This is a genomic window from Methylolobus aquaticus (assembly GCF_054172105.1).
The window spans coordinates 173,015-285,430 of the sequence record NZ_JBSYXP010000003.1; the positions used below are offsets into that span (position 1 = coordinate 173,015).

General features: G+C 62.9%; 109 protein-coding genes and 1 pseudogene (2 of these 110 only partly in view). 55 read left to right on the forward strand and 55 right to left on the reverse strand.

Going from position 1 to position 112,416, the window contains the following annotated elements:
* Positions 1–803: the 5' portion of a glycerol kinase GlpK gene (glpK, locus tag ACW73L_RS05165; RefSeq protein ID WP_498920438.1), read on the reverse strand. 697 nt of this gene lie to the left of the window's left edge; only the first 803 of its 1,500 coding nucleotides appear in the window; it begins with the start codon at positions 801–803; the stop codon falls past the left edge of the window.
* Between the two features lie 769 nt (positions 804–1,572).
* Between glpK and ACW73L_RS05170 the strand changes: the two genes are divergently transcribed.
* From ACW73L_RS05170 to ACW73L_RS05185, 4 genes are all read left to right on the forward strand, one after another.
* Positions 1,573–2,046, forward strand: a complete 474-nt coding sequence (locus tag ACW73L_RS05170; RefSeq protein WP_498920440.1) for a type 2 periplasmic-binding domain-containing protein — start codon at positions 1,573–1,575, stop codon at positions 2,044–2,046.
* A 4-nt stretch (positions 2,047–2,050) separates the two neighbouring features.
* Entirely contained in the window at positions 2,051–3,331 is a 1,281-nt protein-coding gene (locus tag ACW73L_RS05175; RefSeq protein ID WP_498920442.1) for a hypothetical protein, read from the forward strand.
* A 120-nt stretch (positions 3,332–3,451) separates the two neighbouring features.
* A complete protein-coding gene (locus ACW73L_RS05180) occupies positions 3,452–5,812 on the forward strand; it encodes an acyl-CoA reductase (protein WP_498920443.1) in 2,361 nt (786 codons plus the stop codon).
* On the forward strand, positions 5,809–7,071 hold the full coding sequence (locus ACW73L_RS05185; RefSeq protein WP_498920445.1) for an MFS transporter: 1,263 nt from the start codon (positions 5,809–5,811) through the stop codon (positions 7,069–7,071). Before ACW73L_RS05180 ends, ACW73L_RS05185 begins: the two co-directional genes overlap by 4 nt.
* A 245-nt stretch (positions 7,072–7,316) precedes the next feature.
* Here the strand turns inward: ACW73L_RS05185 and ACW73L_RS05190 are convergent, their stop codons facing one another.
* From ACW73L_RS05190 to ACW73L_RS05210, 5 genes are all read right to left on the reverse strand, one after another.
* The gene (locus ACW73L_RS05190) at positions 7,317–8,129 is read right to left on the reverse strand and encodes a class I SAM-dependent methyltransferase (RefSeq protein ID WP_498920446.1); all 813 of its coding nucleotides are present in this window, start codon (positions 8,127–8,129) and stop codon (positions 7,317–7,319) included.
* 105 nt (positions 8,130–8,234) lie between these two features.
* The gene (locus tag ACW73L_RS05195; RefSeq protein ID WP_129884241.1) at positions 8,235–9,005 is read right to left on the reverse strand and encodes a PEP-CTERM/exosortase system-associated acyltransferase; all 771 of its coding nucleotides are present in this window, start codon (positions 9,003–9,005) and stop codon (positions 8,235–8,237) included.
* Positions 9,006–9,533: 528 nt separating this feature from the next.
* Positions 9,534–10,061, reverse strand: a complete 528-nt coding sequence (locus ACW73L_RS05200) for a DUF8471 domain-containing protein (protein ID WP_139556045.1) — start codon at positions 10,059–10,061, stop codon at positions 9,534–9,536.
* A 248-nt stretch (positions 10,062–10,309) separates the two neighbouring features.
* A complete protein-coding gene (locus ACW73L_RS05205) occupies positions 10,310–12,049 on the reverse strand; it encodes a phosphohexomutase domain-containing protein (protein ID WP_498920448.1) in 1,740 nt (579 codons plus the stop codon).
* 44 nt (positions 12,050–12,093) lie between these two features.
* On the reverse strand, positions 12,094–12,612 hold the full coding sequence (locus ACW73L_RS05210; protein ID WP_498920450.1) for a surface-adhesin E family protein: 519 nt from the start codon (positions 12,610–12,612) through the stop codon (positions 12,094–12,096).
* 357 nt (positions 12,613–12,969) lie between these two features.
* On the opposite strand from ACW73L_RS05210, the gene ACW73L_RS05215 reads away from it, so the two are divergent.
* Positions 12,970–13,224: a hypothetical protein gene (locus ACW73L_RS05215; protein ID WP_498920452.1), complete on the forward strand. Its 255-nt coding sequence runs from the start codon at positions 12,970–12,972 to the stop codon at positions 13,222–13,224.
* Positions 13,225–13,628: 404 nt separating this feature from the next.
* A complete protein-coding gene (locus tag ACW73L_RS05220) occupies positions 13,629–14,600 on the forward strand; it encodes a D-alanyl-D-alanine carboxypeptidase family protein (protein ID WP_498920454.1) in 972 nt (323 codons plus the stop codon).
* Positions 14,601–14,660: 60 nt separating this feature from the next.
* Here the strand turns inward: ACW73L_RS05220 and zwf are convergent, their stop codons facing one another.
* From zwf to ACW73L_RS05235, 3 genes are all read right to left on the reverse strand, one after another.
* On the reverse strand, positions 14,661–16,166 hold the full coding sequence (zwf, locus tag ACW73L_RS05225; protein ID WP_129884235.1) for a glucose-6-phosphate dehydrogenase: 1,506 nt from the start codon (positions 16,164–16,166) through the stop codon (positions 14,661–14,663).
* Between the two features lie 57 nt (positions 16,167–16,223).
* On the reverse strand, positions 16,224–17,708 hold the full coding sequence (gene pyk / locus ACW73L_RS05230) for a pyruvate kinase (protein WP_498920456.1): 1,485 nt from the start codon (positions 17,706–17,708) through the stop codon (positions 16,224–16,226).
* A gap of 255 nt (positions 17,709–17,963) precedes the next feature.
* Positions 17,964–18,236 carry a hypothetical protein gene (locus ACW73L_RS05235; RefSeq protein ID WP_498920458.1) on the reverse strand — a complete coding sequence of 91 codons (273 nt, stop codon included), beginning with the start codon at positions 18,234–18,236 and terminating at the stop codon, positions 17,964–17,966.
* A 371-nt stretch (positions 18,237–18,607) separates the two neighbouring features.
* Here ACW73L_RS05235 and ACW73L_RS05240 point away from each other — a divergent pair, with 371 nt between their 5' ends.
* Together ACW73L_RS05240 and ACW73L_RS05245 are read left to right on the forward strand one after the other, a co-directional pair.
* Positions 18,608–19,120: a hypothetical protein gene (locus ACW73L_RS05240; protein ID WP_498920460.1), complete on the forward strand. Its 513-nt coding sequence runs from the start codon at positions 18,608–18,610 to the stop codon at positions 19,118–19,120.
* A 181-nt stretch (positions 19,121–19,301) separates the two neighbouring features.
* Complete coding sequence (locus ACW73L_RS05245) at positions 19,302–20,834, forward strand: hydroxymethylglutaryl-CoA lyase-like TIM-barrel protein (RefSeq protein WP_498920462.1); 1,533 nt, start codon at positions 19,302–19,304, stop codon at positions 20,832–20,834.
* A 51-nt stretch (positions 20,835–20,885) separates the two neighbouring features.
* Here ACW73L_RS05245 and leuB read toward each other — a convergent pair whose 3' ends face one another.
* Entirely contained in the window at positions 20,886–21,998 is a 1,113-nt protein-coding gene (gene leuB / locus ACW73L_RS05250) for a 3-isopropylmalate dehydrogenase (RefSeq protein ID WP_498920464.1), read from the reverse strand.
* A gap of 207 nt (positions 21,999–22,205) precedes the next feature.
* Here leuB and ACW73L_RS05255 point away from each other — a divergent pair, with 207 nt between their 5' ends.
* From ACW73L_RS05255 to ACW73L_RS05265, 3 genes are all read left to right on the forward strand, one after another.
* Complete coding sequence (locus tag ACW73L_RS05255; RefSeq protein ID WP_498920466.1) at positions 22,206–23,837, forward strand: NADP-dependent glyceraldehyde-3-phosphate dehydrogenase; 1,632 nt, start codon at positions 22,206–22,208, stop codon at positions 23,835–23,837.
* A 104-nt stretch (positions 23,838–23,941) separates the two neighbouring features.
* Complete coding sequence (gene gstA / locus ACW73L_RS05260; RefSeq protein ID WP_498920468.1) at positions 23,942–24,550, forward strand: glutathione transferase GstA; 609 nt, start codon at positions 23,942–23,944, stop codon at positions 24,548–24,550.
* A gap of 19 nt (positions 24,551–24,569) precedes the next feature.
* Positions 24,570–24,905 carry a DUF1840 domain-containing protein gene (locus ACW73L_RS05265; protein ID WP_129884228.1) on the forward strand — a complete coding sequence of 112 codons (336 nt, stop codon included), beginning with the start codon at positions 24,570–24,572 and terminating at the stop codon, positions 24,903–24,905.
* A gap of 124 nt (positions 24,906–25,029) precedes the next feature.
* Here ACW73L_RS05265 and ACW73L_RS05270 read toward each other — a convergent pair whose 3' ends face one another.
* The 3 genes from ACW73L_RS05270 to ACW73L_RS05280 all read right to left on the reverse strand — a co-directional run bounded on the left by ACW73L_RS05270 (position 25,030) and on the right by ACW73L_RS05280 (position 27,043).
* The gene (locus ACW73L_RS05270; protein ID WP_498920472.1) at positions 25,030–25,713 is read right to left on the reverse strand and encodes a YidB family protein; all 684 of its coding nucleotides are present in this window, start codon (positions 25,711–25,713) and stop codon (positions 25,030–25,032) included.
* Positions 25,714–25,859: 146 nt separating this feature from the next.
* Positions 25,860–26,360, reverse strand: a complete 501-nt coding sequence (locus ACW73L_RS05275) for a hypothetical protein (RefSeq protein ID WP_498920474.1) — start codon at positions 26,358–26,360, stop codon at positions 25,860–25,862.
* Between the two features lie 167 nt (positions 26,361–26,527).
* A complete protein-coding gene (locus tag ACW73L_RS05280) occupies positions 26,528–27,043 on the reverse strand; it encodes a YidB family protein (protein ID WP_498920476.1) in 516 nt (171 codons plus the stop codon).
* A 535-nt stretch (positions 27,044–27,578) separates the two neighbouring features.
* Here ACW73L_RS05280 and ACW73L_RS05285 point away from each other — a divergent pair.
* The 5 genes from ACW73L_RS05285 (at position 27,579) to ACW73L_RS05305 (ending at position 35,425) form a co-directional block, all read left to right on the forward strand.
* Entirely contained in the window at positions 27,579–28,694 is a 1,116-nt protein-coding gene (locus ACW73L_RS05285; protein WP_498920479.1) for an HD domain-containing phosphohydrolase, read from the forward strand.
* 229 nt (positions 28,695–28,923) lie between these two features.
* On the forward strand, positions 28,924–30,396 hold the full coding sequence (locus tag ACW73L_RS05290) for a sensor histidine kinase (RefSeq protein WP_498920480.1): 1,473 nt from the start codon (positions 28,924–28,926) through the stop codon (positions 30,394–30,396).
* Positions 30,393–30,833 carry a response regulator gene (locus ACW73L_RS05295; RefSeq protein ID WP_498920481.1) on the forward strand — a complete coding sequence of 147 codons (441 nt, stop codon included), beginning with the start codon at positions 30,393–30,395 and terminating at the stop codon, positions 30,831–30,833. Before ACW73L_RS05290 ends, ACW73L_RS05295 begins: the two co-directional genes overlap by 4 nt.
* 7 nt (positions 30,834–30,840) lie before the next feature.
* The gene (locus ACW73L_RS05300) at positions 30,841–34,752 is read left to right on the forward strand and encodes a PAS domain-containing hybrid sensor histidine kinase/response regulator (RefSeq protein WP_498920482.1); all 3,912 of its coding nucleotides are present in this window, start codon (positions 30,841–30,843) and stop codon (positions 34,750–34,752) included.
* Between the two features lie 148 nt (positions 34,753–34,900).
* The gene (locus ACW73L_RS05305) at positions 34,901–35,425 is read left to right on the forward strand and encodes a septal ring lytic transglycosylase RlpA family protein (protein WP_498920484.1); all 525 of its coding nucleotides are present in this window, start codon (positions 34,901–34,903) and stop codon (positions 35,423–35,425) included.
* Positions 35,426–35,451: 26 nt separating this feature from the next.
* On the opposite strand, the gene ACW73L_RS05310 is transcribed toward ACW73L_RS05305, so the two are convergent.
* Positions 35,452–36,687: a cation:proton antiporter gene (locus ACW73L_RS05310; protein WP_498920485.1), complete on the reverse strand. Its 1,236-nt coding sequence runs from the start codon at positions 36,685–36,687 to the stop codon at positions 35,452–35,454.
* Positions 36,688–37,101: 414 nt separating this feature from the next.
* Complete coding sequence (locus ACW73L_RS05315; RefSeq protein ID WP_498920487.1) at positions 37,102–37,659, reverse strand: hypothetical protein; 558 nt, start codon at positions 37,657–37,659, stop codon at positions 37,102–37,104.
* A gap of 288 nt (positions 37,660–37,947) precedes the next feature.
* Here ACW73L_RS05315 and ACW73L_RS05320 point away from each other — a divergent pair, with 288 nt between their 5' ends.
* Positions 37,948–38,841 (forward strand): DMT family transporter, encoded by an 894-nt coding sequence (locus tag ACW73L_RS05320; protein ID WP_498920488.1) that lies wholly within the window; start codon positions 37,948–37,950, stop codon positions 38,839–38,841.
* A 25-nt stretch (positions 38,842–38,866) separates the two neighbouring features.
* Here the strand turns inward: ACW73L_RS05320 and ACW73L_RS05325 are convergent, their stop codons facing one another.
* From ACW73L_RS05325 to zigA, 7 genes are all read right to left on the reverse strand, one after another.
* Positions 38,867–39,868 (reverse strand): CobW family GTP-binding protein, encoded by a 1,002-nt coding sequence (locus ACW73L_RS05325; protein ID WP_498920490.1) that lies wholly within the window; start codon positions 39,866–39,868, stop codon positions 38,867–38,869.
* Positions 39,869–39,946: 78 nt separating this feature from the next.
* Positions 39,947–40,939 (reverse strand): CobW family GTP-binding protein, encoded by a 993-nt coding sequence (locus tag ACW73L_RS05330; RefSeq protein ID WP_498920492.1) that lies wholly within the window; start codon positions 40,937–40,939, stop codon positions 39,947–39,949.
* Between the two features lie 32 nt (positions 40,940–40,971).
* The gene (gene dksA / locus ACW73L_RS05335; RefSeq protein WP_498920493.1) at positions 40,972–41,436 is read right to left on the reverse strand and encodes an RNA polymerase-binding protein DksA; all 465 of its coding nucleotides are present in this window, start codon (positions 41,434–41,436) and stop codon (positions 40,972–40,974) included.
* A 12-nt stretch (positions 41,437–41,448) separates the two neighbouring features.
* Positions 41,449–42,054 carry a bifunctional diaminohydroxyphosphoribosylaminopyrimidine deaminase/5-amino-6-(5-phosphoribosylamino)uracil reductase RibD gene (gene ribD, locus ACW73L_RS05340; RefSeq protein WP_498920494.1) on the reverse strand — a complete coding sequence of 202 codons (606 nt, stop codon included), beginning with the start codon at positions 42,052–42,054 and terminating at the stop codon, positions 41,449–41,451.
* On the reverse strand, positions 42,051–42,269 hold the full coding sequence (locus tag ACW73L_RS05345; RefSeq protein ID WP_498920496.1) for a hypothetical protein: 219 nt from the start codon (positions 42,267–42,269) through the stop codon (positions 42,051–42,053). Before ACW73L_RS05345 ends, ribD begins: the two co-directional genes overlap by 4 nt.
* 84 nt (positions 42,270–42,353) lie before the next feature.
* Complete coding sequence (locus ACW73L_RS05350) at positions 42,354–43,037, reverse strand: DUF1826 domain-containing protein (RefSeq protein ID WP_498920498.1); 684 nt, start codon at positions 43,035–43,037, stop codon at positions 42,354–42,356.
* 87 nt (positions 43,038–43,124) lie between these two features.
* Positions 43,125–44,384: a zinc metallochaperone GTPase ZigA gene (gene zigA / locus ACW73L_RS05355; protein WP_498920500.1), complete on the reverse strand. Its 1,260-nt coding sequence runs from the start codon at positions 44,382–44,384 to the stop codon at positions 43,125–43,127.
* A 197-nt stretch (positions 44,385–44,581) separates the two neighbouring features.
* On the opposite strand from zigA, the gene ACW73L_RS05360 reads away from it, so the two are divergent.
* Positions 44,582–45,409, forward strand: coding sequence for a GGDEF domain-containing protein (locus ACW73L_RS05360; protein WP_498920502.1), 828 nt, complete (start codon positions 44,582–44,584; stop codon positions 45,407–45,409).
* A 654-nt stretch (positions 45,410–46,063) separates the two neighbouring features.
* Positions 46,064–47,122, forward strand: a complete 1,059-nt coding sequence (locus ACW73L_RS05365) for a BLUF domain-containing protein (protein WP_498920503.1) — start codon at positions 46,064–46,066, stop codon at positions 47,120–47,122.
* A gap of 152 nt (positions 47,123–47,274) precedes the next feature.
* Here ACW73L_RS05365 and ACW73L_RS05370 read toward each other — a convergent pair whose 3' ends face one another.
* The 6 genes from ACW73L_RS05370 to ACW73L_RS05395 all read right to left on the reverse strand — a co-directional run bounded on the left by ACW73L_RS05370 (position 47,275) and on the right by ACW73L_RS05395 (position 52,550).
* Positions 47,275–47,589 carry a c-type cytochrome gene (locus ACW73L_RS05370; RefSeq protein ID WP_498920505.1) on the reverse strand — a complete coding sequence of 105 codons (315 nt, stop codon included), beginning with the start codon at positions 47,587–47,589 and terminating at the stop codon, positions 47,275–47,277.
* A 5-nt stretch (positions 47,590–47,594) separates the two neighbouring features.
* The gene (locus ACW73L_RS05375) at positions 47,595–47,720 is read right to left on the reverse strand and encodes a hypothetical protein (RefSeq protein WP_498920507.1); all 126 of its coding nucleotides are present in this window, start codon (positions 47,718–47,720) and stop codon (positions 47,595–47,597) included.
* 8 nt (positions 47,721–47,728) lie between these two features.
* On the reverse strand, positions 47,729–48,529 hold the full coding sequence (locus ACW73L_RS05380; protein ID WP_498920508.1) for an MBL fold metallo-hydrolase: 801 nt from the start codon (positions 48,527–48,529) through the stop codon (positions 47,729–47,731).
* A gap of 225 nt (positions 48,530–48,754) precedes the next feature.
* On the reverse strand, positions 48,755–51,418 hold the full coding sequence (locus tag ACW73L_RS05385; RefSeq protein ID WP_498920509.1) for a cyclic nucleotide-binding domain-containing protein: 2,664 nt from the start codon (positions 51,416–51,418) through the stop codon (positions 48,755–48,757).
* A gap of 246 nt (positions 51,419–51,664) precedes the next feature.
* A complete protein-coding gene (locus tag ACW73L_RS05390) occupies positions 51,665–52,027 on the reverse strand; it encodes a hypothetical protein (protein ID WP_498920511.1) in 363 nt (120 codons plus the stop codon).
* A 127-nt stretch (positions 52,028–52,154) separates the two neighbouring features.
* Positions 52,155–52,550, reverse strand: a complete 396-nt coding sequence (locus tag ACW73L_RS05395) for a DUF3253 domain-containing protein (protein WP_498920512.1) — start codon at positions 52,548–52,550, stop codon at positions 52,155–52,157.
* A 252-nt stretch (positions 52,551–52,802) separates the two neighbouring features.
* Between ACW73L_RS05395 and ACW73L_RS05400 the strand changes: the two genes are divergently transcribed.
* Positions 52,803–53,666: a hypothetical protein gene (locus ACW73L_RS05400; protein ID WP_498920514.1), complete on the forward strand. Its 864-nt coding sequence runs from the start codon at positions 52,803–52,805 to the stop codon at positions 53,664–53,666.
* A gap of 445 nt (positions 53,667–54,111) precedes the next feature.
* On the opposite strand, the pseudogene ACW73L_RS05405 reads toward ACW73L_RS05400, so the two are convergent.
* Positions 54,112–54,300: pseudogene (locus tag ACW73L_RS05405) on the reverse strand (transposase family protein); the annotation flags it as partial.
* A 120-nt stretch (positions 54,301–54,420) separates the two neighbouring features.
* On the opposite strand from ACW73L_RS05405, the gene ACW73L_RS05410 reads away from it, so the two are divergent.
* From ACW73L_RS05410 to ACW73L_RS05455, 10 genes are all read left to right on the forward strand, one after another.
* Positions 54,421–54,945, forward strand: coding sequence for a hypothetical protein (locus tag ACW73L_RS05410; protein ID WP_498920516.1), 525 nt, complete (start codon positions 54,421–54,423; stop codon positions 54,943–54,945).
* 179 nt (positions 54,946–55,124) lie between these two features.
* Positions 55,125–55,667: an REP-associated tyrosine transposase gene (locus ACW73L_RS05415; protein ID WP_498920518.1), complete on the forward strand. Its 543-nt coding sequence runs from the start codon at positions 55,125–55,127 to the stop codon at positions 55,665–55,667.
* 80 nt (positions 55,668–55,747) lie between these two features.
* Positions 55,748–56,062, forward strand: coding sequence for a sigma factor-like helix-turn-helix DNA-binding protein (locus ACW73L_RS05420; protein ID WP_498920520.1), 315 nt, complete (start codon positions 55,748–55,750; stop codon positions 56,060–56,062).
* Between the two features lie 75 nt (positions 56,063–56,137).
* Positions 56,138–56,659 (forward strand): metal-independent carbonic anhydrase family protein, encoded by a 522-nt coding sequence (locus ACW73L_RS05425; protein ID WP_498920522.1) that lies wholly within the window; start codon positions 56,138–56,140, stop codon positions 56,657–56,659.
* 275 nt (positions 56,660–56,934) lie between these two features.
* Positions 56,935–57,384 (forward strand): hypothetical protein, encoded by a 450-nt coding sequence (locus ACW73L_RS05430; RefSeq protein ID WP_498920524.1) that lies wholly within the window; start codon positions 56,935–56,937, stop codon positions 57,382–57,384.
* 232 nt (positions 57,385–57,616) lie between these two features.
* On the forward strand, positions 57,617–58,333 hold the full coding sequence (locus tag ACW73L_RS05435; protein WP_498920707.1) for a trypsin-like peptidase domain-containing protein: 717 nt from the start codon (positions 57,617–57,619) through the stop codon (positions 58,331–58,333).
* 111 nt (positions 58,334–58,444) lie between these two features.
* A complete protein-coding gene (locus ACW73L_RS05440; protein WP_498920526.1) occupies positions 58,445–58,804 on the forward strand; it encodes a hypothetical protein in 360 nt (119 codons plus the stop codon).
* A gap of 266 nt (positions 58,805–59,070) precedes the next feature.
* Positions 59,071–59,781, forward strand: coding sequence for a transposase (locus tag ACW73L_RS05445; protein WP_498920528.1), 711 nt, complete (start codon positions 59,071–59,073; stop codon positions 59,779–59,781).
* A 170-nt stretch (positions 59,782–59,951) separates the two neighbouring features.
* Positions 59,952–61,001: a linear amide C-N hydrolase gene (locus ACW73L_RS05450; protein ID WP_498920530.1), complete on the forward strand. Its 1,050-nt coding sequence runs from the start codon at positions 59,952–59,954 to the stop codon at positions 60,999–61,001.
* A 112-nt stretch (positions 61,002–61,113) separates the two neighbouring features.
* Positions 61,114–61,566, forward strand: coding sequence for a GFA family protein (locus ACW73L_RS05455; RefSeq protein ID WP_498920532.1), 453 nt, complete (start codon positions 61,114–61,116; stop codon positions 61,564–61,566).
* Positions 61,567–61,614: 48 nt separating this feature from the next.
* On the opposite strand, the gene ACW73L_RS05460 is transcribed toward ACW73L_RS05455, so the two are convergent.
* Positions 61,615–61,743, reverse strand: a complete 129-nt coding sequence (locus ACW73L_RS05460) for a hypothetical protein (RefSeq protein WP_498920534.1) — start codon at positions 61,741–61,743, stop codon at positions 61,615–61,617.
* 91 nt (positions 61,744–61,834) lie between these two features.
* On the opposite strand from ACW73L_RS05460, the gene ACW73L_RS05465 reads away from it, so the two are divergent.
* Positions 61,835–62,011: a hypothetical protein gene (locus ACW73L_RS05465; protein ID WP_498920535.1), complete on the forward strand. Its 177-nt coding sequence runs from the start codon at positions 61,835–61,837 to the stop codon at positions 62,009–62,011.
* On the forward strand, positions 62,011–62,157 hold the full coding sequence (locus tag ACW73L_RS05470; RefSeq protein ID WP_498920537.1) for a hypothetical protein: 147 nt from the start codon (positions 62,011–62,013) through the stop codon (positions 62,155–62,157). Before ACW73L_RS05465 ends, ACW73L_RS05470 begins: the two co-directional genes overlap by 1 nt.
* 184 nt (positions 62,158–62,341) lie before the next feature.
* On the opposite strand, the gene ACW73L_RS05475 is transcribed toward ACW73L_RS05470, so the two are convergent.
* Entirely contained in the window at positions 62,342–64,015 is a 1,674-nt protein-coding gene (locus ACW73L_RS05475; RefSeq protein WP_498920539.1) for an alpha/beta hydrolase, read from the reverse strand.
* 347 nt (positions 64,016–64,362) lie between these two features.
* Between ACW73L_RS05475 and ACW73L_RS05480 the strand changes: the two genes are divergently transcribed.
* Positions 64,363–65,136, forward strand: a complete 774-nt coding sequence (locus tag ACW73L_RS05480; protein ID WP_498920541.1) for a TSUP family transporter — start codon at positions 64,363–64,365, stop codon at positions 65,134–65,136.
* A gap of 151 nt (positions 65,137–65,287) precedes the next feature.
* A complete protein-coding gene (locus tag ACW73L_RS05485) occupies positions 65,288–65,806 on the forward strand; it encodes a DoxX family protein (protein WP_498920542.1) in 519 nt (172 codons plus the stop codon).
* Positions 65,807–66,046: 240 nt separating this feature from the next.
* Here the strand turns inward: ACW73L_RS05485 and ACW73L_RS05490 are convergent, their stop codons facing one another.
* Positions 66,047–67,585 carry a right-handed parallel beta-helix repeat-containing protein gene (locus ACW73L_RS05490; protein ID WP_498920544.1) on the reverse strand — a complete coding sequence of 513 codons (1,539 nt, stop codon included), beginning with the start codon at positions 67,583–67,585 and terminating at the stop codon, positions 66,047–66,049.
* 594 nt (positions 67,586–68,179) lie between these two features.
* Here ACW73L_RS05490 and ACW73L_RS05495 point away from each other — a divergent pair.
* Complete coding sequence (locus ACW73L_RS05495) at positions 68,180–68,539, forward strand: hypothetical protein (protein ID WP_498920546.1); 360 nt, start codon at positions 68,180–68,182, stop codon at positions 68,537–68,539.
* Between the two features lie 232 nt (positions 68,540–68,771).
* On the forward strand, positions 68,772–69,410 hold the full coding sequence (locus ACW73L_RS05500; protein WP_498920547.1) for a MarC family protein: 639 nt from the start codon (positions 68,772–68,774) through the stop codon (positions 69,408–69,410).
* A gap of 350 nt (positions 69,411–69,760) precedes the next feature.
* Here the strand turns inward: ACW73L_RS05500 and ACW73L_RS05505 are convergent, their stop codons facing one another.
* A complete protein-coding gene (locus tag ACW73L_RS05505) occupies positions 69,761–69,955 on the reverse strand; it encodes a hypothetical protein (protein WP_498920549.1) in 195 nt (64 codons plus the stop codon).
* A 202-nt stretch (positions 69,956–70,157) separates the two neighbouring features.
* Between ACW73L_RS05505 and ACW73L_RS05510 the strand changes: the two genes are divergently transcribed.
* Positions 70,158–70,475, forward strand: coding sequence for a hypothetical protein (locus tag ACW73L_RS05510; protein WP_498920550.1), 318 nt, complete (start codon positions 70,158–70,160; stop codon positions 70,473–70,475).
* 131 nt (positions 70,476–70,606) lie between these two features.
* Here ACW73L_RS05510 and ACW73L_RS05515 read toward each other — a convergent pair whose 3' ends face one another.
* Positions 70,607–72,928 carry a hypothetical protein gene (locus tag ACW73L_RS05515; RefSeq protein ID WP_498920552.1) on the reverse strand — a complete coding sequence of 774 codons (2,322 nt, stop codon included), beginning with the start codon at positions 72,926–72,928 and terminating at the stop codon, positions 70,607–70,609.
* 19 nt (positions 72,929–72,947) lie between these two features.
* Entirely contained in the window at positions 72,948–73,631 is a 684-nt protein-coding gene (locus ACW73L_RS05520; RefSeq protein WP_498920554.1) for a class I SAM-dependent methyltransferase, read from the reverse strand.
* Positions 73,632–74,117: 486 nt separating this feature from the next.
* On the opposite strand from ACW73L_RS05520, the gene ACW73L_RS05525 reads away from it, so the two are divergent.
* Entirely contained in the window at positions 74,118–74,597 is a 480-nt protein-coding gene (locus ACW73L_RS05525; RefSeq protein ID WP_498920556.1) for a transposase, read from the forward strand.
* 113 nt (positions 74,598–74,710) lie between these two features.
* Positions 74,711–76,396: an ATP-dependent nuclease gene (locus ACW73L_RS05530; protein WP_498920557.1), complete on the forward strand. Its 1,686-nt coding sequence runs from the start codon at positions 74,711–74,713 to the stop codon at positions 76,394–76,396.
* Between the two features lie 163 nt (positions 76,397–76,559).
* On the opposite strand, the gene ACW73L_RS05535 is transcribed toward ACW73L_RS05530, so the two are convergent.
* Genes ACW73L_RS05535 through hemW form a run of 8 tightly spaced genes read right to left on the reverse strand, consistent with a single transcriptional unit; the run spans position 76,560 to position 84,329 of the window.
* Positions 76,560–76,832: a BrnA antitoxin family protein gene (locus tag ACW73L_RS05535; protein WP_498920559.1), complete on the reverse strand. Its 273-nt coding sequence runs from the start codon at positions 76,830–76,832 to the stop codon at positions 76,560–76,562.
* The gene (locus ACW73L_RS05540) at positions 76,804–77,031 is read right to left on the reverse strand and encodes a BrnT family toxin (RefSeq protein ID WP_498920560.1); all 228 of its coding nucleotides are present in this window, start codon (positions 77,029–77,031) and stop codon (positions 76,804–76,806) included. The genes ACW73L_RS05535 and ACW73L_RS05540 overlap by 29 nt, the downstream gene beginning before the upstream one ends.
* A 32-nt stretch (positions 77,032–77,063) precedes the next feature.
* Positions 77,064–78,836: a BatD family protein gene (locus ACW73L_RS05545; RefSeq protein WP_498920562.1), complete on the reverse strand. Its 1,773-nt coding sequence runs from the start codon at positions 78,834–78,836 to the stop codon at positions 77,064–77,066.
* Entirely contained in the window at positions 78,833–80,725 is a 1,893-nt protein-coding gene (locus tag ACW73L_RS05550; protein ID WP_498920563.1) for a vWA domain-containing protein, read from the reverse strand. The genes ACW73L_RS05545 and ACW73L_RS05550 overlap by 4 nt, the downstream gene beginning before the upstream one ends.
* Complete coding sequence (locus tag ACW73L_RS05555) at positions 80,722–81,702, reverse strand: vWA domain-containing protein (protein ID WP_498920564.1); 981 nt, start codon at positions 81,700–81,702, stop codon at positions 80,722–80,724. The genes ACW73L_RS05550 and ACW73L_RS05555 overlap by 4 nt, the downstream gene beginning before the upstream one ends.
* Before the next feature lie 6 nt (positions 81,703–81,708).
* Positions 81,709–82,188: a DUF4381 domain-containing protein gene (locus ACW73L_RS05560; protein WP_498920565.1), complete on the reverse strand. Its 480-nt coding sequence runs from the start codon at positions 82,186–82,188 to the stop codon at positions 81,709–81,711.
* A complete protein-coding gene (locus ACW73L_RS05565; RefSeq protein ID WP_498920708.1) occupies positions 82,185–83,159 on the reverse strand; it encodes a DUF58 domain-containing protein in 975 nt (324 codons plus the stop codon). Before ACW73L_RS05565 ends, ACW73L_RS05560 begins: the two co-directional genes overlap by 4 nt.
* 21 nt (positions 83,160–83,180) lie before the next feature.
* Positions 83,181–84,329, reverse strand: coding sequence for a radical SAM family heme chaperone HemW (gene hemW, locus ACW73L_RS05570; RefSeq protein ID WP_498920567.1), 1,149 nt, complete (start codon positions 84,327–84,329; stop codon positions 83,181–83,183).
* Between the two features lie 152 nt (positions 84,330–84,481).
* Between hemW and ACW73L_RS05575 the strand changes: the two genes are divergently transcribed.
* Genes ACW73L_RS05575 through ACW73L_RS05590 form a run of 4 tightly spaced genes read left to right on the forward strand, consistent with a single transcriptional unit; the run spans position 84,482 to position 88,619 of the window.
* Positions 84,482–85,429: an ABC transporter ATP-binding protein gene (locus ACW73L_RS05575; RefSeq protein WP_498920568.1), complete on the forward strand. Its 948-nt coding sequence runs from the start codon at positions 84,482–84,484 to the stop codon at positions 85,427–85,429.
* Positions 85,429–86,181 (forward strand): ABC transporter permease subunit, encoded by a 753-nt coding sequence (locus ACW73L_RS05580; RefSeq protein ID WP_201276293.1) that lies wholly within the window; start codon positions 85,429–85,431, stop codon positions 86,179–86,181. The genes ACW73L_RS05575 and ACW73L_RS05580 overlap by 1 nt, the downstream gene beginning before the upstream one ends.
* The gene (locus ACW73L_RS05585) at positions 86,178–87,587 is read left to right on the forward strand and encodes a GldG family protein (RefSeq protein WP_498920571.1); all 1,410 of its coding nucleotides are present in this window, start codon (positions 86,178–86,180) and stop codon (positions 87,585–87,587) included. Before ACW73L_RS05580 ends, ACW73L_RS05585 begins: the two co-directional genes overlap by 4 nt.
* 3 nt (positions 87,588–87,590) lie before the next feature.
* Positions 87,591–88,619 carry a DUF4340 domain-containing protein gene (locus ACW73L_RS05590; RefSeq protein WP_498920573.1) on the forward strand — a complete coding sequence of 343 codons (1,029 nt, stop codon included), beginning with the start codon at positions 87,591–87,593 and terminating at the stop codon, positions 88,617–88,619.
* Between the two features lie 490 nt (positions 88,620–89,109).
* Here the strand turns inward: ACW73L_RS05590 and ACW73L_RS05595 are convergent, their stop codons facing one another.
* The 6 genes from ACW73L_RS05595 to ACW73L_RS05620 all read right to left on the reverse strand — a co-directional run bounded on the left by ACW73L_RS05595 (position 89,110) and on the right by ACW73L_RS05620 (position 95,762).
* The gene (locus ACW73L_RS05595) at positions 89,110–90,927 is read right to left on the reverse strand and encodes a hypothetical protein (RefSeq protein ID WP_498920574.1); all 1,818 of its coding nucleotides are present in this window, start codon (positions 90,925–90,927) and stop codon (positions 89,110–89,112) included.
* A gap of 668 nt (positions 90,928–91,595) precedes the next feature.
* A complete protein-coding gene (locus ACW73L_RS05600; RefSeq protein ID WP_498920576.1) occupies positions 91,596–92,195 on the reverse strand; it encodes a PqiC family protein in 600 nt (199 codons plus the stop codon).
* 10 nt (positions 92,196–92,205) lie between these two features.
* Complete coding sequence (locus ACW73L_RS05605) at positions 92,206–93,228, reverse strand: MlaD family protein (RefSeq protein WP_498920578.1); 1,023 nt, start codon at positions 93,226–93,228, stop codon at positions 92,206–92,208.
* Positions 93,225–94,028, reverse strand: coding sequence for an ABC transporter ATP-binding protein (locus ACW73L_RS05610; protein WP_498920580.1), 804 nt, complete (start codon positions 94,026–94,028; stop codon positions 93,225–93,227). The genes ACW73L_RS05605 and ACW73L_RS05610 overlap by 4 nt, the downstream gene beginning before the upstream one ends.
* A 2-nt stretch (positions 94,029–94,030) precedes the next feature.
* The gene (locus tag ACW73L_RS05615) at positions 94,031–95,176 is read right to left on the reverse strand and encodes an ABC transporter permease (RefSeq protein WP_498920582.1); all 1,146 of its coding nucleotides are present in this window, start codon (positions 95,174–95,176) and stop codon (positions 94,031–94,033) included.
* A gap of 34 nt (positions 95,177–95,210) precedes the next feature.
* The gene (locus ACW73L_RS05620; RefSeq protein ID WP_498920584.1) at positions 95,211–95,762 is read right to left on the reverse strand and encodes a DUF4136 domain-containing protein; all 552 of its coding nucleotides are present in this window, start codon (positions 95,760–95,762) and stop codon (positions 95,211–95,213) included.
* Between the two features lie 214 nt (positions 95,763–95,976).
* Between ACW73L_RS05620 and ACW73L_RS05625 the strand changes: the two genes are divergently transcribed.
* Complete coding sequence (locus ACW73L_RS05625) at positions 95,977–96,693, forward strand: DUF2490 domain-containing protein (RefSeq protein ID WP_498920585.1); 717 nt, start codon at positions 95,977–95,979, stop codon at positions 96,691–96,693.
* Positions 96,694–96,766: 73 nt separating this feature from the next.
* Here ACW73L_RS05625 and ACW73L_RS05630 read toward each other — a convergent pair whose 3' ends face one another.
* Positions 96,767–97,378: a metal-independent carbonic anhydrase family protein gene (locus ACW73L_RS05630; RefSeq protein WP_498920587.1), complete on the reverse strand. Its 612-nt coding sequence runs from the start codon at positions 97,376–97,378 to the stop codon at positions 96,767–96,769.
* A gap of 257 nt (positions 97,379–97,635) precedes the next feature.
* Between ACW73L_RS05630 and ACW73L_RS05635 the strand changes: the two genes are divergently transcribed.
* From ACW73L_RS05635 to ACW73L_RS05675, 9 genes are all read left to right on the forward strand, one after another.
* The gene (locus tag ACW73L_RS05635) at positions 97,636–98,205 is read left to right on the forward strand and encodes a lipid-binding SYLF domain-containing protein (protein WP_498920588.1); all 570 of its coding nucleotides are present in this window, start codon (positions 97,636–97,638) and stop codon (positions 98,203–98,205) included.
* Positions 98,206–98,563: 358 nt separating this feature from the next.
* Positions 98,564–99,427, forward strand: a complete 864-nt coding sequence (locus ACW73L_RS05640; protein WP_498920589.1) for an urease accessory protein UreD — start codon at positions 98,564–98,566, stop codon at positions 99,425–99,427.
* Between the two features lie 14 nt (positions 99,428–99,441).
* Positions 99,442–99,744, forward strand: coding sequence for an urease subunit gamma (locus ACW73L_RS05645; protein ID WP_129883893.1), 303 nt, complete (start codon positions 99,442–99,444; stop codon positions 99,742–99,744).
* 9 nt (positions 99,745–99,753) lie between these two features.
* Positions 99,754–100,071 carry an urease subunit beta gene (locus ACW73L_RS05650; protein WP_129883892.1) on the forward strand — a complete coding sequence of 106 codons (318 nt, stop codon included), beginning with the start codon at positions 99,754–99,756 and terminating at the stop codon, positions 100,069–100,071.
* On the forward strand, positions 100,068–101,771 hold the full coding sequence (ureC, locus tag ACW73L_RS05655; protein ID WP_498920592.1) for an urease subunit alpha: 1,704 nt from the start codon (positions 100,068–100,070) through the stop codon (positions 101,769–101,771). The genes ACW73L_RS05650 and ureC overlap by 4 nt, the downstream gene beginning before the upstream one ends.
* A 2-nt stretch (positions 101,772–101,773) precedes the next feature.
* Complete coding sequence (ureE, locus tag ACW73L_RS05660; protein WP_129883890.1) at positions 101,774–102,208, forward strand: urease accessory protein UreE; 435 nt, start codon at positions 101,774–101,776, stop codon at positions 102,206–102,208.
* The gene (locus tag ACW73L_RS05665; protein ID WP_498920594.1) at positions 102,198–102,872 is read left to right on the forward strand and encodes an urease accessory protein UreF; all 675 of its coding nucleotides are present in this window, start codon (positions 102,198–102,200) and stop codon (positions 102,870–102,872) included. Before ureE ends, ACW73L_RS05665 begins: the two co-directional genes overlap by 11 nt.
* A gap of 10 nt (positions 102,873–102,882) precedes the next feature.
* Positions 102,883–103,509: an urease accessory protein UreG gene (gene ureG, locus ACW73L_RS05670; protein WP_129883888.1), complete on the forward strand. Its 627-nt coding sequence runs from the start codon at positions 102,883–102,885 to the stop codon at positions 103,507–103,509.
* A gap of 56 nt (positions 103,510–103,565) precedes the next feature.
* Entirely contained in the window at positions 103,566–104,867 is a 1,302-nt protein-coding gene (locus ACW73L_RS05675; RefSeq protein ID WP_498920596.1) for an outer membrane beta-barrel protein, read from the forward strand.
* Positions 104,868–104,977: 110 nt separating this feature from the next.
* Here the strand turns inward: ACW73L_RS05675 and ACW73L_RS05680 are convergent, their stop codons facing one another.
* On the reverse strand, positions 104,978–105,886 hold the full coding sequence (locus ACW73L_RS05680; RefSeq protein ID WP_498920597.1) for an urea transporter: 909 nt from the start codon (positions 105,884–105,886) through the stop codon (positions 104,978–104,980).
* A 319-nt stretch (positions 105,887–106,205) separates the two neighbouring features.
* On the opposite strand from ACW73L_RS05680, the gene ACW73L_RS05685 reads away from it, so the two are divergent.
* Positions 106,206–106,559 carry a hypothetical protein gene (locus ACW73L_RS05685; protein ID WP_498920599.1) on the forward strand — a complete coding sequence of 118 codons (354 nt, stop codon included), beginning with the start codon at positions 106,206–106,208 and terminating at the stop codon, positions 106,557–106,559.
* A gap of 95 nt (positions 106,560–106,654) precedes the next feature.
* On the opposite strand, the gene ACW73L_RS05690 is transcribed toward ACW73L_RS05685, so the two are convergent.
* The 4 genes from ACW73L_RS05690 to ACW73L_RS05705 all read right to left on the reverse strand — a co-directional run bounded on the left by ACW73L_RS05690 (position 106,655) and on the right by ACW73L_RS05705 (position 111,042).
* On the reverse strand, positions 106,655–107,131 hold the full coding sequence (locus tag ACW73L_RS05690) for a DUF5658 family protein (RefSeq protein ID WP_498920600.1): 477 nt from the start codon (positions 107,129–107,131) through the stop codon (positions 106,655–106,657).
* A 167-nt stretch (positions 107,132–107,298) separates the two neighbouring features.
* Complete coding sequence (locus ACW73L_RS05695; protein ID WP_498920602.1) at positions 107,299–109,983, reverse strand: UPF0182 family protein; 2,685 nt, start codon at positions 109,981–109,983, stop codon at positions 107,299–107,301.
* Positions 109,984–110,480: 497 nt separating this feature from the next.
* Complete coding sequence (locus ACW73L_RS05700; protein ID WP_129883882.1) at positions 110,481–110,750, reverse strand: RNA recognition motif domain-containing protein; 270 nt, start codon at positions 110,748–110,750, stop codon at positions 110,481–110,483.
* A 94-nt stretch (positions 110,751–110,844) separates the two neighbouring features.
* Positions 110,845–111,042 (reverse strand): ribbon-helix-helix protein, encoded by a 198-nt coding sequence (locus tag ACW73L_RS05705; protein ID WP_236102304.1) that lies wholly within the window; start codon positions 111,040–111,042, stop codon positions 110,845–110,847.
* A 245-nt stretch (positions 111,043–111,287) separates the two neighbouring features.
* Here ACW73L_RS05705 and ACW73L_RS05710 point away from each other — a divergent pair, with 245 nt between their 5' ends.
* Positions 111,288–112,416, forward strand: the 5' portion of a protein-coding gene (locus ACW73L_RS05710) for a SulP family inorganic anion transporter (protein WP_498920709.1). It continues 107 nt past the right edge of the window; only the first 1,129 of its 1,236 coding nucleotides appear in the window; the start codon lies at positions 111,288–111,290; the stop codon falls past the right edge of the window.

A 112,416-nucleotide genomic window follows, 5' to 3' on the forward strand; every position in this document is an offset into this window, starting at 1 on the left:
CAGCCGGTGCCGTAGGTATTCTTGGCCATACCGCGCTGAAAGCAGGTCTGTCCGAACAGCGCGGCTTGCTGGTCGCCCAGATCGCTGGCGATCGGGATGCCCGCAAAGGCTTCGACACCGGGACCGTAAACTTCGTTGGAAGGCCGGATCTCCGCCAGGACGCCTCGCGGCACGTCCATCGCCGACAGCAATTCCTCGTCCCAGTCGAGGGTTGCGAGGTTCATCAGCAGGGTGCGCGACGCGTTGCTGATGTCCGTGACGTGCCGGCCTCCCGCGGGGCCTCCCGTCAGGTTCCAGATCAGCCAGCTGTCGATGGTGCCGGCAAGCAACTCGCCGCGCTCGGCGCGGGCCCGCGCTCCCGGAATCGAGTCGAGCAGCCACTGCAACTTGGGGCCCGAGAAATAGGTTGCGACAGGCAGCCCGGTCTTGTGACGAAAACGGTCCGTGCCCGCTTCACCGGCCAGTGACCGGCATGCCGCCGCCGTGCGCGTGTCCTGCCAGACGATTGCGGGGTGCAGTGGCTTCCCGGTGCGGCGGTCCCACAACAGCACCGTTTCGCGCTGGTTGGTGACGCCTAGCGCGACGATATCGCCCGGCTGGGCGCGTGCGCGGCCCAGGGCCTCTGCGAATACCTGCTGGGTGCAAGCCCAGATTTCCTCGGGATCGTGCTCTACCCATCCCGCTCGCGGGTAGCTTTGCCGGTGTTCCCGCTGTGCGACGCTGGTGGGGCAACCCGAATGATCGAAAAGAATGCACCGGGTACTGGTCGTACCCTGATCTATCGCTGCGACATAGCGGCTCATGAGGCGCAATCAATGCGGTGAGAACGGAAGTAACGCCCCGAGTGCTGAGCGCCGCGCACCGACAATTCCAATCGGATTACCAATCGTGCCGCATTAGTCGGTCGTGCCGGGGCGCACCGCGTTCGCATATTCTGGCGTCGTCGGGTTTTTTGCCGATACGCCAATACAGTATCATGCGACCCGGGGAGCGTTAATCTGGCAGGAACCAAGCCGATTGAAGGAGGCGAGACGTTGGGATTGTGCTCAGCTGCCAGGCCTGTTCGGGGGGATCGGCATTAGCGCTGCATCGAAAATCCACGGTGAGCCGCCCGCCTGTGCTGGCCCAGCCGCTTGCAACGTAACCATTCACCACCCCTTTGCTGGGAAGTGGGAGCGGGCCGGGAGGGCGAGACCGTCAGCGGGAGGGAACCCGCAGGCTAGCCTCCAGGGACGGATTCACGGCGTGTCTCGGCTTCCCCGCCCGCTTCCGCGAGGGGGAGGCATGACCCGTAGCGCTTGCAACTTAGGCCAAGTCTTTGAATGATAGCCGGTACGGACACCGCACCAAAGCTCGCCGGCGCAACGGTGGGCGTCCGACGGCCCGGCTGTTGCCCCATAGCCGGCCGCTTGGCCCAAGGGCGGTTCAGGTTTCCCTCCCCCTTCGGGTTGTGCGCGCGTTCGCCTAGCCGTACACCCGACGGTGCAGTTTCGAAGGCGTGGGTGCACGACCCTGAGCCCCTCCGTCCATCGCGCATTGCGGCTGTCTACGGAACCACTTGCAGCACACCGGATGACTGAGCCCGAGTTCGTGCCAGGCCAAGCTCGCAAGCGGGTGGACTTCATCCGTGCCCGGCGCGCGCTCGCGTTCGTGCTGGTTTGTCTTGCCCTAGGCACCGGGACTGCGGTGGCGGTGGACGTCGTCGCGAATCCCTCGGTTCCCGATGTCGCGCTCAAGCGCGCCACAGCCTGGGCCGTCTTCAGCATGCGCCTTCGGACCTGGTCGGACGGGTCGCCCACGACGGTCTTCGTCCTGGCCGATAGCAGCCCGGTGCACGCCGAGTTCTCGAAGACCGTCCTGGACACCTTTCCCTACCAGTTGCGTCGAGCCTGGGACCGACTGGTGTTCTCGGGGACCGGCCAGGCTCCTATCGAAGTCAAGTCGCTCGCGGAGATGCGTGACCGTATTCATACCACGCCCGGTGCCGTTGGCTACCTGCCTGCCGGATTGCTGGACAAGGGCATCAGGATCGTCAGGGTTGAGTGATGCCATGAATGCACATATCCGACGATATGGTCTTGTCGCATTGCCGCTTCTGGCCTTGATGGCGGCAAACAGCCGTGCCGAGATCGACTGGTCGCGTCCACTCGACCAACTGGGGTTGAAGCTTCCGGACACGGTTCAGATTCATGGTTTTGCGTCGCAGAGTTATCTGCGCAGCACGGCGAACAATTTCTTCGGTTATACCCAGAACATGGGGTCCCTCGATTTCACCGAGATGGGAATCAACGGATCGTGGCGACCCATCCCGCAACTGCAAACCTCGTTGCAAGTGGTCTATCGCCGAGCCGGGCAGACCGACAATCAGGATCTGCGTATTGATTTCGGCTTTCTCGATTACAGTTTTCTTTCGGATGCCAGGCAGACCGTCGGTGTTCGGTTGGGACGGGTTGTAAATCCTTACGGGCTTTACAATGACACCCGGGACATGCCGTTCACCAGGCCCAGTATTTTGTTGCCGCAGTCGATTTATTTTGACATCACAAGGAACACGACCTTGTCGAGCGATGGCATTCAGGTGTATGGAGAACAGCGCACCGACTTCGGCGATTTTCAGTTGCAGGTGAACGGTGGTTACGCGCGGACCGAGGATCCGTCCTGGAAGTCCGTGTTGAGCGCGCGGTCGGTCAGCGGTGAGCCGTCCTGGGTAGGGAGACTGATGTACGAGTGGCAAGGCGGTCGCGTGCGATTGGGGGCTACCAGCGCGACGATGAACATCCGTTATCAGCCCGAGCCGATCGTTCTGTCCGGGCTCATCGGGCAAAACGTTTTTTCGGTCTTTCCGTTCGGGTTGCCGCAGAATGTGACGGCGACGTCGTTGCATTTTTCGCCAGTGCTTTTTTCGGCACAGATCAACGAGGAGAACTGGAGCCTCACCAGCGAATATGCGATTCGCTACTCGGAGTTTGAAGGCCCTGGGAGCCCGGTTCCAAACGTCACCGGTGAAAGCTACTATGTGCAGGGAACCTACCGCGTGACTTCGGATGTCGAGGGCTTTCTGCGCTACGATGTCCTTTACGCCGATCGCAGTGATCGCAATGGCAAGAAGACCTCCGCCATCTACGCCGCTCAGGGCGTTGATGTGCCCGCGTACGATAATTTTGCAAAGGATCTTGGAGTCGGGTTGCGATGGGACGTGACACCCTATTTCATGTTGCGCGGCGAATATCACTACATCAATGGGACAGGATGGATATCGCCGAATGAAAACCGCGGAGAAACCTCGCAGCACTGGAGTCTTTTCGGCGTATCGGCGTCGCTCCGGTTCTGATTCGCCGGTTGCCGATTTCCGTTCGGAGAGCTCGCTTGGTGATGATCTGCGGTCCCGCTTGCGACTAGCCAAAATGATTCACTGCGCACGGCTGCGGATCCACGACAACCAGTTCGCGCGATGAGCTCAAGAGACGCGGGTGCGATGAATCATTTCGGCGAATGCCTTGCTCAGCCCGCAACCGACGATCAACTGATCACCGCTCTCGCCGCCGCCCGGGAGGCACTGGCGCCGCTGGCCTCGGCGAGTGTCGACGACACCTTGAGGATGTTCGAGGTCTTGCAGTCGCTGTGGCTGCCGGGTGGGGAATTCTTTGCGCGAGCCGCGGAGCTGCCGTCTGGCCCGCCTGCCGGGTCGTTGCAATCCCCGGTCGCACGGCTGATGTCGCGCATGCGCTGGGAGCAGCGCCTTAGCGAATTGACGACCCCCGCGTGCCTCGACCGTGCCGTCCGGTGGCGCGGTCGCATGGCTCGGGCTTTCCCCCTGGGCCTCGTTGTCCATTCGCTCCCCGCGGGTGGTGCGCTGGATCTCGTCGACAGCGCACTGGCCTGCCTGCTCACCCACAATGCCCCGGTCCTGTGGTTGCCGGACGAATGCCGGCATTTCGCTGCCCTGTTCCTGGCTTCGCTGCAGCGAGCGGATCCCCATGGGGTTCTTTCCGCAGCCGTTGCTGCCTTCGTCGTTGACGAAAAGCGGCGCGCCGGCTTGTTCACGCGCGCGCAAGGACTCGTCGATGCCTTTGTCGACTGGAACGACGGCGGCGGCCCCGTCGGCGTGCAGGCAACGGGCGCGCGCAGGATCGCGCGGATGCCTCCGGTTTTGGTCGGTGTCGTTTCCAAAGCCTACTGGAATGACTGTGACCGACCGCGGCTCTTCGACATCCTGCGCACCGAGTCTCGGTGGCGTGAGGACGGTTCCGCGGCGGCGCTGGATACAGTCTACGTCGAGGCCGGGGTCGATCTGGCTGCGGTTCTCGATACCGAGGCTGGGTCGCATTCGGCCCTGACACGAATGCCATCCTTCAAGGCCTACGTCGGAGTGGACGATCTGGCCGGCAGGCTCGCGGCCTTGCCGCGGCCCGCGACCTGCTGTGTCGGCGGGCTCGGCAGCGCCGAGCGCGGCGCTTACCTCGAACGCATTGGACGACACGTCCGGCGCTTCGTCTCGTTCAACGCCTTTCCCGACGAGATCGAAGGCAGGCTCTCGGACGGTGGTTCCTTGCTCGAACTGGTGCATGTCATGGAGGACGACGAAGATGGCGGTGTGGCGGATTTGTTGCGGGATGTCAGCGAGCGCGTTCCGTACTACCGTGATGCCAGGCCCGAGGGTGAGGTTTCCCGGCTGGATCGCTGGCCGTTTCTGACCGCAGCCGATCTCGCCCGCGAGCCGGTTTATTGCAGCCGTCGCTTTCTGCACGAGCAGGTTGCTGCGGGGGCGATCTTTTCCTCCGGTGGGACATCGACGGCGCCCAAATACGCCCTTTACACGCCGGACGAGATCGCTCGGTCTACCGAGATGCTGGCGCAGGCGTTTCGCGCGAACGGCCTCAGGCCCGGGGACACCGCGATCAACCTGTTCGTCGCCGGACATCTCTGGTCGGCTTTCCTGGCTGTCGATGAGGCACTCAGACGCTGTGGCGTCTACGTCCTGCCCATGGGCGGGAGCTGCCCGGTCGACGAGATCGTATCCTGCATCGCGCGGTTCCGACCGCAGGTTGCCTTCGGTCTACCGTCGCTGCTGGTTGGTTATGCGCGCCACTGCGAAAGCGCCGGCATCGATCTGGTCGTCGAGCGAATCTTCTACGCCGGAGAGCACTTCAATGCCGCGGCACGCGAGTATCTGAGCCGGATCTGGAAAACCCGGTCATTTCACTCGGCCGGTTACGCGGCGGTGGATGTCGGGCCCATCGGGTGGCAATGCGCCCACTGCCACGGTGGCGAACACCATCTGTTCAGCCGCGATGTCCATCTGGAAGTCATCGACGAGGAGGCGGTCGTGACCTCGCTGCTGCGCCGGGCCATGCCGGTCGTGCGTTACCGGACCGGGGATCGGGTCGAGTGGATGACGGTTGCCTGTCCCTGCGGCAGCCCGGACCCGCGCTTCCGATTGCTCGGCCGTGTCGACAATGTAATCAATATCTGGGGCTGTCGGGTCGCCTACGAGGATGTCGAGCGCGCCCTGCTCGAGGCCGGCCTGGAGGCCCCGGCGCTGCAACTCGTGGTGCGTGAACGCGTCGGGTCTGCCGCGCACCCGGAGCAACTCCTCGTGCGTCTGGAACGGGTGAGTCCGGCCCCCGGCGTGGTCGAGGCGTTTATCCGGAAGCTCCATCGGTACTCCGGTGATCTCGCGGTCGCGCTCGACGTGAAGAGCCTGCGGCAGCGCGTGGCGATCGAGTGTTTGCCGCCGGGTACACTGCCGCGTATCGAGCGCACCGGAAAGATCCGACTCATCGTCGACGAACGGGCTTGCGGGCAGGCATGAGCGGTCCGCCCGCGAGCCGGCCGATCCAGTACCTGTTTCTCGCCCGTTTCGTGTCGGCGACCGGGGACAAGATGTTTGCGATTGCCTTGTCCTGGTGGGTCGTTGCCGACGCATCCATACCCAATCGCGAACTGACACTCGGCTTGCTGCTCGCCGTGGCAACCCTGCCGATCGCGCTGGCCGGGCCGCTCCTGGGACCATTGATCGATCGGGTCAACAAGCGATCCTGTCTGGTCGTGGCCGATCTGGGGCGTTGCGTGCTGGCCTGCGCGCTGGCCTTCGTCATTCATCAGGGGCTGCTGACGGTGCCGCTCCTGTTCGGGCTGTGCATTCCGCTCTTCGCGCTCACCCCCCTGTTCGACTCGGCTGCCAGCGCCTCGTTGTCGCCGCTGTCGAACGGGCCGCAGATGTTGTCGCAGTTGGTCGCCCTGGAGAGCGCCATACCGAATCTGGCCTCTACCCTCGGGGCGCTGTTCGGCAGTGGTGCGATTGCCCTGTGGGGGGTGGAGGGTGCTTTCTGGTTCAATGCGGGCAGTTTCCTCGTGTCTTTGGTGTTCGTGGCGCGGCTGCCGCCGCTCGCCGCCCGGCGGGGTGATGCGCAGTCGCCGTTGCAGGAAACCGGTTACGGATTCCTGCGCCGCTACCCGGACACGGTGCTGTTGATGGCCCTGTTCGGGCTGATCAACTTCTTCGTCGCCCCGATCTTTCTTTACCTGCCGCTGCTGACTCGCGACGTATTGAACGGCGGAGGATTCGAGTTGTCGCTGCTGGAATTGGCGTTCGCATTGGGCAATCTCCTGCTGTTTGCGTTGTTCGCGGCGTGGCCGAGCACCTTCGTCCGGACGCGCTGGCTGCGTTTCGGTCTGGTCCTGGCCTCCGCGGGGATCATGTGGTTCCTGGCCGAGGCCCGCACCCTCGGCATGTTGTTCATGCTGCTACTCATCTGGGGCGTCTTGGTGGCCTTTGTCAGTTATCTGGCGCTGTCGGCTTTTCAGCGCTGCATTCCGGACGCGTTCAAGGGGCGTTTTTTTGCGCTGCTCGGAAGCGTTTGCACGCTTGCCGTCCCGTTGAGCTTCGCGCTGTTCGGGATTCTGAGCGGGCGCGTAGGGCTCCAGGAATTGATTTACGGGAATGCTGCGGGAGCGGCGCTGGTTTCCGTCGCCTTTCTGTTGGTCGGCAACGATCCCCCTGAGGGAAGTTCTGATTCATCCAGGGCTTCCCGCGATGCAGGGACGGATCGCCAGGATCAGACCTTGTAAACGTTTGATCCTGTGATCTGAGGCGAGACGGCGTTTCGTGTCACCGGCTCGGAACAAAGCCAGGGTGGCTTTCGTTCAGAGTCCTGAGGTGCTGCGGGGTTCCTGATACGCCGTGGCCCTCCGCCTCGCGGCCGCTTCCTTGCTGGCTGGGCGGGCGGGCTTGCGCCGTCCCGGCATCCAAGCCCCCGTCGAGGCGCGGATGCTGCGCTTGGAGTTGGGGAGGGGCGTTCGGCGAACCGGCGAATTCAGCCGGGCTTCTCCCCGCAAGCCATCAGCAACAACATCATCAGCAGCGGGGCAGTGGCCTCGGTGAAACGCATCTGCGAAGCCTTGAATGCGGCGAAGGTCGAACCCGACATCGCGCCATGGGCTACCAGCGGCAACAGCCGGTCCGGATCCAGGTGGGGGAGCAAGGCGTCGAGTCCGAGCAGGTCACTGTGGTTGAGGAGTGCTTCGAGGTCCAGGTTGACGAAGCCGGCTTTCTCGAGGATGCGCAGCAGAGCCCGTCCGATCCGGCGATTGCCGCCCTGGGCAGCCTGAGCGTGGCCATAGATCTGCAGCGCGGCATCCATCTCGGGAATTTCCGGGTCACTAAGACCCCAGAGGGCGTCGTCGCTGTCGACGATGACCAACTTGCCCCCCGGCTTGAGCATGCGCAGGATGCCGACGGCCGCCGCCACCGGATCCGGCAGATGCTGGAAGACCAGCCGGGCAATGGCGAAGTCGAAACCGGCGTCGGGCAATTCCGCATCCAGCAGCGCGGCGTGCACGATTTGCAAGCGATCGCAGCTTCCCAGCCGATCCGCAGTCTGCTGAGCGAGCGCAGCGTCGATCTCGATTGCCGTGATGCGCGACGTCGGCAGGGCCTTGAGCAGATGTTCGGTGATGTAGCCGGGACCACACCCGACTTCCAGGACGGCCATGCCGTCACGAAGTCCGAAGCCGGTCAGGTTGCGCATTTCTTTCGTCCAGCCTGCCGTCGCCTGCACCTGAAGCCGGGCGGCTTCGCTTGCGGCATCGCGATGGCTGGAGTCGATGTCGTACGAGACTGTGCTCATGGCGTAAGGCTGCTCCGGTTCGCAGTGGGAATCGTCACAGCAGGCAAAGGCGGCATCAAGCTCGGGTCTCGGAGGGGCATCGGAGGGTGCATTCGCCGCGTCAGCTCAATGCCAGACCGATGCCTGATGTTGCGGTACCCGCGGTGGCCAGAATCGCCCATGGTCCGATAGCAGTTCCAGTGTCTCCGGACTCTTTTCCGCGACCGGGGCGAGAAAATCCGGAAACGGCATGATGCAGGGCAAACGGCGGCCGTGATGTTCGACCGGCGGACCGATGGCGGTCCAATAGATTCCAAGCAGCGCGACCATACGGATCAAGGGTGCTTCCATCAGGCCGAACCAGTGGCTGAGTCCGTATTGCGCGCTCATGCGCGTGATGCACGCCATCAGGGCCAGCGTGATATGCGGAAAGGCCCGGCGCTCGTCCGGGGTGGCGAACCATTCATTGAAGTTTTGATCGTTGAGTCCCGTGGCCGAGCCCTGTTCGCCGCGCCGCCGCTTGAACTCCTTGGAAACGCAGAATCGGGAGATCTCCGACAGATGCATCCGGTCGATCTTGCCGACGCTGCCCGGCAGCGCCACTTTCGCGTACCGTTCGATGGGGAACGGTCGGTCAGGATTGCTGGGGTCGGGAAGAATCAGCCGTGTGGTGGCCGCGTACAGGCCGGTTGACCGGTGTCGGATCAGGCTGTGGATGGAGGACTCGTCGTATTCATCCCGTTCGAGCCCGTCAGGATAGTCGTCAGGATTTTCGAAGCCCGTTTCCAGGCAATACACCTGGTAGCGCAACCGATAGACTTCGTTTTTGAGCTCAGGGCTCGTCGCCGGAACGATTTCGAAGTAATCGTTAAACGCCTCATCGATGCTTTTGACCATGCGTCGCCAACCATCTGTCTGGTAAAGCCGCGGGGGCTCGATTCGTTGCCCCGTGACCCGCAATCCGGCGGCAGGAGCGGAACGGCCGGGCGTGTGTGCGGCCGCAAATCTTTGGGCGAAAGTAGTATAAGCGTGAAGTGTTCGTTACGTCACGGCGGGCAATGGGCAGCTTTTCGGATTACGTCGCCGGTTCGCAGCCATGGTGAGTGATGGACCGCGGATGGCTTTTTCTCGAATGTCTCGGAGCCCGGCAGCGGCGCCGTGACCGAGACAAGTTGAAGGACGTGCTTGCGATGCCAGGGACCCTCGCCTTCTGGCCCGGCATTGGCGAGCGGGTTGGAAGCACTGCAGCGGCTGGCGCGTGGCCCCGACACCGACCTTCCCCAGCGTCCGGCTGGTGAAGGTCGGGCGGTGTTGCTATCGACGACGGCCCTGTAGCGCGAACTCTCGCGCGCGGAAGGGTTTTTTCATTCCTTGCCGGGCTTCGGCGTTCCTTGGATGTCGCGCGGCAATCGATAGCCCGCCGATCTATGCCTTGCCGACCCGCTTGTATTGAAAAACGCGGTAACCCACGGCGATGCCGATGACCAGAATCACCGTCGCCAGCGAACGCCAACTTGCAGAACCGGTATAGATGAGTTCTTCGTCGACGTTGCCCCAAAGGTTGCTGCCGGAGGGTTTGCAATCGGCACCGGCCGCGCAATCCGGGGCGCCGCCTTCGCCGCCACCCATCGTCAGCAGATAGTTCCAGACGAAGTTGAGCGGGATGATGCACGCGACGCTGATCCCGATCGACATGATCAACTTGTCCAGCGCCTTGTTGATGTCGGGATTCTTGGTCATGTTGTCGCTGATCTGGATGTGGTCGAAAAAGAGCTTCACGATGGTGTAGCCCGGCAGGATCATGACGACGACCAGACCGATCAGGCTCTTGACCACGAGCCCCGGATTCGATGCCATGAGGCTGAACGCGACGATCAGGATCAAGCTGAATATGGCGATCCCGGCCCACATCAGCGTGTCTGCCTTGGAAAATTTTACTAAGTCCTTAAACATTATCGGATAACCTCACTGCTTCTGAAAAATGATCTGGTCGTGTCGAGACCCTCACGTCCCTCGTCTCCGCCGGGACGGAACGATGCACCGGGGTCGACCACTTGTCAATGCGAACGGTCCCCGTGTTGACGGCCCCACAGGCATTACCCAGTTAAGGACAGGCTCGGTCGAGCGCGGTTCCCCTTTCGAGCGGTTGGCTCGCCCGTGGACGGGGCACGTCGCTTGGCGCGAGCACGGAACCTGACGGTTCACCGTGCCCAGCGTTCGAGCTGACGGAGTATCCCGCCGGGTTCGGCAATCGCGGCGGCGACGATGGCATCCGCGCGCCGCTGTGTGTCGGCGACCGCATAGATTCGCAACTCATCGGCATTGCCCGAAGGCCGTAAATGCGCGACGTCGCCGTTGAGGAACAGGATCCTGACGCCATCGACGAAGTTCAGCCCGGCGATGGGCACAAAGCCGAGTTCCGGACTGAAAAAGCCGGATAGATCGTGCCGTATGGCCGTCGCGCGATCTGCCGCCGTTTCGTCCAGCGGGTACCGGACTCCGTTCGCTGACCGTGCCGCGGGGCTGCCGTCGGCAAAGCGTAATTCGGCGACCGCCGGATCGACTGGAGACAGACGACGAATGATCTCCAGACCGACGGGTCGGGGGAAGTCCTTCAGTAGCGCGGCACGGCTGAACCGCGCTGGCAATTGTCCGAACAACTCGGTCAGGGCCATACCGGCCGCCCGGCTCGCGCTGAGCACCGCCAACATTGGCAGTACTGCGTCGCGGGTCGGCAGTGCGGCCAGCACGCGCCCGTCGCGAACAAAATCGGTGCCCGTCAGGAAACCCCCGTTGGCCTCCCATCCGCACACCGCGCTCTTGCCCTGGGCGCGGGCTCGTTCCATGCCGGCGATCACGAAAGGAGAGCCGATACGTGTCTTCGGCTCGGTGATGGACTTCAGCCGGCCGCGATCGATGGCATCGTTGCAGCTGATGGGAACGACGGCGGCATCCGCACCGAGGTACTCGGCGGTGACCATGCCGACCAGATCGCCACCGAAAAAGCGCAGGGTTTGCGTGCCGGGCTCGACTCCGAGGATGAGCGGGCGGTCGCTGTCGCCGTCGGTGGAGACGACCGCGTCGAAGGAGCCGTACTCTGCGACGGCCTCATCGAAGAGCGTTTGTACCGCGGCCAATTCCGCCGCGCCGATGTTTTCGGTATCGATGGGGACGAAGGTCTCGCTGCGGCCGGCACAGACGACTTCCGCGCCGACGCTGCGCAGGATCTCCGGCAGCAGGTCGCGTCCCACCGCGGAATGCTGGTAGACCAGCAAACGCTGGCCGCGCAGGGCCGAGTCGCCGAAGAACTCGGTGTAGCGTGCGAGATAAGCCAGCGCAGCGTCATCGCGAGCTTGGGACAGTGCCGACGATCCTGATTTGAGCATCCCCTGTTCGTCGAAGGGAGACGCGTCGAACGGCTGTTCATAGAGCCGCCGGCGGACTTCCAGCACATGTTCGTTGATCGGGCCTTCATGTTGCTTCAACAGTTCTCCGACGGCCGTATTGAGCTTGTAGCCGTTGCGGTCGAACGGAATATGGCTACCGGTCACCATGATGCTGCCCTTGCCCCGGGTAATCGCATGGAGCATCAGGGCCGGCGTCGGGATGCAGCCGAGGTTGACGGGCCGCATCCCGGCCGCTCCGATCGCGTGCTCGATGGCCTGCGCGAGTTCCCCGCGTCGCGGCGGCAGGTCGACGAAGCGGCTCGAACTCGGGCGCAGGTCGTGGGCGAAGTAGAACACGTCGCCGCGGACGATCCCGCCGTCCTGAGGTGGCAGGGACTGCAGATACTCGAGTTCCGCCAGTGCGTTGAGGAAGACTTCGAGTTGCGTCAGGTCGAGCAGCAGTCCGCGCCGGCCGCTCGTACCGAATTGCAATGCCACCGGCTTCCTGATCAGGCAGGTGCCAAGGGGGGTGTGATTCGGGGGCAAAGGAGCCATGATTTCGCCAAATGAAAGCGGGAAGCGGTGGTCGATCGCGTGGCTTAGCGGGCTGGCACCGCACTGGCGCCGCGCTCCCGGTCGAGTTGAAGAAACCGTTGGTCGACATCCCGGGCGGGGTCGAAGACGGGCAGCGATCGCGGCGGCTGTTTGCCGTCGCTGCACATGAAGGTGGCCATGACCGCGTCGGTCGACCCCCCGGCAATGGGCTTCATCGGTGCGGTGTCCGACTTGTAGCGGTGAACCACGCCACCGAAAGCGTTCAACAGCGAGCCGGTATCTGCCCCGGCCTCCCGGGTTTCGCAATTCAGGGTCATGCGAGCTCTTTCGCTCCTGTAACTGCCGAACTCGGAGGCTTGTTCCAGCCGATGGAAGATCCAGGCGGTCGCGTTGACGATGCCGGTTCCCCGGGTTCTCCGCATGCTCGATTTGTCGACATAGACCATCGCGTCACCGGGGCCGTCCGGGCCGGCAGGGACGAGCCACCAGTCGGTCGCGATTGCCTCGCGTGCCGTGGTGATGCCTAGACCGAGAACAAATAATACAGCGCGGCAGGATTTCATAACGGGAAGACGGAGCGGGACCGTGACACTTTCGGTACGGCCAGTGAATGAACGACCACAAGAGTCCCCTTTTGCCCGGGCTTGGTCAATAGCTGGATCGAAGCGAAGGCTCGGTGTCCGATCGAACGGATGCGGATCGCCACGACGGCGTTCGGCCCGACCCTCATCGAACGGACCGTAGCGTGTCGGGACGCGGGCAGTAAAGCCGTTGAACCACATGTCGTGTTCGGAGATCCAGCCGTGCACGCTAAGCTCACGATCGTACGCGTTTTCCAAGCCCGAACTCTCAGGACGGGTTGAAGCGAACGGCGGATAACGCCATTTCCCATCCATACGACCTGACAGCGGAGGCTCCCGATGACCCAATCCCGTTTCCCCGTCGCGATCGACGGGTCCGAGCTCGAAGTCGCCCGGCGTTACATCCGCCAGCAGTTCGATGAGCGGTCGTGGTGGCCGACCGAAGGTCCGCTGCAGGCGCAGGCGGATTTCGCAGCGGCGCAGGACAATGCGCTCGATCTCGCGGCATGGTGTGATAAATGGCTGAATGCCGCTCAGCGCCACGCCCTGGCAGAGGCCATTCGCAGCGCCCGGCTGCCTTCGGCCCGATCGTGATCTGCTGCGCGACGGGGAAGGCGACTCAGCCATCGCGTGCACCCGTCCACTCGATGGTTTACGCTAGCGCCCGTGTCACGGGGAGGCAGTCGGTAGGGCGTTCCTTCCGTCCCGCGTGATGAGTCTCGCTAAACCCGCGGAGCGTAACGAGGTTATCGGACATGGATAAGCAGCAAGTGAACGTCAACTACCGCCTGCTCTGGGCCGTGGTGTTGATTCTGATCATCGTGGGGATGTTGGTGACGACGGTCTTTGCCTGAGCGCGCACTGCGTGACGCCCAATTAACCGGCAAGCCGGCATTCGTAACGATAAAGACGAGACTTGACAAGGGCCTGTCAGGGGCGCATGTTCGACCTTTCTACAACATTGTTGTTGTGATTGAGTCAAAGTTGCGGATTAGACCGTGAACGCGTTGCTTCCCCGCCACGCCCTGTTACTCAGCGCAATCGCCATCCATGCCGGGCTCCGCTCGTGGCTGGGCAATCGCCCTGCCGGCCTCGTTGCGGCGATCGCACTGGCCCTCGCGACGTTGGGGGCGCCGGCGTCAGCCGGCGCGCAGACCTCCTTGCTGGTCCTCGACGCCACCACAGGCAAGGTTCTGCACGCCGTCAATGCGGATCAGCCGCGCTACCCGGCGTCGCTGACCAAAATGATGACGCTGTACTTGGCCTTCGACGCCCTGGACCGCAAGCGATTCAGATTGAACAGCCAGCTCAGCACCTCCCGCAATGCTGCGGCGATGCCACCTACCGAACTCGGCCTGACGCCTGGGCGACGCATCACGCTGCGCGATGCCATTCTCGCGATTACGACCGAGTCGGCCAACGATGCGGCCGTTCTGGTCGGCGAGACTCTCGCCGGGAGCGAATCGCGGTTCGCCCACCTGATGACGGCCAAGGCGCATGCCCTGGGGATGCACCGGACCCGGTTTGCGAACGCGTCGGGACTGCCGGATCCCGGTCATCGGACGACGGCGCGCGATATGGCCACACTCGCGCGGGCGCTGCTGCGCCATCACCCGCACCATTACCACTATTTCGGCCAGCGTGAATTCCGGTTCGGCGGTCGGACTTACCACAACCACAACCGGCTGCTCGGGGTGTATCCGGGCATGGATGGGATCAAGACCGGCTTCACGCGCGCTTCCGGCTACAACCTCGTGGCGTCGGCGAAGCGGGGCGGGCGCCGCTTGATCGGCGTCGTGATGGGCTCCTCGTCGGCCGCCACCCGCAATCAGACCATGGCGCGGATTCTCGACGAAGGCTTTCGCTCGGTGCCGTCGACGCCGGTCAAACAGCCGGCAACCAAAGCGGCGCGCCGAACGTCCGTTCCGCGCCAGACTGACGCGAGCCCGCCCGATCGCAAACGGGGCTGAGTCGGGTTTCGACCGGAAAGCGTGCCGGTTGGCGTCGTCCGGCGCCGGTCCGTTCCCGGTTCAGTACGGGTGGAGTTCGGCGCCGTCGACATCCAGCGAATGACGCCAGAACTGGTCGTCCCGGTCGAACAGACGGTAGGTGCCGCGCGGGCCCCAGGTTCCCGACTTGTAGGTGTTGATGAAGTTGCGCTCCATCGACCACACCTTCAGCACCGGATCGACGACGCGCCACGCCCATTCGACTTCGTCGAAGCGCAGGAACTGCGACTGGTCGCCTTCCATCACGTCGAGCAGCAGGCCCTCGTAGGCATCGTGTTCGCTGTCCTCGCCCCCGCGGTAGGTCGCATCCAGGCTAAGCGTGCGCGTGTTCAGCTCGAAGCCGGGCACCTTGACCTGCATCTCCATCTTGATGCATTCGTTCGGTTGTATGCCGAGTAGCAGCCAGTTCGGATGGGAATACTCGTGCAGTTTGTTCCGCAACAAGTCCTTAGGCGGACTCTTGAAGCGGATGCAGATCGCCGAACTGTTCTCGGCCAGTCGCTTCCCGGTCCGCAGGTAGAACGGGACGCCTGCCCAGCGCCAGTTGTCGACGAACAGCTTCATCGCCGCGTAGGTCTCGGTCACGCTCTCCGGCGCCACGCCGGGTTCGTCCAGATAGGCCGGCACCACTTCGCCATCGATCACGCCGCTCGTGTATTGGCCGCGGAAGGCGTGGGCATTGACGGCATTCTGCGTGATCGGCCGGATCGAATTCAGCACCTTCACCTTTTCGTTGCGCAGGTGTTCCGGGTTCATCGACACCGGCGGCTCCATCGCCACCAGCGCGAGCAGCTGCAGCAGATGGCTCTGAATCATGTCGCGCAGCGCGCCCGCCGTGTCGTAGTAGCCGGCACGGCCCTCGACGCCCAGTGTCTCCGAGTGCGTGATCTGCACATAGGAGATGTACTGGTGGTTCCACAGCGGCTCGAGCAGTATGTTCGCGAAGCGGAACACCATGATGTTCTGGACCGTGTTCTTGCCCAGGTAATGGTCGATCCGGTAGATCTGCTCTTCCTTCAGGTAGCGCGAAATGCCGCTCTGCAGAATCTGCGCCGTCAGCAGGTCCTGGCCGAAGGGCTTCTCGATGACGACCCGGCGCCAGCCGCGCTTCTGCTTCAGCAAGTCGACTTTGCCGAGACTCGCGATGATCTCGGGGAATTCCGAAGGCCTTACCGACATGTAGAAGACCACATTCGGCGGAAAATCGGGATGCTCGTCGATCGTCTGCTTCAGGCGCCGGAAGGACTCGGCATCATCGGGCGGGCTGGCATGGTAATGCAGCCGATCACGGAAGCGCGCGAAGGCCGCTTCGTCCACCCCCTGCGGAAACTTTGTCTGCAGAATCGACGCAACCTCCTCCAGCCACTGCTCCCGCGTGACCGCCTCCAGCCCACAGGCCAGGATGACCATGCGGTCGGGCAGCCGTTTCATCGACTCCAGGCGGAACAGGGACGGGATCAGCTTGATGCGGGACAGGTTGCCGCGTGCGCCGAAAATGACCAGGGTACAGGGCTCGATGGTATTCATGAGGTGAAAAGCGTTCGGAAGCGCGGGAGTCCAAGGTTCGGGTAAACCGCACGTTGCCTATTGCACGGTGCGGATCTGCAGGGTGTCGATCACCTGGCCGCTGGCCAGCGCATTGCTTATCACGACCAAGTGTTGCCCTTCCGTGACCCAGTTGCGGCGCTTCAGATAATCGAGGGCGTTCCCGATGGTGTCTTCCGGATTTTCGGAGAACGTCATCTGGAAGGGCTCGACACCCCACAGGATCAGTAAGTGGCGGAACAGCGCCGGGATATCGGTAAATGCGTAGATCGGCACTTTAGGCCGCAAGGATGACAGCATTCTGACGAGATAGCCGCTGCGCGAAAAAACGACGATGCCCGAGTTCTGTATGTCGTTCGCGAGATACACCGCAGACCGCAGCATTTTACCCTTCGGTGTCGGCAACGCCAGTTCTCGCGTCGGCTCGTCATCGTGGACGCTCTCGATGCGTCGCGCGATCCGCTTGAACACCCGCACGCATTCGACCGGATACTTGCCGGTGGTCGTCTCTCCGGACAGCATGATCGCGTCGGCCTTTTCGAGTACCGCGTGGGCGACGTCGGAGACCTCGGCTCGAGTCGGCACGGGAGCCTCGATCATCGATTCCAGCATGTGGGTCGCGACGATGACCGCGCGGCTCTTGCGGATGCAGGCCTTGATGATCTGGTGCTGAATGATCGGCAGTTCCTCGTAGGGGCATTCGATACCGAGGTCGCCGCGCGCCACCATGACTCCGTCGCTGGCCTCGATGATCGCGTCGAGATTGGCGATGCCCTGCTGGTCCTCGATCTTCGCGATGATGCGCGCCTTGGACTGACGCGCTCCGAGGAGGCTACGCAGATCTTCGATGGCCGCAGCGTCCCTGACGAACGACAGGGCATAGAAATCGACGCCTTCTTCGAGCCCGACCTCGATGTCGGCCCGATCCTTGTCGGTCAGCGAAGGCAGTCCGACGCGGACGCCGGGCAGATTGATATGCCGACGGTTGCCGAGGACGCCCGGGATCAGGACGCGACAGCGGATCCGGTCCGGCTGTTTCGTCACGACTTCCATGTGGATCAGGCCACTGTCGACCAGGACCCGGTCACCGACCGCCACATCGTTCGCGAGCCCCGGGTAGTTGACGTCGACGCCGCGGACGCCGTCCGGACTGATCCGCTCGGCGGTACGCTCCATCAGGAATTCGAACAGTTCGCCCTGTTCCAGGTACAGCGCTTCGCCGACGTCCCCGGTGCGAATCTCCGGCCCTTTGATATCCATCAAGATAGCAATGTGCCGCCCGGCTTCCTGACAGACGCGTTTGACCTGCCGCACCGTGGACCGCGTCCAGGCATGGTCGCCGTGAGCCATGTTCAGCCGGCAGATGTCGACCTGTTCTTCGATGAGTTGCTTCAGTACCTCATCGCTCGACGTGGCCGGCCCGATCGTGAACACGATCTTCGTCTGTCGGTAGCGCGTTTCCAGCGAAGGGTCGTTCAGCGACACCGTCGAGTTCAGCAGTGCGGAATGTTGCGAGGTCAGCATTTCGTTCAACCGTTATGGCGATATCCATGCGCCAGCAAGTGATATGCCACTTCGGTGGCAGGCGGGCGGCGGGAACGCCTGGTTGCGCCAGCGTCAGGCTGGCGGCATTGCGAGCGTTCCCGCCCCCGACGGGCACACGCTATGTGTCGGCAGGGGGGCGGGCCTGTGCCGCTTTGGCGCACGCGGCGAACCTTTATGGAGCAAGCACCCGTTGTGTACCCGCGGGATGGTTGGGTCGCACTCCGAGCGCTTGGGCTAGACCGCGAATTCGATCAGCACGGCGTTCGCCGGCATCGCGTCACCGGTTTCGGTTTCGTACGCCCCGGGCTGGCGCGTTGGCGCGGGGTCCGGCCGGACCTCGCCGCGGCCGCGCAGCGGGGCGAGTTCGCGATATCCCGGCGCTGCTTCTGCAAGTCGCGAATACATCAGGACGTGGGCAGGCCACAGAATCGCGATGGCGAGCAGGGCAATGCCTCTGAGATAGAGGCGGAACAGAAAGATCAGGCAGTGCAAAAGGCGATGTTTCATGACGTCGGTCCTCAATCGGCGCTGCCTCTGGCGGATGGCAGCGGTTGCATGGAAAGCCGAGCGCAAGCCGGGCCTGGGATCATGCCGCCAAGCGTGTTTTGGCGCATCGTTCAGGCTCGATTGTCGTCTCGTCGTCGAGTGGACCGGGTTGCACTTCGCGATCGATGTTAATCCCTATCTTCTGGTGCGAGAAGGAATAAATGATCAGAAGTAAATTCCTTTAGGTTATTAAGGGGCGCTCGCCCAGAGTGCGGTGTGCCGCTGAGCGCCTCCGTCGGAATGCAGGGGCAATGCGCCCATGCCGCCGGGCCGAGACCTATAATGCACGCACCGGCGACATCGTAGGTCGGTCGCACACCGAGGGAAGAACAATGACAGCAAGACCCGCCCCGTCCGGCGCAGCGCGCCCCGGCCTGTCGTCCCTGCTCGCCGCGCTACTCACAGCAATCGCGTTGTTTCCCGAACCCGGTGGTGCCGCGGGCGCAGGTACCTACACCTACTACAGCAAGGCCGGAGCCTTTCCCTACACGGTCAAGGAAACCGGTCAGAACTTCAGTTTTGAGTTCGAGCAGAACCCCGGCAGCCAGAGCGAGAAGCTCAAGGCTGCGGTAAACGTCATGTCGTCGGTCTATCAGGAGGAATCCTTGAATCCGCGTCAGGACGGGTTCTTCATGAAGGAAACGGCGAAGTGCTTCACCTTCGACAGCAGCTGGCACACCTACACGGCGTGTTTTCTGCCGAATGAGTATTCTCCCGGCAACCGCGACCGCTTTTGGGGCTTCGTTTACCGGGTGCCGAATGCGATGTGGCTGGTCACGCGAAACCTGCTGCCGGCGCTCGCTTTCCTGGGCCTGTCCTGGTACTTCCTGCGGCGCCGGGCGTGACGCGCCAACCGCCTCCGTCCGGCGTGTCGGTCGATGCTGAGCTACCCGGTCCTTGACAAGGCTCGCAGCGCAGGGCATCGTGCGTGGCCCGCGAGCGCGCCCGCGCCACCCCAAGCTGTGAGCCTATTCGCCGTCCGCCAACGCACTCCAGTGACCCGCCCCGCAGGGCTCCGTGATCCGCATGAATCGACCCCGACACATCCAATTGATGGACACCACCCTGCGGGATGGTGAGCAGACCCAGGGCGTTTCGTTTTCGCCCGACGAGAAGGTCAACATTGCGCAAGCCTTGCTGAAGTCGCTCCGCGTCGACCGGATCGAAGTGGCCTCGGCCGGTGTTTCGACCGGCGAAAAGGAAGCCGTGGCGCGGATCAACCGCTGGGCGGTGGAGGCCGGCTTCGACGGGCGGGTCGAGGTGCTGGGTTTCGTCGACCACACCCGCAGCGTCGACTGGATCGTCGAGACCGGCGGCAGAGTCATCAACCTGTTGACCAAGGGCAGCGAGAAACACTGCCACGCCCAGTTGCGCTGTACGCTCGAGGAGCATGTCGCGAAGATCGAGCAGACCGTGGACTATGCATTTGCCAAGGGTCTGAGCGTCAATACCTACCTCGAGGACTGGTCGAACGGCTATCGTGACAGCCCGGACTACGTTTTCCGGCTCATGGACCGTCTCAAGGGTTTGGGCATCTCGCATTTCATGTTGCCTGACACGCTGGGGGTGATGGCTCCGAGCGAGGTTTACGAGGCGCTGTCGGACATGATCCGGCGCTACCCGGGCCTGCAGTTCGACTTCCACCCGCACAATGACTACGGTCTGGCGATCGCGAACGTCATGGCAGCGGTGCGTGCGGGAGTGTCCTCAATCCACTGTACGGTCAACTGTCTCGGCGAACGGGCCGGCAACGTGTCGCTGGCGGAAGTCGCCGTCGTGCTGCGCGACAAGCTGAATCTGGACCTCTCGATCGACGAACAGCACATCGTCCGGGTCAGCAAGATGGTCGAAAACTTTTCCGGCAAATGGATTCCCGGTAATGCGCCCATCGTCGGTGCCGACGTTTTCACTCAGACGGCGGGCATCCATGCGGACGGCGACCGCAAGGGTGGACTGTACGAAAGCAAGTTGAAGCCCGAGCGCTTTTCGCGCACCCGCAGCTATGCGCTCGGCAAGATGAGCGGGAAGGCCTCGCTGGCCAAGAATCTCGAAGCGCTGGGGCTCGAACTGTCACAGGACGAACAGGCGAAGGTGCTGGCGCGCATCGTGGAACTCGGCGATTCGAAGCACCTGATGACGCTGGACGATCTGCCGTTCATCATCGCTGATGCGATGGAAAGCCGGGACTATCAGCACGTCAGGCTGCTCGACTGCTCGGTGACCAGCAACCTGCACGAGGAATCGACCGCGACCATTGAGGTGGACCTGGACGGCGAGCGACGTGCCGCAACCGGTCACGGCAATGGCGGCTTCGACGCCTTTATCAAGGCAATCCAGCAAATCCTGGAGCCGACCGGCTACCACCTACCTAAGCTGATCGACTACGAAATTCGCATCGCGAAAGGCGGCAATACCAGTGCACTGACCGAATGTATCGTGAACTGGGAAGGGCCGAACAACAAGACGATCATGACCCGCGGCGTGCATGCCAACCAGGTGTTCGCTGGCGTACTGGCGACGATCCGGCTGATCAACCGGCAGTTGCAGGAAGCGCGGTGAGAATCAGCCGCGGCTCCGAATGGCGCCGCGGCTGACGGGGTAGCGTCGGGCTCAGGCCGCGACCCGCGGCATGGCCTTCAGCTTTTCGACGACCCGGTCGCCGAAGGCATCCGTCGAGATCATCTTGACGCCGGCGCCCGGCTTCGACAGATCCGGTGTGGAATAGCCGTCGGCGAATACCCCCTGCATCGCATCCCAGACATTTTTCGCTTCCTCGAACATCCCGAAGCTGTTCTCGAGCATCATCGCGATCGAGCCGATCATCGAATAGGGGTTGGCGATGTTCTGGCCGGCGATGTCCGGGGCCGAGCCGTGGGACGGTTCGTAGTAGGCCTTGTCGGGCCCCAGGCACGCGGAGGGCATCAAACCCAGCGAACCCAGAACGCCGCCGGCCTGATCGCTGAGGATGTCACCGAACATGTTCTCCATGACCATCACGTCGAACTGCCGCGGGTTCAGGCACAGGTGGGTCGCGGCCGCATCGACCAGCATCTGGATCACCTTGACGTCCGGGTAGTCCTGCGCGACTTCGGCCAGAACCTCGTTCCAAAGCACGCTGGACTTCAGCACATTGCTCTTATGGATATTGTGCAGCACCTTTTTGCGGCGCTGCGCGAGCTTGAATGCGACGTGCAGGATCCGGCTAATTTGATCCTCGTCGTACTCGAGCGTTTCCCGGACGTAGCGCCGGCCTTGCTCGTTGACGCCGACTTCCTTGTGACCGAAATACAGCCCTCCGACCAGCTCGCGCACGATCACAATATCGATGCCGTCGCCGACGATCTCGGGCTTCAGCGGCGAAAAGTGCGCCAGTGACTTCGGCAGCGATACCGGCCGGAAATTGGCGTAGGTCTGGTAACGGGCCCGGAGCGGCAGCAGGGCGCCGCGCTCCGGCTGCTCGTCCACCGGAATCTTCTGCGATTCCTCGTAGCTGAGGCCGATGGGGCCCTTGATGATGGCGTCGGCCGCGTCGCAGATCGCTTTGGTTTGCTCCGGGAAGGAATGGCCGTATTCGAAATAGGCGTGCCCTCCGAACGGCGCGTCCAGCAGTTCGAACCGGATGTCGTTGCGCTGTTCGATCAGTTTCAGGACCTTCACCGCTTCGCGGGTGATCTCCGGTCCGATCCCATCGCCCGCCAGAATGGCCAGTTTGTATGACTTCATGTTTTGGTTTCTTCGACTCGCATTGAACCAGGCCGCATCGCCGCGGCGTTGCCGGCGCATAGTTTATCCGAAGCACGGGCCTGCCACTGACCTGCCGGCGGGTGGACCCAGCCCGAATAGTCTGTTTTGCGACTGGCGAATTGTGACGCCTACCCGCGCGCGCGCAGAATTGATCTAGCAATATCCGACGCAGCAGAGGTGGATCAGGTGACAGGCGAGCAAACCGACCCGCGATTCGCGGGCTTCTTTCCACGGGAGGATGACATACCGGTGCCGCACCGGCTCGGCGTCCCGTTGGTCCAGCGTGACTATCTTTGCGACGGGCGCCTCGTCGCCTGGCACGGCCCCCTGCAGGACGTCCATTCGCCGGTGTGCATCGAGGAGGGGGTCGGCCTCGAACCCTGTCTGGTCGGCAGCTATCCGCTGCTGACCGAGACCGAGGCGCTGGAAGTGCTCGATGCTGCCTGCCGCGCCTACGACAACGGGCGCGGCCTATGGCCCACGCTGCCTATCGAGGAGCGTATCCGTCACGTGGAACATTTCGCTCTGCGGATGGGTGAGGTCCGCACCGAGGTCGTCAAGCTGCTGATGTGGGAGATCGGCAAGACCCTGCCCGATGCCGAGAAGGAGTTCGATCGCACGGTGGACTACATCCGTGACACCATCGATGCCTTGAAGGAACTCGACCGGGTGTCGTCGCGGTTCGTCATCGAGCAGGGCGTCATCGCGCAGGTGCGCCGGGCGCCGCTGGGCGTCGCGCTGTGCATGGGGCCGTATAACTATCCGCTCAATGAAACCTTTACGACGCTGATCCCGGCGTTGATCATGGGCAACACGGTTATCTTCAAGCCGCCCAAGCTCGGTGTCCTGCTGCACCGGCCGCTGCTGGAGGCGTTCCGCGACGCGTTCCCGCCCGGCGTCGTGAACACCGTTTACGGCGAGGGGCAGCGGGTGATCGCGCCGCTCCTCGCTTCCGGCCGGATCCACGTGCTGGCCTTCATCGGTTCCAGCCGGGTCGCCGATCTGTTGAAGCACCAGCACCCGAAACCCCACCGGCTGCGGTCCATCCTGGGACTCGAAGCCAAGAACGCGGGCATTATCCTGCCCGACGTGGATATCGAACTCGCCGTCCGGGAGTGCGTGCTCGGCAGCCTGTCCTACAACGGTCAACGCTGCACGGCGCTGAAGATCCTGTTCGTCCATGTGTCGATCATCGATGACTTCCTCGATCGGTTCTGCGCCGCCGTCGCCGCGCTGACGGCCGGCATGCCATGGGAGCTGGGTGTGCAACTGACGCCGCTGCCGGAGCCGGGGAAGATCGACTATCTGCGCGGACTCGTCGAAGACGCGCTTGCGCACGGTGCGCGGGTCGTCAACGGCGGCGGGCAAAGCCATGCGAGCTTCATGCGGCCGGCGGTCGTTCACCCGGTGACACCGGCCATGCGGCTTTATCGGGAGGAGCAGTTCGGGCCCGTGGTCCCGGTTTGTCCGTTCGACGACATCGGCGAACCGATGCGCTATGTCGCCGAGTCCGAGTATGGGCAGCAAGTCAGCATTTTCGGCACCGATCCTGCCGCGCTCGCGGACCTGATCGATCCGCTGGTCAACCAGGTCTGCCGCGTGAACCTGAACAGCCAGTGCCAGCGCGGTCCGGACTCACTGCCGTTCACCGGCCGGAAGGACTCCGCCGAGGGGACGCTGTCGGTATCCGACGCGCTGCGGGCGTTCAGCATACGCACGCTGGTCGCGGCCAAGCAGAACGAATTGAACAAGGGCATCATCAGGGCGATCGTCACCGAACGCGCCTCGGCCTTCCTGTCGACCGATTTCATCCTGTAGCGGCGCGGCCCGAGCCAACGGAGAATCTGGCTGCGGGTTAGAATAGCGCCCCGGGCTGGCGGCCGCCGTTGTCCCGGACTCGAACCACTGCCAGGAACCACGCCATGAAGCTCTATTTCTATCCCGGGGCCTGCTCCCTCGCGGCCCATATCGTGCTGCGCGAAGGCGGTTTCGCCTTCGATCTCGAGAAGGTGGATCTCGCAACCGGCAAGACCGAGACCGGCGCCGATTTTCGCGCGATCAGCCCGAAGGGCTACGTGCCGGCCCTGATCCTCGACGACGGTCAACTCCTTACCGAGGATCAGGTCATTCTGCAGTACTTGGCGGACCAGAAGCCCGATGCCGGTCTGGCGCCGCCCGCCGGTTCCATGGAGCGCTACCGCTTGATGGAATGGCTGGCGTTCATCGCGACCGAAGTGCACAAGGGTTTCGGACCGCTGTGGAATCCGGCCACGCCCGAGGCGACGCGTCAGGCGGCGCTGGCGCTGCTATCCAAGCGCTTCGATTTCCTCGCGACCGCCCTGGCCGGCAAGGACTGGCTAATGGGCGACCGCTTTACCGTGGCCGATGCCTACCTGTGCACGGTGCTCGGCTGGACGGCATTCCACAAGGTGGATCTGACGCCCTGGCCGGTGCTGGCCGCTTACCTCGGGCGCGCCAGCGCCCGGCCGGCGGTGCAGGCCGCGATGCAGGCCGAAGGTCTCGTCGGCTGAACGTCAGGGGTATAGAACGATGTTGGTTACCTTCGAGAGCGAAGTAGGCCGCGTGACCTTGTTCGGCGACATTGCCGTGCAGTTGATCCGGATGATGGGCCGTACCGGCGCCGTCCCGGGCGCGGTGCTCGCCGCCGAAATTCCGGAGGCCTTGTCGAAGCTGCGGGAGGGTCTGCAGACGGCCGGCGACCGGGCTACCGAGCCGCCGCCGGAGAACGACGAAGAGGCGGAGGCGAAGCCGGCGGTTTCGCTCCGGCAGCGCGCGCTGCCCCTGATCAAGCTGCTGGAAGATGCGTCCCGCGAGGGCTCGGACGTGATGTGGGAGCAACTGGGCTCGGGCCCGCTGCACTTCTGACGGCTCGATTGCCGAGGGATGAGCCGCGGTCCCGGAATAGAGGGTGCCGCGGCTTGGATCTGAACGGTTTTTCAGTCCCCCGGGCGCCGGCGCTTGAAAAGCGCCGCGCCGGCTGGGTGAGCGCTCAGGGAATGCGCAATACCTGACCCGGAAAGATGCGGTCGGGGTTGTCGAGCACGTCCCGGTTGGCTTCGAAGATGCGCGGCCAGGCATTCGCGTCGCCGAGATGCTGTTTGGCGATTTTCGACAGCGTGTCGCCCGAGACCACCGTGTGGGTCACGGCCATCGCCGCTGCGGCGACGCCGGGAGCAGCCGCGGCTCCCGCGGTCGCCGCCTCGGCGACGACGGCTTCCTCGCCCTTCTTCCCGAACATCGAGGCTGCGGCCTTGGCAGCGGCTGCCACGCCGACACCGCCCAGGATCACCTTGCCGATCGTCATCAACTGGTCCTTGTCCGGCATGATGCCTTCGGGGGTCAGTTTGTCGAGCAGGGCCGGGAAGACCTGGCTCAGCGCCTGCGCGCCATTTTCTGCAGGAATTCCGGCCTGCTGCGCGAGCGAGGCCACCTTCTCCGGGCCCAGCACTTCCGTCAGCTGCGCCGCACTGATCGGCTTGTTCTCGCCGGTGCCGATCCACGACGCGACCAGATCACCCAGCCCGGACTGCTTGAATTTCTCGGTGATGCCCTGTACGCCTCCGGCGCTGTTGAGCATCTCGAGGGCCCCCTGCACGAGGGTCTGAGTTTGGGACGGTGCCGGCGTGGAACCGCCGCCCAAGGCTGACTTCAACAAGTCGTCGAAAATACTCATCGTTATCTCCGAAAGGTGGATGTGTTGCTGTCGGGGGATGCCTCGACGGCCAGCCGCACCGGTTGCGGCGAAACGGGGCCGAGGGTCTCCGGTCGTCGCTCCCGGGTGGGGCCGCGTACGGGCCGGTGCGGGTTGCCGCTGCCGCTCTAGGCGGAGGCGACGAGTAGGGCTTCGGCCAACTCCGTGAGCAGGATCCGTTCCGGTTCGCTGACGCGTTCACCACCGAAGCCCAGGAACGACCCTTCCTTGGCGGCGTTGGCGACCCGATCACCGAGATTCTTGATGAAGTCAGCATAGGCTGCCGCATCTTCACTCAACCCCTTGTTTTTCAATATATCGACCGCGTCCCGCGAGGATTCGATCGCCCGCTGCCGGAAAACGGCCTGAATCGACTGAAGGTCTTCGGCCTTCGACTGATCCTTCAGGTTGTCGATTGCCGCCTTGATTTCTTCCTTCGCGCAGACTTCGCGGAGCAGGGCATTGTTCCCCTTCAGCGCTTCGACGATACCGCCCGCAGGTGCAATCGCTTCCTTGAGGCTGCCGAACAGGCCGCTGCCGCCGGCTGCCGCCACGGCGATGACGACGAGATGCGGGGCATCGCGCAGTGTTTGCCATTCCGCCGTCGAGAAATCAGATTTCGTGGCCATGCGTCTACTCCGTGCGTGGTGTGGTTTGAGTCCCGTCGGCGTGCGAGCGGTTGGGGCGCTTTTCCGACTGCGGCAGTCTAGTAACGAGTGACTGACAATTACAAGCGTTTGAGCTTAATCCGCGGCACGGTGATGCCTTTTGCAACGGTCCGGCGATGGTGTCCCCGCTAGGAGGCGTCCGTGCGCCCCGTCCCATTTCCATCAGGCGGATGCCGCGCGGACTGAACGGCATGGCAGCCATGCGTCGCAGGTGGACCCATCGGACTCCCGCTTGCGGTGTCGGGCGGGCTGCCCCAGGCGGTACTAACGAACCGTTGAATCTCCGGCCTAATCACGTCGGGCACCAAGCCATCTGGAGTCAGCCGGTGGACAAGCCGTGGTATCAGAGAGCGAAGGGCACCTCTCACCTCGTTTCTCGATAGCCAGAATAATCCGCAGAGCTGATGCACTACCCATACGGGCATTACCAGGTCCAGTTCGGCCTCGGTCAGCGCGAGCCGCTCCGGATCCCTGGCGATGCAGGATGCGACGGTTGCCCCGTCCCCGGTGCGCCGGAAGCGATCGACGAATTCGCGCAATCCGCCATGGTCGGGGCTGAGTATGTGCTGCAGGATGGTAGCGATGAACCTGGAGGAGCGTTCCCCGAGGCCAACACACTCGCCAAATTGAATCAGGTCATCCATCGTCACGTGGTCTACGAAGGCTTCGGGGGTCAGCCTAGTCGCAACGCCAGGGACCGTACATGGGAACAATCACCTATCCAGGAAGGCTGACATGCCGCGACGGTGATAGTCGGCATCAAGGGCGAAAACCGTGGAGCCGGGCGCTTCGGCGGGGCAGATCCGGGTTCCGCGAATGGCTGCCCTTTCCGCGGGTTGCCCTCAGCACCCATCGCGCTGGCGGATTAAGACCTGTATCGACGGGCGGTTACTCGGTTGGAACGCCAATTCCCGTCGCCTTGCGAAGCGTCTGACCGTGGGCATGGAAGGTTTCCAAACACCCCGTCCGCAACCCCTGTCGTTCGGTATAATCCCTGCGGCGTAGGGGGGGAATGGGTGCTCATCGACGGATGCTGCGACCGGGTCAGCCAACGAGCTGCGGCGCGTGCCGGATTTGCTGCGCGCCCGCGGAACTCTTCCTCGGCAGGGGACTCGACAGGGCGTGACATTCGGCCTGTGGGGACAGTCAATGATCAGGCCAGCCGTACCGAGTCCAAGAATGAACAGCTGCGACCTTGATGGCGGAAACCTGTCCCGCACACTGCTGCTGGTGGATGACGCGCCCGAGAATCTTCAGGTCCTCGGCGCGCTGCTCAGCGATGCCGGATATCGTGTGAAGGTCGCGAATTGCGGTCAGGCGGCGCTCCACTACGCCCGGCGCGAGCCGATTCCGGACCTCGTGCTGCTCGATGTGATGATGCCGGACGTGGACGGCTACGAAGTCTTCGAACGGCTGCGTGCGGATCCCGTCACACGGAACATTCCGGTGATCTTCCTGACCGGGCTGGATGAGGCGGCTCAAGTCGCGCATGGTCTCGGCCTTGGGGCCGCCGACTACATTACGAAGCCCATTCAGCCTGCTGTCGTACTGGCTCGAGTTCGCGCGCAGATCGACGCCAAGAGAGCCCGGGATTGGCTGTGCGATCAGAATTCCTTCCTGGAAGCGGAAGTCTCCCGGCGCATGGCCGAGAACGACCTGATCCAGCACCTCACGATCCGGGCCCTCGCGCACCTGGCCGAGATGCGCGACCCGGAAACGGGTAACCACATCCTGCGGACCGAAGCCTACGTGCGGCTGTTGGCAAACGGTCTGCAGGATCACCCCCGCTTCCGCGATTCACTGGATGCGCATGCGATCCGGCTCGTGATCCATTCGGCGCCGCTGCATGACATCGGGAAGGTGGGTATTCCGGATCATATTCTCCGCAAGCCCGGGAAGCTGACGGCCGCGGAATGGAATGTCATGCGGACGCATGCCGAACTGGGCGCTGCCGCGATCGAACGCGCGGAGCGGGACATCGACGAGCCACCGGAGTTTCTCTCGGTCGCCAAGGATATCGCGCGATCGCATCATGAGCGGTGGGATGGCGCCGGTTACCCCGATGGACTGGCGGGGGAGCGAATCCCGGTGTGCGCGCGGCTGATGGCGCTGGCCGACGTGTTCGATGCCCTCGTGTCTCCACGCGTCTATAAGAAGGCCTTCCCGCTCGATCAAGCCCGCGTCATGATCGCCGCGCAACGGGGCCGTCACTTCGATCCGGATGTCACCGACGCCTTTATCGAGGGCTTCGATGCGTTTGCCGAGATCGTTCAGCGCCACACCGGAACCGACTGAAGTGCTGACCCGATGCGAAGCGCCGCAAGCGACCGCAGTCACGGCGCGGTTCGAGGCCGTGTTGCGTGTGTTGTCCGCCCGTGCCGCCGGAACTGCGCGCGTCCCGGACGGGGGTCGCGCCATGGCGACCGCCCTTCCGTCATCACGTGATCGGATCTCCAATCCACCTAATGTGGCGAGCGGCGGTGATGGCGGCGCGACGCCTTGAGACTCGGCGGTAGGCGGAGCGATGGGCGATTTGCTGACCTCCACCCTTGATGCGGCGCAGTGGATGCCGCATGGCTACTGTCTGCAATGGCAGGTCGGGTTGCTGGCCACGCTGGTGATCGCCGACGGAGTCACGGCCGTCTCCTATTTTTCGATCCCGTTCACGCTTTGGTACTTCGCGCGGAGACGCCCCGACGTCGCCCACCGCTGGCTGTTGGTGCTGTTCGGTCTGTTCGTTATGGCCTGCGGCGCGACGCATGTCTTCGACGTGATCAACGTCTGGCGCGCGAGCTACGTCGCCGACGCCGGTGCCCGGGTACTGACGGCTTTGCTGTCGCTGACGACGGCGATCGTCCTGTGGCGCATCATGCCGATGGCATTGAAGGCGCCTTCCACCCGGCAGTTGGAGGCATCCAATCAAAAACTGCGCGACTCATACCAGTACGCCCGCAGTTTGATCGAGGCAAGCCTGGATCCGTTGGTCACCATCGGTGCCGATGGCCGGATCCTGGACGTCAACGAGGCCACCGAACAGGCGACCGGGCGCACGCGGGCATGGCTGATCGGCAGCGATTTCAGCGATTACTTCACGGAACCGCAGCGAGCCCGAGCTGGCTACCAGGAGGCCTATGCCAATGGCCGGGTCATCGACTTTCCACTGGCGATCCGCCATGCATCGGGAGCCGTCACCCCCGTCCTCTATAACGCCAGTGTCTATCGCGATGAGGCCGGCCGGGTAGCTGGGGTGTTCGCGGCCGCGCGCGATATCAGCGGGCTGCGGCGCGCCGAAGAGCGACTGGAACTGGCCAACCGGGAGCTGGAAGCATTTTCCTACTCCGTGGCGCACGATCTGCGGGCGCCGCTGCGCGGGATCGACGGCTGGAGCCTGGCGTTGATGGAAGATTACCGTGAGCAACTCGATGCCACGGCACAAGGCTACATCGATCTGGTGCGCGCCGAGACGCAGCGAATGGGCGGTCTGATCGATGACCTGCTGTTGCTGTCCCGCGTGACTCGGCAGGAGCTCCGGTACGAATCGCTCGATCTCAGCGAACTCGCCCGGGCGGTCGCCAACCGGCTGCTGCAGGCGCAACCGGCACGTCAGATCGAATGCACGATACAAGCTGGCGTGCTGGCCGAGGGCGATGCGCGGCTGCTCGAAATCGCGCTGACCAACTTGCTGGAAAATGCGTTCAAGTTCACGCAACCGCGTCCGGTGGCGCGCATCGCGTTCGGGTGCGAAGAAACGCGGCAGGCCGGTGCCGTTCGACGCGTGTACTTCGTGCGCGACAATGGTGTCGGCTTCGACATGGCGCACGCTGACAAACTGGGCGATCCGTTTCATCGGCTCCATAAAGCCAGTGAGTTCCCCGGCACGGGCATCGGTCTGGCAACAGTGCAGCGCATCGTCCGACGGCACCGGGGGAGTCTCTGGGCGGAGGCCGTGCCTGATCAAGGTGCAACCCTCTATTTCACGCTGGGGGCTGAAGCATGAAGGAGAAGGTGATCCTGCTGGTTGAAGATAATCCCAGCGACGTGGGGCTCACGCGGCGAGCCCTGGCAAAAAACGGCATCAGCAATCGCCTGGTTGTGGCCGAGGACGGGCAGGAGGCGCTGGATTATCTGTTCGGTACGGGGCCGCACGGCGACCGCGATGCGACGGATCTGCCGGTGTTGGTGCTGCTCGACCTGAAACTGCCGCGAGTCGACGGGCTGGACGTGCTGCGCCGCATTCGGGCCGACGTCCGGACTCGACGAATTCCGGTCGTCATCCTGACCTCGTCCAACGAGGAGCACGATATCGACTGCGGCTATGACCTCGGCTCCAACAGCTACATCCGGAAGCCGGTTGACTTCAGCGATTTCGTGGAGACCGTCAAGCAATTGGGGGTGTACTGGCTCGTCATCAATGAACCCCCACCGTCGCGCTGAGCCGACCATGGACGCGTTCGCGACAGTCCCGCTCTCCGTACTGATCATCGAAGACTCTCCCAGCGACGCCGCGCTGGTGCTGCGGCAGTTGCAGCGCGGCGGCTTCGCGGTGTCCCACCGACGGGTCGAGAATGCCGACGAGCTTCGGTCGGCGCTGGCCGAGGGTGTCTGGGACATCGTATTGTCTGATTATCAGCTGCCCGGTTTTACGGCCGGCGATGCACTGCCGATCGTTCAGGCCAGTCCGCTGGACCTGCCGTTCATCGTGGTGTCGGGCAACATCGGCGAGGAGCGCGCGGTGGAGTTGATGCGCGCCGGCGCCAGCGACTACCTGATGAAAGACCATCTCGCACGTCTGGCGCCCGCGGTGCAGCGCGAGTTGAAGGATGCCCGGGAGCGACAGGCCCGACGGGAAGCGGCCGCGGCCCAGCAGCGCAGCGAAGCGCGCTTCAAGCAATTGTTCGATCACGCGCCGGTCCCCCTGTGTCACGTCGACAGCAGCGGCGTCATCGTCGGGTGCAATGCCCGCTTCGAGCAGGCGTTCGGCTACAGCCGTGCCGATCTGCCGACGCTCGATGACTGGTGGCAGCAGGCCTACCCGGAACCCGCCTACCGGCAATGGGTGGTCGATACCTGGACGGCCGCCGTGTCGGCGGCGACGGAGCGCGGCGGCGACATTCTGGCCGAAGAGTACCGGGTCACCGCCAGGAATGGCGAGGAGCGCAGCTACCTCATTTCCGGCACGGCCATCGGTGACGGTTATCTGGCGACTTTCTTCGATGTCACCGAGCGCAATAGGGCCGAGGCGACCTTGCGCCGGAATGCGGAAGAAGCCGAAAGCGCTCGTCTGGAACTGCTGCGCGTGCTGGAAGATCAACGCGCGGCCCAGGCCGCGTTGCAGGATGTGTCGGAAAAACTCACCAATCTGGTCGAGGCCTCTCCCGGGGTGATCTACTCATTTCGACGGAGCCCGGATGGCGCCTTCGCCATGCCGTACGCGAGCCCCAGCGCCGCAGAGGTGTTCGGACTGGCTCCGGACGAACTGGCGCGTGATTTCTCGCCATTCCTGTCACGCATCCACGCCCAGGACCGGGAACGGGTCATCTCAGGTATCACGGAATCGGCCCGGTCCCAGAAGCGTTGGCACTGCGAGTTCCGCTATCTGCATCCCCACAAAGGCACGATCTGGCTCGAGGGCCGCTCCATGCCGGTCCCGGAAACCGACGGCGGAACGGTGTGGCACGGTCTGGTGGATGACGTCACGGAGCGGAAGACGAGCGAACTGGAACTGCGGCAGTTCAGATCTCTGGCCGAAGAAGCGACCTATGGCGTCGCCATCGCCGACATGGAAACGCGCCTGACTTATGTCAACGAGGCCTTTGCCCGAATGCACGGCTGGGATCGATCCGCGCTGGTGGGATGTCCGTTGCTGGTGCTGCACAGCGACGAGCAGCGCCCTCGGGTCCAGGTCCTGCTGGAGCAATTGCATCGGGAAGGCAGCTTCGTTGGCGAGGAGGTTTGGCACCGGCGTCTGGATGGTTCGGTGTTTCCGACCATGATGAACGCCTGGGTCAGCGCGGACACGACGGGACAGCCCCAGTTTTACGCCGCGATCACCGTCGACATCACGGAGCGTAAGGCCACGGAAGAGCAGCTCAGTAAACTGTCCCAGGCCGTCGAGCAGAGTCCCGAGAGTATCGTGATTACCAATCTGCAGGCGGAGATCGAGTACGTCAACGAGGCGTTCCTGCGTGTGACCGGATACACGCGCGAGGAGGTCATCGGCCAGAATCCCCGGGTCCTGCGGTCCGGACAGACGGCGCCGGAGACGCATGCGGCGCTGTGGCGGGCCTTGACCGAAGGACGCGTCTGGTCCGGCGAGTTCTCGAATCGGCGTAAGGACGGGACCGAGTATATCGAAGCAGCGATCGTTGCCCCGATCCGGCAACCGGATGGGCGCATCACGCACTATCTCGCGGTCAAGCAGGACATCACGGAGAGCAAGCTGGCGCAGGAGGAGTTGGCCGGTTATCGCCAGCGCCTGGAAAGTCTCGTCGAGGAACGGACGGTGCAGCTGGCCGAGGCGCGCGCGCGCGCAGAGGCCGCGAATCGGGCGAAAAGTGCATTTCTGGCGAACATGAGCCACGAAATCCGCACGCCGATGAACGCGATCGTCGGGCTGACGCATCTGCTGCAGCGCAGCTCGCTCGATGGCCGGCAGCGCGACCATGTGACCAAGATCGACGCGGCTGCCAAGCACCTGATGTCCATCATCAGCGACATCCTGGATCTGTCGAAGATCGAAGCGGGCCGCCTGGTGCTGGAGCGGGTCGATCTGCAGCTCGGTGCCCTGCTGCATCAGGTGGGCGCCCTGATCGCGGCCGACGCGCAGGCCAAGGGGCTGACAGTCAAGATCGACCTGGACCGGACACTGTCGTGGATTCGGGGCGATGAAACGCGACTCCGGCAGGCACTGCTGAACTATGCGGGCAACGCTGTGAAATTCACCGAGGGAGGCAGCATCCAACTGCGGGCGAGAGTTCTGGGGGAAAAGGATGCCGATGTGCTGGTGCGTTTCGAAGTTGAAGACACCGGCATCGGCATCGCTGCCGACCAGTTGCCGACCCTGTTTGATGCCTTCGAGCAGGCAGACGCCTCGACCACGCGCCGCTATGGCGGTACCGGCCTCGGGCTGACGATCACGAGTCGGCTGGCACAGCTAATGGGCGGGCAGACCGGCGTGGAGAGCGAGCCGGGGCGGGGCAGTCTCTTCTGGTTTACCGCCTGGCTCCAGCGAGCGCAGCCGGTCGTGGCGCCTGCGGCGGCAGTCGACCCCGATGCCGAGTCGAAGTTGCGACGGCGCTGTGCCGGTGCCCGGCTGTTGCTGGCGGAGGACAATGCAATCAACCAGGAAGTTGCGCTGGAACTGCTCCGCACGGTGGGATTTTCGGTCGATACGGCAGCGAACGGGCGGGAGGCAGTCGATCGGGCTGCCCAAAACGATTACGCGCTGATTTTGATGGACGTGCAGATGCCGGAACTCGACGGGTTGGGCGCTGCTCGTTCCATCCGTGCGCTGCCCGGCCGGGCAGCGACGCCGATCCTGGCGATGACGGCTAACGTGTTCGAGGAGGACCGTAAGGCCTGCCTGGAAGCCGGGATGAACGGTTTCGTGGCCAAGCCGGTGGAGCCCGACAAGCTCTACGCGGCACTGCTGGCCTGGTTGCCGTCGGCGGCGGGAGGCACCTCGGACGCAGCCAGACCGGAGGCGGCGTCGGAGTCGGCCGCGTTGATCGAGCGATCCTTCGCGCTGCCCGGCCTCGATGTGGCCCACGGGCTGGCCATGGTGCGCGGTAACGACGGGCTGTATCGGCGCCTGCTGAAAATGTTCGCGGAACAGTATGCTTCGGATGTCCTGCGCTGGCAGGAACTCGCCGAAAGCAACTGGACCGAATTGCAGCATCGGGCGCATACGCTGAAAGGGTCTGCAGGCAGCATCGGCGCGAAGCAGGTTCAGCAATTGGCCGCGGAACTCGATACCCTGCTTCGAAGTGGTGCCGCGGCGAGCGTGATCCAGCACGCGGCGGCGGCAGTGAAATCAGCGCTGGAGGATCTGATCGCACGCCTCAGGGGCCTGATGCCGACACTTGAGTCGGTACCGGCCGCCGAGCCGAATCCGGAGCTCAGCGGCGCCGTCGTAGCGCGTTTGCAGGCCTTGCTCGAAGCGGGCGATCTTGCCGCCAGCCAGTTGGCTGAGCGTAATGCAGGCGTGCTCAGCGGTGCGCTCGGTGCATCGGCCCACGACGTGTTGTGCCGTATCGAAGCCTTCGATTACCCGGGTGCGTTGCGCTTGCTGCAGCAGGCGCAACGCCCTTTGCCCGAGACAGCGGAGGACACGGGCGGGGGTGAACGCAGCTGATCTCCTTTCCGGACCCCGCCGCAGCGCCTGGTAGTGAGCTTCCGGGGTGTCGGTGCGGGCCTGCCGCGGCCGCCAGTCAGTGCGTCGGGCACGGGGGCGGGCAGGTCTTGTCCGGAGCCGCGGCGATCGAGCGTCCTTTAACCAGCTTATGTTTCGTAGATCTCGGACGTCCGCTGCCAGCCACCTCTGCCCGTCCCGGCTGACGATATTGCTGTGTCTGGCGGTGATGCTGATCCTGGCGGGCTGTTCGTCGGCCCCTAAGCGTCGCGCGGCCCCGCCCGTGACCGTCAGCGCGCGGCTCCCGCCGCCGAAACTGTCAGCCGCGTACAACCGGCCCTACACGGTCAAGGGTTACCGCTTCATTCCGTTGCAGAACAGCCGGGGCTATCGGGCCGCGGGCATCGCGTCCTGGTACGGGTTCGAATCGGGTAATCAGACCGCCATGGGCATGCCGTTCAATCCGGAAGGGCTGAGCGCCGCCCACCGGACCCTCCCGCTGCCCACACGGGTGCGCGTGACGAATCTCGATACGCGCACCTGGATCACGCTGGTCGTCAACGACCGGGGGCCGTTCGTGCCCGGGCGGTTGATCGATCTGTCCTACGGTGCGGCGAAGCGCCTCGGGGTCGTCGGCCGCGGTACGGCGCGGGTCCTGGTGGAGGCTGTTCCGTAGCCATCGCCGTGCGTGGCAACGGCGCCTCAGGCACGCTCGGTCCGGACGAAACGGCCGACCGTCATCCCCTGGACGATGATCGAGAACACCACGACGCCGTAGGTCAGATGCAGGATGACCTCGCGTTCGGCACCGGCCGGGAGCGACAGCGCAAGGGCGACCGAAACCCCGCCGCGCAATCCGCCCCAGGTCAGGGTCTGGACGACCTTTTCCGGGAAGCGGCGAAAGCGGCGCATCAGCCCGATCGGCAAGCCCACGCTGATCAGTCGCGACAGCAGTACCATCGGGATCACGCCGAGCACCGCCAGCGCGTGTTCGCCGCGGCTGACGAGCACCAGCAGTTCCAGACCGATCAGGACGAACAGAATTCCATTGAGCGCCTCGTCGACGAACTCCCAGAAATGGTCCAGATAAAGGCGGTTGCGGGGTGCCATCGTCTGCAGATGGTGGCCGTGATTGCCCAGCACCAGTCCGGCGACGACGATCGCGATCGGTCCGGAGGTGCCGAGCGCCGAGGCCAGCGTATACCCGCCCATCGCCATCGCCACGGTAATCATGAGCTCCACGTTGAAATCGTCGGCGGTGCGCACCAGACGCACGCCCAGCCAGCCAAGCAGAAGGCCGAACGCAACGCCGCCGGCGACTTCCTCCAGAAACAACAGCGAAACACCTTCGAGGTCGATCGCGCGCCGGTGCGTCGCGAGTCCAAGCAGCAGGGAGAACATCGTCACGCCCATGCCGTCGTTGAACAGGGATTCGCCGGCGATGATCGTTTCCAGCGACTTCGGTGCCTTGGCGGTCTTGAGGATCCCCAGCACGGCGATCGGGTCGGTCGGCGATATCAGCGCGCCGAACAGCAGACACCAGATCAATGGCGTCCCGAAACCGAGATGATTGAGGACCCACCACGACAGTACGCCGACCAGAAAGGTTGAGAGGATCACGCTGATGGTCGCGAGGACGGCGACCTCCCATTTCTGGCGCAACAGATCTTCGATGCTGACGTGCAGCGCTCCGGCGAACAGCAGGAAGCTCAGGATCCACTCCATCATGAATTTGTCGAACTGCAGCCGATGGAGCATCGTCCGTACCGAGTCCTCGACGTCCGGCAGCCAGGTGCCCACGGCCAACAGACCCAGCGACAGAGCCATCGACAGGACCATCAGACCGATCGTGCTCGGCCAGCGCAGCCAGCGGTGGTTGACGTAACTGAACGCGGCCGCCAACACGACCAGAAGCGACAGGATATGGATCAGATTCATTGGACTACTGGGCTCTGAGGGACTGGCTCGTGGCGCGCGGCAGTGGGCGCCAGCCGTGGCTGCCGGCGGTTTCCGCGGTCAGCAACGAATGCACGGAACGCTGCTGTTGGGCGAGACGAATGCGGGTTGGACCGGAGGCCCGCGACAGTGTGCCATGGTTGCACGAAAGGCGACAGTCGCGGCCTGGCCATGCTGGCGGCGCGTCGAGCGCGTTCTCGCTCAGGGGCGCAGCGATGGGCCCTGGGCCGGAGCGGAGCCGGGTGGGGATGTTACTCGGCGGTGTGGGAGGCCGAGCTGAGACAGCACGCGGGTGGCTTGGGTGCTCGCGTTCCTTGATGTCGTTCCGAGCCGGGATGTCCGGGACAGTCGCCGATGCACAGCCGCGGTGGGGCGATGCACCGGCGTGTCCCCGCCCTAGATCTGCTCGATGACGGACACGCAGAGGTTGGTCGGCTTGCCGTCGTCTCCGACGACGGGCTTCAACTTGAACGAGGCCACGCTTTCGATGCCGGCATCGCCGAGGTCAGCCGCGGGGACGTGCTCGACTTCGATCTCGCTGCCTTTGACCTTCCACTGGTAGTCGGCATCGAATCGCGCGTTGGCCTTCGATGCTGGCAGATCCACTTCGAAGTTCGCACCGGGGCAGGCCGGACCCGGTGCCTTCAGATCCAGCACATGGGTATGAAAGCCGCTGGGCACCGTCTCATACGAGCTGTCGTCGATCGGCAGGTGGGTTACGATGACGAGGACGTTGTTGCCGCTGTCCGACAGCAAGGCATAGCCGAAGGCACCGGACTTGCCGTCCATCGGCACCGAGGCGGCTGCCTTGATCTCGACCGATACGGTCTTGGCAGCGGCCGTGCCCGTCCATTCCACTTCGGCCTCCTTCAAGCGGAGGTAGTCCTCGCCGGCCAGAGCTGGGGCGCTCGCCAACAGGGCGCCGAGCGTGAGGTAGTTTCCAACTTTAATCATTGGCTTGTCTCCGATGACGTGTTCTTCGACTTATAGGCATGCAGGGATGGCGCGGAGCGACGGTCGGCTGAAGCCGCGAGGGGAGTATGTCTCCGCGTGTCCTGTGCGACACGCGCAGCGCCCGCGCCATGTGGTTTCGATACTAAACCTTATGCCCGCGTCCCGCAAGCGGGCTGCGTGGCACGGCGCTTGCCCAAAGCGCCACCGAGCAGTGTCCGGCTCGATCCGGCGGAGGGCGCTTCGCGGCCCGGTTCTCTCAGGTTCGAACGGGGGCGGTCGTTCGCATCGATGAGTGCGGTCAACCTGCTGCGGCTACTGGTCCTCTCCGCGATCTGGGGCGGATCGTTCCTGTTCATGCGCATCGGCGCGCCGGTGTTGGGTCCGACCGTGCTGATCGCGCTGCGCGTTGGCCTGGCCGCGCTATTTCTGTTGATCGTCGGTGTCGGCTTGAGGAAGCCGCTGCACCTGGCCGTTCACTGGCGGCACTATGTCGTACTCGGTTTACTGAACGCGGCGCTGCCATTCCTGCTGCTGGCCTACGCGGCGCAGACGCTCTCCGCGTCGCTGCTGTCGATACTGAACGCCACGGCCCCCATCTGGAGTGCCCTGATCGGTGCGCTGTGGATGCGGGCGCGGCTCAAGTTCGCGTCAGCCGTCGGGCTGATGCTGGGGTTCGCCGGGGTGGCGCTGCTGGCAGGTGTGGAATCGGTGTCGCTGCCGGCGCAGGGTGCCTGGGCGATGGCCGCAGCGCTGGGGGCGGCATTCTCCTATGGTATTGCGACGACTTATGCGCGCTCCGCGAAGTCCGTCGAACCCTTTGCGAACGCGCACGGCACGATGGCTGCAGCGACCGTCCTGATGATCCCCTCGTTGCCCTTCGTGGCGGAAATCCCCACGCCCGGTGTTGCGGTAATCGCCTCGGTCGCGGCCTTGGGCATCCTCTGCAGCGGCGTAGCCTATCTGCTGTATTTCCGCCTGATCGCCGAGATCGGCGCGACCGGCGCACTGACCGTGACCTATGTGATCCCCGTCTTCGGGATGCTATGGGGCGCAATTTTTCTCGGCGAGCGCATCGGTTGGCATGCCGTGCTGGCGACGGGTGTCATTCTCACCGGCACGGCATTGGCGAATGGCCTGACCCCGCGCGGGCTGCGTCGTCGGGATAAGCCTGGGCGGGCCTGAGTCTCAAGCTCTGCGGCTTTTGCGGTCAGGCGGTCGTGCGTAGGCTTTGATCGAGTGCCTCGACGATACGTGCTGCAGGCAGGTTCCGCCCGATGAATACCATGACCGACTGGCGCGGTTCGTCCGCCGGCCAGGTCGGTCCCAGGCTGTCGCCGAGCAGCATGTGAACGCCCTGATAAATGACCCGGCGGTCGCAGCCCGCGATATGCACGATGCCCTTGTAGCGCAGCAGATCGGCTCCGTGGTCCCGGATCAGTTCATCCATGGCGTTGATCAGCCGCGCGGCATCGAAGGGTTGTTCGCTGCGATAGACGACGGATCCCACCGTATCGTCGTGCGAGTGCGCGACGTCCTCCAGAAACGCCGGATCGATGGCCAGCGCGGCATCAAGGTTGAAACCGCGGATGTCGAGCAGTTCCGAGAGGTCGGTGGCGCCGAAGTGGACTCGCTGCAGCGGTGCCCTAGGGTTCATCGCGCGCAGTCGCGCTTCGAGCGAGGCGAGTTCGGGCTCGGTCACCAGATCCGTCTTGGAGAGCAGGAGGCGGTCGGCAAACCCGACCTGCTCTTGGGCCTCGTGATGGTCGTCGAGTTGCTCCGGCGCATGCCGGGCGTCCACGATGGTCACGACGCCGTCCAGCAGGTAGTAATCGCTGATGTCAGCATCGACGAAGAAGGTCTGGGCCACGGGTGCGGGATCCGCCAGGCCAGTGGTCTCGATAATGATGCGATCGAAGCGGATCCGGCCCTCGTCGCGCTGACTCGCCAGATCCCCGAGTATGCGGAACAGATCGCCGCGTACGGTGCAGCAGACGCAGCCGTTGTTCATCTCGACGATCTGCTCGCCATCCTGAACGAGCAGTTCGTTGTCGATGCCTGCCTCGCCGAACTCGTTCTCGATCACGGCGATACGTCCGCCGTGCCGCTCGGTCAGGATGCGGTTCAACAGCGTCGTTTTTCCGGCGCCGAGAAAGCCGGTCAGAATCGTGACCGGTACCGGTACTTCAGGGAGATTCGCGTTGCTGGACATGAAGAAGCCTCGCAGCGGGATAGGCCGATGCAGCGCCGGCGAGCCTGCGGTCTGCGGACCGGACCGTATCTGATCCGTTCAATGCAGCCCGCGCAGAGCGGGCGGCCTGTTGCCGCCGGCCAGGGCCGTGACGACCGCCTGTGCGAGGTCGTCGATCGGCCCCGCGCCGATGAACACCAGCTGGCCGCGGGTTGGGTTGGCCAGCGGTCCGGGCACTGGGACCGGCGGATAGATGCGGTTGCCCGCAGCCTGCACGACGAGCTGCGATCCCCCGTCCGTGGCCGGCAGCAAGCCCTTCACGCGCACCAGGCGTTCGCCGTGCCGATGCAGCAAGTCGGCCAGAACACTCTGCAGCCGGTTCGGGTCGACGGGCCCCTCAAGGCTGAGTGTCAGGCTACGGAAACTGTGTTCCAGCTCATCGCCTCGAACCGGGCGAAAGCCGGACGCGCTCGAATGCAGGGCGAGCAGTGCATCGAAGCCCAGGCTATCCGGATGACCGGCGATGCGGGGCGTGGCCGGCGCCAGCCGGTCGAGCTCGGTCGCCAGAGTTTCCGCCGATGCCGACGAGTCGAGGTCGCCGTGGGTGATCAGCAGCGCGTCCGCGAGCGCGACCTGGGCTGCGGCCTCCGGGAAACGGGCGAGCTGTACGCTGCCATCGACGGCCGACACCGTCGTGACGACGGCTTCAAGCCGGAAGCGCTGCGCCAGCCATCGGTCGCACAGCAAGGTGTCGAGCACCGGCCCGGGGCTGGCCACGCCGCTGGTTTCGATCAGAACCCGTTCGAAGGGATCCTGATCCCTTTCCCGCCAGGCCATCCAGAGGTTTTTCAGCAACGGCGCCATCGAGGTGCGCACCTGGCAGCACAGGCATCCGCCGGACAGCACGGCGAGCGGTGCCCCGGCATGCTCGAGCAGTTTCTGATCGACCGGCACCGCCCCGAACTCATTGATGACGACCGCAGAACGCGGCCGGTCCCTTAGCAGCCGATTGACCAGCGTCGTCTTGCCGCTGCCCAGGAATCCGGTAATGACCCAGACCGGCAGCACCGGGTAGGGTGCGGCGCGGGTCATCGGCGGCAGTCCGTCATGACGCCGGAGACGGGTCACGAGCCACGCGCCCGCTCCCGGCGCTCGTGTATTTCCTGGACTTCCAGGCAAAATTCGGCCGTCGGCCGCACCAGCAAGCGCCTTAGGCCGATGGGCTCCCCCGTTTCCAGGCAGTAGCCATAGGTGCCGGCGTCGATGCGGTCCAGTGCCGCTTCGATCTTGCGCAGATGTTTGCGCTCGCGGTCTCGCACCCGTTGCTCCAACAGGTTCTCTTCCTCGATCGTGGCCCGATCGCTTGGGTCGGCCTGGGGTTCATTCTCGCGCAGATGAGCGCGCGTCTCGTCGGCATGCAGCAGCAAACTGGCCCGCATCCAGAGCAGGCGAGCGCGAAAGTGATCCAGTTGCTCGCGGCCCATGTACTCGGATTCCGGCATGGCCAGCAGCGCTGATTCATCCAAGGTAAGCGAGTCCGGCAGTTGTCTGTCCGCTGACAGCATCGAGAATTCACGGTGGGTGCGCATTGAAGGTCCTTCTTACCTAAGTTGAGCGAGCGCGTCATACTGCCCTAAAGTGCTTCGCGCTGACAGCTTCTCGTCATCGAATACGGTTACAGGGGAAGCAGCCGCCGGAGAAGTCGCCCCGAAGCGCGCGTGAAACACCGGGTTCAGCGCCACGCAGGCCTCGGCGAGTACGCCCACGATCACCTCGATACCGGCCCCCCGCAACAGCCCATAGGCCCGGCCGCGGTGCCGCGGATTCGGATCGGTCGCGCCGACGACGACACGCCCGAGCCTTTCGTGAATGATCAGGTCGGTGCAGGGCGGCGTTCGCCCCCAGCTGCTGCAGGGTTCGAGAGTGACGTACAGCGTGGCGCCGACGAGGACATGGCCGCGGCTGCGGGCCTGGGCGATGGCGTTCGGCTCGGCATGGGGTGCCCCGGCGCGTTCATGAAAGCCCTCGCCGAGAAGCCGTCCACTCCGGACGACGACCGCACCCACGGCCGGGTTCGGATCCGTTCGACCCTGCGCCCGTCGTGCCAGCTCGATTGCCCTGAACATCCAGGTTTCATGCTGGCTGACGGCGATCGACGGTGTGTCGCCCGCGCTATGTGCTATGCCAGAGGGAGCGCGGTAACTCATGCGCCGGCCTCCGCCTCCGCCGTCTCGAACCAGCGCACGACAAGCTGCCAGTGTTCGTCACCGTAGTGCCGGATAAAACGTGCAGTCTCTTCATGCGTGGCTTGTCGCAGTACGCTCAGTCGACGGGTGATGAACTCGCGTGTCAGCGGGATACCGCACTCGACTTCGATACAGTGCCGCCACGCGGGGTAGGTCTGAGGGATGGGGCTGGTCATGGGGAAATGTCCGCTGCCCTGCTTGTGAACCCGTGTCGCGAGGGCAGGCCTGAGTGTCCGTTCGACATCGCGTTCGGTCTCGCGTCAGATCAGATCGAGTGTCAGCAGCAGCCGCGGAACGGGTTCGCCCGCGGCATGTTGCGGCGAACGGTGCACCGCGCCGCGCCCCTCGTTGCCCTCCCAGCGCTCGCCTTTAAGCAAGGCGATCGCATACGGCGGGACTTCCTCGACGGCATCGTTGCACCGGATCAGGCCCGATTCGGCGTCGGGCAGGCCACCGGAGCGCGATCCCAACCGTCGCCGATCGACCGCATCTTCCGGCAGCCATTGCGTTCCCGGGCCACCGTAGGCACAGATCAGCCGCGCCGGCACGAAATCGGTGTGAAACCGGGGGCACATCGGTCTGTCCAGCGTCCGCAGGCGGAGTCCGACGGACTCGGCCTCGAACAGATCACAGAACAACGCGGTCAGCCAGATGACGTCCCGTCGCCAGGCCTCACCGCCGGCGCCCGGATCGCGCAACGCCTCGGGCAGCAGGTCCCGCCCGTCGAAAGACTCGAACCGGATCGTCCGGGCCACCTCGATCGGCGTGGCTTGTGCCAGCAGGCCACGGACGAAGCGATCCACTTCCGGCGGTGGTTGACGTTCGATGATGCATAGATTGACGTCCGGATCGTAGATCCGCGACAGATCGGCCGGGTCCTTGGAGTGTACGGTTCGAGGCGCGGGAGCGAGAGTGCGTTCTTCCAGATGACGGACTGCGTTCATGGGGAGGTTCCAGGCGAATCAGCGTGGGTGGTTGGCAGTGCCTCGCGCACCGGGGTTGCGGGGTAATGGGTGTATCCACGACTTCGGTCAGGCTGCTTCTGCAGCAAACCACTGCGGGAAGGGGTCGGCATAGCGCCGCCACGCGGTGGGCCCCGCCGCGAGCTCCGCATCGGTCAGTAGGCAGCGATCCAGTGCTTCGCGCAGGCGCGGCTCGTCGACGTTCTGGCCGATGAAGACGAGTTCCTGGCGGCAGTCGCCGTAGGGTTCTGCCCAGTTGGCGAGGATCTCGTCGCGCAGCGCCGCATCGGTCGGCCAGTCTTCCTCGGGCGCGGCGGCCCACCACTGGCCGGCGCAGCCATGGCGCATGATGCCGCCTGCCTGCGACCAGGAGCCGACGGCGTCCGGCCGCGAGGCGAGCCAGAAGAAGCCTTTGGACCGCAGCAGGTTGCCGGTGCCCAGCCCTGCGTGAAGCAGGTCATGAAAGCGCTGTGGGTGGAAGGGCCTGCGTGCCGTGTAGGTAAAGCCGCGGATGCCGTATTCCTCGGTTTCCGGCACGTGCTCGCCGCGCAGTTCGGCGAGCCAGCCCGCGGCGCGTTCGGCGCGAGCGAAATCGAAGCGGCCGGTATTCAAGACGGTGTCGAGCGGTACCTGGCCCATCAGCATCGGCGCGATGTGGGCATCCGGGTTCAGGCTCTGCAGGATCGCCTTCAGGTTTGCGAACTCGGCGGCGCTGATCAGGTCGATCTTGCTGACGAGGATCACATCGCAGAACTCGACCTGTTCGATCAGCAGGTCCGCGACCGAGCGCTCATCCTCCTCGCCCAGGGATTCGCCGCGCTCCGCCAGCGCGTCGGCCTCCTCGTAGTCCTTGAGGAAATTCACGGCGTCGACCACGGTCACCATTGTGTCCAGCCGAGCCAGGTCTGACAGGCTGGCGCCCTGTTCGTCGCGGAAGGTGAAAGTTTCCGCAACCGGAAGAGGCTCCGAGATGCCAGTCGACTCAATCACCAGGTAATCGAAGCGGCCTTCCCGCGCGAGCCGGCTGACCTCGACCAGCAGATCCTCACGCAGCGTGCAGCAGATGCAGCCGTTGGACATTTCGACCAGCTTCTCGTCGGTCCGGCTCAGCCCCGCCTCGCTCTTGACCAGCGCGGCATCGATGTTGATCTCGCTCATGTCGTTGACGATGACCGCGACACGGCGGTCCTCGCGATTGGCGAGCACATGATTCAGCAGGGTGGTCTTGCCGGCACCAAGGAACCCGGATAGCACGGTGACCGGGAGTCTCTGAGCAGTGGGCGTGATCAGGGATGGGGCGGCTTCGGGTATGTGGCTTGGCGTGGTCATGCAGGCAGATAGGCTAAGTGTGATGTTATAACATTATTGGCATGCCGGCCCGGTGCCTGTCAAACGCCGGGTCGGTGGTACTCCAGGCAGGAAACGCACCGCCCTTGCGGCTGCTACGCTTGAACAAGATGACCAATCCCCCTCCAGCCAAGGCGAGGCGTAATCGATAGAGCCGATCCACCACCCGCTTGCCGCCGATGGAAACCTGGTACGTTCTGAGCTTTTTCGTCGCCGTGCTGCTGCAGGGGATTGCTGCCCTCGCCGCCTTTTTCCAGATCTCAAGCGCACGCCGCTACGCTTGCGGCTTCGCGTGGCTTTGCATCTCCCTGGCGCTCATGGTGATGTTGCAGCGGCGGATGCTTCCACTGTCCGAGATCCTGGCCGATCCGTCGCATACGGTGCCGACGGGGACGCTGGCATTGCTCGACAGCCTGCTTGCCCTCGGCAGTTCAGGGTTGATGATGATCGGGATACTGGGATTGCGAGCCTTGTGTCTCACGCTGGAGCAGCAGGCCGGGACCCTGCGCGAGCAAGCGGAGACGGATGCCCTGACGGGGCTGCGGAACCGCCGCAGCATGAACCGCGACGCTTTCCGGGAGGTTTGCCGGGTGCCGCGCTCCGGCACTCCGCTGACGGCGGTAATGCTCGACCTCGATCCCTTCAAGGAGACCAACGACCGGTATGGGCATGACGTCGGCGATGCCGTGCCCGTTGCGGTAGCGCAGATCCTGCGCGGTCAGCTGCGTGACATCGACCTGAGCGCCCGCTGGGGCGGGGAGGAGTTCCTGCTCCCGTTGCCGGATGCCGACAGCGAGCGGGCGGTAGTTGTCGCCGAGCGCTTGCGGCGCAGCCTGGCCGAACTGGTCGTTCCAGTTGACAGCGGTTACCTGAACGTGACGGCGAGCTTCGGCGCGGCCACGCTTCGCACCGTGATTCCGGCTCCCAAGGCCGCACTCGCGGAACTGATACGGGATGCAGAGGGTCGCTTCAGATGTAACCGTTCACACCCCCTCGGATATCGGTAACGGGAGTGGAACCGCGGAGACGGGACCGTCTGCGGGACGGACCCCGCAGCCGAGCCGACAGGGACGTCTTCACGGCGTGTCTCGTCTCCCCGGCCCCTCCCGCAACAGGATGGGTGTGAACGCTTACGTTTCAGATAGGGATGGCATTGGGCGAACGCCCGGCCTCCCTACTGGCCGGCCCCGGTTGTCGATGGTCGAGGCGCATCAATGCGGGAGCGGGCAGGTTTCGCAGTGCGTTCCGAGCGACGCCCATCACCGGTCCGAGCCTGGTGCCCCGCCCGTATCGCGCCATGACATGCCTTTGCCATGAGTTCTCCAGTGCTGCCGTGATTAATCCCTGTTGGGTAAGGCTGGCGAAAAACCCGCTTACCCTTTGGTGAGCTCGGCCAATTATGGCGGGCTATCAGTCGTCCCCTGAATTGTCGTTCAGCTCGACGTGCATGTTCCGAAAACGCCTGTCGACCTGAGTAAATCAATGCCGGTCTTGCGCTTGCCTTCGTGCCTCGCATTGCGTAACTTGCTATCGGCCGAGAGTGAATGCCAACTCCGGAAAGCCCGTCGCGGTGCCATGCGCCGGGTCCATCCTTCAGACGAGACGTGAAGGCCCGGAGATACACATAAGAGCTCATCCAAGAGCCAGGAGCCCAGTGCGCCATGCGAAGAATCATGTATATCAGTTCCTTGAGCACATCGCTTTCGGACGATGAGATCCGGTCGATTGGCCGTATATCGTCAAGGAACAACAAGAAGATCGACGTGACCGGTGTATTGCTTTTCGCCCATGAATTCTTCTTCCAGATCCTGGAAGGAGAGCAGGCGATTGTGGAGTCGCTGGTTGAAAAGATCCGGCGGGATCCCCGTCACCGGGATTTTCTGATCCTCAAATGCGAGGACGGGGTTTCGATGAGACTTTTCCCGAACTGGTCCATGCGAACCGTTCGGCTCGAGGAGTCGCAAGGGATGATCCTGCAGGCAGTGCGTCTCATGCTGGAGACGATTGCGGAATCACACCGCATCATCGAGCGCTACACGCAGCCAAGCGTGCTGCATTTGCTGACCCAGGGCATCAATCCGCTCGAAATCCCACCCAAGGCGGTCGACAGGATCATCCTGTTTGGGGACATGGTCGGTTTTTCTTTGCTATCGGAGAGGTTTCCGACGGAGGAGGTGACCCTCGCAGTCAATACCTACCTTGAACTGTGTTCGAAGAGGATTATCGAATTCGGGGGAGAGGTTTCCAAATATATTGGAGATTGTGTGATGGCTCACTTTCCTGCGGAGGCGCCGGATGCCGCGATCCAGGCCTGTGTCAAGGCGCTGGGTGACCTGCAGCATTTCCGTGCCGGCGTAGCTGGAGGCCGACTTAGGAAGTACCTCTTCGGCGGATTTGGCCTGACCCGAGGCCAGGTTATCGAGGGCAACATCGGGTCAACGATCAAGATGGATTACACGATCCTCGGCGAGGAAGTCAATCGAGCGCAGCGGCTCGAATCCCTGACCCGGGTCATTCATCGGGCACTCGCGGTCAGCCGTGCAGTGCGTGAAAATGCCGAATACGACTGGGGGTTCGAGTGCGCGGGCGAGTTCGAGTTGAAAGGACACTCCGGCACCTGCCCCGTCTACACGATCGCCGATCCGGTGGTGGCGGATTTCCGGGATTCCAGCGAACTCGCGCTGATGCTCGATGCGGCGCCAGACGGGCCCTTGGCGTAAGGGCTTGCATCACATGGCCGCAGTCCCTGAGTCGACGTAAACGGCCGGTCGCCGAGGGACTGTCGGCCAAGACGCCTGAATGCAAGCTTAGAAAGGCTTACGCCGTTTGCGGGTAGGCGAGGCGCTGGCGGTTGTTGCGGGCGCGCCTGTCACTAGAGACCGAGAATCCACTGGACGAGCTGCTTGGCCTCCTCGGCATTGACTTGCGGGTTGGGAGGCATGGGCATCTGGCCCCAAACTCCACCGCCGCCCTTGATGACCTTTTCGGCCAATTTGTCCGCGGCGTCCGCCGCTCCCGCATACTTCTTGGCGACATCCCTATAGGCGGGACCCACGATCTTGCTGTCGATGCCGTGACAGCCCAGGCAGCCTTTGCTTTTCGCCAATGCTTCGCTGGCAGGTGTGTCGATGGAAAGTAAAGCCAGGCCCAGGAAGAGGCTGTTGCGTAATGCTTTATTCATTTTCATCCTTCTCAAGGTAGCGTGACGATGGGGACACGATCCGGACAGCGCGGCTGTTCGGGATCGTTCTCGGCGATCCGCAGGAAATCATGACCGAACACGCGTGCTCGGTGCTGCCCCGGCTTCTCGGACACCATTATACGACTCAGAAGCTGAAGGTTTGTCCCTGCCTGACAAAACCTGCAAAACCCGCTGCCACCGCATCAGGCAATTTACCGTCTGAATAGTGGTAAAGCCACATCTTTGCGCGTATCGCATCAGGCAGTGTACACAGATCGTCATAGTGTGCATGGATGCCTGATTTCCAGTTCGATGTTTCGCAATCCTGGAAGATGACGTCTGCACTGTTATAAAAGTCCCGCAACTGCGTTGGGCAAAACTGGGTATCGGTGGTCAGCATCACCCGGCGGCGTGGTGCCGCATCCCGCGCGGTAGGGGACGCGATGTCGAATTCCTCGGGGTATACGTCCAGCAGCAGGCCATAGCTGGGCACGAGTTCGTAGCCGTCGAAGTAATGCACGGTCGAGAACAACTGGCACCTGACACTTCCAAAGTTGAAAATGCCGTTTGCGGGTAAACGGTGAACCGCGGCAAAGAAATCGTCCAGTTCGACAACCCGTTCCTGTATCGATGCCATGCCTCCGCGCAGCGATTGCTCCCACAACAATTCAGCCAGCCGATTGTTGATGAAAAGCTCGGGTTTCGATGAATGGGTAAAATACCGGGAAAAACATAACCACTCGATACCACCGATATGATCGGCATGTAAATGGCTGACATAGAGCGCGTCGATATCCTTGGCGCCCAGCCCGAGTCGATTGAGCGCGAAACGGGCGTCTCCTCCACAATCGACCAACAAACGATTTCCGCGGCTCTCGATCAGCATGTTGGACTGAAAACTCTCGAGCGAGAAAGCGGAGCCAGCCCCAATGAATGTCAAGTTCATGGCGAAACATTATCGTGCAATCGGTTCGATGATAGAGTGAATCCAGAACAAAGTCGAAGGGATTCCTTATCGCCGGTTGGTGTGTGGTCGCTTCGCGCTTCACGCGCCCGCTGCTGCTTCGGTGTCGGCGCCTGAAACCCCACTCGGTGTCATGCGAACGCAAGGGTTTCGCGATCATCGACTCCGCGAGGGGCTACCGCGCAGCGCGGCGCTCCTTCAACGGGGTCACAATTTGCGCAAGGCCTTGAGGCGGTCATCCGCCTGGGTCCGGATCGCCTTGGCCAGGGCGCCCGAGCCCAGCGTCAGCGCCTGGAAGTCGTCTTTGCCCAGCACGGTGAGTTCGCAAGCCGTCAGGCAACGCACGGTCGCGACGCGTTTGGTGGAGCCCCCGATCAGTGCGATCTCGCCGAAGCATTCGCCTACGCCCAGTTCGGTCACGCGCTTGCCCTTTTTCAGGACTTCGACCCGGCCGGATTCGATGACGTAGGCGACGTCCCCGGTCTCACCTTCGCGGATGACGTCGTCGCCGGCTTCGAGGTGAATCCGCTCCAGTCGGGATGACGGGTCGGGTGCCAGGATGGCGATGTCCGCACGGAAGGGGATATCGAGGAACCAGTCCAGCAACACACGGAGGTTTCGCTCGAGACCGGGGAAAGCGGCCAGATGACTGACCCGCGAGGCCAGCCATGCGGGGAAGCCGCCGAAGACGAAACCGCCGATACGACAAATCGACCGGCGCCCCATGTTGTAAGGCTGGAACCAGCGCTTCTTCGGGCGGTAGGTCTTGGTTTCGTAGCCCTGGGACGCCGCCCAGGCGTTCGCGCCGGCGGCTTTGCCCAGGTCTACCCAGTCGGCCGTGGTCAGGAACCGGCGCGCACGATCCTGATCCTGCATCGCCGTGACCCAGATGCTCGCGTTCTGCGTGAACCGGAGCTGGTCGTCGAGCTCGAACGGCCAGGTAAACACGCGGTCGTCGACCTGCACGCGCGGGAGGGTGAAGGATGCGTTGACGGTGAAGCCGACGACCTGTCTCTGCCCGTCGGCGAACACCAGTTCCTGAGGCGTCAGTGCGACGACCTCGCGTCCCGGGCAGAGCGTGACCCCGGCCTTCTGCAATTCCCTGTCGCGCTTCGCCTGGATCTCTTCCTCGAAGCGGCTGTAGGGTATCTTGGTGTCTTCATACAGATGAACCTTCCATCCATGCTGCTTCAGCACGCGGTAGGAAGGTTCCGCGGCATTGAGCATCTCGCAGATCTCGACGGCGCTGGCGCAGGCGCGCTGTCCGGAACCGATGACGGCAAAGGTCAGCAGCCGTTCGATGTCCGCAGGAGATGAGGAGGCCTCGGCCTCCTCCACGCGGTCGATGATGTTCTTCCGGATCTGGAGCGCGTCGCCGATCGAGTTGATCGGGCTCGCGTGCGTCATCAGGCCGGGAATGCCGGTGAGCTTGGGGATAGGGAACAGCGCGAGGACCAGTTGATCGTAGTCGATGGTCAGCGTTTGCTCATTCCGGAGCCGCAGTCGTACCCGTTTGGCGGAGGCCTCGATCTGACTGAGCGAGCCCTGAATCACATGCGTCTGCGGCAGTACCCGTCGGATTGGATTGACGGCGTTTCCGGGCTGCATCGTGCCGCCGATGACTTCCGGCAGCAGGGGATAAAACAGGATGTTCGGGTCGTCGTGGACCAGGGTCAATCGGACATTCGAATACTGTCCGACCAGTTTTTCGACCTTCATTGCGGCATGAATTGCCGCGACCGTGCCACCGATAACGACGATGTGGGCCGACTTGTCTTGCGCTTCCGGCATGTGCCAGTGCCCCGCTCCGTTGAATAAAAAGGAAATCATCACGCCATAGTAAAGCGCATGCGCCATCCAGCTTTCCGGCAGCAGCGCAGCGAAAAACAGAAACGCGAACAGAAAGAACAGCGACAGAGGCCTTAGCAGGATGCCCGCGACGATCAGTATGCCGGCGACGACCTCGACGAGCATCATCAGCATCGTGAAGCCTTCCGGTGCCGCCGAGAACAACGGAACGTCGTAGATGCTGATGATGCCCAGGACCAGATTCGGTTGGAAAACCTTGTACAGGACCCCCAGGTAGAAGATGTTCACCCCCGTCAGCACGCGCATGATGGCCTGCGCCCGCTGGCGCGGAATCTCGGCGAGTTGTGCCTGCCAGTCCAGCAACTCCGGATGCGTGGGCAGCGGGATGTAAAAGTTGCCCGGGCCCTGCAGCAGCAGATAGATGGCCACGCCCAGCAACGCGCCCAGGTACGCGAGCATGTCGGCCTGGAACAGCAGGGTCGCGAGCAGGATAAGGACCAGCAGACCGACGGCCTGGAGCCGGACATAGATGCCGAAGAGCAGGCCGAGGCCTAGCGCGAGTTCGAGCCATTGGAAACCCGCGCCCATGGGGCCCAACAAACTCAGTTCGAGATCCGGCGCGAACAGCGTGGGCGAGGAAAAGCGCTCGACTCCGTAGCGGGGCTCCAGGCCGATGGCGGAGGAGATCAGCACCCAGGCCATGCAGAACCGCAGGACCGGCGGCACATAGTCGCCGAGCGCTGCCAGGCGGGCCTGGAGATCGGGGAAGAGTTCACGGGCCCCGGTAAAGCCCAGCCAGATCCACCCGGCGGTGAACAACGCGAAGCCGGAGATCATCGTCACATTGACGGTGCTCCAGTGGCTGAACAATCCGGGTTTGGGCTTGGCGTTCCACTCAAGGATCTGGCTCGGCGTCAGAATCCACCGCTCATGGGTTTCGCCGAGTTCGGGCCAGAGCAAAAGGAATCCCGCGCAACCGAGCAACAGCCAGAAGGCGGGGTCCGCAAACAGGCGTGACGGAAGGAATCGCGAGGGGGGCGGTGCCCGGAATCGTTGGCCCATGCTGATCGCCATCGTGAAGGGACGTACTTCTAAGGTCGGAAAGCGGTGTCCTCTGTGCCCCCAACGGATCGGACCCGATACTCCCGGCTTCGTTTCGGGTGGGGATTGTATACGGTCGAACCTATCAAGTGAAAAGGCCTTTCGATCACTGGTCGGTCCGCCAGCCGATTACGTCCGAAAGAGTCGCCCCGAGGCCGTCGCCGTACGACTGGGGCCACCGTGGCCCAGAGCGTGGCAGGTTACCGGTCAGCCCTTCTCGATGCGAGGCCGTTTCATCGTGTAGACGCGAGGCAGGAAGCCCGGGGGCTTGGCGCCCAGCCAGACGGCGAAGCGCTGCACTTCCGGGTGGGCGCGCAACCGATCCAGCGAATTCAGCGTCCGGCCGAGCTCGCGCTCGTCGAACACCGAATGCAGATATTTGTGGCACGGTGCGCAGACCCAGGCGATGCGGGTCAGCAGTTCCTCGCGGCTGAAACTCTCGCGCGCATAGCGTTTCTGGTGCTGGGAGCGCGGAATCAGGTGGTGCCGTGTCAGTGGCAGGCCCGAGCGCTCGCAAATCTGGCAGCGGCCGGTCGCATCGGGGGAGTCGGATGCGTTCAGCGTAGTCATCGCGGCGCGGGACTCGGCCGCCGTTCCCGGAGCCGGTCTTTACAGCCCGGCCGTGGCGCTTCCGCGCGATTGACGACGCGGGTTGGCCGCCGCGCTCGCGTCCATGGCGCTGTTGCGCAGGCTTCCATCAGGCCTCCGGTGGCGTTCGCTTGAGTCGCAGCCGGACCGGTCCGCGGGTGGTCGAGGGGTCCACGACGTGCCCACGTTGCAACATTTCCAGACTCCCCGCTGCGATCAGGCGCCGCGCCGCCTGCCGTGAGGCTTCCATGTGGCGGCGCAATTCACTGCCGGGCAGTTCCGGGTACACGACTCGCACCGCCTCGGAAGGACAGATGGTCGCCGACTCGCTGCGGGCTTCGAGCAGGCTCAGGATGCCCGCTTCCAGCGCGCGGTCCGTTTTTCCGAGACGCCGATTCCGGCAGGCGTCAGAACAATAGCGGACGGTGTCCGGCCGATCGCGCCAGCGACGACGGGGCGTCATGGAGCGACCGCAGCGGGCACAAGTCAGTGTTTCCTGCATCATGGAATCGGTGGCATTCGGTTATCGCGACGAACGGTCAATGCGGCCGGAGCCGGGAACAGCACCGACGCTTCAGGTTCTGCGGCTAATCGAAACGGTTCGACCCGCGACGCCGTGGGCCGTTCCCGGCGCTGCCGATGCGGGCTGTAAGCCCCCTGAAAGCTGGCCTCGGTAAACTGCCGGTCCCTTTCGAACAGGAGCCGTTAGTCACCGCCGATGGTGAAGCCCAGCCGACCCCAGACAGGATCTCGCCCGATGCCCCGCAGCCACGTGTCCGGCAGGCGCCGGTCGGCGTTCCTCGTCGCGGTGGCGCTGGCATTCTGGCATGCCGTGCCGCTGGCGAGCGCGTTCGATTTGGAGGCGGCCGCGCTGCCCTTGCCGGAAGGGCCGGAGCCCTTCGGCGCCGAGGACCGATCGGCCGAGGACGACCGCCCGCGCATTCCCGAACCGATGGTGTTCGACCTGATCCGCCCGCTCGGCGCGCGCCGGGGCGAGTTCGAGGTCAACACGCTCGGCCTGTTTCCGCTGAGCCCGGTGCCGGAGAGTCGCGATGCCATACCCGATGCGCTGGGGCTGGATGAGGGCGGCATCGAATGGGCGCCGGAGATGGAATACGCGGTGCGTGACGACTTCGCGCTGGAACTGGAGGCGCCGTTTCAGGGCGCAACGCTGGGCGCGTACAAGGGCGCCGCGCAATGGACCTTCGGGGTAGACCCGGCGCGGCAGTTCATCCACGGCGCACAGCTGATCGTGCAATACGACCGCGCACCGGCAAGCTGGCTGCCGACCCTGCTGTACCTTGCCGGCAAACGCTTCGACGAGGTCTGGAGCGTGCTCGGCATGTTCGGCGCGCGGGGCAATTCCGGCGCCGAGCGGGGCGGCGACCGCGTCGAGATGGTCGCGAACGTATCGCTGTTCGCGGACCTAACCGGCCATCTGACCGCCGGCCTTGAAACGAACTTCTCGCACACCTTCACCGGCCGCGCCGCCCTGCTGCTGATGCCGCAGCTGCACTGGGAGGTGACCGACTACGTGATGCTGCAAGCTGGCGCCGGCGCGCGTATCACCAGCGATGGCACGATCGCCGAGGCCGCGGTGCGCCTGGTCCGGAGTTTTTGAGGGCGCGCTCTACGTCCTTTTGGGTGCCGACACGCTTCGTGATCGCGGGCCGCTCGGCGGCCGCATTCCCTGCCTTCTGGAAGCCAGTCTCGTGCAGATGATGGCAGCCCTCGGTCCCGGAATGGGGATCGATTGAGCGCCGGCTGGGTGCCAGTTCCGGGGCGCGTGCACTCGCTTATTCCGCTCTGTTCAAGCAATCGCTTGCGGCCTATGATCTCGTGGCAATAAGCGCGCATCGGAACACGGATTGCTGACCCGTCTCCGGCAAGTCTTAAAGAGTAGATCGACGCGATGGGAGGGCTGTGCGCCATGAACGGTCCCAAGGGCGGTCAAAGAAGCCGCAAGACGGTTCAGAAAAGTAAACTGGTCGCCTTTTCGAGAGACAATCGCTCGGACGTGTCGCCATGTGTGAACTAAAGAACTGACCCTAAGGGCGTTCCGCACGGCACTGCCAATAGGCGCGTCCACCCCGTTCGAAACGGCTGTGTGCGGCGCTGCCACAGGCCGGACAGCGAAACCCCGCCGGCCACCGCTGCGCGGCCATCGCCGCCACGCACTGGTCTTCGGTACCGTACCGCGCCATGAATGCCCGCATCGACAGGCCCGCCTGGAATTGCACTCGATTCATCGCCATGGGAGTTCTCCTCGGTTTGGATGCTCCCACTCTACAGCCCTACAGTCTCATATCATGAGACGCGAGATCAGCTACTGAACTTTATCGCTAATCAGGAAGAACAATGTTGGGCAGAGAAAAATGAGACACGCACCTGATTCTCAAACTGTCGAAGCGGATTTGTTCAACTTTTTCTGTACCAAGCTCCCTGCTTTGGCCCACGCTGGGCAACTTGTGCGCGATTCAGAGTGGACCAATCAGATACTCCAAGAGCTTTCGCAATTAGGCCACCAGCAGGGATTCCTGGTATTTTCCAGCCAAACGCGGTGCCCAACTGCTGACGGACCTGAATGGCTCTATGATCAGCATTGGCGCGTTGTGTCAGAGGAAAGCCCACTTGTCCGGATTCCTCTTGCGATGGAAATCGAATGGGGTTATGGAGCTGCCACAATAAAGGATAAAATTACAGAAGATTTCCTTAAACTCACTCAGGCCAGAGCCGATATTCGTGTGATGGTGTTCCAATGCACCGATGCACCAGCAATGACTGATTATCTCATTGACCTAGCCGACAAATTCGAGGGCGCACAGCAGGGAGATCGATGGTTTTTCGCTGGTTGGGGCTGGGATACCAATCAAATGCACTGCCGGTTCTACTCTGCATAACGGCAACCGCAGGGCTTCAAAATATCTGCGCTGTTGCGTCGCCCAACAATCGGATCAGCGGGACCGCCCGGTCAATGTCGTGCCTTTCCTGTTGGCTCATCAAGCGGGCGGGCCCGCTACCCTGGAAAAAACGGGGTCAGTTCTTGACTTTGGAGTCCTATCCCAATACCGTCGGTGCGATGGCAAGACCGTTGCGGTTGGAGTTTCCCGGGGCTATTTACCACGTGACGGCACGTGGCGACCGGCGCGAGGACATCTTCCTTGATAACTTTGATCGGCAACGCTTTCTCGAACGGCTCGGGCGGGAGGTCGAGCAACAACACTGGTTACTCTACGCCTATTGCCTGATGGGCAACCACTATCACCTGCTGCTGGAGACGCCTGAGGCAAACCTTTCGCGCGGTATGCGTCGCTTGAACGGGGTCTACACCCAGGCGCTCAATCGACGCCACGGTTTGTCCGGTCATGTGCTGCAGGGACGGTACAAGGCGATCCTTGTTGACCGTGACACCTACTTGTTGGAACTCTGTCGCTATGTGGTGCTCAACCCGGTGCGGGCTGGAATCGTGAGCGAGGCGTCGCGATGGCCCTGGAGCAGTTACCGGGCCACGGCCGGATTGGCAACCCGTCCGAACTGGGTGGCGGCCGATGCAGTGCTGGCGTTCTTTGGCGAGGAGGGCGCGAGAGCGCGGGACCGCGGGAACGGTACCGGGCCTTCGTGACCAACGGAACGGGTCAGCCGCCGCCGTGGAGAAACCTTACAGGGCAAGTCTTTCTTGGCACTGACACCTTCTTGACGCGCATGCAAACGAGGGTGGCAGCGCAGTCCACTGCCGATGTTCCGCGCGCTCAGCGCGAGTTGCTGCGGCCCTCTGCGGACCAGATTCTGGGGGCGATCGCCCGGGAATACGGACTATCCAATGCGCAGGTGCTGAACCGGTCGAACGGAATGGCCTTCAGACAGGCGGTTCATCAGCTCCGCCGCCGCGGTAATCTGCCGTTGCGGGAGGTGGCGGCGATGGCGGGTGTCTCGGTGTCGCGGGTGTCGCAGATCCAGCGGGAGATCGAAGCAGGGACTGAGGAAAGCTGGCTGGAAGCGCCAGCGAATGTAAAGTAAAGAACTGACCCTATCCACACGTGCGTGAGATCGAGCCCTATCAGCAATTTTTACTACTAAACGACAGGTGAATTGATGGCCAGAAACAGCATAACGGTCCAAGATGTGAAGGACGCCCAGGATGAATGGGCAAATCGAATCATTGATCAGGACTCGGCAGGCGTAGCGAAGTTGTACGCAAAGAGCGGAGATAACTGGTATCGCGATAAGCGACTACAAACGGAGAAGTGCGTTCTGGCTTTCAATCCGACGCTCGATGACAACTTCTTAACGACGAACGAGCAGGCGCTGCATTATTTTGAAGGGACCGAAGCGAAACCCGGCTTTGCAAAAAAAGGTTGGTTGAAGGTCATCTTTGACCCGAAAGAGCATCCGAAGGCACAACGACTGATTACGATCACCGGCGACGGAGCCGTTGCCGTTGGACGATACGTTTTCGAATTCGAAGATGCCGTGCTCGACTCGGCCGGCGACCAAGTACTTGCGATCGTGCGCCTCGCCGTGGATTACACCTTCGTTTACAAGCTCGTCGGCGGCGATTTGATAATCATCGCTCACCATTCGTCGCTTCCGCTCGCACAGAAGTCGGTGAAGTAGTCGTTAGTTTTCGGGGGGCTACAATGTGAGCACCGCCTGGACTGGAAAGAATTGGCGAACAAAGCGGTCCACTGGAGCGGGCGATGGAGCTGGTTTTGAAATGGATCGTCACCTGCGCCCGCCCGGTGACCTTGGTCGTTAGACGGCACGGCTATGGAGCTTCCACTGCTTGCATTTGACCTAAATCGGACCGTCCAGCAATGACGCACGTTTCAAGGGGGTTTCTTCTACTTTGGCGGGAGACCGACACTCTGGCGCCATGGAGGATGATTTCGATGCCGTCGAACCTTGTATCCCCTTCGCAATTGTCGGTGGTTGCAGTCGCAATTACTTTGCTTTGTTCTGCCTGCTCACCAAACGCAGACCCAATAGTCCTGCAATGCGAGAATCCCGCCGTTGAGCAAGGAAACTATGCGTCGCGCGTGGCGGAGGCCCCGGGCCGCGGGCAGGTGACCGTTAGAATTGAACCTAGCGGCAATCGCGCCGACGTGGTTTTCGCGGAAAGCGTCATTTTCTCGGGGAAGCTAGAGCTGGATCACGACATATTTGTCGCCGAAGACTTTTCGGCCGGCGCGAAGTACCCGAAGCTCGTAAGAAGGCTCAAAGTAACTCGGCACACGGGAGAAGGCTTTTTCCAGTCGTCTTCATATGCCAATGGAGATTCAACCCCGGACTTTCAGACCTATCGGTTGGTCAATTGCGCAGCACTAGAGAAAAGGTTTTGATGCACATTGAGTCAGGCCGTCACCTGCAGCGGTACAATGGTGGTGAGCCAGTACCATTTCATTGCTGCCAGTTTCCTAGACTGAAGATGAGCATTTTCTGTCGCGCTTTCGCCGAGTCGTCTAACCACCCGCTTCACCACGACGCGGCCTGCGGCCGCGCGGGTGAGCGCGAGCGTTAGGTTGCTCAATGACCACTGTCGCATCACCATCTTTTAGATCGCTGATGATCGGAATGCTCGTTGGTGAGCAAACGCTCTCGACTGGAAAAGGCTTTGTAGCCACACACGACGGAAAGTCTTATCTAATCACGAACCGTCATAATGTGACTGGGCGGCATCAACACACCGATAAACCACTATCGCCTACGGGCGGGGTTCCTGACCGCATTTGCATCATGCACAATGCAAATGACCAGCTTGGTAAATGGGCTCCACGTTTTGAGAATCTCTATCTCAGCGAAAGTCCACGGTGGATCGAGCACCCAACGTTAGGCTCAAAAGCAGACTTCGTAGCTCTTCCTCTGACGCAGCTATCAGGAGTCCGGCTTTACACCTATAACCCTGCATGCCCTGGCCCAGACATCTTGGCTGGGCCAAGTAGTCCCGTAAGTGTAATCGGGTTTCCTTTTGGTATAACCGCCGGCGGACTATTTGCAGTCTGGTCAACTGGTTTCATAGCGTCTGAACCGGAGATCGATTTTGAAGATCTTCCTATCTTTCTCATTGATTGTCGCTCCAGACCCGGACAATCTGGCTCCCCCGTAATCAGCTTTCATGCTTCGGGACATGTCCCTATGGCTGACGGCGGCGGTCCAGCCTCCTCTGATGGCGCGATATGGAAGTTCATAGGCATATACAGTGGCAGGATTCATCCCGAGTCCGACTTGGGGATGGTATGGAAAGCTTCAGCAATCACCAAGCTACTTCAGTCTACGGGGGGAGCAACCTAACAATTCATTCAAGCCGACGCCGCTTCGCAGCGCGGCTTAATTTATGCGTTAGGTGACATTCATTCCGGCGTGCCTGAAGAACACAGATTATCCGCAGCGCCCTATCTAGCGATGAATCAGATCGACCGCCTAGCAGAACTACTAAAGACCTTAGAACGGACGCTCCATGAAAGCGGTTGCTCGCACCTGAGATTCAACCAGCAGCGCATCGCCAAAGAGAATATGAGCTTCTCTGGTGCTAATGGAAGAATATGGATTCAGCCGGTAAACGGTGGATACGACATCTCTATCTCAGGAAAAGGGCTCACGTCAGAGGTCACTCCAGCATTGGTCACCTTGTGCGGCCGTAAATGCGACGGCTACAAGCAAACCAACAAAAAACTAGGTAAAGCGGAGCAGCCCTATTGGAGGGTAACGGATTTCGGCGTAGTAAAGGCGGCCGTAGAGTTATACGCAAAGACGAAAAAGTAGAGCGAAACTGGCGAAAAGCGAAGCAAAAGGAAGGAACACAAGATGTCACCTAACCAGCCGTTAGGGCGGACGCGCCAATGACACTTTCTGATTCAGAGAAGTTAGCCAATCATGTAAGGTCGCTTTCGAGCTTCGAGTTCTATGAGGCTATTGACGGAAATTACCAGCACATTGGAGCTACCGTTGCGGGAAAATAGGGGGAAATAGGGGACAGACCACGATTTTTTTCTATATTTGCCTCGAATTGGCTGTGAGGATCAGAGACGATGCCACGACGACCGCGAGTGGTGCTGTCCGGTGTGCCGCTACACGTGATTCAGAGGGGAAACAACCGGCAAGCCTGTTTTTTCGCGGATGACGACTACCGGTCGTATCTGGAATGGCTGCGAACCTACGCTGGGGAGACCGGGTGCGCAGTGCATGCCTATGTGCTCATGAACAATCATGTTCACCTGTTGCTGTCCTCGGCAACTCCTGGGGGCGTCGGGGCGATGATGAAGCGACTGGGACAACGCTATGTCCAGTACATCAACCGGACGTACCGACGCAGCGGAACCTTGTGGGAGGGGCGCTTCCGGTCATGCCTCACCCAGGAAGAGTGCTACGTGCTGAGTTGCTATCGCTACATCGAACTGAACGCGGTGCGAGCGGGCATGGTGGAGCATCCCGGGGATTATCGGTGGTCCAGTTATGGGGCGAACGCTCAGGGAGAAGGGTGCGACTGGCTGGAGCCGCACGGCTGCTATCGTGCGTTGGCGTCGGATGACCAGGGACGACAAGCGGCCTATCGCGCGTTGTTTCGTTATCACCTCGATCCGGGGCTGGTTGATCAGATTCGTGCGGCCACCAATAGCAACTACGCGTTGGGCAGCGGCCGGTTTGAGGAAGAGGTCGCCGCGGCATTAGGGCGTCGCGTGGTTCGGGGACGATCCGGTCGACCCAAGCGCCAGCGTGACGGTGTCACGGGTGATTTGTAGTGGCCAATACGTTGAAAACCATGGTCTGTCCCAGGTTATCCTAGTGGCCAATACTTTGAAAACCGTGGTCTGTCCCCGGTTATCCCAGTGCGACCTCAAAAAGCGCTTTTCTCGGCGCCTCAAGCGGAGCGTTAGGCCGCCCCATTTTTGCATCTAGCAAGGAGACCGCCATGACCACCCGCCACGCCCTCGCAGCCCTGCTCTCGGCCTCGCTGCTCATCCCGTCGGTCGCCGACACCTGCACCCGCGCCGTCTACTTCGGCCTCGAAGGGCAGACGGTCACCGGCAGGACTATGGACTGGTTCATGTCCGACATGGACACCAACCTCTGGCTCTACCCGCGTGGCCTGCAGCGCACCTCGGGCACCGCCAAGCCAACCGTCTGGAAAAGCAAGTACGGCAGCGTCGTCACCACCATCTACGAAGGTGCGTCGGCCGACGGCATGAACGAGAAGGGCCTGGTCGCAAACCTGCTCTACCTGCCCGAATCCAAGTATCCGCCCGAAACCGCGGCCGACAAGCGCCCCACGCTCCCCAACTCCGCCTGGGTGCAATATGTCCTCGACAACTACGCAACCGTGGCCGAAGCCGTCGCCGACCTCAGGAAAGAAAAATTTCGCGTCGTCGCCATCAAGGCGCCCACCGGCGAACCGGGCACGGTCCACCTCTCCATCTCCGACGCCTCAGGGGATTCGGCCATCTTCGAATACCTCGACGGCAAGCTCGTCATCCACCACGGCCGCCAGTACCAGGTGATGACCAACTCTCCGACATTCGACCAGCAGCTTGCCCTCAACACCTACTGGGACAAGATCGGCGGCTCCGTCTTCATTCCCGGCACCAATCGAGCGGCGGACCGCTTCGTGCGCGCCTCCTACTACATCAATGAGGCCAAGCAATCGGCCGATCCGCGTACCGCGGTCGCGACCGTGTTGAGCGTGATGCGCAACGTCAGCGTGCCCATCGGCATCAAGATCCCCGGTCAGCCCAACATCGCCGACACGCTCTGGCTCACCGTCTCCGATCAGAAGAACAAGGTCTACTACTACCAGGACACCAACAGCCCCAGCATCGTCTGGGCCGACTTCAGGAAGCTCGATTTCAGCGAAGGCTCCGGCGCCCGCAAGCTGCAGCTCGACGGAAACCCCGACATCGGCGGCAACCAGACAGCCAACTTCAAGCCGGCCGAAGTCTTCAAGTTCATGATTCCCCACGACTGAGAGGCCCCCGTGAAGCAGGCACTAGAACGGCCTGACAACAGCATGCAGCGGGCGGCGCTGCGCGCCGCCCGCTGCATGCTGGGCGTTATGCACCACAAATCGGAGGACGGTAATGATCAAGGGTGAGTGTTTGTGCGGCTCGGTTCAGTTTGTGGCCGCATCGGTTGTCGGCCCGTTCGAGCTATGTCATTGCTCGCGATGCCGAAAGTCGACCGGGTCTGCGTACGCAGCGATGGTCGGTATCAGTGTTGAAGGCTTTCGGATCACGGCTGGCGCGGATCTGATTCGCTCGTTTGAACTACCTGCTGTCGAACGGCCACCCAGTTACCGTAGATTCTTCTGTCAAGTTTGCGGTTCTCCAGTGCCGAACCCGACTCCCACGGGAAGCTCGTTTCGAATTCCAGCCGGCTGCGTGAAAGACCCGATCGGCCTTTTGCCTGACAAGCATATCTACGTAGAGCGTAAGGCAGAGTGGGACGAGATCGTCGATGGGCTTCCGCAGTTCACGAAAGAAGAGATCCAAAAGTTCCGCGAGACGAGTTCCGGCGCACACATTGCTGTCTGAAGCGCGTGCGTTGAATCCAGCCCGAGCCTGGCGACGCAGTGATGTGGCTCAGCCATGCACCAGGTCCAGGTGCTGTTCCAAGGTGGCGATTAGCGCCGGGTCGAACCCTTCAAGGAAAGCTACCCAAGGCGTTTCCGACGGGACCTGTAGCGCATCTGGGATGGCAAAATAGCGCATCGGATCAGCCTCCCCCGAAGCTCCTGCCGGAAGATTCAAGATGAGCTGCGCCGACTGCTACCGGCCCCGGCGAACCCATCCCCGACACTCTATGGCCATCGACATCGACCGTCTCAGCGAAGCGGAACTCGTCGACCTCAATCGGCGCATCGTCGAGCGCCTGCGCTTTCTGCAACAGATGCGTGCCCATGCCACGATGTTGCAGTTCTCGCTCGCCAACCGGGTCGCCTCGATACCGCCGACGGTCGTGTCATCGTCGGCACGCTGATGCGCTACAACAAGAAGAGCGTCACGGTCATCACCGACGACTCTGAACGCTGGAACGTCTCCCCGGTCTTGCTGCGCCGGGCCGAACCCCGAGACATTACCGCCACCGACTGCGAGTCTATCGATCTCTTCCCGGTCAAACCGTAACGCCTGATACCGTCTTCGGTCAGGATATCCCGGCACCCGTCCAAGTGCGTCGGCCGGACGGTTGCTTCTTTCCAGTTGGCAGTGGCCGTGCCGTCCCGGTCAGTCCGAGGACGATGATCATGTCGACATTCGGGAGGCAGCGGAAGATGCCCCGCGCCCCCGTTACTCCGAGGCACTGCCCGCACTATCCGTCGGGCGCACCCGAGAAGGGAATGCGGTCCTGAGGACAGACCGTGCTGGGCGGCGGGAGCGCACCCGTCAAGAAGTAGTCCGTCATGAAGGTGTTGGCGCAGGTACTCGGATTGAGCAGCGCGGTATGTCCGTGCCCTTCAACAGTGAGGAGGTGGCCCCGAGCCAGATACCGCGTCATCGCAACGCTGTTCACGTAGGCCGTCGATGGATCGAAGGTGTTGCCGATGACCAGGATCGGCGCCGAGGTGGGGCGGTTCCAGGGGCCCGTATAGGGATGCGCTGTCCGGCCAGGCCAGTTGTGGCAGGCTGAGTCGGACCAGGCCCAGAAGGGACCGAATACGCCAGAATTGAAGGCCGCGAGGCTGGCTTCGGCCGCATAGAAGCCCGGTTTGCGGGGATTGGGCGCCTCGGCACAAATCACGGCCCAGGCTTGTTCCGGTCCCGCGTAGCGGCCGGCGGTCACAGGCGGACTCGCGGAGCGTTTTGAACTCGGCGGCGTGTTCCGGGAGTCCCAAAGCGTCTGCAACAACGCGGCGATACCCTCCCAGCCGGCGCTGATCGGCGACTTCGTGAACATCAGTTGGTCCGACACCGCAGCAACCGTCACCGCGTACGTCACCGCAAGGCCTCCGGGGTGGTTCGGCAGCTTGCCGGGCGGAATCTCGATCGCACCTTCGTCAAGCCGGCGCAGAAGGGCTTCCCATTTTTCCAGGGTGGCCTCCGGGCTGCTGGCCGAGAACGCGCAATGCGCGGCGGACGCATGGCCGCACAAACGAATGAACTCCTCGAACGTCGCTGCCACGGCCTGATCGGTATTGATGCGCAGGCTCAGCGACAAGCCGGGCTGCGCGTACCAGTTCACGGGGTCGATGTTGCCGTCGAGCACCATGGCCCGGATACGATCCGGAAACAGATTGGCGTAGGTGGCGCCCAGCAGCGTGCCGTACGAAAGACCCAGATAATTGAGCCGCGGTTCGCCGATGGCCTGGCGCAGGCGTTCGAGGTCCTGCGCCGACTCGGTCGTGGAAACATGGTCCAGCAGCGTGCCGTTGCGTCGTGCACACGGCTGCATCAAGGTGTTGAAGCGCTCGAGCCAGCGCGCGCTCTCGTTCTTGCCGCGCGGGTAAGCATTGATCGCAACGCCCCCGAAAAATGTGGCTTCAACCGACGAAGATTCGAAACACTGCACCGCGGTGCTGTCACCGATGCCCCGCGGATCCCAACTGACGATATCGAAATGCTGGCGCAGGCGGAGCGGGAAAAGCGGCTTCCAGCGCGGGAGTTCCACTGTTCCGGCGCCTCCGGGACCGCCCGGATTCAGGAAGATGGTTCCGAGCCGTCTGGCCGGATCCGTGGCCGGGAGCTTGATGACCGCCAGGGAAACAGTCCCGGCCGTCGGCTGCGCGTAGTCAAGTGGCGCTTCCATCGTCGCGCAGTCATACTCGCGCTGGTTATCGCAAGTCTTCCAGTTCAGTGGGGGCGCGTAGGGGCCCGGCGCTCGTTCACTGTCGGTTTGAGATCGCTCGGGGCTGATCAGCAACCAGACGAGCATTGCCATACTCACCAGGCCGGCCGCAGCGACGAACTTCCCGCGGCGTGCCGATAACCCGCCCTTGCTCTCTTGGTTCCGCACGGTGTCAGCCCGTGGGCGCGGCGGCTTCGCCATCGATTAACTCCTCAGTGATGCCTGAGTTCGTGTTCAGGGTTCGTAATGAGCGGCCGAGATGATAAGCAACTGACAACAACTGACAAGGGACAGACCACGGTTTCTTCGTGCTTTCGTTCAGTGGCGATCGCCATCAGGCTTAGAACCGATGCCTCGACGGCGGTAGCCCGTGTAGGTCCGATTAGCGTAGCGTAATCGGACGCATGAAGGCCGGTAGACCCATCGCAGTCATTCTCGGTGAATTTCTTTGCATCGAGAAACCCGTTCGTCTGCTTTTTTCCGGGTTTGACGACTCGGGACATCGCTTCTTCCATCGGACGTAAACGTCAGACAACTCGGAGTTATCCATGGAACTCATCGTCGTTTGTTTGTCGGCGTTGATCGCCTCCGCACTGACCCTGTTTTCAGGCTTTGGGTTGGGTACTCTGCTCATGCCCGTCGTAGCCCTATTTTTTCCGTTGGAGCTTGCCATCGCGATGACGGCAATCGTGCATCTGGCGAATAATCTCTTCAAGATCGCGCTGCTGGGGAGAAGGGCTGATCCCGCCGTTCTTGTCCGTTTTGGTGTGCCTGCCGTGCTAACGGCATTGGTCGGAGCCGCTTTTCTGACGTGGCTCGGGGATCTCAGGCCCTGGTTCGAGTACAGCCTACTGGGGCATGAAATTCAGGTGTCGCCGTTGAAGCTCATAATCGGCCTCATCATCATCGTATTCGTTGCCTTGGAACTCAGCCCGTGGTTCTCCAAACTCACGGTGGACCGTAAGTGGCTTCCGATGGGCGGTATGGTCAGCGGTTTCTTCGGTGGCTTGTCCGGGCACCAGGGGGCCTTTCGCAGCATGTTTCTGCTGAAGGCAGGCCTCGACAAGGAGGCATTCGTTGCCACAGGAGTCGTCCTTGCCGTAATGGTCGACATGTCCCGACTTGTCATTTATGGCGCTGACATCGTTGCCAACCGGAGCGTGGTTCAGTGGCCCTTGGTTCTTGCGGCGAGCACTTCGGCATTCATCGGAGCCTATGTGGGCTCAAAGGTGTTAAAGAAGGTGACAATTCGTTCCATACAACTCGCCGTGTCGTTCTTATTGACAATAGTGGCGTTGGGTTTGATTTCCGGTGCTCTGTGATGCGCCAGCCCGACCGTTCGGCCTGGCCGGTGCGAAGTGCGACGCCGATTTATGCGAGGCCCCATACGAGGGTTCCAGACTATCGGCAATGGTGCGACATATCGGTAGATTTTATTTAAATATATCAAGAGACTAACGAGGAGGAGAAGTCGTGAGCCGTAGCCTATCTACATCCCTTTCCAGAGCTAATGAATCGCGCTGGACGATTTTTATCCGCTTGTCACTGGCGGGTGTCTTTATACCCGAAGGGATTCAGAAGCTCATTTTTCCCGAGATGCTCGGCTCAGGGCGTTTCATAAAGATGGGCATTCCGTATCCCGAATTCACGGGTCCGTTTGTCGGCTGGGTGGAGATCATCTGCGGCTCACTCATTCTGATAGGTCTGTTTACGCGATTGGCTACCGTTCCCTTGATCGTCACCATGCTCGTCGCCATTTCTGCCACGAAGATCCCCATATGGATGGGCCGCGATTGGGTGGTGACGGAGACCGTTACCTTTTATTTGCGCGAACTCAAGACCTATGGGTTCTGGAGTTTCATGCATGAGGCCAGGCTGGACTGGGCCATGCTGCTGAATGCCTGCTTTTTGCTCATGGTTGGGGGTGGCGCGTGGTCCCTGGATGGACGAATTGCGCAATCAGGCGATGGGAGCGGCACCGATCGGTGGTGATCGATGCCCTCGGCGGGGCCATGCCCGCTGGGTACGATTGGACTGGGCGGATTCGCAGCCCGGTGCGGATGGGGACCCCCGGGGATTGCTACTCAGGCGGGCGGCGCGGCCTCGGCAGGGCGCTCCGGCACGCCCGCCGCGATCGGCTCCGCAGTCGGCTCTCGATTAAACACCGATTACCGAAAGAGGCGACGGGGCAACTGTTGACGAGTTGCCGGTCCGTCGCCCCATCGGTCAAGGTCAGAATTCATCCGCTCCGATGTCCGGCGTCGTGTCACGCGGGGTGCCGAAGTAATCGTCCAGCACGTCGCTGAGCATGTCGGCGCGGCCGATGGCGGGTGAGGTCGGCGTGAGCGTGAAGTAGTCGCCGGTCAGGGCGCCGGCCGCGACCGGTCCGGTCAGCGCCAGTTGCGGTGCCCCGACGACATCGTTTCCTGCCGAAGCTGCGGGATTCGGCGCCTTGGACCAGAGATTGGCGGAGAAGGTGATGTCGCCGGCGCCGACATTGATGCAGCGCGGGGCCGTATCCTGCTTCACGAGATTGTTCCGGATCTGCACGTTCACATGAGCGGCTGAATCAATGGCGAGGGAGGCTGATTGGACATTCGTCGATTGCGTGTCCACGAAGGTGTTGTGGGCGATGAGGACGTCCTGCAGCTTGCCCTGGGGGAAGCGCCGGTCGGCCCACCACTTGAGATTCAGCGAGCCGCCCTTCACCAGGTTGTTGACGAGGGTCGTGCCGCGGGAAGCGGGTGTGCCCTTCTCATCGGCGAGGGCGATATTGATGGCTACGCGCCCGACAGCGGGGTTCGCCGAGAAGTAGATCAGATTGCCCGCCACCCAGGCGTTCGTGGCATCCGACACGTAGAGGTTGGCGGCCCAGTTGTCGTAGACGACGTTGCCCTCGAGCGTGGTGTCGTCGGCCTGGAATGTCGACAGGCCCTCGCCCCAGTTGTTGAACACGGTATTGCCGCGCAGGACGGCATGCTGCGTCAGGCCGTCGACCGGGTCCTTCGCCGCACTCAGTCCGCTGCCCCAGCCGCCGTTCGGCGTCTTGGTCGGGGGACAGGTGCTGAGGCGGCAGTTGTCGGTGGCGTTCCACCAGATCGTGCTGGCCTCGACCAGGCTGTAGTCGCCTGCGGCAATGATGCCGCGTGCGGCATGGTGATGCACGTTGCAACCGCGGACGGTGTTGTGGGGCCCGACCATATTGATGCCTTGGCCGAGGCCGTTCCTGACCTCGAAGCCGGAGAACTCGATGTAGGTCCCGGTCAGGGCGACGAGATTGCTCCAGTTGGCGGCCAGGCGGTACTGGCCGTCGATGACCGGGGTTTCGCCGGGATAAGCGCGGACGGCCAGCGGCGCGGCGGCGGTGCCGGATTTGCTGATGACTAGGCGTTCGACATAAGTGCCTCCGCGCGCAAACAGGGTGTCGCCCGGCGCGAGTTTTCTGGCGGCCGCGTTGAGCGTCTTGAAGGGACGGTCGAAGGATCCGGGGTTCGCATCGCTGCCGCCCGGCGCGACGTAATAGGTCGCCGCGACGGCGTTGCCGCCGGCCATCGCGAGGCTCATCCCGGCGATGAGCAGAAGGCTTCGGCGCGTGCGAGCCCGGATAGGGCCGCGGCGGCCGGCGTTCCGCGCTCCTGGTCCGATTTCGTGATAGCCCGATGGCGCGAAGTAAGGGCTGGCGCCGAATGACGCTTGCGCAGTCGCCATTCCGCCAGCCGGTACGATCAGCGAAGCAAGCGCATCCAAGGAAGCTTCATGCGTGGCGTTCATTATCGTCTCACCCTTTCGTTATTGGCCTTTCTTGTCCATCAACCCGATGTGCGCATCGCGTTGTACCCGGCGCCCTGAGGGTGTCGGTTACCGAAGGCTAGTAGCGGCCCTGAGCGGGCGAGTGCGGCTGCGGCCCTGTCTGCCCGGAACTGTGAACTGGCTCACAGAAAGTTCGGAGAAGGCGGATCAAGCGCCGTATCGCATGGTGACGGTGGGTCTAGGGAGGCTCTGTTCAGAGCCGCGAAGGTTGGTCTTGGCAGAAGCCCTGTCGAATCCACTCCGGTGCCACCCGTACGCAACGGCCGGATCCGTCCAGTGGTGCGGCGCCCGCAACAGTTCCGGCCACGATCGACACGAATACGGCTTCGGCACCATCAATTGCGCGACATCGCGGCGCGGTCGGCCAGGGTATCCAAGGGCCAGGAACGCCCGCCGCACGCGGGTAGGACCGGTCGTCGACGTCCCTGCCGTCCACGGGAAACTTGCAAGGCCCGCGATTTCCGCATTTCATATGCGGGCGTCCAAACCGCCGTCGGGAAAGCGTCGCTGAATGTCTGCGCCTCCCGCCGTTTACCATTGACCAAGGGAAAGCCAATGAAACAGGACAAGACCCCATTCGCTGCGTTTTTGAGCCTCAGCCTGGCAGGCGCAGCTTCCACTGCTGCCGTTGCCGTGGAGAAAGACCCGTTCGCACTGAAGGAGATCAGCCCGAATGCGGTGGATAGAGTGGCCGAAGCGGCCGGAGACGCTGCGACGGACGCGGCGAAGGCCGCCGGCACGATGAAAGGCGCGGGCGAGATGAAATGCGGCGCCAACATGATGAAGGGGGGCGGCATGATGAACAATGGCGGGACGATGTCCGCCCCGAAAGCGGCGACCGAGGCGGCGGGCAACGCCAAGCCTGCCGAAAAGCCGGCCGGTTCGGAAGCCGGAAAGCCTCCGGGCTCGCACTGACCTCGGGTTCCTCCAGTGGCCGCGGAAAGGCCGGTTGCCTGTCGGCCGATCCGCGGTCCCAGTCGGCCGGAGCGCTGCAGCGTTCTCACTTTCCCGACGTGCGGGCGCATCGCCGGGCGTAGCCAGCATGATAGGCGAGGCCCCGCGGTGAATGTGTCATCTCAGACCGCACACTCAGTCCCGCGGTCGGATCCGCGACCGTTAACGCGCCCGGTTCCGGGGGTGTCATGGTTTGCCAACTCAGAAAACCGAGTTCATGCCGTCATCCAGTGAAATGCTGACGACCTTCGTGCTGCTATGGGCAGTGATCGATCCCGTCGGGACGGTGCCGGTATTCATATCGGCGACTCAGGGGCGGCCGGAAAAGGAGCGCCGCCGCATCGCATTCGTGGCTGCTGCCACCGCCGCCGGGATACTGCTGTTCTTCATCGTCGTCGGCGAACCGATTCTTCAGGCGATGGGTATCCCACTGCTCGCCTTTCAAATCGCCGGTGGGATCGTGCTCTTCCTGTTTGCCTTGACCATGATCTTCGGCGAGGGCAAACCGGAGTCGGAAAAGAAGGAGCTGCGCTCCGCCAGTGACGTCGCCGTGTTCCCGCTCGCGACCCCTTCTCTGGCTTCGCCCGGTGCGATGATGGCCGTGGTGTTGCTGACCGAGAATTCCAGCAATTCGCTGCTCGATCAAGCGATCTGCGCGCTGCTGATGCTTGCGGTGATCGCCATGTCGTATCTGCTCATGCTGGCCGCGGGGTTCATCTCGAAGATCATCGGAACCGGGGGCGCCAGCATCGTCAGTCGGGTGATGGGGCTGATTCTGGCCTCGATCGCGACCGCCAATGTACTGGAAGGGATCAAGGCGTATTTCCAGTAGGCAGCGAGCTGAAGAACGCAGCGGAGACGCCTGGCTTCCGAAGGCGGGAACGACCAGGCGCCGGTTTCCGTCCGCATCCCGCATCGAGTGCGGTCACTCGCCGGGTGGACGCCGCTCTCGACGACAGACCTTCTGTGATGCGAGTGGCGATACCCCAGCCGATTTCGGCTGCACTGCGCTGCCAAAATCGAAGAGGCCGCGCGGTTTGCGGTTGCCGGCGATTATTCTGGTCCCGTGTCCCGTGTCCCGTGTCCCGTGTCCCGTGTGGCGGGAGATGGCGACCGTGTCGCTACGTGGCTTCATGTATTGACTGCGCTGCATCGCAGCCCATAGCATCCAATTGCCGCCCGCTACATCGGTGGCGTCAGGCCGGGCGGGACGTCGGCGTCCAGAAAGAGGAATGTCAGCGGCCTCGCCATCCCCGGACTCATGGGTTCCCGGTTCAGACCCGGAACGACGGTTTGGGTGGCATGGGTTACCTGTCGCTCCGACAACAGGTCGAGCAGCTCGGGGCGATTGACGTCCTGCACCGGCGATCTCGCCATGGGAGTCTTCATGGCCGGCAGGGGGGCTGCACGCCCCCCGGACTGCTGGCCGAAAATCGGCGTACGCATTCATGGGAAAAACATTGCAATGAGGTTGTGGCCTACAACACGTCCCGGGAACGCAACGGGCAAGCCCTCGCTTCTGATTCTCGCGTCGGCTGCGTGCTTGTTGCTGGCGGCCTGTGCTCATGATTCGGCTCTGATGAAAAGGACCGAGTCCCTCAGGGCTTACCAGTCCGCAGTTCGTTGGGGTGACTTCAACCAGGCCGCTGCCTTTCATGATGGCGTAAGCCCTCCGCGTCGGGCGACCGACCGATTGAGGGACGTGCGGGTCACTGGTTACAACGTCGTTTCCCAACGCGAAGACAAAGCGCGGCAGACCCTGCACCAGACGGTCGAAATTCACTACCACTACATTGGGCAGCCCACCGAGAAAATGGTCGTCGACGAGCAGGATTGGCATTACGACGCACAGCGAGGGGATTGGGTGATTGATACCCCGCTGCCGAGCTTCGAGTGATCGTCGACCTTGGATCAGTGTCGGGCGGACCGTGTTCGAGTCGGCGCAGCCCTGCACTGCGAAGAAAGGTAACGTGAACCCGTTTCCCGCCGCGCGGAGCCGCTTCGCGTCCCCGAATCCGCCCGGCCTTGCTATCGCCCGGTTGGCGGTATGGCCTGGATCTTGAGCAGGCGCGCCGGAGGATCGGCTGCCTGCGCCGCCGTCTGAGCGATCGGGTCCGGCCTGATTTCAATGCGCTGTGGTGTCGCACTGGCACCCAGTTTCACAGTCACTGCCGCAGTGGGGCGGGTGCCGTCCACCGCGATGCTGCCGGCCACTACCCCGTCTATGAGGATGGAGAAGCGAGCGGAGCCCGCGTAGCGCGCCAGTGCGATTTCCAGTCGGTCGGGGTGCGTGCCGGCGAGAGTCCGGAACTCGGCGCCCGAAGGTTCGATGTTGGCGAAGAGCGGCAGCTTGAATTCGGGATAGGGGCCCTGCATCGGGGCCAGACCCGCCTCGGTCGCGACGCCGGTCACCGGGGGCAGGGCGCCGAATCGGCCGAGATCTCGATAGGCTTCAGGCCGCAGAAACAGCCGCCAGCCCTCGAAGTCCACGACCGGGACCAGTCCCTTAATCAGTTTGCGCGTGTAGCGTGAGAGCCCGGTGTCCGGCAGGTTGGTCAGCACGGCGTCGAAGCGGCTTCGTGGCGCGCCCTGGGCCGAGAAACCGTACTGCGTCGATAACGGGAGGTAGCGCAGCGCGGCGTGCATCGGGCTGGTGGAGGTGGCGAGCCAGACGGAGTGTACCGACGCCTCCCGCAACACACGGCCGATCGGCGGCAGCAGGTTGGCCCCAAGGCCCGTGCGCCCCACTGCCGCATCTTGATCGAGCATCCACGGAGTGACCTTTCCGACGAGCGGTCGCGACCAGTTGGACGCTGCCGGCAAGAGCCAGAGCCATAGTGCAGCGATAGCGACCGCGGGCCACGGGCGCGGGCGCCAGGACGCGATCATCAGGCCGACACCCGGCGCGGCGAAGGCCACGGCCGGGATCAGCAGCCGGGAATGCCATGGCTGCCAGCGGAAGACGACCGAGAACAGGAGCAGGGACAATGCGAACAGCGCTGCCGATTCGCGCGCGGAGCGACGCTGGGGGTCGGGCTGCACACGCAGAAAGCCGCCGGCACACAGCCACAAGGCCAGCGCGAAGTGAATGAATGCCGTGGCGGAGTCTTCGAGAAAGGGCGTGTAGATCACGGCAAACCGGGTCGCCATGAACGTCGTATCGGGATCGGAGGGACCCTGGCCCAGGAACGCCAAGGCCGCGGTCGTTGCAGCCTCCAGCGTGCGATTCCAGGATTCGAAAGGCAACGCGAACTGCAGGGCGAGGTTGCGTACTAGGACCGACACGGCCGAACTCGCGGAGAGGATTCGGCCATTGAGGACGCTGTCTTCCGTCGCGGTGTCGCCTGATGCGAAGAGCACGAAGGTCGGCACATAGTGCAAGGCGGTGATCACCGCCGCGGCAGCGACGAAAGCGCCGCCGCCGATCGCGCTGAAGCGCGCCCGGCTGGCGATGAAACGCAGCCCGGCGACCATGCCGATGGCTGGCAGGTAGACCACCGCCGTGCCCTTGGCGAGCATCGCGCAGCCCGCCGAGACCCCGGCAAGCATCGACGCCCCGAGCCCGTTCGTCCTCAGCGCAATGCAGCGCCGTGCGACGAGCCACAGGAGCAGCAGCCACGCGGTCAGGAACAGATCATTCTTGTTGTTCGAGGCCTGATAGAAGGCGGCGGGCAGCGAGGCGAAAAACGCCACGGCATAAAGGCGCGCTGTGCGGGATGCTCCATCCTGCTGCAGAATCGCATCCAGCAGTGCCCAACAGGTAACGTAGGAAACCCACTGCACCAGAAATGACAGCCGGTCACTGCCGGCCAGCACATACAGCTGGACCGATACCCACTCCGACAGCGCCGGCATGACGCTCATGTGTGGGAACGGCATGGCCTGGGGCCACACGGTTCGTTCACTGATCCAGATCAGTTGCCGAGGCAGGTGATAGATGAGCGAGTCGCCATTGTTGGGCGGATACAGCAGACCCATGGCCAGGGCGGCGCCGGCAGACAGCATGAGGGCGACAGTGACGCGTTTCTCCGCCGTCGACATCGGTTCCCCGTAGGGCGATTCCGCTGATGCGGGTGGGCGGAAGCGCTTGCGCAGAAGCCGGTCGAAGCCAAGTAACGCGAGGATCCCCGCGAGCCACCACAGGCCCACCGGGAGCTGCGCCAGATGGTGTCCGAAGCTCAGCACGACGCTTCCCAGGCCCGCCCACCAGGATGTCAGCGCGAAGGCCGCGATGAGCCCGCGCTGCCGCGGGTCGCTCGCCACCTGCTGGCGTACCCAGATCCGGCCGGCGTTACCGGCCAGGACGAAGAATCCGACTGGCAACAGAACCAGCAAACCGGACGCTTGCATGCCCCGCCCTCCTGCGGGCTCAGCGCGCCAGCGCGACCAGGCTCTGGCCTCGCGGTGGACGGCAGAGGGTCGTTTCCAGCCGGTGTACCCACGGGAAAATCCAGCGGTCGTAGAACCGCACGCTGTGTGGGTCGAAGGCGGTCCTGCCCAGTCCCTTGAATACCAGGGCCCAGGCTATATAGCCGACGCTGTTCAGATAGTGGAGGTCGATCGTCTTGAAACCGGCAGCCTGAAGTTTCTGCCGCAGCTCCCGGTGGTCGTAGCGGCGGAAATGTCCGAACTTCCTGTCGATCGGGGCGTAAAGCTCGGGGCAGGCCGGCACAAGCAGGCACAGGGTGCCCTCCCGTGCGCTCAGCATCCGGCGGTACAACCCAAGTTCCTCCTGGTCGTTCTCGATGTGCTCCAGCACGTTGACACTGACGATGCAGTCCGGTGTGAAACGCGTCGCGTAGTCTCGTGCGATGCCGTGGATCAGTTCGGCTCCCGGCGCGTTTCGCGCGTGCTCGACCAGGAACTGGCTATCCGGTTCAAGACAGGTGAGGCGTGTGATGCCTGGCCATGACAGCAATTCCTGGCTGAGCTGACCGACCCCGCACCCGACCTCGAGCACCTCCCCTTTCAGGCCGCTGGAGAACTCGCGCAGGATGGCTTTCCGATAGTTGACCGCTTCCTGGAGCGCGCGAAATTCATAGTCGAGTTGCATGAGCCGGGTTCCGTCAGGGGTGTGTGGATGTCGAGAGGGGCTGCGCCGACTGGCTGGCCATTCCGCCGGCATGGGGGCCTGAACGTTGGCGCATCCGTGTCGGGCGGCCCCTGCGGTCGAGGGGCGCGGAGGAGGCCCATTGCTCCGATCCGTCCCTGCGCCGCGAAAGGCTACCAGATTCAGGCCACCGACCCCGCTTTTCCTGGCAAGGGGTCGCCCATCGGCAGCCGGAATGCATACCGCTCATCACTACCCGCGATGGCGCGCCTTCCTTGCCTCGCCTTGCCGAGTGTTCCGCAACGCCTCATGCAGCCCGGCAATCATCGTCAGGCTCATTTTTCCACAACGACGATCACAGCGACTACCGCGAATACCTGCGCGAAGCCTTGGTGATGAACGGCCGCAAGCTCTACGCGTTCGTGCTGATGAAGAACCACGTCCACCTGACTCGACGTGGGCGAGAGGCCGGGTGCGATTTCCGGTTTGATGCAATCGGTCGGTCGCCGCTACAGGCGGTATGCCGATGTCGCATATCGGCGCTCGGGAACCCTGATCGATGGGCGCTTCAAGTCGAGCTCGGTGGACAGCGAACGCTATCTGCTGAGGTGCATGCGCTATATAGAACTGAACCCGGTGCGGGCCGGCCTGGTGGCCAGTCCTGGGGATTTACATTGGTCGAGCTACCGCACGCAGGCCGGTGACGCCGCCATATACTGGCTAACCGAACCGAAGGAGTATCGCCGACTCGCTGCCAGTTCCGAGGCGTGTGAACCGGCTTATCGCGCACTGTTCAAGCAACCGCTTGCGGCCCGTGATCTTGGGGGAATACGCGCGCATCTGAACAAGGACTGCGCACTCGGATCGAGCAAATTTCAGGAGGAGATCGAGGCGATGGCGGGCCGACATGCCAGGATCGTTCCCAGGGGCGGGCGGCCAATGAAACCGAAGGATGGCGCGGAAAAGTAACCTGCCCCTTTTCTCGCGGTCTACGGTACTCGGAAACCTGTTATATACTCTACCTTTTTCCCCGACCCTCTTTGCCCATTCCTGCCCGTCCGCCTTTTCAACTGTGAGGACAAATGCTCAAACAATTGCGATTTAAAGCCGGGACAGGTCCCACACAGCCGTCGCTTGAAATTCCGCTTGCTCCCGTAACTATATTTGTTGGGCCAAATAATGGCGGCAAGTCTCGTGCATTACTTGAAATTGAGGGCTGGGTTACACACCCCACGCCGCCGGAAGGGAAGATAATACATAACCTTGTGTTTGAGCCTTGGACGCTTGCCGCCCTCCAAAAAGAGATTGCCAAGATCGAGGTTAAGCCGGATCCGTCTGAGCCGATTGGTCCTGATTACATTCTCGTCAGAAAACTCAAGCCACAAGATAATGCCGCCACTACACTACAGATTCATCTGCCGAGTCTAGAACAGGAGGCTCAAAGCCCGAATAATGGTCGTCGCGACAATTACTCGTCTTTCCTCCGTCTCTTTACGCTACGACTTGACGGCAAGAGCCGCTTAGCTCTGACTGAACAGCAAGCCGCAGGTGACCTCCAATATACCGCCCAGAATCACTTGGCCCATCTTTTCAATGACAACAAGGCACGAGCAGAGGTTCGACGCGTTGTATTTGAAGCATTTGGAAAGTACTTTGTAATTGATCCAACTAAGATTGGCTTCCTTCGCATTCGTCTTTCCTCGAGACCTCCTGTCGACGAACGAGAGGAAAAGGGATGGGAATCAACATCCGTAACCTTTCATTCCGAGGCGACACCCATAGACGATGCGAGCGATGGCGTTAAGGCGTTCGTCGGCATGCTCACAACGCTTATCGCGGGTGAGCCGAAGATAACGCTCATCGATGAACCGGAAGCCTTCCTGCATCCCGCTCTCTGTGCGCGGCTCGGGAAAGAAATCACATCCGCTATATCTGACAGTAATGGACGGATCTTCATCGCGACGCATAGTGCAAACTTCCTAATGGGGTGTGTTCAAGGTGGGGCGCCGCTCAATATTATTCGCCTTACCTATGACTACTCCACGGCCACGGTGCGGCTATTGACGAAAGAAAAGCTTGTGCCGTTGATGCGCAATCCTTTGTTAAGGTCGGTCGGTGTTCTGAATGCGCTTTTCTATAACGCTGTTATCGTTACGGAGGCCGACGCTGATCGCGCGTTCTATCAGGAAATCAACGAGCGCCTGTTGCTCGAGAGAGATCCGCGGGGGCTCGAAGGGTGCCTGTTCCTGAATGCTCAGAACAAGCAAACCGTTTGGGACATTGTTCAGCCACTCCGCGAACTTGGAATCCCCGCTGCTGGGATTGTTGATATTGACGTACTAAAGGAGGGGGGCGCCGTTTGGCAAAAGCCAATGGATGGCGCATATATCCCGAAACTCAGTCATTCCGCGTTGGCTACCGAGCGAAGTGCATTGCTCAAAGCGTTTGAAGCTACAGGCAAGGATATGAAGCGCGACAGAGGCATAGAGCTTCTGTGCGGTAGCGACCGTGAAGCCTGCGCCAATTTCTTCGCAAAACTGGCCGACTATGGAGTATTCGTCGTTCCATCAGGTGAGGTGGAGTCTTGGCTTGACGCGCTATCCGTGAGCCGGAATAAGGGGGCTTGGCTCACGACGATCTTCCAATCTATGGGTGAAGACCCTAGTTCAGCATCGTACCTGCGCCCATCTCCCGGGGATGTATGGGACTTCATTGGCCGCATTCGAGCTTGGGTCGCCAACCCGAGTCGCAAGGGAATGCCAGACTAAACATGGGTTGCCACTATCGGTCAAACTATCATTCCATCGGACCCAAAAACGGGGTGAGGTCAATCCATTAATCGCTCTGCCCCTCCCTCAGGGGGATTCCTGGGGCGGGACAACGGGGTTGTACGCAATCCACAGGCTAGATTCTGAGCATGTGCCCTGCATCTCAATGCTGATGTCGATCGATATCGTCGGAGAGCCACGCCTTGATGAGGGATTGATAAGGCACGTCCCGCTTGTTCGCCTCAATCTTGATTCGCTCCAGCAAAGCAATGGGTATACGGATCGATATTGTGGTGGTCGAGGGCTTCAGGCTCGGAAAGCGCACTGGCATTGCCTTCCCCCAATCAACATAGTCAGCGGAATCGCGGCTTTCCCAAAAAGCGCGCTCGTCGGCCTCGGTCTCGAAATCAGGTAGGGTTTTCTTTGGCTTGGCCATAGAAGGTCCTCTCTTTGCGGTGCATGTCGCGGGCGGAAATGACGCGAATCAAGCGGCCGGATGCGCGCACCGTGAATGTGATCTGCAGAAAGCGTCCATCATCGGTTTTGCCTGGGGCATGGTAACTTGGCTCGTCCCTACTGTGCTCAGGGTCGGGCATGTAGCACATCCGCTCGTTAATGAGCGCGGAGTCGTGCAACCCCCATCCCTTCCCTCAGACCCTGCAGCGTACTACGTCCGATACAGCGCCTCTAGCGTTGCGCCCCCGTCGCTCTTGCCTTTGCTTTTCGCGCCGTCACGCGAATGGTCCGCGAAGAGCGCGTACAGGCCTTCGCTGTTCCATAGTCCCTTCCCGTCTGCATAGAGTGTCCGATTCAGGTTCTGAATCAACGCGGGTGCGTCGCCACCCAAGCGGCTGGCGGTCTGCTCCAGATTGACGGGCGGTGAAGCCGGCCAGCGGGCGGCGCCCCAGGCCAGGATCGCGCGGCGCGCGGCCTCGGGGTCACCGTCTGCGCAGGCACGTTTCAACTGCTTCAGGGTTCCCGAGAAGTCGGGCGCCCGTTCGGCTTTCGTCGCAGTGGCAGCCGGTTTTCGACCGCCCCGGAAATACCAGGCCAGCCCGGTCGCGAGCCAGCCCGCGGCGCAGAGGCACGTGGCCCAGAACCATGGGTTAGCGGTCAACGGAACCGGTTGCGCCGTCGGTGACAGTGCGGTGGGGTCCGGTGTTTTCGGCGCCAGCCCGGACAGATCCAACTCATCCTCCGGCCGGATCGGTGGCGGTGGAGCTTCCGGCGAAGGCAGCACCTTCAACGTCGTTTCCGGCAGCCGGGCGACTTCGAGCTTGTCGGTCTTCGTGTTCCACCACGGAATCTCGACGCCCGGCACCTTGAAACTGCCGTCCTTCATCGGGATCAACGCGGTCTTTTCGCGCCGCACGCCGGTCAGGCCGCCGGGGCCGTGCTGCTCGCTGATGGCCGGCTGGTCGGGGTACTGCTTCAATTCGGCCGCCGTGGCAGCGCCGCGGTCGATCAATTCGGGCAGCATGCCCATCGTGACGCCCTCGCCGCGGACCGACAGGGTGCGCGTGATCGGCTCGCCGACCTTGGTCGACGGCGGGTCGCTGGACCAGGCCTGATCCAGCGTCAGGCTGGCGGCCGGCAGCCAGTGCTTGCCCTTAAACGCAGCAGGGATGGCACGCACCTGTAGGGTGGTGGCCTCGGAGCGGATCTTCGTCACGCGGCCACCGCCGCCGAAGAACTGGTCGAACATCGAATTGCCGCTGCCGGCCAGTTCGGCTTCGAGTCCTATCGGTTCGATGCGCAGCGTGCCGCTCTTCTGCGGGAAAATCGCGAAGCGGCGTTCGATGACGCCGTAGCGCCGGCCGTCCCGCTCGATCTGATAGCGGCGATCCTCGCCCAGTTTCTGGATCATCGCGTCCTCGAGCTTCGGATCCTCGAGTTGCCCGTTCCGCAGCGCCACCTGATGCAGCAGCCGTAGGGTCAGCACGACCTGGGCCTGTACATAGGGGTTCTTCGGTTCGGCCTCGACTTCCAGTTGCAGCGGCGCGGATCCGCTCCCCGCGGAGCGCTGGGCGCGGCCCGGGAGCACCGTCAGCCGGATCGGCCGGCTGGTGTCGCTGCCGAAGGCGATCGGCGGCACGGTTACGTCTCCGGCCTGCCTCGCCATGACCGTCACGGTCCACTCGGCGCGGCGGGTCAGGCGCCCGTTGACCATGTTGATCTGCGTCGACCGTCCTTGCCGCAGCACGTCGAAATCTTCGTTCAAGGGCGAGAAGTCGGGCTCGCCGTCCGGGTCTTCGTCGGCCGAAAACACCAGGTTGAAGGACTCTTCCAGCGACACCGGGTCGCGGTCGCTGGTGACGTTCACCTCGACGGCCCAGGCCTCCCCGAGCGGCCACAGCGACATCAGCACAACGATGAACGCGAGCGCCAGGGGCGAACTCGAGAGAGAGGTGGGCCGGGATGGGTACAGGCCTGGAATCATTGTTCGTCATCCTCGCTGGATTGCTGCCGCTGCCGGTATTGCCACGCGAACTTGCGTTTCAGCAGACCGGCGGGGTCGTCCGGAATGCGCCGCAGCCATTGCTCGTTGGCCTGCTGCGCTTCCTTACGCTGCATCGGGTCCGGTGCCACAGAGGGGGTCCCGGCTTTGGGCTCGGCGTTTTCAGGTGCTCCGTCCGCCTGCGCCTCCTTCGACTGATCCGCCCCCTGCTCTTCCTGGGCGGAATCCGGTTCCCCGGGTTTGTTGGCCTCTTGCGGCGGTTGCTGCGACGAGCCGTCCTGACCCTTCTTCTGGTTTTTGGGCGGTGAGTTTTCGGCGGACTGCTGCTCCGGTTGGTTCTCGGGTTGTTCGCCCTTATCCCCGTCCTTTTGATCGGGCTGATCCTGTTTGTCTGAGTCCTTCTTTTCCGCGTCCTGGCCCTCGTTCGAGCGCTTTTTCTCGGGTTGGCCACTGTCCTGCGGATCCTTCCCGGACTCGGACTGCTTTTTCTGCTGCTGCTCCTTTTTCTTCAGCGCCTTTTCCAGCAGTTCCTTGTTGTATTTGGCATCCGCATGCTGCGGATCGCGCTCCAGGACTTTCGTGTAGGCCGCGATCGCGTCCGGGTAGCGCTGCAGTTTCGCCAGTGTGTTGCCGCGGTTGTACCAGCCGTCGACCGTGTCCACCCGCTGCAGGGTCTTCAGGGCGTCCTCGTACTTGCCGGCCCGGTATTGCGCGGCGGCGCGCCAGGCGTCGTCGCGGAACTGGCCCGCCGCGTCGTCGTATTGCTGCGCCTCGAAGGCCTTGGATGCGGCCAGGTCCGGCTTGGTCCAGAGATCCCGCCATTCGAAAGCGCTGGCCGGCCGAGGCAGCGGCAGCAGCAATATCAGCAGCGCCAGCAGGCCGCTCCGGCGAAACGCCAGCGCGCCCAGCGGCAGCAAGGCCAGGACCAGCCAAGGTCCGGCTTCGATCCACTGTTCGATCCGGACCTGCGACTCCCCGGCCTCGGCCTGCGGGCCGCCGGGCCGCTCGAAGGACGCCAGCAGCCGCTCGATGTCGGACGGTCCGGAAGTCACCTCGCGATAGAGTCCGCCGCCGGCCTGGGCGACCGCTCGCAGGCCCTCGGGGTCGAGTTTGGGAACCCGGATGTTGCCGGCGTCGTCCTTCCACAGCCCACTGCGTCCCCGTGGCACGGGTCCGCCGCTTTCGGTGCCGATGCCGAGCACGGAAACGCGATAGCCCAGCCTCTGGAGGCGCTCGGCGGTCGCGACGGTTGGTGCGCGATCGACGTCTCCGGTCATCATCAGCACGTTGCCGCTGCGCAATCCCGATTGCTGCAGCAGGCGCGCCGCGAGTTCCAGCGCGAGATCGGCCCGCTGACCCTGGACCGGCGGCAGCGAGGTCGTCAACGCGCTGAGTTGGGACTGAATGGTCGCGGCGTCGTCGGTCAGCGGGGTGACCGTGAACGCATCCCCGGCGTAGATCACCAGCGCCGTCTGACCGTCGCGGCGGGCGCGCAGCAGGTCGGTGATCTTGAAACGGGCGCGATCCAGCCGGCTCGGCTTCAGGTCGGTCGCGTCCATGGCGTAGGAAAGGTCCAGGACGATGACCAGCGCGTCGTCGCTGCGGAACACCGGCACCGGCAGACGCTCCCAGACGGGCCCGGCCAGCGCGAGCAGCGCCAGCGTGCCGGCCAGTCCCGCCAGCGTGGTGCCGAACGCTCGCCCGCTGCGGGCCGGTGTGCCGACCATCAGATGCGGCAGCAGGGCGGGGTCGCACAGTTCGGAAAGATTGCCCGCCGCGCGGCGGTGCGCGGCCAGCCGCCACAGCAGCAGTGCCAGCGGCAGGAAGCCCAGCAGCCACCAGGGCCTGAGGAAATGAAACGCTTCGGTCATCGCTTCACCAGTGCCTGGACCAGCAGGCCCGCGGCCAGCAACAGCGCGGCGCCGAGCGGCCACGGGAACAGCTCTGTGAACGGGCGGTAGAACAGGTGCTCCTTCTCGACCGGTTCGAGCTGGTCCAGCACCGAGTAGATCGTCGCCAGTTCCTCGGTGTCCCGCGCGCGGAAATAGCGTCCGCCGGTCTTGTCGGCCAAGGCCCGCATCGTGTCCTCGTCGAGATCCTGGGACGGATTCACTTCCCGGGTGCCGAACAGACCGCTGACCAGCATGCGGTCGGCACCGACGCCGATCGTGTAGATCTTCAACTGCTCGCGGCTGGCGAGTTCCGCTGCCTGGAGTGGGGTCACGGCCCCGGCCGTGTTGGCGCCGTCGCTCAGCAGAATCAACACGCGCTGGTGCTCGGGATTCTGCCGCAGGCGTTTGACCGCCAGCCCGATGGCATCGCCGATCGCGGTCTTGTCCCCTGCCAGGCCGATCACCGATTCGTCGAGCAGTGTGCGGACGGTCTTGCGGTCGAAGGTCAGCGGAGCCTGCAGATAGGCCCGCTCGCCAAACAGGATCAGGCCGATACGGTCGCCGGCGCGGCGTTCGATGAATTCCCCGGCGACCGCTTTCGTTGCGGTCAGGCGGTCGACCGGGCGTCCCGCCAGCACGAAATCCTCCATCTCCATGCTGCCCGACAGATCGACGGCCATCAGCAGATCGCGGCCGCTGACGGTCTGTTCGATTGGCTCGCCCAGCCACTGCGGACGTGCCGCCGCGGTCACCAGCAGTAGCCAGGCGAGCCAGGCCAGCGCCAGTCGCGCGATCGGGTTACGCGGGGCGGTAGAGGTGCTCCGCTGCGGCAGTTCGTCGAGGAAGGGCACGCGCAGCGCGGCGCCGGAAGGGTCCCCGGCGGGTGGCAGCACCAGGCCCAGCAGCCACGGTGCGGGCAGGATCAGGAAAAGCCAGGGCCAGACGAACTGCAACATCGGGGTTCAGCGGCGCGTTTCGATCTTGGTTAGCCAGTCGCGGCACAGCTCGAACAGTGCGTCGAGGTCGGTGCTGCCAATGTCCGGCCTATACGGAGCGTCGAGCAGCGCGCGGCCCGGCCCGTCGGTGAAGCCGCTGTCGCCCAGCGCCCGGTCGAGCCACTGCAGCCAGGCCCGTCCTTGCAGCGGCGCGACCTCGTTCCGCGGATGCACGCTCAGGGCCACCCTTCGCAGCAGGATCGACAGCCGCTGCGCCTTCAGCGACGCACTCAGGTCAGTATCGCGCTCCAGGGCCGCCAGTTCACTCAGCGCGATCCGCTGGATCGCGCCGCGGCGGCGCCGGCGCCGATAAAGCCACACTGCCGCAAACACCAGCGCGACGGCGAGCAAGGGCGCGAGCCACCAGCCGGGCGGTGGCGGCCACCAGCCGATGGCGGGCGGCAGGTGGATGTCGCGCAGCGGCAGCAGATCGGCGATGCCGTTCATAGGTGGCGGTGGTCGGCGGCCATGCCGCGCTGCAGGGTGCGCAGCGGATCCTCGTCGGTCGCGCAGACAATGACTCGCATCCGGTTACCGCGAGCAAACGACTGCAGCCGCTGCAGACGGTCTTCGAAGCGCCGGCGGTGCTCGCGCGCGGCGTCCGGGCTGAAGTTTACCGACCGCTCGTTGAAACCGTCGCTGAAGCGGTAGCGGCCGCTGCTGGGTACCGATCGCTCTAGTGGATCGTAGACCGCGATCAGCACCGCTTCCCCGTGGCGGCGCAGCCGGGAGAGGCGCGTTGCGATGCCGTCGTCGAAGCCGCGAAAGTCGCTGAACAGGAACATCAATGAACCGGTGCGCGCATGCCGTTCCATGCCGCCGATGGCCTCTTCGAGCCCGGCCGACTCGGCGCCGGCGGGGCCGAGACCGGGGACCGCGTCGGCGAGGTGCTGCAGCAGGTTCAGCACCGAGCGGCGGTGCTGCTCGGGCTTGACCTCGGCGCGGGCGTGCTCGGAAAAGACCAGGCCGCCGACGCGATCACCGTGATGATGGGCGCTCCAGGCGATCAGCGCGGCCAGGCGGGCGGCGGTCACGAACTTGAACTCGTGGCGTGTGCCGAAGAACATGCCGGCGCGGCCGTCGACCGCGAGCAGCACCGGGCGCTCGCGCTCCTCGCGAAACAGTTTGGTGTGCACGCGGCCGGTGCGGGCCGTCACCCGCCAGTCGAGGCTGCGCACGTCGTCGCCGGCGATGTACGGCCGGGATTCCGCAAACTCCATGCCGCGGCCCTTGAAACGCGACAAGTACTGGCCGCTCTGGATGGCGCGAGCCATTGCGCGGTGCAGCGGCACCGCGGCCGACGGCGCCGACAGCCGGACCAGCGTGTCGAGCCGCGGGCGCACGCGGTCGTCGCTGGGCAATTCGGAGGTAGCGGGCGCGCCGGTGATTCCGGAAGGGGGGGCGGTGCCTGGGGACATCGTGCTCACTCGCCTTTCCGATCAGTGAACGAAACGGCCCAGCACGTCGGTTAGGAACAGCCAGCCGCGCTCGGAACAGCGGATCGCGCCGCCGTCGCGTTCCAGCAGCCCGTCGCCGAGGCAATTCGACAGGGAAGGCTCCAGCGCGCTCAGCGGCAGGCCGGTGCGGCGCGGGAAGTCGCTCTCAAAAAAGCCGTCGCGCATGCGCAGGGCGTTCATCAGGAATTCCAGCGGCCGCTCGTCATGCCCGATCTCGTGCTCGAGGGTGACGGGTTCCACACCGGAGCGGAGCCCGAGGTAAACGTCGGGGCTGCGGACCTTGCTGGTCCGGAGCAGCCTGTCGCCGGCGCCGTCGGTGATCTTGCCGTGGGCCCCGGCGCCGATCCCGAGATAGTCGCCGAAGGTCCAGTAGTTCAGGTTGTGCCGGCACTGGCGCCCGTCGCGGGCATAGGCGGAGACTTCGTATTGGCGGTAGCCGCTGCAGGCCAGCGCTTCCTGGCATTGCTGCTGGATCTGCCAGGCCGTGTCGTCGTCGGGAAGCACCGGCGGCTGCTTGAAGAAGGCCGTGCCCGGCTCCAGCGTCAGCTGATACCACGAGATGTGCTCGGGGCTGAGCTCGATGGCGGTCGTAACGTCAGCCAGCGCCGCGTCCACGTTCTGGTCCGGGAGGCTGAACATCAGGTCGAGGTTGAGGTTGTCGAAACCCGCCGAGCGGGCGACGTCGACCGCACGCAGCGCCTCGCCGCCGTCATGCACGCGGCCCAGGGCGTGCAACATGCGATCGTCGAAACTCTGGATGCCGATCGACAGCCGGTTGATGCCGGCGGTGCGAAAGCTCTTGAACTTGTCCATCTCGAAAGTGCCGGGGTTGGCCTCGAGCGTGATTTCGGCGGTGCCGGCCAGTGTTGCGCGCTCATCGATCCCCCGCAGCAGCCGATCGATCGCTGCAGGCTCGAACAGGCTCGGTGTGCCGCCGCCGATAAAGACCGTTTCGATGGTGCGTCCCGCGACCCGCTCCAGTTCCCGGTCGAGATCGGACAACAAGGCTGTGACATAATCGGCCTCCGGCAGTGCCGACGGCCGGCCGTGCGAGTTGAAATCACAGTACGGACACTTGCGCAGACACCACGGGATATGGATGTACAGGCTGAGCGGCGGGTTGCTGAGCATCGAGTCGCGGCAGGGGACATGGAGACCCGCAAGCTTAACAGATCACCGGCATCGGCGCGGTCCTGCCGACGCCTTCCCCCGCGGCTGCGCCTCGCGGCCGAATGCCTTATTCCCTTTGTTTTTGTGGATCGTTTTTGTATCTTACGCGCGCCATGACCAACCTAGTTCAAGTCGAACAGCTGTACCGTTACTACGGGGATCACTGCGCCGTCCAGGACGTCACATTCACGCTCGAGAAGGGTGAGATCCTGGGTTTTCTCGGTCCGAACGGGGCCGGCAAGACCTCGACCATGCAGATGATCTGCGGCAATCTCGCGCCCACCTCCGGGCAGATCGTCATCAATGGCGTTGACCTGCTGGACCAGCCCAAGGAAGCCAAGCGCGCGCTCGGCTACCTGCCGGAAATTCCGCCGGTCTATCGCGAGTTGACGGTCGACGAATACCTGAATTACTGCGGGCGGCTGCACGGGCTGTCACGCGAGCGGCTAAGCCGGGCCTGCGCCCAGGCCAAGGAACGCTGCGGGCTCGAAGACGTGGGTGCGCGGCTGATCGGCAACCTGTCGAAGGGCTATCAGCAGCGCGTCGGCATCGCGCAGGCCATCCTGCATACACCGGCCGTCATCATCCTCGACGAACCGACCGTGGGTCTCGACCCGATCCAGATCCGCGAGATCCGCGAGCTGATCGCCGAACTGGGCAAGGAGCACGGGATCATCCTGTCGACCCACATCCTGTCCGAGGTGCAGGAATCATGCACCCACGTGCAGATCATCCACCGCGGCCGGCTGGTGCTGAAGGACACCATCGAGGGCCTGGAGCTGCAGATGCGCGCTTCCAGCCTCTTGCTGACGACCCGCCGCGCCGTCGATGCGGACCGCCTGCGCGTCGTCGCCGGGGTGCAATCCGTGGAATCGGTGGAGGACAACGTCTGGCGTATCTTCCACGACAAGGGCACGACGCCGGCCGAGGCGATTGCCGAACTGGTCGTGACCGGCGGCTGGGGGCTGCTGGAGCTGACGCCGGAGCGGCGCTCGCTCGAAGAGGTGTTCATCGATATGACGCAAACCGGTGCCGCCGGTGTAGGGGAGGACGTGACGTGATGGCTTTGACGATAGCCGGGCGTGAACTGCGGACGATGTTCCTGTCGCCGCTGGCCTGGTCGATACTCGCCGTGATCCAGATCATTCTCGCCTACATGTTCCTGGCGCAGATCGACTGGTTCCTGATGATGCAGCCGCGGATGGCAGGCATGGAGGATGCGCCGGGCGTCACCGATCTGATCGTGGCGCCGCTGTTCGGCAATGCCGGCGTGATCCTGCTGCTGGTGACGCCCTTGCTGACGATGCGGCTGATCAGCGAGGAGCGCCGGAACCGCACACTGAGCCTGTTGTTCACCGCACCGGTTTCGATGACCGAGATTGTGCTCGGCAAATATCTGGGCGTGTTCGGTTTCCTGATGATCATGGTCGTCATGATCGCGCTGATGCCGCTGTCGCTGCTGGCCGGCGGCGGGCTGGACGGCGGCAAGCTCGCGGCCTGCGTGCTCGGCCTGGTCTTGTTGCTGGGCGGTTTTGCCGCCCTGGGCCTGTATATCTCGGCTCTCGCGAATCAGCCGACGGTCGCGGCGGTCAGCACATTCGGCGCGCTGCTGCTGTTGTGGATCGTCGACTGGAGCGGGAATGCGGTGCAATCGGCAAGCGGCGCGCTGGAATACGTGTCGATGCTGCGACACTACGAGAATCTGCTGAAGGGGCTGGTCAACACCAGCGACCTGATCTATTTCGTACTGTTCATCGCGACTTTCCTGGTTCTGAGCGTGCATCGCCTGGATAACGACCGCCTGCAACAATGAAAATCAGCCGTAAGCTCCATACCGAGATTCGCCTGCAGAATCTCGCGTTCAGCCTGTTGTTCCTCGCCGTCGTCGGCCTGCTGGCCTGGCTCAGCACGCGCTATTCGACCCAGTTCGACTGGACGGCCGGCGGTCGCCACACGCTGTCGGAGGCCAGCCGCAAGGTGCTGGACCTGATCGACGGGCCGGTCAAGATCACCGCCTACGCGCGCGAAAACCGGCAACTGCGCGAACAGATCGACGACCAGATCGGCCGCTTCGTGCGCGCCAAGCCATCTCTCTCGCTGCAGTTCGTTAATCCGGACACGCAGCCGGACAAGATTCGCGAACTCGGCATCACGACCGATGGCGAATTGTTCGTCGAATACCAGGGCCGCAGCGAGAAGCTGCCGCAAGCCACGGAAACGGCCCTGACCAATGCGCTGCAACGCCTTGCGCTGGCGAAGGACCAGCATGTCGTGGTGCTCGAAGGACATGGTGATCGTTCCATCGTGGGACGGGCGAATCACGATCTGAGCCAGTTTTCGGAAGAACTCGGGCGCAAGGGCATCACGCTGTCGGCGCTGAATCTGGCCGTCACGCCGGCGATTCCGGACAACACCTCCGTGCTGGTAATTGCCGGGCCGAAGACCAACCTGCTGCCGGGTGAGGTCACGCTGATCCAGAGCTATGTGAACGCCGGCGGCAATCTGCTGTGGCTGGCCGATCCGGGTGAGCTGCACGGTCTGGCGCCGCTGGCGCAGCAACTCGGCATCAAGTTCCTGCCGGGCGTCGTCGTCGATGCGTCGACGCAGCTGTTCGGCATCGCCGACCCGACCTTCGCGCTGGTGGCCGAGTATCCGCCGCACGCGATCACGACACAGTTCCAGAACGTCACGATGTTCCCGGCGTCCGCGGCGATCGAAAAGCCCGACGCGCCCGGTGCTCCCTTCGAGGGCGAGGCGTTCCTGAGCACGCTGGCGCGTTCGTGGACGGAGACCGGCAAGATCGAGGGCAAGATCCAGTTCGATGCCAACCAGGGCGAGAAGCAAGGGCCGCTGGCCATCGCTTACGCGCTGACCCGCTCCGTGTCGAAACCCGAGGCGCCGAAGCCGGCCAAGCCCGATGCGAAGCCGGAGGACGCCGCGAAGCCGAAGCTGCAGCGCATCGTCGTCGTCGGCGATGGGGATTTCCTGACCAACGCGTACCTCGGAGAGGGGGGCAACCTGGAACTCGGCATGAACATGATCCACTGGCTGGCGCAGAACGATCAGTTCATCAACATTCCGGCCCGCACGGCGCCCGACGCCGCACTGAACCTGCCCCAGACGGCCCTCGGCGTGATCGCCGTCGGCTTCCTGATCGTGCTCCCGCTGGCGCTGATCGGCGCCGGGGCTTTCGTGTGGTTTCAGCGGCGGAGAAGCTGATCGATGAAAAGCCGGTTGCTGTTGAACCTGGTGCTGGTGTGCGTGGTCGCTGCGCTGGCCCTCGTGGCCGTATTCGAGCCGGGCAAGGACAAGCCGAAGAGTAATCCACTGACGTCGATCGAGGAGAGCGGCGTCGAATCCTTTACGCTGCGCAATCAGGAAACGATCGAGTTCGAGCGCAAGAACGGCGGCTGGTGGTTGAAGTCACCCTTCGTGGCGCCGGCGAACGAGATCCGCGTGCGCCAGTTGCTGGACGTCGCGCGCTCCGACACGGATGCGCAGTATCCCGTCAGTCTCGACGATCTGCCGAAGTTCGAGCTCGACAAGCCCAAGGTCTCGATGACCCTGGGTGACACGACGATCCTGTTCGGCGGGTCGGATCCGATCGACATGCGGCGCTACGTGCTGATCGGCAGCACGTTGTATCTGGTCCGCGACGACTTCTTCCATCACCTGAACGCCAAGGCCATCGACTATGTCGACAAGAAGCTCCTGGCTGAAGGGGCGAAAATCACATCGATCACGATTCCCGGGTTGAAGGCAAAGCTCGATGAGGGTGGCCACTGGCTGTTCGAGCCTCCAGTCGGCGATGCGCCGGCGGTCTCCGCGGCCCTGCTGAATGCCTGGCAATCGGCCCGGGCCATCGATGTCCAGCGGTGGGACAAGCCGGAAGGGGGCGAGCCGATCCATATCGGGCTGGCCGACGGCACGGCCGTCGAGTTCACGCTGGTGAAGCGGGAACCCGAACTGATACTGGCGCGAAAGGACTGGGGCCTCAAGTACGAACTCGTCGGTGCCGTTGCCAAGCAACTGCTGAACGAAAAGGCGCCGGACGAGCCCGCCAAGGAGCCCGAGGACGACGAGGCCGCGCCGGACGACGAGCACGACCACGATGCCGAGGGGCACGAACCGGGCGACGACGAAGCCGAAGGATCGGACGCTTCAGATCCCGAAGAGGCCGATGCGCCGGATGCCGGAGAGGGTGAAGACGCTGGCGAGGGTGAAGCCGCTGGCGACGAGCCGATGGACTGACCAAGCCCTCGAGCCTTGGGAGTGAGTCCCCCGTCAGAGCAGCGTTTCATCCGTCAGTGGGCCGCGAGCAGGCGCGATCTTGGTGGACACGCCGACGGTATGGAGTCGCCGCTACAGTGTTCCGGCAAATAATCGATGGCCATGCGCCGATTAGGAGGCGGAAGCGTACACGAGTGGCCGCGCGGCCTTAGGCGAAGAGATGGCCCGCGCGTTGCCGATACGCCTTTTGCTAGGTGACGGCCGCCCATAATGCAGAATGCCCCGAGGCGCCCCCGCACGTTGCTGTCCGGGAAACAGGCTGGCTTATCGCTCCGACGCGGTGAGGCACGCGTATGGCAACCCGGCCACGCTTACCGTCAGTAGCCCGTCGGATCGAGGCGCCGGAAAGCTCCAGACGCCTCGATCATCCCGGCATGCGATGGCCGGGCGTGCGGCCTGTTTCAGGCGGGCCCGTCCGTTCAGATCATCCTCACTACCGTGATGCTCGGCTTCATCTGAGTACGAAGACGTCATCTTTGGCGGCGAACCATCCCTGTCCCGAATACCCGTTCAAGCGCACTGTCCTCTTGCCAATGAGCGGCATTTGCCCAGGATTCGGCTTCCCCCCGGACGGGAAGATCGACGAACTCTTCACCGAGAGCACCAGGTCGGGGTAGCCGTCTCCCTGATAGCATTTCCCCGAAGCGCTGACATCCTTGATCGTCCAGGATGCTGCGGGGATTCCCTCAATCAGAATGCTCGCCGGATCAATGGTAGCAACATTGAGCGCTGGCGATCCGAGAATGGCGATGGCCAAGTCCTGTGGCACCCGGATGCTGTTCGTGCAGGATCCAGGTACCGCATCCACGGCGTATTCATTCGGATAGAATTCCAGCGGCTCTTTCGGGGCCAGCGGAATGTGCAACAGGCCCTCGTAGTCCGGCGAGTAACGCCATAGCCGATAAGCGCCTCGAGGAGTTGTGACAACATCGCCCTGAGAAGCGCCGCTGTTGACGTCGAGATATTCCCAGACCTTTTCGCCCTTGTGCGTGATCTCGAAAAAATACCCATAAGGTCCGTTGTTGATCAGCGTGTTGCCATTGGCCAAACGCTGCGCCGACGAGATGAACGGGGCGACGAATGGCGGCCGAGGCGGTTCGCCTTGCACGGGTTCGGCGTATTGCCAGATGGGCTTCCTGGGTCCATAGGCTAAGCCAGGAAACGGCTGGCGATAGGAGCCGAAAGCTCCAATGGGGGTCTTCACCTCTATGACCGAGGATTCACCCCAGTCAGTGCCGTTATTGAAGATCAGTAGATTGCCAGCCCCGGGAAATCCCTTCGGTATCCATAACACCCTGTGTTGGAAGGACAACTGCTGATCGCCCCGGTCGCTGGAACTCACAAACGGCTGGCCGGCGTTGTATGCATAGGGGTTTCCCCAGCGATAAAGGAAGTCACCGGCCGTTGTTCTTGCCTGGTCGGTCGTCAGTGCATGGCTGATGATTCGAACTTCGTTTTGCAGCGAGGCGCTCAGGGCGATCTCGTTGCGCTCCGCATTGAATGCGATCGCGTTATAGCGCCCGAAAGTCCATGCACCTTGTATGAAATTGCCGCAGACTCCCTCGGCCGGATCCACATAGGCTATATCGGCTCGGTGCCGATTGGGTTCCTGGGTGGCGGAATTGTACATGTGATCCCAGGTGTTCCATCGCCAGACCACTTTCCATCCACTTTTGAAGCCAATCTTCCGGTTTATCGGGGCAACTTCCCATAGGTTGTCTACCCTCAGCTTTTCGAGTATCGGCGCTGGTGGTCGCGGACAGGCATCGGTAAGGGCCACAGGAAACCCCGCCGTTTCCGCTTCAGCTCGGGTCTTCTCGATGTATCCGGGCAAAAGCAGGTTTCCGTTCGGGAGTTCGACCACCTCATGGTGCCCGTACCAACGATCGGGCCCCAGGGTGCGGCTATCGATCTTCCAGGCGATATTGCTGTCCTTGTCCAGGGCCGCGATACCCCAGTCGGCGGTAAGAACCAGCTCGCCGTTCTTGCGAAGAAATACTTCGCCACCGGGGCGGACGCCCTCCGGTTTTGGCAGAAGGTCGTCTGGTATGGTCCATTGATGAACCGGATTCCCCGCGTTATTGAGTAGGTAAATTTCGGTTCCGCCAAGCGGTTTGTATAGGTTATACCCCTCGTATGCTCGCGTGTCCCGCTTGATCACACCTAGAGTCCGTGTGGCGTCGGCCAGACCCTCGGTTGAAACCGCAATTAGTCCGCACAAGGCCGCCAGGGACAACAGGTTTCTTAATGTTGAGCTTCTGGTATCCATCTGAAACTTCCCCTTAAAATCAGCATGATTCGATACGACTTCGCTGAGGCTGTGACCCGTCGCAAGGAGCCGGTGGATAGGTCTTGCTGGCGATGGGCCGAATGCCCAGCATCTTCGCTGATAGCCGTCAGACTCAGATGAATCGAGTGTGTCCAGAAGTCGCTTGTGGCCACGCCCGGCACTCTGATGCCAAAGGGTCAGCGCCCGTGGTCGTGAATGTTCGGATGCAGTGCGGCAAGGTACCTGGCGACTCGGCCGCCGATTTTCCCTCGACCGTGATGACACTGCCTGCTGCACTCACCGAGAACCACGCTGGTTATGCTAGCGGTGAATACACCAGAAAATATATGGGGAAAAGCGCCGAGTCAAAAAGGCATAAGCCGCATAGAACTAGCCTTATGTAATAGGCCATAAGGAATAGAATATCAGGTGCCGAACGGTGGATTTCGCTCTGATCAGACTTAGCGTCGTTAGGAGGTGACGAAATTGCACGGTCGGGTATGGTTGCCGATATGCTCAGCGAGGTGTGCGAAGACGAATGGTGAGTGGCCGAGGAAATGGCCTAAAGGCGGAATTTCCCTTCGTTATAGGTGCAGGGATGCGGAGATCGCTGTCGCGAGCGCTTCGAACTTACCCACGAATCATCACGGGTACCGCGAGGATAGCCCTCAGGGGTGAATCGATCCACGGATGGCTTCCGCCATGGCACGATTGAGCTGACTCACACAACGGCTTTGCGCGGCAACCATCACTCCATAGTCCGTCGCCGAGGCCGGCAGTCGGCACGTGAAGGCGCGGCTTTCGCTCACGCCCTGTTTATCCCGTAGCGTCCACAACGCATTCAGTCGCGCCGTGCCGGTGGGATCGACGTATAGATCCTGGACGTCGATAGCTACCTGGAAGTCCGGTTTCGTGTCGCGCGGCCACGGATGCATCACGATCCGCTCGCTCGGGATCTGCCGCGACAGGTTCTCGGCGGAGACGCGCGCCAGCGTGACGTCCAGTCGCTCGGCCCAGCGGTGGTCATCGGACAGCTTGTACTCCTGGGGCGAAACAGCCGTCACGATAGGATCCCGGTCGAGGTAGGCCGGGATCCGGATCGGGCCGAGCCCGACCAGGGGTTCCGTTCCGAGCGGGGTGGCGCGCGATTGCCCGGCCTCGACTGCCGTCAGCATGTAGAACTGCGGCGGTGCGCTGTTGCGAAAACACCCGGTCAGGGCAGGGAGCGCGAGCGAAAACGCCAGCAGGTGAACGCGGCCAGTACTCATATCAACTCCGTCAGTTCGGTTTGCCGTAGATCAGCGAGTCGGGATGGCGCTCCAGCGTGTCGCTCAACTGGCGTATCGAGCGCGCGGCGTCGCGCAGTGCCGCCAGCGACTGCTGCAGCGTGGAATCGCTGCCGGTGGTATCGGCGACGTTCATGGCCGCATTCCGCGTTTCGTCAAGCACGACCGTGGCCTTGACCAGCGCCTGTTCAGCGGCCGCGAGCACGGGTTTCGTATCGCCACGCAGATCGGCCATCAGCCCGCCTGCGGCTTTGACGGCTACATTCGCCTCCTTGACCGTCTGGCCGACGTCCTTGATCAGCGGTGGCAATTGCCGGTTCAGATCCGCCAATAGCTTTTCCGATTCAAGCAGCGTGCGCGCCAGCGCCTCCCGCGACTGCGTGGTTTCCCTGGACGCCAAGATGGTGCGCATGTCGGTCAGCGTCGCATTGAGGTTCTGCACCAGCGTGTCGACGGGCAAGTCCTTGACCTTCTGTAGCGTTTGCTCCAGCGCGTTCTTGACCTCCTCGGTCGTGGTCGGGACGGACGGCACCTCGGGCAGGTCCTTGTAGTTGAGCCCCGTGAGCGTCGGCGCGGACGCACGGTAGAAGTTGAGGTCGACATACAGCAGCCCGGTCAGCAGACTCTGGGTTTCCAGGCGCGCCCGCAGACCCGCGTCGATCAGCGCCTTGAGCCGCTGATGACGTTCCTCGTCCGAAAGGGCGGGCTGAATCGGTTGTCCGGCGGGATTGACGATCGTCCCGGGGACGATGTCGAGCACGACCGGCTTCACGAGCTTTTTGTCCTTCATGTCCATCTGCAGCACGATGTCGGCGACCGTGCCGACCTGCACGCCTTGCACTTTCACCGGAGCGCCGATGTTCAGCCCGTTCAGCGAGGAGTCGAAGTAGACGACCCACTGCAGCTTGGGCTTGAAAAACTCTCCCCCGCCGAACACGAGCAAGGCGGCGATCAGCAGGCCCAGCCCGACCAGCAAAAAGCTGCCGATGGCCATGGGGTTGACGGGTTTGCTCACGGCGTGACTCCTGCGGCAAGGGCGGTGTCGGATCCGGACAGGTTTTCGGCGCTGCCGTCGTCCCGGGTCAGAAAGCGGATGACTTTCGGGTCCTTCGATTCCGCCAGCAGTTGCTTGGGCGGGCCGGCGGCGATCGCGGTCTTGGTCTCCGGGTCGAGAAAGACAGAGTTGGTGCCGATCGCGAAGATGCTGGGCAACTCGTGGGTCACCATGACGATCGTGGCGCCGAGGCTGTCTCGGAGGCTCTGGATCAGATCGTCGAGCAGCTTCGCGCTGATCGGGTCCAGGCCGGCGGAGGGTTCGTCGAAGTAAAGGATCTCCGGGTCCAGCGCCATCGCACGGGCGAGCCCGGCCCGCTTCTGCATGCCGCCGCTGATCTCCGACGGGTAGTAATCCTCGAAGCCCGCCAGGCCGACCAATGCCAGCTTGTAGGAGACGGCCCGGCGGATCTGCGTCCGGGACAGCGGGGTGAACTCTGCCAGCGGCAGCGCGATGTTCTCGGCCAGCGTCATCGAACTCAGCAGCGCCCCGCTCTGAAACAGCACGCCGATGCGCCGCATGATCTGCTGGCGCTCTTCCGCGTTCGTCTTCCAGAGATTGCGGCTGCCGTAGAGGATTTCGCCGCGGGCCGGCGGTTGCAGGCCGATCAGGTGCATCAGCAGTGTGCTTTTGCCGCAGCCGCTGCCGCCCATGATGATGAAGATGTCGCCGCGGTTGATCGTGAAATTCAGATCGCGCTGGATCAGGAAGTCGCCGTACGCCATCGTCAGCTGGTTGACGGTGATGATCGGTTCGCCCATCGTCAGATGCCCAGTCGGTCGCAAATCAGCGTGATGATCGAATCCGACACCACGATCAACACGATGCTGGTGACGACGGCGGAGGTGGCCGCGTCCCCGACCGCGGAGGCGCTGCGCCCGCACTGCATGCCGCGCATGCAGCCCGCGAGCGCGATCAGGATGCCGAACACCGTGCATTTCGCGAGGCCCACGGCCAGATCTGTCAGATGCGCGGCCTCCTGGGTGCGATTGAGGTACTGCGTCACGGAGACGTCGAAGAAGCCGATCGTGATCATGCCGCCGCCGATGATGCCGAGCAGATTCGCGTACAGGCACAGCACCGGCATCACCAGGATCAGGGCGAGCATGCGCGGGAGGACCAGGAACTCCAGCGGGGCGAAGCCCATCACGCGCAGCGCCGAGATTTCCTGGTTCACGTTCATCGTGCCGAGTTGGGCCGCGAAGGCGGCTCCGGTGCGACCGGCCATGATGATGGCGGTCATCAGCGCGCCCATTTCCCGCAGCATCCCCAGCGCCACCAGATCGGCGATGTAGATCTGGGCACCGAACAAGGCCAGCTGCACCGCACCGACGAAGGCGAGGATCAGCCCGACCAGCAGGCTGATGAGTGTCACGATGGGAACGGCCGACGGCCCGCATTCCTGGATGTTCAGCCACAGGTCGATCTTGCGGAACCGGGCCCGGCCGACCGCCAGCGCCGCGAACGACAGCGCGGCTTCGCCGAGGAAGCGCGTGAAGGCTTTCGCATCGTCACGAATGCGCAGTGCGCTGCTCCCGAGGTCCGCCAGCCATGCCGTCCGGACTGTGCCGCGGCGCGCTCCGGCGCGCTCCGGCACGGCATAGGCCAGATCCAGCAAGGCCCGAATGCCTTCGGGCAGTTGGCTGCCGTCCACCTCGATGCCCTGCTCGCGGCAATGATCGACTATGGCCAGCAGGAAGATCATCAGCACGCTGTCCCAGCGCCCCAGATCCGCTGCGGTCAGACGCACGCAACGTAGGCCGGGCGGCTGGTCGAACTCTGCCAGCACCGCACTGGGATCGGTCTCCGCCGCGTTGGCGGCATCCCAGTCCCCGGACAGCGCCAGTTCAAGGTCCGTGCTGCCCGATCTCGCGATGCGCCAGCGTGGCGTCGCCATCGTGTCCTTCATGTAGCGGACGTCATCCGGGCGGAGTCACTCGCGGTTAGTTCAGGCCAGCCGCCGTGCTCCCGGGAGGAAATTGCGCAAACATCTTCTGAACGCCTTCGCCGAGGGAGCGCTGCAGTGCCGCGGGATCGTTGGAGATGATGTCGGAGGCCGTGCCACGCCAGATGGCGTTTCGAGACTGCACGTCATAGATGTCGACAATCAGTGTGCCGACCGTGTAGGTCACGACCCGCGACGTCGTCATGACCGGTCCGCCCCAGCCCCAACCATGCCAGCCCGGTCCCCAGTTGTTGTGGTGGGTTTCCACACGCTGCCGGTCCTGGGTCGTCGTGCTGGCTGCCAGTACGGTCTGTGCCTGCTGCACCGGCACTTTGCGCCAACCCCTCGCGAACAGTTGCCCATCCACCGCGGTGACGATGCGGCCGTTCAGCAACGAGTTCCCCGAGTCCGGCAGCCGCTTCCAGGCATAGGTGTTGAACCGGGAGAAGTTCACGGCGCGGTCGTAGTCCGTTCGCACCTCGACCCGGGCGCATCCGCCAAGCAGCAGCACAAAGGACAGCAGATGGCAGGCATTCCAGACATTGCGCATGGGTGTGACTCCTTCAGGTATACGGGACGCAGATAGACAGGGCGAAACGGCTAGATTGTCGCATCGTTTGGCGGCTTCGCGGCAACGGCCGTGACGGGGTGACAACACCGGGGTCGGTCTTTATGCTGTTTGCACCGGGAGTGTGCGTCGCTACGTAAAACTTCCGATCGCCGCGTTTCCATCCCAGACCTGCCTGCGGGCCCGCCTTGAGCCGATGTTGTATCGAATCCACTGGTTCCGTCCATGGCGCTTGACGCTCTGCTGTCTGCTGCTGCTGCAGATGCCGGCGGCCGCCGCCCCGCAGTTCCGCGAAGACTTCCAGACGTGGACGAACATCACCGCCAACGGCAGCTTCGGACTGGTCGACCCGTCTATCTCGCGCTTCCGCTTTTGGCTCGAGGGGCAGGGTCGCTTTGGTAACGACAGCACGACGCTGAGCCAGGGTATCTTGCGACCGGGTCTCGGGTATGCGCTGAGCGACACCGCGAGTCTTTGGCTCGGTTATGCCGTGATTCCGACGATGGAACCTTTCAGCAGCGTGGACTTCAACGAAAACCGGATCTGGCAGCAACTGCTGTGGACGCCGAGTACGCCCTTCGGGCCCATTACGAGCCGAACCCGTTTCGAGCAGCGGTTTACTCGGGCGCCGGATGTCTCGTACCGATTCCGACAGATGGTCCGGATGGCGTATCCGCTGGATTTTGCACCCGGATTCATGCTGGTCGGTTGGGAGGAACTGTTTCTGAACGTTAACTCCACCGGTGCGATCACGGCCGGGTTCGACCAGAACCGGGTGTTTGCCGGCATCGGTTACGCCGTCGATGAGAACATCAGGGCCGAGGTCGGCTATATGAACCAGTACATCTATCGCGACACCACCGAGGATTTGATGACCCATGTCTTGTCGCTGGGGCTGTTCCTGAACTACTAGCACGCGCCAGGGCCTTCTGCAACTCGTCCAAGCCCGGCCGGCAATGCACGCCGACCGGGTCGAACGCAGCGGCTTACTTCGCTGGCTGGAACGGCAGGGCAGATTTGTGCACGACGATGCGCAGCTTGCCGTCGGCACCGCGTTTGAACGCGAAGAACTTGTCGACGACCGTTTCGCCGCCCTTGGCATCAGTCAGGAACACGTTCCCCATCGTGGCCGCGAAATCCCCGTCGATCAGCACGCCGTCGCCGCCGCCCGAATTCGTGTAGCGGCACGCGACCCAAGGCTTCAACGCAAACCCGGTGTCATCCGGATATTTTGGGTTCCCGCCGATGAAGTAGGCTGCGGCGCCTTCCTTGGTCAGACGGAACGTCTGATCGCCGAAGGTCAGCGTGGGCTTGAACAGCACCATGCCGTAGTCGTAGTTGTATTGATTAGTCAGCACAGCCGTGGCAACGGTCTTGTAGTCCCCGCCGGCCGCGTAGGTCTTGGCGATATTGACCAGCGAATCGCACCAGGCCTGCTGGGCGTCGTTGACCTGCTGGACGGTCAGCGGCGAGCGGGCGGCTACCGGAGCCGGTGCCGGTGCGGTGATCGTCGGTTTGGTCCCCGGAGCGCTGCAGCCGGCGAGCACCGCGCTGCAGATCCCCGGAGCAATCCAGCCAATGAGACGGCGTTTATTCATGGTCCTGTATTCCTTTTGATGTCGGTTTTCGCAAAACGGTGTGGCCTCGGCCGGAGGATGATGCTCTTGCGACCTATCACGGTCAAGTGACGGGCAGGTATTCGGTCGGACCTTGCGAAAAGCGGTACGCGCCGGTGCGTTCGGGCGCTCATGCCGGAGGCAGCCCCGGTGCCTGACGATGCAGCGGGCACGGGCCTTCCCTCGCAGGTCCCGGATCCGTACACTCCGGTTTCCCGCTTTTCAACCGGAACCCGACCATGCGCCTCTATCGAATGCTTGCGTGTATCCTGGCACTGACGGGCCTGCTCCTGCTGAGCGGCTGCCAGTCGCTCGTGACCGGTCGAAGCGGGCCGGAAGCCGCTGCCGAAATCGATCGAAGCGTGGACGCGGCGTTGCAGCGTCTTTACGCGACGACACCCAAGGCCAGAGAACTGGCGAAGCGTGCCAGCGGCATCCTCGTCTTTCCCGGCGTCGTCAGGGCCGGATTCATCGGGGGCGCGAAATTCGGTACCGGAGCGCTGCGCGAGCGGGGCCGAACTTCGGGGTACTACAACGTCGTGGCGGGTTCGTATGGACTGCAGGCCGGCGTGCAGTCCTACGATTACGCGATGTTCTTCATGACTCCGAAAGCCTTGGACTACCTCAAGGAAAGCCAGGGCTGGGAGGTCGGCTCGGGCCCCACGCTGGTGGTGGTGGACAGCGGTGTGGCGAACGCAATGACGACGACGACGCTCAGAAGCGACGTCTATGCCTTCATCTCATCCCAAAAGGGTTTGATGGCCGGCCTGGGCCTGCAAGGGTCCAAGATTACCCGCTTCGAACCCTGACATTGGCGGCTTGCGCTGCAGAGAGGTGCCGTTCGTAAAGTGTCTTCGACGCTCGCGCCGGACCTCCCGCTGACTCCCGACATCGCAGGGCTACCCTGCCCGATCAGGGCTGATTGCATCACAACCTCACCAACACGAATGTTGTTACCCGAAACATGCGTGTGCTAGGCTCGTCACTCTTCTCCAAAGGCTCGCCAACTCGGGAATCGTGGTGTCCTGTTTCGCTTTGCTCGAAACTGCACTTTGCAGCCGCAAATACACGGCATGGAATGCGTCGGAATGAGAAATCCACGAGTCGCGCGGTCCCATCTCGCCAGTCATCCCGTTCTGGCCTCGGCAGCCCGGTTGGTCGGCGGCCATGTTCGTTGATTCGCAAGGCCGTGGCACCCTGACCGGCACCGCCCCGTCGGCAGCGGCTGCCGAAGGGTGGAACGCCGAGTTGGGGCTTTGCTTCGCTCCCGGCAACGGCAAGACCGTGATCGCGCGGCGACGGCATGTCGGCCCCCTGGTCGTGCAACGGCCTTTTTATCCCGAAGGTCCCATCTGTCATGTCTACCTGCTGCATCCGCCGGGTGGTGTGGTCGCCGGCGATACCTTGGGCATCGAGCTCGCCGCGGCGCACGGCAGTGCGGCACTGGTGACCACGCCCGCCGCCGGCAAGTTTTACCGCAGCGCCGGTGGTCTCGCACGCCAGTCGGTTGCGCTTCGGGTGGCGAGCGGCGCGTCGCTGGAGTGGCTGCCGCAAGAGACCATCTTCTACCAAGGCGCACGTGTCAGCGCCCGCGTTGCGATCGAACTGGAGGCCGGCGCCCGCTTTCTCGGCTGGGACGTCGCGGTTCTGGGGCGGCCTGCCGCGGGCGAGGGTTTTTCGGCCGGTGAAGTCGGGCTCGAATTGCGCATCACGCAAGCGGCCGAGCCCCGCTATCTCGAACGAACGCTGTTGAACCCGGAAGCCTATGCCGCCCCATGGGGCCTCGGAGGCCGTTCGGCGTTCGGGACGCTGTTCGCGACACCGAGCACCGCAGCGCATCTCGAAGCCGTCCGTGAACTGATCGGCGATCAACCCGAGCGCGGCGTGACCCGAATCGGCGACCTGTTGATCTGCCGGGGGCGCGACATGAGGGCCGATCGCCTGCGAACTTTTTTTCAGCAGGTGTGGGCTCGAGTGCGCGAGGACGTGATCGGGCACAAGGCCTGTGCACCGCGGATTTGGGCAACCTGAACGGAGGAGAAAGCATGCAACTGACACCACGCGAGAAAGACAAGCTGTTGATCTTCACTGCCGCATTGTTGGCGGAGCGGCGCAAGGCCCGTGGTCTCAAGCTCAATCATCCGGAAGCCGTGGCCTATATCTCGGCCGCCATTCTGGAAGGGGCCCGCGACGGGCGCACGGTCGCCGAGTTGATGGACTACGGCAGGACGCTGTTGACTCGGGACGACGTGATGGACGGCATCAGCGAGTTGATACCGGACGTACAGGTCGAAGCCACGTTTCCCGACGGGACCAAACTGGTCACCGTCCATGACCCGATCCAGTAGGAGGCCCCCATGATTCCCGGAGAAGTCATCACTGCGGACGGCGAGATCGAGATCAACGCCGGCTGCGAAACCATCACCCTGCTCGTCGCGAACACCGGCGACCGCCCGGTGCAGGTGGGTTCCCACTACCATTTCTTCGAAACCAACCCGGGGCTGCGCTTCGATCGCGCGCTGGCGCGCGGCTACCGGCTGGACATCCCCGCCGGTACCGCGGTGCGCTTCGAACCCGGCCAGGAAAGGGAAGTGCATCTGGTCCCATTCGCCGGTCGGCGCATCGTTTATGGCTTCCGCCAGGACGTCATGGGACCGCTGGAGGTCGCCCCATGAGCAAGATGAGCCGGCAGGCTTATGCCGACATGTTCGGACCGACGACCGGCGATCGCGTGCGCCTCGCGGACAGCGAACTGTTCATCGAAGTCGAAGCGGATCTGACGATTTACGGCGAGGAAGTGAAATTCGGCGGCGGCAAGGTGATCCGCGACGGCATGGGGCAGGGTCAGGCCGATTCGCTGACCGCCATGGACCTGGTGATCACGAACGCGCTGATCGTCGACTATGGCGGCATCATCAAGGCGGATGTCGGGATCAAGAACGGCCGTATTGTTGGTATCGGCAAATCGGGCAATCCGGATGTCCAGAACGGCGTCGACATCGTCATCGGGCCCGGCACCGAGATCATCGCCGGCGAAGGCCAGATTCTGACTGCCGGCGGTATCGACACCCACATCCATTACATCTGTCCGCAGCAGATCGAGGAAGCGCTGTGTTCCGGGGTCACGACCTTCATCGGTGGCGGCACCGGGCCGACGGCGGGAACCAGTGCCACGACCTGCACGCCGGGCCCGTGGCACATCCACCGCATGTTGCAGGCGCTCGATGGCTTTCCGATGAACTTCGGGATACTCGGCAAGGGGAATGCCAGCTTGCCGGCCGGACTCGAAGAACAGATCCGGGCCGGCGCGATCGGCCTGAAGCTCCACGAAGACTGGGGTACGACGCCGGCTGCCATCGATTGCTGCCTCTCGGTGGCCGATCGTTACGATGTACAGGTCGCCATCCATACCGACACCCTGAACGAATCCGGCTTCGTCGAGGATACGTTTGCGGCGTTCAAGGGTCGGACGATCCACAGCTTCCACACGGAAGGGGCTGGCGGCGGTCATGCGCCGGACATCATCACCGCCTGCGGCTTGCCGAACGTACTGCCGGCGTCTACCAATCCGACGCGTCCCTATACGATCAACACCGCGGACGAGCATCTGGACATGCTGATGGTGTGCCACCATCTCGATCCATCGATCGCGGAAGACGTCGCCTTTGCCGAATCGCGCATCCGGCGCGAAACCATCGCCGCAGAAGACATTCTGCACGACCTCGGCGCCTTCTCGATCGTGTCTTCGGATTCCCAGGCCATGGGCCGCGTGGGCGAAGTCATCACCCGCACCTGGCAGGCGGCGCACAAGATGAAGGTGCAAAGAGGCGCGTTGAAGGAGGACTCGGCCCGCAACGATAACTTTCGCGTCAAGCGGTATGTCGCGAAGTACACGATCAATCCGGCACTCAGCCACGGCATCGCGCATGAAGTTGGTTCGATAGAGCCCGGCAAACTCGCGGACCTGGTCCTGTGGCGTCCGGCGTTCTTTGGCGTCAAACCCAGCCTGATCATCAAGGGCGGCCTGGTCGCGGCGGCCCCGATGGGCGATATCAATGCGTCCATCCCGACCCCGCAGCCGGTGCATTACCGCCCCATGTGGGGCGCTTTCGGTGGAGCCACCGCGGCCACATCGCTGATCTTCCTGCCGGGTGCTGCGATCGATGCGGGCATACCGTCCGCGCTGGCCCTGCGCAAGGGCGTGGGCCTCGTACGCGGCACGCGCACCGTCAGTAAGAAGGACCTGATCCACAACAGCTACACGCCGAAAATGGAGGTCGATCCGCAGACCTACGAGGTCCGCGCCGACGGCGTCTTGTTGACCTGTGATCCGGCCGACGTGCTGCCGCTGGCTCAGCGCTACTTCCTGTTCTGATCATGTTGCAGCTCAACGGTGTGGCAGAGGCCGGCGCGTCGCATGATGACACGCTGACACTGCCCTTCGAAACGCGCCGCAAGAGCCGCTTTTCCGCTGTCACCGACGGCGGGAAAGCGGTGGGAGTTTTCCTGCTGACGCGCGGTCAGTGTCTGCGCTCGGGCATGGTATTGACCAGCCAGGAGGGCATCAAGGTGCGGGTGCAGGCCGCGGAGGAACCGCTTTCGGTCGTGCGCTCGGACGACGCTCTGCTGATGGCTCGGGCCTGCTATCACCTGGGTAACCGGCACCTCTCGCTGCAGATCCTGGAGGGCGAGTTGCGTTACCTCGCCGATCATGTGCTGGATCACATGGTCGAGGGGCTGGGGCTGCGCGTCGAGCATCGCTCGCTGCCGTTCGAGCCGGAAGCGGGCGCTTATCAAGGTCATGATCACTGATCTCGCCCTGTTGCGCTTGCTGCAACTGGTCAGTCCCGGGTTGCCGATCGGCATGTACAGCTATTCCCAGGGCTTGGAGCGGGCGATCGATGACGGCTGGGTGACGAATGAGGAAGAAACCGGCCGCTGGATTGGTGGCATCCTCGAGCGCTGTCAGTCACGCGTCGACCTGCCCATCGTTGCGCGCCTGCACGACGCCTGGGCCTGTGACGATAGCGATGCCGTCGAGCACTGGACACGGACCCTGATCGCGCATCGGGAAACGGCCGAGTTGCGGGAGGAGGACCGGCAGACGGGTCAGGCGTTGGCGCGCTTGTCCGAATCGCTGGGTTTGGCTGAATCACAAGTCTGGTCTCGAAAGCCGGAGGCGACCCTGGCAACCCTGTTCGCCATGGCGGCGGTCCAATGGGGCGTCCCGAAACGGGAAACGCTGATGGGCTATCTGTGGAGTTGGCTGGAAAACCAGGTGCTCTGCGCGGTCAAGCTGGTCCCGCTCGGGCAGGTCGCGGGTCAGCGCCTGCTGCGCGATCTGGCTGACCAACTGCCGGCCCGAGTGGATGAAGCCCTGGCGCTGACCGATGACCAGATCGGCGGCAGCGTCTTCGCGTTCGCGCTGGCGAGCAGCCGGCACGAGATGCAGTACTCCCGATTATTCCGTTCATAAGAGGTCAACGATGGGTAAGCAGGTACTTCGACTCGGCATCGGCGGTCCGGTGGGTTCCGGCAAAACCGCTCTGGTGGATGCGCTCTGCAAGCGCATGCGTGAACGGTTCGACATCGCCGTGGTCACGAACGATATCTACACGCGCGAGGACCAGCAGTTCCTGATTCGCAGCCAGGCGTTGCCAGAGGACCGCATCCTCGGCGTCGAGACCGGCGGTTGTCCCCACACGGCGATCCGCGAGGATGCGTCGATGAACCTGGCGGCGGTCGACGAGTTGTGCGAACGCTGGAAGGATCTGGATTTCGTGATGGTCGAGAGCGGCGGCGACAACCTTAGTGCGACCTTCAGTCCCGAACTGTCCGACCTGACCATCTACGTCATCGACGTCGCCGCCGGCGACAAAATCCCGCGCAAGGGTGGGCCGGGGATCACGCGCTCCGACTTGCTGGTGATCAACAAGATCGACCTGGCGCCTTATGTCGGTGCCTCGCTCGAAGTGATGGATCGTGATGCCCGGAAGATGCGGGGCGACCGTCCGTTCGTGTTCTCGAATTTGAAGACGGGTGAGGGACTTGCGGCGATCGAGGACTTCATCATCACGAAAGGCATGTTGCAGCCACACGGCGCGGCGTCATAACGGCCGGGCGTCACAGCGCCGCGCCTCGGATCATTGCGGAGGGGGGTGTACGCACAATGAAACGAAGGATTCTTGGCGCCTGCTGGGTGATCGCATCGGGTGCCGTCGCAGCTCAGGACATTGCCCCACGAGCGGCCGACAATGGCGCTCATGCCGCGCCCTACACTGCCGGATCAGGACTGGAATCGCACTCGCTGCCCGGTGAATGGATCGAAGATATCGATGACGCGGAATCTGACCGGCTCGGGCCCACGCCGGTCGATGACGTGAAAGTGCTGATGGACGGCTTTCGCCTGGGCAAGCTGTTCGGCGATACCGGCATCCGCTCGTTCGGCTGGATCGAAAGCGGCTACACGGGCACGACCAGCGGTGGCGGGCTATTGAACGTGCAGCCGCGACAAAATCGCTTCGGCGATGCCGTGTTGCTGAATCAGATCGGTTTCGTGCTGCAGAAGCCGCTCCGTCAGGACCAGTTCGACGTGGGCTTCAACGTCCGCTACTTCATGGGTGCCGATGCCGCGCTGGGCCAGCCCAAGGGCGGCATTGACAACCCGCCGGGAAATCCTCGCTTCGGTTACGATTTCCGCGACTTGTACGTGTCCGCGCACTTGCCGGTGCTGACCGAAGGCGGCATGGACATCAAGGTCGGCCGCATGAATACCATCATCGGCTACAACGGCTTCCTGGCCCCGTACCGCCCCTTTTATTCCAGCGACTACCAGTTTTTCTATTCGCAGGACGGGGCGTTCACGGGCTTCCTGACGAACCTGCACGTCAGTCGGCAACTCGAGGTCTGGAACGGCATGACCTTTGGTGCCAATACCTTCTTCAGCAAGCGCAGCGCGAACTCGATCTGCTACATCGGCCAGGTGAACTACTGGCTGACCGAGGAAAACCGCACGCGGCTAACCGGCTCGCTGCATGCCGGCGAAAACGCGATTTTCGCCGCGCCCGGCATGGCCGGTGACTTCGATACCGTCGTGGAGCTGCGCGTCCAGCACAACTGGAGCGAACGGTTCACGCAGGTCGTGCAATCGAACATGGGCTGGGACGCCAACACACCAGTCGGCACCGGTTCCTGGTACGGTCTCTACACCATCGGCATCCTGCATCTGATACCGACCCTGGATTTGCAGGCCCGCGCCGACTATTTCGCCGACATCAAGGGTACGCGGACCGGCATCGACACGCAGTACGGCGCGCTGACGCTGGGCGTCAACTGGCATCCGGTGAAGTATCTGGAGATCCGCCCCGAGATTCGCGGCGACTTCGCCGGGGATCGTGCGTTCGGCGGCAATGGCGAAGCGCGCTACCAGAATCAATTGACCGGTGTGGTCAGCGCCCTGATCAAGTTCTGAACCGCCTCGAAGATAAGGTCAGGCAAAGCGCCCAGGACTCTCCGGAAACTTCGAACCAGAGCCGTCCCGGCTTGGTTTCAGTCCATCCCTGTATCGCGGGAAGCGCTGCCCTATCGGCCCGTCCGGAACAGCCGGGATTCAAGGGCTCCTAGCGCGAGCACCAGCCACGTCGTCAGCACGAAGGGTAGCGTCAGCGCGGGCAAGCCAAGCAGCGGCACGTATTCGGTGATCGGGATGCACAGCATGATTCCCAGCAGCGGTGCGATCAACGACGGACGCCACAGGAACAGCGCCAACGCAGTCAGGGGCGCGTTGTAGCCGTATAGGCCGAGAGCGATGCCCTCGGTCGGCGCGTTGTGGAACACCGCCCCCAGCACGCTCAGCATTGATGCCGTCAGGACCCAAACCGCGTGGCGCCAGTCGCTCACGGCAATCCCGAGCAGGAAGAGTAAACCGGTGCCGGCATTCGCCTGGAACTTCACCTGTCCGACACCGCGAACGATCGCGGCGAGCAGGGAATCGGCCTTCGGACCAGCCACATTCTCGACCTGCGGCAGATCGAGAGCGACCCCCAGATAGAACAGCGCCCACGTCGTCACGATGAAGGCCAGGGTGTAGGTCGGAAACGGAAGCTGACGCTGCAGCAGGCGCGCCAGCAGAGTGGTGGCGACGCAGCCCAGGACCATCAATACGAGGCTCGCTGGTCCCAGTTCGAAAAAGAACAGAGTGGACAGCCCGACCAGGGCGGCATTGAAACCGTAGACGCCGGCCTGCAATGCGTCCCGGTCGAAACCCATGGCTTTGGCTGTGACCGCCCCGATGGCCGACCCGGCGACGGCGGCAACCGCCATCGGTGGCGAACTCAGGGCGATCCCTGCCGTAAACAACGCGCCCGTAGCGGCGTTCTCCTGAAAGAAGACCTGCCCCACTCCGCGAAACACTGTCTTTACTGCCGAGATAACATTGACCATGTCTGCCCCCGCGGCTTGTTGCGCTGCACCATCGATCCTGCTCGTCATCGAGCGATCCGCGACGGTCACAATTTTGAAAAAAGGCTAATTGAGACAATATTTTGTGTGAATGCGACAAAAGCTGTCAATGTGAGGCGTTCGTCGACCGTCCCGATCCGCGGATAAGTGCCGGCAGGATCACCCGGCGGATGGGGTGTCAATGCCCGTATCTACGACTTCGGCAGTACGCTCGACGGGTTCCAGGCCGTTCGTTGTCGTTTGCTTCGGCGTTGACGCTCGGGTACAGTTCTGGTCGTATGGCAGCCGCGAGGACCGCCGCGTTCTTGTGCCGCATCCCGATAGTCTGACCCGAGAAGGAAACGATTCTATGAAAGTGATCCTGATACCGGCCCTGATACTGGCAGCCTTGGTGAGTGCCGGTTGCGCGACGAAGACCAATCCCTCGCAGGATTGGGCTGCCGCAGCCGAAAATGCCGACTCCGCCGCCGGCCACGAAGCGTTGGCTAAACACTTCGACGAGATTGCCGCAACAGAGGAAGCTAACGCCGAAGAGCAGCGGCGTGCCCTGGCCGACTATCAAGCCCGTCCTCATCGTTACGGCCGTCGCATCAAGGACTTGCGCGCGCGTTCGGGCGCAATGCTGCGGGATTTCGAAGCGGGCGCAGCGGATGCCAAGGCGATGGCTGAACTTCACCGTCAGATCGCAGCCGAAATGCACTGATCCTGCCGTTAAGCGCATACCCGCCAAACGCCGGCTCGGGGCAACCCGGGCCGGCGTTGTCGTATCCGGATGATGGAGTGGATACCGTCTTGGTCCTACGATTCCATCACGCCGAACAGTGCCAACTCGTATCCGACGAGTGCGCCATAGATGCCCAGAAAGCCGACGAAGATCCACTTCACCCGGAAGCGTGGATGTAGTACCGGGAAATTCTTGTGGATCATAAGCATACCGACCGATGGTACGGTCAGCAGATACTTCGTCAGCAGGAAGGTGGAAACGCCCAGAGAGAGCGCATAGGCCATCACCGGATTTTCTTCGGTAGCCCCGCCGCCCAGCAACCGGAGCGTGAGCAGGCCGTCGAGCAGCGTCAGCACCAACAGCGCCGCCGCGGCCCAAAGGGTTTTTGTGCCGGGGTGATCGACGTAATAACCGCCGCAGGCATCGGCGGCCCGCCGGACGTGCCGCCGGCGCCCACGAAACCAATAGCGGCTGATCGCGGGTGTTGGACGTCGTCGCCTGTCGGCGAGCGCCGTTCGTTGCCATTCGAGCCCTTCGGATTCGCTAGTCACTTGCGCTGCTCCTGCCGGACCGGATAACCCTCAGAGGGTCGGGGCCACGGCGTTCGGGATGGGGGGCGATTGCGAAACACGCCCTTACTCTGCCATATCCAGATCGGCGTGCCCAGATGGAAAGGCCGCGGCGGTGCAGCCTTTCCATCGTCGGCGGGCGGCGTTCCTCAGGGTATGGGCGTCATCTCGGGCTGCTCCGGCCGCTTCTGATGATTGATTGGCGTTGTCGCGGGTGCTGCCGCACCGGGTGGCGCGACTTCCTTCAGTCGGGTCTCCAGGCGCGAGAAGGCGCGTTCGAGGGTCGTGTCCATGACGACCACGTTCCCGAGTGACAGGATGATGCGGGTGAGTTCGGGAATGCGCGTGTCCGCTCGCGAAACCAGATAGACTGGCTGGACGTAGAGGATCGAGTTGCCCACCGGTAGGATGATGATGCGCCCGCGGATGACTTGTGAGCCTTTCTGATCCCACAGCGTGAAGGCCTGGGCGACTTCGCTGTCCTGGTCGATCAGCGCGCTGACCTGCGAGGGGCCGTCGACCTGCACGTCCTTGCTGAACTTGTAGATGACGATGTTCTTGGAATAGGGAATCCCGCACTCGTCGTTCCGCTGTGCGCCGCCAATGGCCAGCACGCTCAGATTGCCGCGGCCGATCGGCGTCATCGGGCTCAACAGCACGAAGTTGTTCATGTCGGCGCAGCTCTCCAGGTAGGTCGTCAGATAGTAGGGCTTGACGATCTGGTCCTGGACCTTCGCCATCTCCATGGTTTCGGCCTGTTGGTAGAACAACTCCGGCTCGGTCTGATGGTAGCGCGCGAAGATCTTCATCTGGATCGCGAAACTGTCGCGCGGGTAGCGCAACTGATCACGGAGCAACGGCGGCATGTCGTTCAGATCCTTGAAGACGCCCGGGTACGCCCGAGCGTAGGCCCGCACGTGTGGATCACGCGGGTCGGCGATGTAGTACTCGACTTTGCCGTCGAACGCGTCGACCACGATCTTGACGGCGTTCCGTATGTAGTTGAAGCGCTGCTCGGTTGTGTCACCACCGAAACGGAACTCAGAGGCCTTGGATTCGGGATATTGGTCCGAGATCGTGTAGGCGTCCTGGATCCAGAACATGCGCGTCGGTGTGACGATGATGTACGGGTCGTTGTCCAGCTTCAGATATGGCGTCAGCGTCCTGATCCGCTCGACGATGTTCCGCCGCATCAACAACTGGCTGTTGCCATCGATGGCCACGGAGAAGAACAGCTTCTCATCGCGGAGGTAGATCGCCGCCAACAATTTGCGAAACAGGGAGCTGATCGGGATGCCGCCGGCGCCGGTATAGTTCTGGCTCGACATCTCATCGAAGCTCGACAGGCCGACGAGATCGAGCCGGTTCGGGACGATGGCGTAGTCGAGCTTTTCGAGGCCGTAGTAGATATCCGGTTTGTCGATGCTGAAACCCACGTCGGAGCGCAGGTTCAAGTCCCGAAGATACCACTGCATCGGCACCCCACCGTCCTGAGCAGTCGGTGTGATGACGGCGCCGAAACCGTGCGTGTAGCGAAGGTGGAGGTTCTCCCAGGTCAGGGCGCCGGCCGGCAGGCGGTCGGTATTGACTTCTCTGGCTGCCAGATTGACCTGTTCCAACCGTCCGTTGAGCTGGTATCGGGCCGCGTCGACGTCGCTGAAGTGGTAGTAGGGGCGTATGCCCTGCATTTGCTGGTAGACGTCGTCGAGGAATTCGGGATCCCAGACAGGGATGTTATGCAGTGTCTGGCGGATGTGCGGGTCCAGTATGTCCCACAGATCGGTTGCTGCCGTGACGTCGATGGTTTCGACATCCGTCAGGTCGTAGGCATCCAGCGTCGCTGCGATATTGGCACGCATGAACTCGCGCTCGGCCTTGACCGGGTTCGGCTTGACCACGAAACGGTTGATCAGGTCGGGAAGGACATCGAACTGGCGCAGGCCCCAGGCTCCAGCGAACACCATCGCGCAGACGCCGGACACCATCAGGCCTTTCCCGCCCCGGTTCAAATAGAAAACGAGGGCGACGACACCGGCGATCAGGCTCACGATCATGACCCAGATCAGCGGCAGGTAATAGCGAATCTCGACGAAACCCGGGCCGTAGAACACCGGTTCGTGGGCCGTCGCGTGCAGCAGCGTGTAGCGCTCCAGCATGAAGCCCCAGGCGAGAATCAGGCCCGTGATGATCCCCAGTCCGCTCAGGTGGATCCGCGCACCCGTCGACCACGGCCGCGCGGCCAGTGCGGTGATCCGGTGTTCCATCCAGTACAGGCCGGCGATGCCCAGCGTCATGATGCCGAAGGCGAACAGCAACTCGCGCTGGATCAGCTTGAAGATTGGCAACTCGAACAGGTAAAAGCTGATGTCCTTGTGGAACACCGGGTCGCTTACACCGGAGTTCGGGCCGAAAAAGAACAGCAGAGCCCGCTCCCAGTCGTCATAGAACGGCCAGGCAATCGCAATCGCCAGCATCACGGCGAGGGGCGTGAATACCCGTAACGATCCGGTCTGGAACAAGGCCAGCATCCGCCGGGAACGCCGGCCCTCGCTGGTGTCGGTCAGATCGTCCAGCGTACCCTGGTCGACGCCGAGGTAGCGCGAGGCGGCCAGGAAGTTCAGGAACAGGATCAGAAAGAAGAAAACCGTGACGCCGCCGGACAGGATGTAGCGATACAGCAGCCGCAGCCAGAAGTAGCCACCGAAGTCGAGCGCTTCGAACCACCACAGATCGATCAGAAAACCGGTCAGCGCGACGCCGGTGCCCAGCACCACGACAGCGAGGACCGTCGCGATCGAAAAGACGGTGATCAGCACTCGTTTCCAGTTGCGCATGACGTTTCCAGTAAAGGGTGGAGTCGATGGTCCGGCGAGATGCCGGTCGCGCGGTTGTCATTAATCACCGCGGAAGCCATGGGCCGCGCCGCCAGGCAGGGGTGGTCAGCGCGGAATCATACCGCGAGAAGCCTCGGCGACATAGTCACGGTGGGGGTATGCGGGGCGCGGCCGCGGGTCTCCCTTTCAGCGGTTCGGACGGCGTGGCCGACCGTGACGACGGACGCGCAGCAGAATCGGGCTGCGCAGGCTTTGGGGTGGGAGGGTGTTGCTTGCGCACAACCGTTCTTTGGCGGTCGATGCCGCGAAAGAGCCGCAGTTCCGATTCTCGGGAACCGCTGATGACTGCTGTCACCGGGTCGGCAGGGACGTTGGCGTGCGATGCGTGGGGGGTGCGACTTGCCGGCTTTGCGCGCCGGCTGTCGGCGATGGCGGGCGCGCGGGGTTGCCGTTGTGGCTTGAGCGAAGCCTGCTACCGATGTCCGGTTTGCTTGTCGTCAGCGGCGGCGCTTGGCCATGCGACCGGTGCGCGGACGTTCCAGATTGACGCGCAGGTTGTTACCGCGCAGCAATTGCCCGTCCAGTCCGGAAATGGCGGCGCGCGCCTCATGCCCTTCCATCTCGACGAAGCCGAAACCCCGGCAGCGATGAGTGAACAGATCGCGCGGCAATTCCAGGGCGCGGACGCGGCCATAGGCGGCGAACAGTTCGGCGAACTCGGCTTCGGTACAGTCGGAAGGCAGGTTTCCTGCGTAGATTCTCAGCATGATGAACTCCTATAGATTCAGGCGGTGGGCCCACGGCGATTGAGTTGCGCGGTGGGGTGGAGGTAGCGGCGTGTACCGTCGAGTTGTGGCGCTTCTAGGACGCTTTGTGGTCGTTGAACACTTCGTCCCGCCAGGTTGGCCCCAGTCGGCGCTCGATGTACTCTCGTATGAGCTTGCGCACCATCTGTGAAGGCGTGACGTCCTCTTCGGCGCACAGGCGCTCGAAGGTCGCCTTCTTGTCGGGATCAACCAGCAAGGTCAGTCGTGCAGTACGATTCTCGATCGTGCTCATATGTGTTTCGTATTAACATCTGATTAGAATTTACTAGACACTGAGTGATGATAATATAAGAAAGAGATAGACATCAAATCTTAATGCCTAAGGCCGCAAAACGAGGCACCCGCCACCTTATGTCCGATTATTTGAGCTTGTTGCCGGTGCTGGTCGGGTTGCCGCCCAGCGGCTCCTCTTTCTGATTTTCGGGGGGCTACCGTCATGCATCCGTTCCTCGGTGGATCCGCGCCCAGTGTGCCGAACTGACCGATAACTGGCGCCACGATGTCGTTGCCGGATTCCTGGTATTCCTTGTCGCCTTGCCGCTGTGCTTCGGTATCGCGATGGCATCGGACTTTCCGCCCATGGCCGGGATCATCAGCGCGATCGTGGGCGGCCTGCTGGTTTCCCGGATGAATGGCTCGCGCCTTGGGATCAATGGACCGGCCGCGGGGTTGTTCACGGTTCTATTCGCTTCGGTTCACTGGCTGGGCGACGGCGATGTCTGGGCCGGCTATCGTTACACCTTGGCCGCGATCGTTATAGTCGGGGGATTGCAAATCGTGTTCGGCTGGTTCAAGGCCGGGCGCTGGGCAACATTCTTTCCGGCCGCGGTGGCCCACGGCCTGCTGGCCGTCATCGGCATCATCATCATTGCCCGCCAGATACATACGCTGATCGGCACCCGACCCGATTTCGAAACGCCCTGGCAGAGTTTTGTGCATCTCCCTCACAGCCTCCTGCACCTGAACTCCGAGATCCTGCTGGTGGGCGGTATCGGTCTGGTCATTCATTTCGTCTGGCCCTTGCTCGGCAATCGCGGCCTGGGCCGGATGCCTGCACCGCTGCTGGCCATAATGACCGGCTATCTGTTGGGGCGGGCTTTCGACCTGAACCGGGCCGAGTTGTACCTGGTATCGCAGGGTGAGGAGAGCGATCTGCTCCACCGGCACGTGTACGTCACCGCCACACAGTTCCTCTCGGACATTCCCGATCGTTTCGTCGACAGTTTCGCGACCCCGGATTTTTCGAAGTTAGGCACCGGGGCGTTCTGGATGTCGGTAGCGAGCCTGCTTTTTATCGGTAGCCTGGAATCGCTGCTGGCCGCCTCGGCCGTGGATCGGCTGGATCCGGAGCAGCGCCGCTCCGACCTCGATCGGGACCTTGCCACCATCGGCATCGGCAACGTGGTGTCGGGTCTGATCGGCGGAATCCCGATGATCACCGAGATCGTGCGGAGCTCCGCCAATATCGGCTATGGTGCGCGAACTCGCTTCAGTGAAGCGGGCTCGTTCCCCACTCGCGTAGTCGGGACGACGGCATCTCGCCGATCGGCAACGCCCTTGCCGGGACGGCATCGATGGCGGTTCACGACGGGCGTTGCGACGGCGG

Coding starts and splice junctions, on each gene's coding strand:
- ACW73L_RS05170 (WP_498920440.1), top strand. CDS start 1,573: ATGACTGAGCCCGAGTTCGTGCCAGGCCAAGCTCGCAAGCGGGTGGAC.
- ACW73L_RS05175 (WP_498920442.1), top strand. CDS start 2,051: ATGAATGCACATATCCGACGATATGGTCTTGTCGCATTGCCGCTTCTG.
- ACW73L_RS05180 (WP_498920443.1), top strand. CDS start 3,452: ATGAGCTCAAGAGACGCGGGTGCGATGAATCATTTCGGCGAATGCCTT.
- ACW73L_RS05185 (WP_498920445.1), top strand. CDS start 5,809: ATGAGCGGTCCGCCCGCGAGCCGGCCGATCCAGTACCTGTTTCTCGCC.
- ACW73L_RS05190 (WP_498920446.1), bottom strand. CDS start 8,129: ATGAGCACAGTCTCGTACGACATCGACTCCAGCCATCGCGATGCCGCA.
- ACW73L_RS05195 (WP_129884241.1), bottom strand. CDS start 9,005: ATGGTCAAAAGCATCGATGAGGCGTTTAACGATTACTTCGAAATCGTT.
- ACW73L_RS05200 (WP_139556045.1), bottom strand. CDS start 10,061: ATGTTTAAGGACTTAGTAAAATTTTCCAAGGCAGACACGCTGATGTGG.
- ACW73L_RS05205 (WP_498920448.1), bottom strand. CDS start 12,049: ATGGCTCCTTTGCCCCCGAATCACACCCCCCTTGGCACCTGCCTGATC.
- ACW73L_RS05210 (WP_498920450.1), bottom strand. CDS start 12,612: ATGAAATCCTGCCGCGCTGTATTATTTGTTCTCGGTCTAGGCATCACC.
- ACW73L_RS05215 (WP_498920452.1), top strand. CDS start 12,970: ATGACCCAATCCCGTTTCCCCGTCGCGATCGACGGGTCCGAGCTCGAA.
- zwf (WP_129884235.1), bottom strand. CDS start 16,166: ATGAATACCATCGAGCCCTGTACCCTGGTCATTTTCGGCGCACGCGGC.
- pyk (WP_498920456.1), bottom strand. CDS start 17,708: ATGCTGACCTCGCAACATTCCGCACTGCTGAACTCGACGGTGTCGCTG.
- ACW73L_RS05235 (WP_498920458.1), bottom strand. CDS start 18,236: ATGAAACATCGCCTTTTGCACTGCCTGATCTTTCTGTTCCGCCTCTAT.
- ACW73L_RS05240 (WP_498920460.1), top strand. CDS start 18,608: ATGACAGCAAGACCCGCCCCGTCCGGCGCAGCGCGCCCCGGCCTGTCG.
- ACW73L_RS05245 (WP_498920462.1), top strand. CDS start 19,302: ATGAATCGACCCCGACACATCCAATTGATGGACACCACCCTGCGGGAT.
- leuB (WP_498920464.1), bottom strand. CDS start 21,998: ATGAAGTCATACAAACTGGCCATTCTGGCGGGCGATGGGATCGGACCG.
- gstA (WP_498920468.1), top strand. CDS start 23,942: ATGAAGCTCTATTTCTATCCCGGGGCCTGCTCCCTCGCGGCCCATATC.
- ACW73L_RS05265 (WP_129884228.1), top strand. CDS start 24,570: ATGTTGGTTACCTTCGAGAGCGAAGTAGGCCGCGTGACCTTGTTCGGC.
- ACW73L_RS05270 (WP_498920472.1), bottom strand. CDS start 25,713: ATGAGTATTTTCGACGACTTGTTGAAGTCAGCCTTGGGCGGCGGTTCC.
- ACW73L_RS05275 (WP_498920474.1), bottom strand. CDS start 26,360: ATGGCCACGAAATCTGATTTCTCGACGGCGGAATGGCAAACACTGCGC.
- ACW73L_RS05280 (WP_498920476.1), bottom strand. CDS start 27,043: ATGGATGACCTGATTCAATTTGGCGAGTGTGTTGGCCTCGGGGAACGC.
- ACW73L_RS05285 (WP_498920479.1), top strand. CDS start 27,579: ATGAACAGCTGCGACCTTGATGGCGGAAACCTGTCCCGCACACTGCTG.
- ACW73L_RS05290 (WP_498920480.1), top strand. CDS start 28,924: ATGGGCGATTTGCTGACCTCCACCCTTGATGCGGCGCAGTGGATGCCG.
- ACW73L_RS05295 (WP_498920481.1), top strand. CDS start 30,393: ATGAAGGAGAAGGTGATCCTGCTGGTTGAAGATAATCCCAGCGACGTG.
- ACW73L_RS05300 (WP_498920482.1), top strand. CDS start 30,841: ATGGACGCGTTCGCGACAGTCCCGCTCTCCGTACTGATCATCGAAGAC.
- ACW73L_RS05305 (WP_498920484.1), top strand. CDS start 34,901: ATGTTTCGTAGATCTCGGACGTCCGCTGCCAGCCACCTCTGCCCGTCC.
- ACW73L_RS05310 (WP_498920485.1), bottom strand. CDS start 36,687: ATGAATCTGATCCATATCCTGTCGCTTCTGGTCGTGTTGGCGGCCGCG.
- ACW73L_RS05315 (WP_498920487.1), bottom strand. CDS start 37,659: ATGATTAAAGTTGGAAACTACCTCACGCTCGGCGCCCTGTTGGCGAGC.
- ACW73L_RS05320 (WP_498920488.1), top strand. CDS start 37,948: ATGAGTGCGGTCAACCTGCTGCGGCTACTGGTCCTCTCCGCGATCTGG.
- ACW73L_RS05325 (WP_498920490.1), bottom strand. CDS start 39,868: ATGTCCAGCAACGCGAATCTCCCTGAAGTACCGGTACCGGTCACGATT.
- ACW73L_RS05330 (WP_498920492.1), bottom strand. CDS start 40,939: ATGACCCGCGCCGCACCCTACCCGGTGCTGCCGGTCTGGGTCATTACC.
- dksA (WP_498920493.1), bottom strand. CDS start 41,436: ATGCGCACCCACCGTGAATTCTCGATGCTGTCAGCGGACAGACAACTG.
- ribD (WP_498920494.1), bottom strand. CDS start 42,054: ATGAGTTACCGCGCTCCCTCTGGCATAGCACATAGCGCGGGCGACACA.
- ACW73L_RS05345 (WP_498920496.1), bottom strand. CDS start 42,269: ATGACCAGCCCCATCCCTCAGACCTACCCCGCGTGGCGGCACTGTATC.
- ACW73L_RS05350 (WP_498920498.1), bottom strand. CDS start 43,037: ATGAACGCAGTCCGTCATCTGGAAGAACGCACTCTCGCTCCCGCGCCT.
- zigA (WP_498920500.1), bottom strand. CDS start 44,384: ATGACCACGCCAAGCCACATACCCGAAGCCGCCCCATCCCTGATCACG.
- ACW73L_RS05360 (WP_498920502.1), top strand. CDS start 44,582: ATGGAAACCTGGTACGTTCTGAGCTTTTTCGTCGCCGTGCTGCTGCAG.
- ACW73L_RS05365 (WP_498920503.1), top strand. CDS start 46,064: ATGCGAAGAATCATGTATATCAGTTCCTTGAGCACATCGCTTTCGGAC.
- ACW73L_RS05370 (WP_498920505.1), bottom strand. CDS start 47,589: ATGAAAATGAATAAAGCATTACGCAACAGCCTCTTCCTGGGCCTGGCT.
- ACW73L_RS05375 (WP_498920507.1), bottom strand. CDS start 47,720: ATGGTGTCCGAGAAGCCGGGGCAGCACCGAGCACGCGTGTTCGGTCAT.
- ACW73L_RS05380 (WP_498920508.1), bottom strand. CDS start 48,529: ATGAACTTGACATTCATTGGGGCTGGCTCCGCTTTCTCGCTCGAGAGT.
- ACW73L_RS05385 (WP_498920509.1), bottom strand. CDS start 51,418: ATGGGCCAACGATTCCGGGCACCGCCCCCCTCGCGATTCCTTCCGTCA.
- ACW73L_RS05390 (WP_498920511.1), bottom strand. CDS start 52,027: ATGACTACGCTGAACGCATCCGACTCCCCCGATGCGACCGGCCGCTGC.
- ACW73L_RS05395 (WP_498920512.1), bottom strand. CDS start 52,550: ATGATGCAGGAAACACTGACTTGTGCCCGCTGCGGTCGCTCCATGACG.
- ACW73L_RS05400 (WP_498920514.1), top strand. CDS start 52,803: ATGCCCCGCAGCCACGTGTCCGGCAGGCGCCGGTCGGCGTTCCTCGTC.
- ACW73L_RS05410 (WP_498920516.1), top strand. CDS start 54,421: ATGAGACACGCACCTGATTCTCAAACTGTCGAAGCGGATTTGTTCAAC.
- ACW73L_RS05415 (WP_498920518.1), top strand. CDS start 55,125: ATGGCAAGACCGTTGCGGTTGGAGTTTCCCGGGGCTATTTACCACGTG.
- ACW73L_RS05420 (WP_498920520.1), top strand. CDS start 55,748: ATGCAAACGAGGGTGGCAGCGCAGTCCACTGCCGATGTTCCGCGCGCT.
- ACW73L_RS05425 (WP_498920522.1), top strand. CDS start 56,138: ATGGCCAGAAACAGCATAACGGTCCAAGATGTGAAGGACGCCCAGGAT.
- ACW73L_RS05430 (WP_498920524.1), top strand. CDS start 56,935: ATGCCGTCGAACCTTGTATCCCCTTCGCAATTGTCGGTGGTTGCAGTC.
- ACW73L_RS05435 (WP_498920707.1), top strand. CDS start 57,617: ATGCTCGTTGGTGAGCAAACGCTCTCGACTGGAAAAGGCTTTGTAGCC.
- ACW73L_RS05440 (WP_498920526.1), top strand. CDS start 58,445: ATGAATCAGATCGACCGCCTAGCAGAACTACTAAAGACCTTAGAACGG.
- ACW73L_RS05445 (WP_498920528.1), top strand. CDS start 59,071: ATGCCACGACGACCGCGAGTGGTGCTGTCCGGTGTGCCGCTACACGTG.
- ACW73L_RS05450 (WP_498920530.1), top strand. CDS start 59,952: ATGACCACCCGCCACGCCCTCGCAGCCCTGCTCTCGGCCTCGCTGCTC.
- ACW73L_RS05455 (WP_498920532.1), top strand. CDS start 61,114: ATGATCAAGGGTGAGTGTTTGTGCGGCTCGGTTCAGTTTGTGGCCGCA.
- ACW73L_RS05460 (WP_498920534.1), bottom strand. CDS start 61,743: ATGCGCTATTTTGCCATCCCAGATGCGCTACAGGTCCCGTCGGAAACG.
- ACW73L_RS05465 (WP_498920535.1), top strand. CDS start 61,835: ATGGCCATCGACATCGACCGTCTCAGCGAAGCGGAACTCGTCGACCTC.
- ACW73L_RS05470 (WP_498920537.1), top strand. CDS start 62,011: ATGCGCTACAACAAGAAGAGCGTCACGGTCATCACCGACGACTCTGAA.
- ACW73L_RS05475 (WP_498920539.1), bottom strand. CDS start 64,015: ATGGCGAAGCCGCCGCGCCCACGGGCTGACACCGTGCGGAACCAAGAG.
- ACW73L_RS05480 (WP_498920541.1), top strand. CDS start 64,363: ATGGAACTCATCGTCGTTTGTTTGTCGGCGTTGATCGCCTCCGCACTG.
- ACW73L_RS05490 (WP_498920544.1), bottom strand. CDS start 67,585: ATGAACGCCACGCATGAAGCTTCCTTGGATGCGCTTGCTTCGCTGATC.
- ACW73L_RS05495 (WP_498920546.1), top strand. CDS start 68,180: ATGAAACAGGACAAGACCCCATTCGCTGCGTTTTTGAGCCTCAGCCTG.
- ACW73L_RS05505 (WP_498920549.1), bottom strand. CDS start 69,955: ATGGCGAGATCGCCGGTGCAGGACGTCAATCGCCCCGAGCTGCTCGAC.
- ACW73L_RS05510 (WP_498920550.1), top strand. CDS start 70,158: ATGAAAAGGACCGAGTCCCTCAGGGCTTACCAGTCCGCAGTTCGTTGG.
- ACW73L_RS05515 (WP_498920552.1), bottom strand. CDS start 72,928: ATGCAAGCGTCCGGTTTGCTGGTTCTGTTGCCAGTCGGATTCTTCGTC.
- ACW73L_RS05520 (WP_498920554.1), bottom strand. CDS start 73,631: ATGCAACTCGACTATGAATTTCGCGCGCTCCAGGAAGCGGTCAACTAT.
- ACW73L_RS05525 (WP_498920556.1), top strand. CDS start 74,118: ATGCAATCGGTCGGTCGCCGCTACAGGCGGTATGCCGATGTCGCATAT.
- ACW73L_RS05530 (WP_498920557.1), top strand. CDS start 74,711: ATGCTCAAACAATTGCGATTTAAAGCCGGGACAGGTCCCACACAGCCG.
- ACW73L_RS05535 (WP_498920559.1), bottom strand. CDS start 76,832: ATGGCCAAGCCAAAGAAAACCCTACCTGATTTCGAGACCGAGGCCGAC.
- ACW73L_RS05545 (WP_498920562.1), bottom strand. CDS start 78,836: ATGATTCCAGGCCTGTACCCATCCCGGCCCACCTCTCTCTCGAGTTCG.
- ACW73L_RS05550 (WP_498920563.1), bottom strand. CDS start 80,725: ATGACCGAAGCGTTTCATTTCCTCAGGCCCTGGTGGCTGCTGGGCTTC.
- ACW73L_RS05555 (WP_498920564.1), bottom strand. CDS start 81,702: ATGTTGCAGTTCGTCTGGCCCTGGCTTTTCCTGATCCTGCCCGCACCG.
- ACW73L_RS05560 (WP_498920565.1), bottom strand. CDS start 82,188: ATGAACGGCATCGCCGATCTGCTGCCGCTGCGCGACATCCACCTGCCG.
- ACW73L_RS05565 (WP_498920708.1), bottom strand. CDS start 83,159: ATGTCCCCAGGCACCGCCCCCCCTTCCGGAATCACCGGCGCGCCCGCT.
- hemW (WP_498920567.1), bottom strand. CDS start 84,329: ATGCTCAGCAACCCGCCGCTCAGCCTGTACATCCATATCCCGTGGTGT.
- ACW73L_RS05575 (WP_498920568.1), top strand. CDS start 84,482: ATGACCAACCTAGTTCAAGTCGAACAGCTGTACCGTTACTACGGGGAT.
- ACW73L_RS05580 (WP_201276293.1), top strand. CDS start 85,429: ATGGCTTTGACGATAGCCGGGCGTGAACTGCGGACGATGTTCCTGTCG.
- ACW73L_RS05585 (WP_498920571.1), top strand. CDS start 86,178: ATGAAAATCAGCCGTAAGCTCCATACCGAGATTCGCCTGCAGAATCTC.
- ACW73L_RS05590 (WP_498920573.1), top strand. CDS start 87,591: ATGAAAAGCCGGTTGCTGTTGAACCTGGTGCTGGTGTGCGTGGTCGCT.
- ACW73L_RS05595 (WP_498920574.1), bottom strand. CDS start 90,927: ATGGATACCAGAAGCTCAACATTAAGAAACCTGTTGTCCCTGGCGGCC.
- ACW73L_RS05600 (WP_498920576.1), bottom strand. CDS start 92,195: ATGAGTACTGGCCGCGTTCACCTGCTGGCGTTTTCGCTCGCGCTCCCT.
- ACW73L_RS05610 (WP_498920580.1), bottom strand. CDS start 94,028: ATGGGCGAACCGATCATCACCGTCAACCAGCTGACGATGGCGTACGGC.
- ACW73L_RS05615 (WP_498920582.1), bottom strand. CDS start 95,176: ATGAAGGACACGATGGCGACGCCACGCTGGCGCATCGCGAGATCGGGC.
- ACW73L_RS05620 (WP_498920584.1), bottom strand. CDS start 95,762: ATGCGCAATGTCTGGAATGCCTGCCATCTGCTGTCCTTTGTGCTGCTG.
- ACW73L_RS05625 (WP_498920585.1), top strand. CDS start 95,977: ATGTTGTATCGAATCCACTGGTTCCGTCCATGGCGCTTGACGCTCTGC.
- ACW73L_RS05630 (WP_498920587.1), bottom strand. CDS start 97,378: ATGAATAAACGCCGTCTCATTGGCTGGATTGCTCCGGGGATCTGCAGC.
- ACW73L_RS05635 (WP_498920588.1), top strand. CDS start 97,636: ATGCGCCTCTATCGAATGCTTGCGTGTATCCTGGCACTGACGGGCCTG.
- ACW73L_RS05640 (WP_498920589.1), top strand. CDS start 98,564: ATGTTCGTTGATTCGCAAGGCCGTGGCACCCTGACCGGCACCGCCCCG.
- ACW73L_RS05645 (WP_129883893.1), top strand. CDS start 99,442: ATGCAACTGACACCACGCGAGAAAGACAAGCTGTTGATCTTCACTGCC.
- ACW73L_RS05650 (WP_129883892.1), top strand. CDS start 99,754: ATGATTCCCGGAGAAGTCATCACTGCGGACGGCGAGATCGAGATCAAC.
- ureC (WP_498920592.1), top strand. CDS start 100,068: ATGAGCAAGATGAGCCGGCAGGCTTATGCCGACATGTTCGGACCGACG.
- ureE (WP_129883890.1), top strand. CDS start 101,774: ATGTTGCAGCTCAACGGTGTGGCAGAGGCCGGCGCGTCGCATGATGAC.
- ACW73L_RS05665 (WP_498920594.1), top strand. CDS start 102,198: ATGATCACTGATCTCGCCCTGTTGCGCTTGCTGCAACTGGTCAGTCCC.
- ureG (WP_129883888.1), top strand. CDS start 102,883: ATGGGTAAGCAGGTACTTCGACTCGGCATCGGCGGTCCGGTGGGTTCC.
- ACW73L_RS05675 (WP_498920596.1), top strand. CDS start 103,566: ATGAAACGAAGGATTCTTGGCGCCTGCTGGGTGATCGCATCGGGTGCC.
- ACW73L_RS05680 (WP_498920597.1), bottom strand. CDS start 105,886: ATGACGAGCAGGATCGATGGTGCAGCGCAACAAGCCGCGGGGGCAGAC.
- ACW73L_RS05685 (WP_498920599.1), top strand. CDS start 106,206: ATGAAAGTGATCCTGATACCGGCCCTGATACTGGCAGCCTTGGTGAGT.
- ACW73L_RS05695 (WP_498920602.1), bottom strand. CDS start 109,983: ATGCGCAACTGGAAACGAGTGCTGATCACCGTCTTTTCGATCGCGACG.
- ACW73L_RS05700 (WP_129883882.1), bottom strand. CDS start 110,750: ATGCTGAGAATCTACGCAGGAAACCTGCCTTCCGACTGTACCGAAGCC.
- ACW73L_RS05705 (WP_236102304.1), bottom strand. CDS start 111,042: ATGAGCACGATCGAGAATCGTACTGCACGACTGACCTTGCTGGTTGAT.